Below are 109,076 nucleotides of genomic sequence, written 5' to 3'. Positions count from 1 at the left end.
GCTGGCCTTCGAGCGTGGTCATGTGCCGGGAGCGATCAATATTCCGGGGCGTCTGTTGACGGCAGAAGGGCTGGCGAACTACCCGAAAAACACACTGTTCGTGGTTTATTGCGCCGGTCCCCACTGCAATGGCGCCAACAAGGCCGCGGTGAAGCTGGCGGCGTTGGGTTATCCGGTCAAAGAGATGATCGGCGGGGTGACCGGTTGGCTGGATGAAGGCTTTCAGTTGAGCGTTACGGCACCGCGAGTCGCCACTGCCCCGATCGCTTGCGATTGTTGATAGCCAGAGAGTTGCCGCTTCGGCGGCACTTTTGTCGGCTTTGTCCTACAACCCGCGCACTGCTCTGACGCACACTTTTCCCAGGTGATGGCACTCGCCGATTTTCTGTAAGTATTTGTCGCTTAAAAACAATTTGCCCCGTGCGCGCCGCCATAGACTGCCGGCCACTTCGGTTTTTTTGCGCTGTACAGCCCAAGGCCGAACCTGACAATCGAAAGCTGCCAATAAAAGCCTCCGCACACGGGAGTAATAAATGAAAAAGCTGGTTATGTTCGGTGCCCTGGCACTGTCGATGTTGTCCCTGACCGCCGTGGCCGAAGACGCCAAGCCGATCCGTATCGGTATCGAAGCCGGTTACCCGCCATTCTCGATGAAAACCCCTGACGGCAAACTGGCCGGTTTCGACGTGGACATCGGCGATGCGCTGTGTGAGCAGATGAAAGTCAAATGCACCTGGGTCGAGCAGGAATTCGACGGCCTGATCCCGGCGCTGAAAGTGAAGAAGATCGACGCGATCCTGTCCTCGATGACCATCACTGACGACCGCAAGAAAAACGTCGATTTCACCATCAAGTACTACCACACCCCGGCGCGCTTCGTGATGAAGGCAGGCTCCGGCGTGAAAGACCCGCTGACCGAGCTCAAAGGCAAGAAAGTCGGCGTGCTGCGCGCCAGTACCCACGACCGCTACGCCACCGAAGTACTGGTGCCGGCCGGCATCGAGCTGGTGCGTTACGGCTCGCAGCAGGAGGCCAACCTGGACATGGTCTCCGGTCGTATCGACGCGATGCTGGCCGACTCGGTCAACCTGAGCGACGGCTTCCTGAAAACCGACGCCGGCAAAGGCTTCGAATTCGTCGGCCCGACCTACGAAGACGCCAAGTACTTCGGCGGTGGCGCCGGTATCGCCGTGCGTAAAGGCGATACCGAGCTGGCGGAAAAATTCAATACCGCCATCAACGAAATCCGCGCCAACGGCAAGTACAAGCAAGTGCAGGACAAGTACTTCGACTTTGACGTATACGGCCATTAATACGCCGTAGAAAAAAGTGGCCCCGTTGATGCGGTGGCCACTTTTTTTTCGCCCGTGATTTATCCTGTCAGCACATTTTCAATGCGGTCACTGGGTAGCAGCGACCACAGAATTTCCGGAGTTCCCCATGCAACGCATCGACCATCTTCTGCCCTGGAGCCACCTGGGCAGCGAACGTTCTCTGAGCGTGTTCCGTTACGGCGCCGGCCCGCGCAAGGTCTACATCCAGGCCAGCCTGCACGCCGATGAACTGCCGGGCATGCGCACCGCGTGGGAACTGAAAAAACGCCTGGCTGGGCTGGAAAGCAACGGTCAGTTGCAAGGCGTGATCGAACTGGTGCCGGTGGCCAACCCGATCGGCCTCGATCAGCATCTGCAAGGCAGTCACATGGGCCGTTTCGAACTGGGCAGCGGCAAGAACTTCAACCGCTCCTTCGTCGAACTCAGTGCGCCGGTGGCCGAGCGCATCGGGAGTCAGTTGGGCGGTGATGCCCAAGCCAACATCGCGCTGATCCGCCAGGCCATGGGCCAGGTACTCGATGAACTGCCAGCCCCGGCCTCGCAACTGGAAGCACTGCACCGTCTGTTGCTGCGCCACGCCTGTGAGGCCGACATCACCCTCGATCTGCATTGCGACTTCGACGCCGCAATTCATATTTACGCACTGCCGCAGCACTGGCCACAGTGGCAATCCCTCGCTGCACGCCTGAAGGCTGGCGTGGCGCTGTTGTGTGAAGACTCCGGCGGCAGTTCGTTCGATGAATCCTGCTCCTCGCCGTGGTTGCGCCTGGCCCGGGCCTTCCCGAACGCGGCGATTCCACCGGCCAACCTCGCCACCACCCTGGAGCTGGGCAGCATGGGCGACACCCGCGTCGATCAGGCTCAGGCCAACTGCGAGGCGATCCTGGGCTTTCTCGCCGAACAGGGCTTCATCAGCGGTGAATGGCCAACAGCGCCGGAAGAATGCTGCGAAGGCATGCCGTTCGAAGGCACCGAATACCTGTTCGCCCCGCATCATGGCGTGGTGAGTTTCCTGCGTGATGCCGGTGAGTGGGTCGAGCGCGGTGAAGCGCTGTTCGAAGTGGTCGATCCGCTGAACGACCGCGTGACCACCGTGCGCGCGGGCACCAGCGGCGTGTTGTTCGCCATCGATCGCGGACGCTACACCCAGCCGGGCATCTGGCAGGCGAAGGTGGCGGGGCGTGAGCCGATTCGAGTCGGGAAACTGATCAACGACTGACACCCTATCCTCCGGATCACAGTGTTAGGCTCTCCCCCGAACCCTGCACTGTGTGAAGGAAGGCTTATGTTGAAGGTGTTTGCGCTGTTGACGCTGCTGGCGTCCACTGCCGTTCAGGCTCAGACCTCGCTGCAAAACGATCTGCCACTCAACTACCTGGCTCAGGTGCACCCGGACGCCGAACAGCGTCCGCTGGTGATTTTCCTGCATGGCTATGGCAGCAACGAAGCAGACTTGATCGGTATGAAATTTCAGCTGCCCAAGCAGTACAACTACCTGTCGGTGCAGGCACCGATGGCATTGGGCGAAGGACGTTATCAGTGGTTTCGCAAGAAAGGTGAAGGTGCCTACAACGGCGAGACTGATGATCTGAAGGCCAGCAGCCAGAAACTGCGGGCCTTTATCGCCGCAGCGGCGCAGAAATATCACGCGCAACCGGAGAAGGTGTACCTGATCGGTTTCAGTCAGGGCGCGATGATGACTTACGAGGTCGGGTTGCGGCAGCCTGCGGCGGTGGGGGGCATTGCGGCGTTGAGCGGGCGGGTATTGCCGGTGCTCAAGAGCGAGCTGAAGTCAGAGCAACAGCATCCGCCGCTGGACATCTTCATCGGCCACGGCACGGCGGATGACCGGGTGCCTTACAGCGGTGGCACCGAAGCCGATGCGTTGTTGCAGAAGCTGTCGTACAAACCGCAATTTCATGCCTATCCCGGCGTCGGCCACAGCATCAGCACGGCCGAGCTTCGGGATTTGAACGACTGGTTGCAGCAACTCAACCCGTAAAGATCATTTTTCCTTGAGGATGGTTTTCACCAGCGCTTCGTGACCGCTCTTGTCGCTGGCCCGGGAAATCACCTGGACCAGCGCCATGCGCGTGCCGGATCCGGCCAGCAACGTGGTATTGAGAGTCTGACCGCCGCCCTGGGTGGCGGTGCTGTCGACCTGGCGCAGGCCCAGGCCATTGCCTTTCTGGGTCAGGCTCTTTTCACTGAGCTTGTTGAAGTCCGGCAGGGCCTTGCGTTGGGCGTCGATGAAATCGGAGACGGTGCCGTCGAGAAACGCACTGTCGTTGTCCTTGACGTTGTTGCCTTCGGGAATCTGATTTTCGGCGGTGATGACGACCGTCTTGGTGGCATCGTTGCTGTACATCATGCCCTTGGCGCCAGTCGGACCGGCCGGCAGCGGGTCGCCGACAAAGCCCTTGGGCAGGACGAAACTGAATTTGCCATCGAGCATCGAGACTTTCTCGGTGACAGCCTTCTCTTTGGCCTTGGCTGCCTGAGCATTGATGGCGCCGAAACCGGCCACCGCCGCCAACAAGAGGACGACGGCTTTCTTGCTAAGCAATGACATTCGAATCTCCGAGGGATGGTCGCGCTTGGGCGGCGATCATCCCATGGTGGCGTTGGTGGACTCCAGTGCGGAATGTCAGGCCGGGCAGGAACCGCTCGTCGGAACTGTCATTTCTGTCAGGTGCCAACGCTTCCCTCGATTTTGAACAATGAATCGATGCTTATCGGTTGGCGGTAGGTACGGGGGGGAATTGCCATGTCAGGTTCAAAATTCGTCATCAACAAAATTGAAGAAGTGGGTTATCACACCTTTATCCACGGGATTGCGCCCACCTCTGAACCTACACAAATAGAGGCGTACTACCTCAGCGGATCCGGCACATGGGAATCGCTGGGGAGCTATTTGAACTACGAAACTCAGAATTTCAATATGCAGGCCACCAATACCCCTTCAGGTGGTGGAACGTTCCCGGTGGTCGTTTGCCAGGAAAGCGATGGGCTTCCACCCAACCCATCGAGTTCTGATCATTACCTTTTTGAATTCACCGATTTTGGAAAGCGGAAATAGAGCTTCTATCCGAATGTCGCGACCCTGAAATTACTTAAGGTGCCGTTCAGGTAAATCAGCGTGAAGTCGCTGCCGTGCGCTGCGCATTCTTCGTCGAACTCATCACCAGTCGTTTTGTAAAAATCAGCATCCCCATCGAAACCCCTACAGCCATCGCAAACCCCCACCACCCAAATCCCGGCAGCGCAATCGCCAGCACCAGACAAAACGCCGAAAACGAATACATCCCCGTCGCCGTCGCCCGCAACAACGCGGCGGTAAACGCCGGGCCACGGGTCTGTTGGGAAAACACCGCCATCACGCTGCCGAGCACCGGGAATACCGCGAGCAATCCGCTCCAGCGCTCGCCCACCGTGCTGGCCAGCATCGTCACCACCAGCGTCAACGCGGCCCCGGCGATCATCCGCCAGACCAGTTTGTCTGACTTTGGCCCCGGGCCGCTGACCAGCGGTTGCACTTTGGGAAACAGGTACGGTGCGGTAAGAAGGGCAGTTGCAGCGGCGGCAATCGAGAAGGGCAGAGAGGCCGGTATCACCGACAGAATCAGCGCCAGCACGCCCCAGACTGATAAGGAAACCAGCAACGCCAACGGCCAGTTCGCCCGCTGCGCCACCTGCGCATAAGTGATGCAAAACGCGATCATCGCAAACATGGCCGACAATGCCGCCACCGCCGATTGCGCGGCAAACGCCGGGCCCTGCTCAATGGCGAGGAAAAACAGAATCGGCCCGACCACCACCGGCAACCCCGACAGCCATCCGGCGACACTCGGGCCCCAACGCTTGCCCGCGAGGGAAATCAGCAGCAGGAAACCGGGAATCAGCAGCAGTTTAAGGATCAGCACGCAGGTGTCTCCGTCGGGGGCAGTGGGGCCACGTTAGCATTGTCATTGGCGGATTGCTGCATATGTATGCAAAACATGTATACAAAATAACAGACGTGATAGCGGACTATGCTGTGAGTGTCAGGGTTTACCGGAGTCGATACCGCGATGAGCAATACACCGAAGTGGTTGCGTGGATGCTGCGGGATCGGCTTGTGGGCCTTGCTGCTGACACCTACCTGGGCCAGCTGGCAGGACGCAGTCCCCGGCGCACAGATCATCGGCACCGGCGATTTCAGCGTGTTCGGCTTCGACGTCTACAACGCCCGGTTGTGGAGCGCGGCGCGACCGCTAGCCGACGGCCAACCCTTTGCCCTTGAGCTGATCTACCGACGCTCCATTTCCCGCGACGATCTGGTAAAGGCCAGCGTCGACGAGATCAAGCGTCTGGCCGGTTCCTCCCTCAGCCCGGTGAAATTGGCCGTGTGGCAAACCCAGATGCAGCAATCATTTGTCGACGTGCAGGCCGGTACGCGGATCACCGGAGTGTATTTGCCGGGCCAAGGCGCGCGGTTCTTTGTCGGGCAGCAGTTGCAGCATGAAATTAATGATCCGCAGTTTGCCCGGGCATTTTTTGACATCTGGCTTGACCCGCGCACGCGCAGTCCCGAGCTGCGCCAGCAATTGCTGGGCGACGCCAAACCTTGAGTCCATCACATCGGCGCTTGGGCATGCCGACTGAAACGTCTAAGCTGCGCCTTTCGACTTGTTTCTGGATGTGTTCGTGAAATTCAGTTTGCCCAAGATCGCCACTGCGCCGTTCTGCCCGCCGGAAGTGGCCGGCAGTGTCCCGGTCGATCCCAACGCCTCGTTCTTCAAACGCGTGCTGCGCTTTGCCGGCCCCGGTTTGCTGGTGTCGATCGGCTACATGGATCCGGGCAACTGGGCCACTGCCATCGAGGCCGGTTCGCGCTTCGGTTACAGCCTGCTGTTCGTGGTATTGCTGGCCAGCCTGGCGGGCATGGTTGTGCAATGCCTGTGCTCGCGGCTGGGCATCGCCACCGGGCGCGATCTGGCGCAGCTGTCCCGCGAACGCTACAGCACCCCGACGGCGCGGCTGCAATGGGTGCTGGCGGAAATCTCGATCATCGCTACCGACCTTGCGGAAGTGCTCGGCTGCGCGCTGGCGTTTCACCTGTTACTGGGTTGTTCGCTGACGTTCGGCATCGCCCTGACCGCATTCGATACGTTGCTGGTGCTGGCCCTGCAAAACCGCGGTTTCCGCCGGCTGGAGGCGATCATGCTGGTGCTGGTGGGCACCATCGGCGCGTGCTTCTTTGTCGAGTTGCTGCTGATCAAACCGTACTGGCCGGATGTCGCCCAAGGCTTCACACCGTCGCTGTCGGCGATCAGCGATGCTGCGCCGTTGTACCTGGCTATCGGCATCCTCGGTGCCACGGTGATGCCACACAACCTGTACCTGCACACCTCGATCGTGCAGACGCGGCTGATCGGCAAGGATCTGGCCAGCAAGCAGGATGCGGTGAAACTGGCGCGCATCGACACCATCGGTTCGCTGGCGCTGGCGTTGCTGGTCAACGCGGCGATCCTGATACTCGCGGCGGCCGCTTTTCATCAGTCCGGGCACACCGACGTGGTCGACATCCAGGACGCCTATCACTTGCTCGACCCACTGGTGGGCGGCGCGCTGGCCAGCGTGCTGTTCGGCGTGGCGCTGCTGGCGTCGGGGCAGAGTTCGACCTTCACCGGCACCATCGCCGGGCAAGTGATCATGGAAGGCTATCTGAACCTGCGGATTCCCTGCTGGCAACGACGCCTGATCACCCGTGGGCTGGCGCTGATCCCGGCATTCATCGGCGTGTGGCTGATGGGCGACGGCGCGGTGGGCAAGTTGCTGGTGCTGAGTCAGGTGGTGCTGAGCCTGCAATTGCCGTTTGCGCTGTATCCGCTGATTCGCATGACCAACGACAAACAGCTGATGGGACCGTTTGTGAATCGCTGGCCGACGCGGGTGCTGGCGTGGGGATTGTTTGTGCTGATCAGCGGGGCGAATGCCTGGTTGATTCTGCAGCTGGCGGCCTAGCGGCCAAACGCTTCGACCACAAAATCAATGAACACTCGGGTCTTGGCCGGCAGCAAGGTTCGGCTCGGGTAGTACAACGATATTGCGCCGGCATCGCATTGCCAGTCGGGCAACAGCTGCACCAGTTCACCGCGTTCGATCTGCGCGCTGACATCGGGCAGCACCAGCATCGTCACGCCCAAGCCCAGCAGCGCGGCCTTGCGCATGGCCATCGGGTCATTCAGCACGATGCTCGGGTTGAGCAGGGCGCTGGCCTGTTCGCCGGTTTCGTTGTGCATCTGCCATTGGCGCAGGCGCCCGGTGCGCAGGCCGCGCATGACGATGCCCTGGTGATCGGCGAGATCAGCCGGATGTCGCGGCAGGGTACGGCCCGCCAGATACGCCGGCGACGCCACCGCCAGCACTTCGGCGGACGACAATGGCCGGGCGACTACGCCGGGTGTCAGCTCGAATCCGCCGCCAATCGCTACGTCGTAACCCTCGGCGATCAAGTCCACCTGACGATTTTCGAAGTGCCATTCCGGGCGAATCAACGGATAGCGCGCCAGAAACTCCGGCAATAGCGGCAGCATGTGATCGATGCCGAACGTCGGCGGCAGGCTGATCTTGAGCACGCCCGCCGGCTCTCCGCGCTCGGTCGCCACCGTAGCAATCGCGGCCTGCAAGGCATCGAGGTTGCCGCCGATGCTCGCCAGAAAACTCTCACCAACCTCGGTCAGCGACAGCTTGCGGGTCGAGCGCTGAAACAGCCGCACGCCGAGGTTGCGTTCAAGAATTGCCACGTTGCGACTGACCGCCGCCGGGGTCAGCGCCAGCAACCGTGCGGCGGCGGAGAAGCTGCCGGTCTCGGCGCTGCGGACGAAAGATTCCAGATTGGCGAGGGTTTCCATGGATTCGACCTGATAGCGATGCTTGAAGATCATTCAAGGCATTACCGGCTAATCAAGTGGGAATGGCAAGCGCAAGATTCGTTTCGAGTCTTACCTCACTTTCAGGAGAACACCATGAGCACTATCGGAATCATCGGCGCTGGCGCCATCGGTTCAGCGTTTGCCAAAGCCTTGTCGCGTCAGGGCATCCCGTTGGTCATCGCCAACAGCCGCGGGCCGGAGACCCTGGCTGAACTGGTCGCAGAACTCGGCCCGACCGCTCGCGCCGTTACCCGTGAAGAAGCCGCCGCCCAGGACATCGTGCTGGTCGCGGTGAACTGGTCGAAACTGCCAACCGCACTGGCCGGTCTGCCGGACTTCGGCGGGCGGATCGTCATCGACGCCAACAACTCGATTGAAGCTCCGTCCTTCAAACCGGTGGATTTGCAGGGACGGCCGTCCAGCGAAGTGTTCGCCGAATGGGTGCCGGGCGCGCGGGTGGTCAAGGCGTTCAACCACTTGCTGGCGCGTTTGCTGGAAGCGGATCCGGCGTCGGAGGGCGGCAAGCGCGTGCAGTTCCTGTCCGGAGATGACGCTCAGGCCAAGGCTGAAGTGGGCGCGCTGATTGATCAGCTCGGTTTCTTCGGTATCGATCTGGGCGAGTTGAGCGTGGGTGCGCGACTGGTACAGTTCCCCGGCGGACCATTGCCGGTGCTGAATCTGGTGAAGTTCGCCTGACGGCCGGGCAAAAAAATACCCGGTGCGACGTGAGTCGTACCGGGTTTTGTTGCCAACGGGCAGTGGATATCGTGGATCCGCCGCCCGCTGTGAACTCGCTTTTGTAACTCTGCGGCCTTACGCGCGTTCCAGCGCCAGGGCCACGCCCTGACCGCCGCCGATGCACAGGGTCGCCAGACCCTTTTTCGCATCACGTTTGATCATTTCGTGCAGCAGGGTCACCAGCACACGGCAGCCCGATGCACCGATCGGGTGACCGAGGGCGATGGCGCCGCCGTTGACGTTAACCTTGTCCAGATCCCATTGCAGATCCTTGGCCACCGCCAGCGATTGCGCGGCGAAGGCTTCGTTGGCTTCGATCAGATCCAGCTGGCCGATGTTCCAGCCAGCCTTGTCCAGGCAGCGGCGAGTGGCGGACACCGGGCCGATGCCCATGATCGCCGGGTCGACGCCGGCGTTGGCATAAGCGGCGATTTTCGCCAGCACCGGCAGGCCCAGGGCCTTGGCTTTTTCGGCGCTCATCAGGATCACGGCAGCCGCGCCGTCGTTCAGTGACGAAGCGTTGCCGGCGGTGACGCTGCCGTCCTTCTTGAAGGCCGGACGCAGTTTGGCCAGGGAATCGGCGGTGGTATCGCCACGTGGTTGTTCGTCGACCTTGAACGCCACCGGATCGCCTTTGCGCTGCGGGATCAGGATCGGGGTGATTTCATCGACAAAGCGACCGGCCTCGATGGCTGCGGCGGCTTTTTGTTGCGACGCGGCAGCGAAGGCGTCTTGCTGCTCGCGGCTGATCTCGTATTTCTCGACCAGATTTTCGGCGGTGATACCCATGTGGTAATCGTTGAACGCATCCCACAGGCCATCGCTGATCATGGTGTCGACGATTTGCGCGTGCCCCATGCGCAGACCGGTGCGTGCGCCCGGCATGACGTAGTTGGCCAGGCTCATGTTTTCCTGGCCGCCGGCGATGATTACGTCTGCGTCGCCGCAACGGATCGCCTGGGCGCCGAGGTGCAGGGCCTTGAGGCCCGAGCCGCAGACCTTGTTCAGGGTCATGGCCGGCACTGCGTGGGGCAGGCCGGCCTTGATCGCCGATTGGCGCGCCGGGTTCTGGCCGGCGCCGGCGGTCAGCACCTGGCCCATGATCACTTCATCGACCTGGGCACCGTCCAGTCCGGTCTGCTCAAGCAACTGGCGGATGACCGCTGCGCCCAGATCCACGGCGGAGACGGTGGCCAGCGATCCCTGGAAACTGCCGATCGCGGTGCGCGTGGCGGCAACAATGACGACGTCTTGCATTTTCGAATTCCTCACTCGGCAGCGAACTGCATTTCCGGTACGTGATCCGGGACGATCAGTTTACCAGCGGTTTTGGCGACGATTTCCTCGACGCTGACGCCAGGTGCGCGTTCCTTGAGGACAAAAGCGCCATTTTCGATTTCCAGGTACGCAAGGTCAGTCAGCACGCGCTTGATGCAACCGGCGCCGGTCAGCGGCAGGCTGCATTGGCTCAGCAACTTGGACTCACCGTCCTTGGACGCGTGGGTCATGATCACGATGATGTTGTCGGCGCCGGCCACCAGGTCCATCGCGCCGCCCATGCCCTTGACCAGTTTGCCCGGGATCATCCACGAGGCGATGTTGCCTTGCACGTCCACTTCGAAGGCGCCGAGCACGGTCAGGTCGACGTGGCCGCCGCGGATCATGGCGAAGGACTCGGCGGAGTTGAAAATCGATGCGCCGATGCGCGCAGTTACGGTTTGCTTGCCGGCGTTGATCATGTCGGCGTCGATGGTGTCTTCAGTCGGGAAAGGGCCCATGCCGAGCAGGCCGTTTTCCGATTGCAGCATGACTTCCATGCCTTCGGGGATGTAGTTGGCGACCAGGGTCGGAATGCCGATGCCGAGGTTAACGTAGTAGCCGTCCTGCATTTCGCGGGCGACGCGTTGAGCCATTTGTTCGCGGGTAAGTGCCATGTTCTTGTTCTCCGTCAGCCTGGATTATTTGCGGATGGTGCGTTGTTCGATGCGTTTTTCGAACGTGCCGCAAATGACCCGGTCGACGTAGATGCCGGGCGTGTGGATGTGTGCGGGATCCAGCTCGCCGGGTTCGACGATTTCTTCGACTTCGACCACGGTGATCTTGCCGGCAGTGGCGGCCAGCGGGTTGAAGTTCTGCGCGGTGTGGCGGTAGATGACGTTGCCGAAATGGTCGGCTTTCCAGCCTTTGACGATGGCGAAGTCGCCGGTGATGGACTCTTCCATCAGGTACTTGCGACCGTGGAATTCACGTACTTCCTTGCCTTCGGCGACCGGGGTGCCGACGCCAGTAGCCGTGAAGAACGCCGGGATGCCGGCGCCGCCTGCGCGCATTTTCTCGGCGAGGGTGCCTTGCGGGGTCAGTACGACTTCGATGTCGCCTTTGAGCAGTTGCTCTTCGAACAGTTTGTTTTCGCCGACGTAGGAGGCGACCACCTTGCTGATCTGGCGGTCGGTCAGCAGCACGCCGAGGCCGAAGCCATCAACGCCGCAGTTGTTGGAGACGACGGTGAGGTCGCGGGTGCCCTTGCGCTTGATCTCGGCGATCAGGTTTTCCGGAATGCCGCACAGGCCGAAGCCGCCGGCGATCACGGTCATGCCGTCTTCAAGACCTGCCATGGCTTCCTCGTAGGAATACACGCGCTTGTCGAAACCTGCCATATGCACCTCTTTTATTGTTTGTCGGGCGGCTGGCTAGCCGAATGACTGGAGTGTCGCGCTGAAGGATATATTTGTTAAGTTGATTTTTAAGGTTGATTGATTGATAAAGCTCATTAAATGTCCGCCGTGGTCGGCGGACGGATGTTCAGCTTAGTCCGTCGAGTAACACAACCATGACCATCAAGCAGATACGCGCTTTTCTCGCCGTGGCCCAAAGCCTGAGCTTTGCCGTGGCCTGCGAGCGCCTGCACCTGTCGCAATCGGCGCTGAGCCTGACCATCAAGGCGCTGGAAGAAGGTTTGGGCGGGCGTCTGTTCAGCCGCAACACGCGCAACGTGGCGCTGACCCCGGAGGGCGAATCGCTGCTGCCGCTGGCCCGGCGCCTGATCGCCGACTGGGACAACGCCGAAGACGAGATGCGCCAGCGCTTCAGCCTGCAACGCGGGCGGGTGACGCTGGCGGCGATGCCGTCGTTTGCCGGCAATCTGCTGCCGCCGATCCTCAAGACCTTCCGCGCGCGCTATCCAAACGTCAACGTGACAGTCAACGACGTGATCAACGAGCAAGTGCTGGAAATGGTTCGCGATCGTCAGGTCGAACTCGGCGTGGCCTTCGAGCCGATGCAGAGCACTTCGCTGACGTTCACGCCGCTTTACCGCGATCGCTTTGTCGCCGTCGTGCCGCAGGATTCGCTGCTGGCCGACCGTAGCGACATTGATTGGCAGACCTTGCTGCAGGAACCGTTCATCACCCTGCAACGACCGTCCACGGTTCGGGTGATGCTGGAAGAACACCTGCAGGCCCGAGGGATGAAACTGCCGGTGGAGTTTGAAAGCCATCAACTGGCGACGGTCGGGCGGATGGTGGCGAGCGGGCTGGGCGTCAGTGCGGTGCCGGCCTTGTGTGCCGGGCAGATGCGCGAGTTGGGCGCGCATTGCCTGACCTTGCACGAGCCGGTGGTGGAGCGGGCGATTGGCGTGCTGACGGATCCGGGGAATGAACTGTCGGCGGCGGCGCAGGCGCTTTTTGACATTCTCAAGGCTGAACACTGACCTGGGCAGGTCATGAAATCAGGCGTTGTGTCAGCAACGGTAATAGCTGTTCGCAGGACGCTTCAATCTTCAAATCCAGCAACTCATCCGCCCGCGTTTTCCCCAGATTGATCGCGATCAGCGGCTTGCCCCGGTCCGCAATCACCCGGCACAGGCGAAACGCCGAATACGCCATCAGCGACGAACCCACCACCAGCATCCCGGCGGCATTTTCCGCCAGCGCCATGGCCCGTGCCGCTGTTGGCTGTGCCACGTTCTCACCAAAAAACACCACGTCCGGTTTCATCCGCTCGCCTGCGCAGTGCGGACAGTGTGGCACCTGAAAGCGCGCCTCGAACGCCGGGTCGAGCAGAGTGTCGCCGTCCGGCGCCTGCATGGCATCGACGCCGGCCAGATACGGGTTCTGCGTTTCCATCAATTGCTGAATCGAGTCCCGCTCGCTGCGCTGGCCGCAATCCAGACACAGCACCCGGTGCAGGCTGCCGTGCAGTTCGATGACGTCGTGACTGCCGGCCTGATCGTGCAAGGTATCGACATTCTGAGTAATCAAACCGCCGATCCGGCCTTGGCTTTGGAGGCTGGCCAACGCCTCATGGGCAACGTTCGGCCGCGCCTGGCGCACGCGCGGCCAGCCGAGCATGGCCCGGGCCCAATAGCGGCGGCGCGATTCCGGGGCGGCGAGGAATTCCTGGTACATCATCGGCTGCCGGCCACGGCGCACACCGTCGGTGTCGCGGTAGTCCGGAATTCCCGACGGCGTGCTGATGCCGGCGCCGGTCAGCACAATGAAGTCGCCGTCGGCCATGACCTGTTGCAGATAGTCGAGCGGGTCGGGGAGGGGACGGTCGAGCATGATCAGCGCTCCGCAGGCTGTAAGTGCCTTGCAGGTTAGCACCGACGGACGCTCCCCGGCAGGCGCGTCCTGTGCCCGGTTTTTACTTGCGCGCCTCCAGAATCAGGTTGAACGGCGTCTGCGTCGCCCGCCGGAAGTGTTTGAAGCCGGCTTCGGTAAACACCTTGCGCAAGCGTGACTCGCCCGCCTGCGCACCGAGGCCGAGGCCCACTTCCTGGGATAGCGAATTTGGCGTGCAGATGAACGTTGACGCCGCATAGAACAAGCGCCCGACCGGCGTGATGTTTTCGTCCAGGGTGTCGTTGGCAAACGGCTCGACCAGCAGCACCGTGCCGTCGTCTTTCAGGGATTCAAAGGCGTGTTTGGCAGCTCCGACCGGATCGCCCATGTCGTGCAGGCAGTCGAAATAGCAGATCAGGTCATAGTCATCGCCGGGATAGCTTTTCGCCGTGCCTTGGAAGAACCGCGCGCGACTGCTGACGCCGCCTTCTTCGGCCCGTTGGGTGGCGACGGTGATCGAAGGCGCGTGATAGTCGAAGCCGACGAACCGCGAGTTGGGATAGGCCTGGGCCATGATCACCGTGGACGCACCATGACCGCAGCCGATATCGGCGACCTTGGCGCCTGCTTCGAGTTTGGCCACCACACCGTCCAGCGCCGGCAGCCATTCGGCGATCAAATGCCCCTTGTAGCCGGGGCGGAAAAAGCGCTCGGTGCCGGTGAACATGCACGGATGGTGATCACCCCACGGCAGGGCGCCGTTGCCGCGCATGGCTTTGACCAGTTTGTCCTTGTCATGGAAAAACGATGCCACCACGCCGAGGCCGCCGGCCACGTACACCGGCGAATCTTCCTTGGCCAGGGCCAGCGCCTGTTCTTCCGGCAAACGAAACTTGCCGTCGTGGTGTTCCATGTAGCCGGACGCCGCGTGGGCGCTCAGCCATTCGCGCACCAGTCGCGGGTTGCAGGTAGTTTTTTCGGCAAGGGTTTCGGGGCTGATCGGCTGACTGTCGGCCATCGCCCGGTAAAGGCCGAGTTCTTCGCCGACAATGACATTGGCCAGCATCGCCGCGCCGCCCATGTCGTTGACCAGTTTGCCCATGAATTCGTTGAGTCTGGCCTCGTCCATTTCATGTGCTCCTTTGACAGAATCACAGTCCGGTGGCGTTGGGGGTCGAGGCATTCACCACCGGGCGGTGGTCGTGGAAACGGGCAGGGCGACACTGCTGTCCTGCGTCCCCCTCGACTGGGTACTGATTGAGTCTAGCCGCTGTTGGCGCCGGTGGGAGCGGGCTGCGTGGATTTCGAGGCTTGTATCGTTGTGTATCGCGACGGTGCGTGGATACACAGACTGACCATTGTAGCGTTGGCCGGACACAGCGCCGATACAAACCTGCGTTGAACTGAGCCGCCCAGCCTGCCAACGAGGTGATTTCCATGAGCGCTCCCATTCAGCTGTCCGTCGAACGGCTGCACGTCAACCAGTACACCAACGGCCTGATCGGCCCAGGCCAGAAGATGCGCGGCCCGCTGGCCGACGGCGGCACGCTGGTCACGGGGACGCCGCCGGGGTGCTGGGGGCCGATGATCACGCCGTCATTCGAGGGCGGCCATGAAGTGACGCAACCGGTGTACATCGAAGGCGCCGAGGTCGGCGATGCGGTAGCGATCAAGATCAAACGCATGCAGGTCACGTCCCACGCCACGTCGTCAGGAGTGATGAGTTTTGTTGAAGGGCGATATCACGGCGATCCGTTCGTCGCCAAATACTGCAGCCAGTGCGGCACCGAACACCCGGCGAGCCATGTGGAGGGGATCGGCGAGGAGGCGATTCGCTGCAACCATTGCGGCGCCGAAGTCAGTGCGTTTCGCTTCAGCCACGGTTACGTGATCGTGTTCGACGCCGAGCACCAGGTCAGCCTGACGGTCAATCAAGAGGTGGCGGATCGTCTGGCCGGCAAGGCGTCGCAAATGTCCGCATTGCCGGAAATGGCGGCGCAGCACTCGATTCTGTCCCTGGCCCGGGCCGACATGCCCGGCGTGGCGGCGCACATGCGGCCGTTTCTCGGCAACATCGGCACCACGCCGTCGCGGGATCTGCCGGACTCGCATAACTGCGCCGATTTCGGCCAGTACCTGATCGGCGCCCCGCACCGCTTCGGCATGACCCGCGAAGAACTGCACGCGGCCAAGACCGACGGCCACATGGACACCAACTCGATCCGCGAGGGTTGCGTGCTGATCTGTCCGGTCAAGGTGCCGGGCGCCGGGGTGTACATGGGCGACATGCACGCGCAGCAGGGCAACGGCGAAATCGCCGGCCACGCCACCGATTGCTCGGGGGAAACCGAGGTACAGGTGCATGTGATCAAGGGCCTGACTCTGGAAGGGCCGATTCTGCTGCAGAACCTCGATGATCTGCCACCGATGGCCCGGCCGATGAACGCCGAGCAGTTGCGCCATGTCCGCGAGCTCGGCGCCCGTTGGGGTCAGCACGACATTCAGGCCACCGGGCCGATCACCTTCATCGGCAGCGGTGAAAACCTCAACGTTGCGGTGGAAAACGGCCTGCATCGGGCCGCCGCCGTCACCGGCCTGCCATACGATGAAGTGCTCAACCGCGCGACCATCAACGGTTCGATCGACATCAGCCGTTTGCCTGGCACGGTGCGGGTAACGTTCCTGTGCCCGATGGACGTGCTCGATCGCCTCGGCATTGGCGACCTGGTCCGCGAGAAGTACGACCTCGCGTAACTCGCCGCTCACCAAGACGGCAGCGGGTCTGTATCCCACTGTGTACAGACCCGCCGCCGATACAAAACCCGCCACTTCCCGCGCATTGCCCACACAGCCGCGATACACCCGCCGGTTTTACTGAACCTGTCAGTCGCCACGCCCGGCGGCTCCTCAGCAGAGATCTTGCCCATGCAGATTCCCCACCCCTCCTTGCAGGCCAGCGTCGGGCTCGGCCTGCGTCGCGGCTTGATGAAAGACCTGCAGGCCGCCCGCACCGGCGATTTCGATTTTCTGGAAGTCGCCCCGGAAAACTGGATCGGCGTCGGCGGTGCCCATGGCGCCGCGTTGCGCGAACTGGCCGAGCGATATCCGTTGTCCTGTCACGGGTTGTCGTTGTCGCTCGGCGGCTCGGCGCCGCTGGACGTTGGTTTCCTCCGGGAAGTGCGGACCTTTCTCGATCATCACAAGGTGCCGTTGTACAGCGAACACCTGAGCTATTGCAGCGACGACGGTCACATCTATGACCTGCTGCCGTTGCCGTTCACCGAAGAGGCGGTGCGCCACGTCGCCGCACGGATCCGCCAGGCCCAGGACGTTCTCGGCCGGCGACTGGCGGTGGAAAACGTTTCCTACTACGCCGCGCCTCGGCAGGACATGGACGAAGTGACCTTCACCAACGCCGTGCTGCGCGAGGCCGATTGCGATCTGCTGCTGGACGTCAACAACGTCTACGTCAACTCGATCAACCACGGTTTCGACCCGCAGACGTTCCTGGCCGCCATTGAGCCGGGCCGGGTGGTCGGGATGCACGTGGCGGGGCACTTTGACGAGTCCGACACGCTGAAGATCGATACCCACGGCGCCTCGGTCAAACCGGTGGTCTGGTCGTTGCTGGCCGACGCCTATGCCCGATTCGGTGCGCAGCCGACGTTGCTGGAGCGGGATTTCAATTTCCCGGCGTTTTCTGAACTGGTGGCCGAGTTGCAAACCATTCGCCGCCTGCAATCCGAAGGAGGCCCGCGTGGATAATCTTCTGCTGCAACAACAGGCCCTGACCCGCTATTTGCGCGATCCAGAACATGAAGCGCTGCCGTCCGGCATGAACGCGGCGCGGGTCAATGTCTATCGCGATCTGGTGTTCAACAACGTCTCGCAACTGCTGGGCGGTACGTTTCCGGTGCTGATCCGGATCATCGGCCATCAGCGCTGGCGCACATTGATCCGCGGCTTCCTGCGGGATTACCGCGCGCAGACGCCGAAATTCGGCGAGATCGCCGAGGAGTTTGTCGGTTACCTCGCCTCGGAGCCGGCCGTGTTGAATAAGGGCGACTGGCCGGCGTTTCTGGTGGAGCTGGCGCATTACGAATGGGTGGAAATGGTGTTGCAGCAGTCCGACGCCGAAACTTTGCTCGCGAGTGATCCGGCGCACTTGCAGGAGCGGCCGTTGCAGGTTTCGGCACTGGCCTGGCCGTTGGCGTACACCTGGCCGGTGCAGATGCTCGGGCCGGATCATCAACCGGCCACACCACCTGTCCAGCCGACGCTTTTGCTGGTGCGGCGAACGGCGGACTGGAGCGTGAAGTTTTCCGAGCTGAGCCCATTGGCCTGGCGGTTGTTGCAGCGGATCGAGGCGTTCCCGTTGCTGAGCGGTAATGAGCAACTGCAAGGATTGGCGTTGGAGGCGGGGTTGCCCGGAACTGCGTCGTTCATGGAAAGCGGACTGGCGTTGTTACGGCAACTGCATGAGGACGGGGTGATCGGCGTTGTCTGAGTCAGACATGAGGTTGCAGCCAGCGTGGCGGATCAGGATGAAGGCGATAGAAGCGACTTAGTTGTTCCATGTCTTTCTCGAACCAGTCGCCCAGCCATTGGCTGTATTGCCTCTGAGCCGACGATTGCACAGAGGGTTGCCCTATGCAGTCGGACACCACCTGCGCGGCCTGCATGCCGGTCATCAAGGCCTTGAGCACGCCATGGGAAGACGCCGGGTCAAGCTGACTGGCCGCGTCACCGACCATGAAGTAGCCGTTACCGGCGACTGCCGTGCTGATCCGCCACGTTACATCGGCGCCGTGGATGGCGCCTTGCGTGGGCAAGTGTTGCAGCTGCTCTGGAATCGCCGGGCGGCGCAGGTTCGGCGCGTCGAAGGCCAGATGCGTCCAGTGCGTCAATTGCGCCTGCACGTTTGCGATCCACGTCCATCCACCGGGAACTGCTGACAAGTGCGGTGCGTGCCGATAAGCGAGTGGACAACCCCGGACGTAACCGTAGCGGGCAATCAGGCGTGGCGAACAGCGGCGGATGGTCAATCCCAGCTGTCGATGCAGCCAGGCTGACGCGCCGCTGGCATCGATCACATAGTCGGCGTGCAACGGGCCTGAATCGGTTATGACACCGCGCAAGCGACTCTTCTCGCCAAGGATGGCGAGAGCGCGACACGGCTGGTGCACCATCACCCCCAACGCTGCGGCGTGCTGCAATAACGCTGTGTCCAGCGTTGCCCGGGGAATCTGAAAGCCTCGCCATGAACCCTTGTCGTCACTGCCGAAGCCATTGAAACGCAGCGGCCCGTTCCATTGCACCCAGTGCCCGTTGAAACGCAGCGCATCCTGCACACATAGTTGCCCGGCGACGCCCAGTTGCGCCAACACGGGTTCGATGCCTGGATGCAGGCTCTCACCGGGGCGAAATCGCGGGAATTCCTGACGCTCGATCAATGCCACGTGCAGACCGCGTTGTGCGCAACCGATCGCTGCCGCCGATCCCGCCGGACCGCCACCAATCACCACGACATCAAAGGGCTTCAAGGGCGAGTTGCCACGCAGCATTTTCGTATTTGACCAGTATCGTTTCGGCGCTGACGAACAGTCGCACTTGTTGTTTGACTTGCACATCCCTCCATTTGAAGTCTTCAGCAGGGATGCTCATGACGCCGCGTTCGTACATCAGGAAGCGAAAGACCCAACCGCGCAACACGATGCCGACCTGCTGTTGCGCCGATTCCAATTCCGGATCGGGTCGCTGCACCTGGATGAAGGACAGCAACGGCCACGTATTACGCAAGGCCTTGTCGGTTCCCGTACCGAGTACGTTGTACACGCGGTACATCGAGAGCACCCGGTCTTGATATTCCTGCTGGGTGATTGCGCCGGTCTGCTGCAGGGAGAATCTGTTTTCAAGGGCGACTTGTGTGTAATCGCTGTATTCGTAGGCGCGATAGCGGACGAACGTCCGACCCTGATGCTGGATCAGCTGCGCGGGTGGTTGGTTGTCCCAGGCGACGGCGCTTCTTCCGGTTTCCGCATCGGTCAACGGGATAATGGTGTGCAGGCTGGAGCGGGGCTCGAAAGTGCTCGCGGAGTCGGGTGCCAGGCCTGGCCAGAAAGAGCCCAGTGCTGCGCAGATTCTGGCGTCCTCGGGAAAAGGACTGGCCATCTGGTAACCGGCGAGATGGTCGATCCAGCTACCGTCCGGGCTTTGCTCACGCACCCGGCCTACCCCCCAACCCGGGGCGAAAAGTCCGGCTTCGCCGTCCGGCAATGTGGAAGGACGGTCGATGCCTACAGGGCGTGTGCCGGTCAGCGGCCATGAGACCGACTTGCGCGGCAAACCGACAATCGCGGTGACTCCCCGATCCTCCGGGGAGAACGGCTGACCCGCAAGTGTCAGGTTGGCGCAATAACGCACATTCGATAACGCCTGCAGTCGGGCATGCCAGATGCTCGAGCCGGTGAAGGCTGGCACCTGGCCGGCCCAGTGCATCAGGCGCCGTGGGTGGCAAAACGGAAAGAAATCCGGGGTGGCAATGATCGAATAGGCAGGAATCGACTGCAGATGCCCCAGCGACGTGCAGTGCGCGCGGATGTAACCGTCGGCCGTGCCGTCCCGATGGTGCAGGGCGCGATAGCCGCCTTGCTTCACCAGCTCGGCGACACCCTCGCGGTGGTTCAGATCTTCGATGGTGCCATTGTCGTGGAGCATTGACCGACCGTGGATCATGCCTCCCGAGTCCCTGGGCATCGTGAATGACAACAACTGGCCCCGGTACCAGGCCTGCTCGGCGAGCCGGGGTCTGGGCCGGGGCAGCAGTAGACTCGACCCCGATCCGCGCTCCACCTCCAGCGTTGCCAGACCATCGGTGATGACAAAGGGGTATTGGGAAATATCCGGTTCTTGCCAGCCGGTGTCACTGTGACGCAGATGGATGTGGCGAATCTTTTCATTGATATGAAAAGCTTTGAATTTCACCTCCAGATCAAGTCCCGCAAGGCATTCCTTGCCATCGAACAGCTTGTGCATCGGCACCCAGAATTTCAGTGCGGGATCGACGTCCGGCTGAGCATCCATCGGGCCGAACTGTTCGTGATTTCCTTGGCGTTGCACGGCGATATAGGCGCTGTAATGCACCGGCATTATGCGAATGCCGTAGGGGTCGTCCTGAACGAACGGCAAGAAGCAGCGCAGCTCGGGGGCGTACAGGGCGCTGGTATTGCCCACACGCGCAATACCGCTGCGCGAGTAACACAGATCGGCGTGCTCACCATGCACCGTATCGGCGGCGCAACGGTACTCGCTGGCAAACACTGCCACGGCCAGCGGTTCGCCCTGGGCCTTTCGCTGCAAATCCTTGAGCGAGGCTGGACGGACGCCGAAGACGTAGTTCAGAACAGCCCGGATCTCGACAGGGGTTGGATAGGTTTGCAGGGGCTGACCACTTGCATCGCGCGTGACCCTCGGCGACGCCAGCGCATGGAAGAGCAGGCTTTGAGCAGGCCGGGCAGGTTCGATCGCCCGATTGCCGGCCGGGCAAAAGTCTTCAAAACCGGGACGCGACCGGTCGATACGCAATGGTTTGAGCAGTTCGTCCTTGAGCGGTACGGCGAGAATATCCAGACCTTGAGCCAGCATCAGCGAGTGCCAGCCGCCCGGCGCGAGCCGCCGACAGGCTTGAGTGACAGAATCGAGCAGAGACATGGTTCACCACGCGACGGCTGAGCGAGGTGTCATCCCACAATAATTCTGCCTGGCCGGCTACTGTCAGATCTGACAGTAGCGACCGCTGGTGCTCAGCTCAATGGCAGTTTCAGCTCCGCACACAACCCGCCACCTTCGCGATTGCTCAGCGTCAGCGAACCGCCCAGCGCCAGCGCCAGTTGCTGGGCGATCGCCAGCCCCAGCCCGGTGCCGCCGGTGCTGCGGTTGCGCGAGTTTTCCACGCGGTAGAAAGGCTCCATCACCTGGGCCAGCTCTTCTTCGGCGATGCCCGGGCCGCGATCCATGACCTTGATCGACAGGCCGCTCTTGTCGCGTTGAATCAGCAGCTCGGCAGCCCCGGCGAACTTCAGCGCGTTGTCGGTCAGGTTGACCAGCACCCGGCGCAACGCGTGGGGGCGGGTGTCGATGACCGCGTCACTCTTGCCGCTCAACTGCACTTCCTTGCCCATGTCCTGATAGTCGAACACCAGGCTGTCGAGGAACGAGTCCAGATTGGTGCGTCGGCTTTCTTCAGTCGAGCCGTGGATGCTGCGGGCGTAGGCCACACCTTCGCGCACCAGATGCTCCATCTCACCGAGGTCGCTCCACAGTTTGTCTTTCTCGGCGGAATCGTCCATGAACTCCGCCCGCAGTTTCATGCGGGTGATCGGGGTTTGCAGGTCGTGGGAAATCGCCGCCAGCAGTTGCATGCGCTCCTTCAGGTACGCGGCGATGCGCGCCTGCATCGAGTTGAAAGCGCGGGCGGCGTAAGCCACTTCGTTCGGGCCTTTTTCGTCGAGGTTGATCGGGTGCGCGTTGGGGTCGAGGGTTTCCACCGCGTTGGCGAGACGGGTGAGGGGGCGGATGGCGATACGCACTGCCAGCCAGGTGCAGGCGAGCATCAGCGCCAGTTGCCCGAGTAACACCACCGGCAGCCACGGCGACAGCGGCACCATCGATGGACGCACATCGATGGTCACCGGGCTGCCGTCGCTCAGGCGCAGGTGGCCTTGAAAGTGTTTTATCGGGCCGGGAATATCGGTGAACGTCAGCGGATAGGCCTCGCCAATTGCGTCGGTAATCGAGGTGACGGCAATCGGTACGTCCTGCGGGTCCAGCGGCGTGCCCGGTTCGCCTTCGCTCAGCAGATAACCGTAGTTCTTGCGCGCCAGACGTTTGAGCCACATCGGGCGTTCTTCGGCGGGCAGACGATCAAGAATGGCAATCGAGGTCGAGACGTCGGTTTCGAGGTTGCCGAGCATGGTGTTTTTCGCGCTTTCGTAGCGCTCGTAATATTGCGCGCCGAACGACAGCGCCTGAGCGAGGATCAGCCCGATCAGGAAAATCAGCGACAAGCGGGAGGCGAGGGTGCGCGGCCAGCGCAGGGCGACATTCATGCGGGGGCTCCGAGGACTTCGACCGGCAGCGAGAACACATAGCCTTCGCTGCGCACGGTCTTGATGTAGGCCGGTTCACGGGCGTCATCCAGCAGGCGCTGGCGCAGACGGCTGACCAGCAGATCGATGGAGCGGTCGAACAGATCGGCGTCACGGCCCTGGGTCAGATTCAGCAATTGATCGCGGCTCAGCACCCGTTGCGGATGGTCGAGGAACACGCGCAACAGACGGTATTCCGCGCCACTGAGCGCGACCATGGTGCCGTCCTTGTCCAGCAGATGCCGAGCCGATGTGTCGAGCTGCCAGCGACCGAACGCCAGCAGCCGACCGCTTTCGGTGACCACCAGGTTCGGCGGCAGCATCCGGGTGCGGCGCAGCACGGCATTGATCCGCGCCAGCAGTTCGCGGGCGGCGAACGGTTTGGTCAGGTAGTCGTCGGCGCCCATTTCCAGGCCGAGGATGCGGTCGGTTTCATCATTGCGTGCGGTGAGCATCAGGATCGGCGTGGCCCTGTGTTTGCCCGAGCGCAGTTCGCGGCACAGCAGCAGGCCGTCGTCGCCGGGCATCATGATGTCGAGCACGATCAGGTCGACGGTGTTGGCTTCCAGAAAGCTGCGCATCTGCCGGCCATCGGCAACCACCGTGGTGCGAAGGCCGTTCTTCTTCAGGTAATTGCCGACCAGTTCGCGAATCTCGCGGTCGTCGTCGACGATCAGGATGTGATCGACATGTTCCATGGGGCCAAACCTCGATCAAAGGGGATTGCCGGGCAGTCTATCGAGCCTGCGCGAGGCCGCCTGCCTGCCTTTGTATTGCAGTGTATCCAGCGCTGTGACGGATACACGCCGACGCAAAAAGCGGATTTTTACAGGGTTTTGTATCGCTGTGTATCCCGGGCGCGTGCGGATACGTAGCGATTTATACACGGCATTTGCCGACACATGCGCGATACCTCGCGAGCTTTAAATGAGCTCCATCGAGGCACACCCAGAACGCCTCGGCCCAATCAACGATTCAACCATTGAAGCCCCGAGGAAAACGCCATGAACACCAAGACCAAATCGATCGCTGCCGCTTGCCTGTTTGCCGCTTTGAACATCTGCACCCTGTCGGCCCGCGCCGAAGCCGATGTCACCCCGCAAACCTACTCCTACGGCAGCCACCTGGACATCCAGAAAGTGGTGTCGCTGAAACAGGACAACTCGATGACCTGCGGCATCGTCGACGCCCGCCTGACCTACCTCGACTCGGCCGGCAAGACCCAGGTGCTCGACTACCGCAAATTCGCCGACGGCTGCAACGAAGACAACTGATTACCCACCTCTATAAAAGGAACATCGCCATGAACAACGTATCGCGCTATCTGACCGCTGTTGCCTTCTCCCTCGCCGGCGTCGCAGCCCACGCCAACGCTGCCGTCGAACAGAACAGCTGTGGCAGCAGCACCTGCTTCCAACTGGCTCCGGTGGCCAAGCCGGTCAGCGACGGCCTGATCGCCGCCGATGGCGCCAGCCGCACGCCACAGGGGCAGACACTGGCCGCCGACGGTTCCAGCCATACGCCGCAAGGCCAGATGGTGGCTGAAAACGGTGCCAGCCGTACGCCACAAAGCCAATGGCTGGACAGCCAGACGGCTTGAGGATTGAAGGGGGCTGCCCGTAACGGGCGCCCCCCGAACCACTCAACAGACCACCCCTCATTCAAAAGGTGAACCTCATGTTTCTCATCGCTTTCCTGGGCGGTCTGTTGACTGTCCTCAGTCCGTGCATCCTGCCGGTGGTGCCGTTTCTGTTCGCCGGTGCCGACCGCACCCGTTCTTCGATCCTGCTGACCCTCGGCGGCATGGCCCTGACCTTTGCCCTGATCTCCAGCCTGGCGGTGGTCAGCAGCGAGTGGGTGATTGAGGCCAGCAACACCGGTCGCCACATTGCGCTGGCGGTGATGGTGCTGTTTGCGCTGTCGCTGATTTCCGCGCGCATCGGTGACTGGCTGGCGCGGCCCTTCGTGCTGCTGGGCAATCGCCTCGACCCCGACGCCCGGAAAAAGACCGGACCCATGGCGTCGATCATGATCGGTGTCGCCACCGGTCTGCTGTGGGCGCCGTGCGCCGGCCCGATCCTCGGCGTGATCCTCACCGGTGCCATGCTGCAAGGTGCTAGCGCTCAGACCAGCCTGTTGCTGCTGGCCTACGGTGCGGGCAGTGCGCTGTCGCTGGGGACGCTGATTTTCGCCGGTCGCGGTCTGGTCAATCGGCTGAAACCGTCGATTCCGTTCACCGGCTGGTTCCGCCGCGGCGCGGGTGTTGCGGTGCTGGCGACGGCGGCGGTGATCGCCACCGGTGCCGACAACCTGCTGCTGGCCAACACCTCGTCCCAAGGCGTGGCATCGGTAGAGAAAAGCGTGCTGGAAAACGTGCCGAAGGTGGTGGACTACTTTGTCAGCAAAGTCCGTGCAGACTCGACTGAAGACGAGGCGAGCAAAGGCGCGATGCCATCGCTGTCCGGCGCGGTGCAGTGGCTGAACTCTCCGGAACTGAGCGCTGAGTCCCTGCGCGGCAAAGTGGTGCTGGTGGACTTCTGGACCTACGACTGCATCAACTGCCAGCACACCCTGCCGTACGTGAAGGAGTGGGAGAAGAAGTACGGCAAGGACGGTCTGGTGGTGATCGGCGTGCACACCCCGGAATACGGTTACGAGCGGATCATCGACAACGTCAAGGATCAAGTGCACAAGCTCGGCATCACCTACCCGGTGGCCATCGACAACAACTACGCGATCTGGCGCAACTTCGATAACCAGTACTGGCCGGCGCATTACCTGGTCGACGCCAAGGGCCAGGTGCGTTACACCCACTTTGGCGAAGGCAGTTACCAGGCGCAGGAGCAGATGATTCAGCAACTGCTCAAGGAGGCCAAGGCGCCGGCTGCGTAAACCGCAAAACTCAATGGCTCACAGGTCGCGCACCATGAGCCATTGTTCGTTGCCCCAGGCGTGAAAACGCTCCAGCACCGTCCAGCCGCGTTTGGCGTAATAGTCCCGTTTGTTCTGGGTGTGCAGGTAGAAACGCGGCAGGCCCCGGTGTTTCGCTTCTTCAGCGATTCCCTCGATCAACCTCTCTGCCAGGCCCTGGCCGCGTGATTCGGGGCTCACCAGCACACAGGCCAGCCACGGCTCCAGATCCGGTCGAAGGGCAAGGTCCGCCCGGGCCAGTGCCGCACCGCCCAGCAGTCGATCCCCGTCCAGCGCAATCAGGCAACGCCAGTCACCATTGGTCTGGCCCTCGGCAAATTCGCGCTGCCATTCGGCCAGGGGCTGCTCGGCATATTCGTAGTGAAACTGGCGGTGGATCCATGCCGCGTAGGTGTCGCTGTGCTGCATGTGATCGGTGAGCCATTCGAAGCGCAAGGACATGATCGAATTCCGTTTCGGGGGAGGGTCTGCATGAGAGCCGATCAGCCGGCGCGTTGGCAACCCCCCGACAGTGTTTCGGGGCCTTTACAAAATCTCGCCATTCATCGGCCAGCGCCCGGTTTTACGGGCTCTCCGGACGATTGGCAGGGACGCCGCACGGCGCCCGCGCGATAGTGGGCGAGCAGGGCCGCCAACGGCTCTGACATCCATAAAAAGAATGCGAGGTTGCCATGCCGAAGTTCGTGATTGAACGCGAGATTCCAGGAGCCGGAAAGCTATCGGAGCAAGAACTCAAGGCCGTGTCGCAAACGTCCTGCAACGTGCTGCGTGAACTCGGGCCAGAGGTGCAGTGGCTGCAGAGTTATGTGACGGCCGACAAGATCTATTGCGTGTACATCGCACCCAACGAGGAACTGGTGCGCGAACACGCCAAGCGTGGGGGATTTCCGGCCAACAGCGTGTCCCGGGTGACGAGCATCATCGACCCGACCACCGCCGATTGACCCCTCTGCCGCGGAGCACCCATTCATGAGTACCCCCATTGATCTCACTGCCCTGAAGGAACGCCAGAAAGTCGCCTGGGCCAGTGGCGACTACGCCGTGATCGGCACCACCTTGCAGATCGTCGGCGAAACCCTCGCCGAAGCCTGTGACCTGCGCTGCGATGAAGAAGTGCTGGATGTCGCCGCCGGTAACGGCAACGCCACGCTGGCGGCGGCACGCCGTGGTTGCCTGGTGACGTCCACCGACTATGTCGCGGCATTGCTGGAACGCGGCCAGGACCGGGCGCGCGCCGAGCATCTGGACGTGACCTTTCAGGTCGCCGATGCCGAAGCGCTGCCGTTTGCCGACTCCAGTTTCGACGCGGTGCTGTCGACCTTCGGCGTGATGTTCGCCCCGGATCAGGCGAAGGCGGCCAAGGAGCTGGCGCGGGTCTGCCGCCGTGGTGGCCGGATCGGCCTGGCCAATTGGACACCGGAAGGTTTCGTCGGCCAGATGTTCAAGACCCTCGGGCGCTATCTGCCACCGCCACCCGGTGCGCAACCGCCCTCGAACTGGGGCGCGGAAGCCTGGCTGCATTCGCAGTTCGACGATCGCCAGTTTCAGGTGCAGGTGACTCGCCGCCACTTCAACTTTCGCTACCGCTCGGCGGCGCATTTCATTGATGTGTTTCGCCACTGGTACGGCCCGGTACACAAGGCGTTCGCGGCGTTGCCGCCGGAGAGCGGGCAGGCGCTGGAGACGGATCTGACGCTACTGATCGACGGGTTGAACCGGGCGGGAGCGGAATCAATGGTGGTGCCGAGCGAGTATCTGGAGGTTGTGATAACCAAACGCTGAGCGTCATGCAAAACAACTGTGGGAGCGAGCAGGCTCGCTCCCACAGGGATCCCGACAGGGCTTCTATTTCAGATGCGCACCGTCAAACCACTCCAGCGCCGTGCGCCAGATGCAGATGCCGAGAAAGTACGCCGACGCCAGCAGCCACAGGCCCATCACCAGCGGGTTGATCACCGGGTGGTTCAGCACCAGCGACAGACTGCACAGCAGCCAGATCGCCGTCACCGCAATGTTGATCGGCATGAACCGGCGTACCCGGAAAGGATGCAGGAATTTCATGCGGGTCACGGTCAGCAGCGCCAGGCCGATCACCGTCAGGAAGGTGAGCCACGGCCCCGGATCGATGATGTACAGACACAACGCAACCACGTTCCAAGCGGCGGGGAAGCCGACGAAATAGTTGTCCTTGCTCTTCATGTTGACGTTGCAGAAGCAGAACAGTGACGACACCAGAATCAGCGATACGGTCAGCAGCAGGGTGTAGTCGGGCAGGGGAATGTAGCGATAGATGAACAGCGCCGGAATGAACACATAGGTCAGGTAATCGATCACCAGATCGAGGATCGATCCGTCGAAACTCGGCAGCACCGACTGCACGTTGACCTTGCGTGCCAGCGCCCCGTCGAGGCCGTCGACGATCAGCGCCACGCCGAGCCACATCAGGCAGTGGATTGGCTGGTTTTCCAGCAGGGCAAGGGTGGCCAGAAAAGCGGTGACCACGCCGGTCGCGGTGAAACCATGGGCGCCCCAGGCCTTGAGCCTGGCGATGTGGACGGTCGATATCACGAAGGCGTTCTCCAGAAAATGCAGCAAGCCGCGTAAACCCTTGGGCAGCAAGGGCGGCGACCAACCGGGTCGGGGTTGCAGCTATCGACCGGTCGGGCCGGGTCAAGGTTCACCCATTCGTGAAGATTAGCTGGCCGGGGAAAAATTTCTCTGGAGAATCGCTCGCCCAGGGCCACGTCAGCCCAACGGTGCTGGCGCAACGCATCAGGAGGGCTATCGTTGCCTGACGCAGTCATACCCCTTTGCCTGAGGACGACGTCATGAACACCAGCGATCTGCTCGAACAACTGCTGCGAGGCCAGGCCTCGGCGGGACAACAAGGTGGCGCGTCGGCCGGCGGGGGAGCGGGTGGGCTTGGCGGGTTGCTCGGCGGTCTGCTGGGCGGCGGCAGTGGCGGCGGTTCTGCTGCCGGAGGGCTGGGTGGCCTGGGCGGGTTGCTTGGCGGATTGCTCGGCGGTGGCGGGGCGCTGGGTGGCGGGACGCAGCGTCGTTCCGGCGGCACCAATTACGCAGCACTGGCCTCGCTGGGCATGATGGCCTTCCAGGCGTATCAGGCCTGGCAACGCAGCCAGGCTTCTGCTGCGCCGCAGCAAACCCCGCAAACCGCGGATCTGCTGTCGGGCCCGCAAGTCGAAGAACACAGCCACGCCGTCCTGCGTGCGTTGATCGCGGCGGCCAAGGCTGACGGGCGGATCGACGAGTCGGAAAAACACCTCATCAGCAGTGAAATCGGCAAGCACACCGATGACCCGAACCTGCAGCAATGGCTCGACGACGAGGTCGCCAAACCACTGGATCCCACCGAAGTGGCGCAGGCGGCGCAGAACGATCCAGCCATGGCCGCCGAGATGTACCTGGCCAGCGTGATGCTGGTGGACGATCAGCAGGACGCCGAGCGCAATTATCTGGATGAACTGGCAGCGGCGTTGCAGATTGACCCGGAGTTGCAGATTCACCTCGAACAGCAAGCCAAAGGCACGGCCTGACCCTCTCATCCCACAGCCTTGGACCGCTCTGTTCAAGCAAGGAGCGAGCCGAAGGCTCCGTCCGTCAGGGCAATTTTCAAGCCGATTGAATTTTTGACGCGCCAAGCCTCTCTGCTTCATTAGAGGCGAGTGACTGAGCGTCCTGCCAATCGATCGAGAATATTGCCATGACTGTCCTGACTCACCTGCAAGCTGCCCCCGCCCCATCGCGTCCGCTCGATTCTCTGGATGGGTTGCGGCGTATCCATGAAGCACTTTTAGCCGACGAACATCCTCAGCCGCTGGCGCGCGCCTTTCTGGAAGATCAACTGCTGCAAGCCGCGCAGTTGAAGGATGAGCTGCCATCGGACCCCGCGCAGTGGCATGCCTGGGTGGCTGAGCACTGTGCCGATGTCGCCCGGCAATACGCCGACTACCTGCAACAACGCAAGGCTGGAGGCGCACGGCAGTTCTTCAGTTGCAAGGCTCATGCGCTGTATTTCCTGCAAGCGGTGGCGCCGACCAAGCTGGTTGATGGCGCCTGGCTCTACGGCTTGCTCGGACAGTGGCGCGATCCGCGCTTCAGTAGCCTGATCAGCACTTATCTGGAAGAACTGGGCGAGGGCAATCCGGCGCAGAACCACGTCGTGATCTACCGCCAGCTGCTAGCCGAACAGGGCCTCGAGCCCAGCAGCCCGCTGCCCGACGAACGCTATCTGCAAGGCGCGCTGCAATTGGCCCTGGGTGCCGGCGGCATGGATTTTCTCCCGGAGGTGATCGGTTACAACCTTGGTTACGAACAGCTGCCCCTGCACCTGTTGATCAGCAGTTACGAGCTCAGTGAGTTGGGGATCGATCCTTACTACTTCACTCTGCACGTGACCATCGACAACGCCAGCACCGGCCATGCGCAAAAAGCCGTTCAGGCCGTTCTCGATCTGCTGCCTCTGGAAGCCAATCGCAGCGATTTCCTGCGCCGGGTCTCGCTGGGTTATCGGCTCAATGATCTGGGGCAGGGCAGCCGCGCAATCATCGAGGGGTTCGATCTGGAGCGCGAATTGTTGGCGATGCTTGAACGCAAGTGTCCGTTCGCTCAACACATGCACTCCGACTATTGCCGCTTCGAAGGCAAGACCGTCAATCAATGGCTGGCCGATCCGCAGCAGCTGTCCGGGTTCCTGCAGGCCATGCAGGACAAGGGCTGGATCAAGCGCCACGAAGATCCACAGGGCAGCCGCTTCTGGCAATTGATCGATGGCGATGGTGCGGCGATGTTCGGCGTGTTCAGCGCCTATGAAAAACAACTGGTGCACGACTGGATTGCCGGTGACTGGATTTCTGCGGACAAACCCGTCGCGTTCCGCCGCCGCCCCTCAGTCCCCGCGCCGATTGAGGTGCCCGAGCAGGACCCCGATGTGCAACGCCTGAATGCGGCACTGCAAGGGCAGGACGCACACACCAGGTTCGCAACGTTGATCCCCTGGCTCGCGCCGGCCCGGCACGCGCATCCGGCCGGGCTGCTCGCCACTCGCCGATTCATCCAACTCAAATCCGGCCTGCGTTAAGGAAGTCATCAATGAATCAGGAAGAACAACTGTCCGCCAACGATCTGGTGCTGCTGCAACTGGGGCGGCGCCTGCAGGCCGACGGCTATCGTTTCATCACCCCGACGCCGCTGACCCATCAACGGGTCAACCAGCGTGACGAAGGGCAGGCCGCCGATGGCCTGCGGGATGTGTTCGGATGGTCGCGTCCGTTCGAACCGGGCCTTCTGTCTGCCGATGAACAGCGGCAATTGCAGGAAGCCCAGGTGATCGATGAGTTCGACGGGCGCTTGAAGAGCCGGGTGCGCTGGTCGACCCTGGATGACTTGCTTTTCGTGCATTCCGGATTCCCCACCGAAGCCGCCGACTCAGTATTCTTCGGCCCGGACACCTATCGCTTTGCTCAACTGATCCACAGCCATTTGCAGCAGAACTTTGCGCCCATCCATCGGGCGGTGGACATCGGTTGTGGCGCCGGAGTGGGCGCGATCCTGATCGGCCGTGCCCGGCGCGAGGCGCAAGTGCTGGCGGTGGATATCAACCCCGCTGCGCTGCGCCTGACCACGATCAACGCGGCGCTGGCCGAAGTGGCCAACGTCGAAGTGCGCGCCAGTGATGTGTTGCAGGGCGTCGACGGCGAATTCGACCTGATCGTCGCCAACCCGCCCTACATGGCCGATCCGGCCGGGCGAGCTTACCGCCACGGTGGCGGGACGCTGGGGGCGGGCCTGTCGCTGCGTATCGTCGAACAGGCGCTCAATCGCCTGACCCTCGGCGGCTCGCTGGTGCTTTATACCGGTGTGGCGATGGTCGATGGCCGCGATCCCTTCCTCGATACCGTAGTGCCACGGCTGGATGAAAAACGCTTCGGCTGGACCTACCGCGAACTCGATCCCGATGTGTTTGGTGAAGAGTTGCTGAATCCAGGCTATCAGCGCGTCGACCGGATTGCCGTGGTCGCACTGACGGTGACTCGAACAGGCTGAAACAAGGCAGGTGCAGGATGAGCAGGAATCTCGACGACTACAACCGGATGCGCGACTTTTCAGCGACCTCTGAACCGGCGGCTGGCCACCGCCGGGGCAAGAAACCCGCCGGCGACCACGCCCTGCAGTTCTGCATACAAAAGCACGATGCCTCGCATCTGCATTACGACTTTCGCCTCGAGCTCGACGGCGCGCTCAAGAGCTGGGCGGTGCCCAAGGGGCCGTCGCTGGATCCCAAGGTCAAGCGGCTGGCGGTGCACGTTGAGGATCATCCGCTGGACTACGCGACGTTCGAGGGCAGCATTCCCGAGGGGCATTACGGCGCCGGCGATGTGATCGTCTGGGATCGTGGCGTGTGGATTCCGTTGGAAGACCCGGAGAAAGCCTACGCCAAGGGCAAGCTCAAATTCGAACTGCAAGGCGAGAAGCTCGCCGGGGTGTGGAACCTGGTGCGCACCCACATGCCGGGCAAGAAAGAGCAGTGGTTTCTGATCAAGCATCAGGACGGCGCCGCACGCCCGCAAAGCGATTACGACGTGCTGGTCGCCGAGCCCGACAGTGTGCTCAGCGAGCGCACGATCGTCGACAAACCCCGGCTCAGTGCCAAGCAGGTCAAACCCCTTCAAGGCCCGGCGAAAGCACCGCGCAAGTCGGCCTCGGGCAAGCTCACCGGGGCGCACAAGGCCAAAATTCCCGCGCAGCTCAAACCTCAACTCGCCACCTTGGTGGAGAGCGCGCCGGAAGGCGATTGGCAATACGAAATCAAGTTCGACGGCTATCGGATCATGGCGCGCATTGATCAGGACGAGGTGCAGTTGTTCACCCGCAATGGCCATGACTGGACGCACAAGTTGCCAAAGCAGGCGCAAGCCCTGGCGGCGCTGGGCCTGGAGTCGGCGTGGCTGGATGGTGAGATGGTGGTCGCCGACGCGGACGGCGTGCCTGATTTTCAGGCCCTGCAAAACGCGTTCGATTCGGGACGCAGCGAAAACATCGTCTATTACCTGTTCGATCTGCCGTATCTGAACGGCGTCGACCTGCGCGAGGTGCCCGTAGAGGAACGGCGTGCTGCGCTGGCCACGGTGCTGAAAACCCATCAAGACCCGCTGCTGCGTTTCTCCGAAGCGTTCGACGAAACCCCGCAGGCGTTGCTCAACAGCGCCTGTCAGATGCGCATGGAAGGCCTGATCGGCAAACGCCTCGGCTCGCCTTACGTGTCGCGCCGCAGCAGCGACTGGATCAAGCTCAAGTGCAAGCATCGCCAGGAATTCGTGATCGTCGGCTACACCGATCCGAAAGGCGCGCGCAGTTCGTTCGGCGCACTGTTGCTGGGTTTGCATGATCGTGACAGCGGCGAGTTGCGGTACGCCGGCAAGGTCGGCACGGGATTCAATGAAACCACCCTCAAGAGCATCCTCGCGCAGCTCAAACCGTTGCGAGTGAAAAAACCGGCAGTGGCCAACCCGCCCACAGGGTTCGAGGCCAAGGGTGTGCACTGGCTCAAACCGAGTCTGCTGGCGGAAGTGGCGTTCGCCGAAATGACCCAGGATGGCTCGGTGCGCCATGCCGTGTTCCATGGCTTGCGCGAGGACAAACCGGCCAAGGACATCACCGAGGAGCGCGCCAAACCCATGAACACTTCAAAGACTGAATCTACCGCCCCGTCCCAATCCGGGCTGGCCGACGGCAAGGTGCGGATCACTCATCCCGACCGGGTGATCGATGCCAGCAGTGGCACCACCAAAATGCAGCTGGCCGAGTATTACGCCAGCGTCGCCGAATGGATTCTGCCGCAGCTCAAGGATCGCCCGGTGGCGCTGGTGCGCGCGCCGGACGGCATTGCCGGTGATCTGTTTTTCCAGAAGAACGCCGAACACCTGGCGATCCCCGGCATCCGCACACTCGACAAGGAGCTGACCGGCCAGCCGGTGATGCTGATCAACAATGCCGAAGCCTTGATCGGCGCGGTGCAGATGAGCACGGTCGAATTGCACACCTGGAACGCCACCACAACGGATCTGGACAAGCCCGACCGCTTTGTCCTCGACCTCGACCCGGACCCGGCGCTGCCCTGGAAAAGCATGATCGAAGCCACGGCACTCACCCTGACCGTGCTGGATGAACTCGGTCTGAAGGCGTTCCTCAAGACCAGCGGCGGCAAGGGCATTCATCTGGTGGTGCCGCTGACCCGCAAGCATGGCTGGGACGAGGTCAAGGATTTCAGCCACGCCATCGTCACGCACATGGCGAAATTGTTGCCGGAGCGCTTTTCTGCGGTGTCCGGGCCGAAAAATCGTGTCGGGCGGATCTTTATCGATTACCTGCGCAACGGCCTGGGCGCCACCACCATCTGCGCCTACGCAGCGCGTACCCGCGAAGGATTACCGGTGTCGGTGCCGCTGTTTCGGGAAGAAATCGGCGAGATCAAGGGCGCCGATCAATGGAACGTACACAACGTTCACGAACGGCTCGCGGAAGTAGGCGATGAGCCTTGGGCGGACATCAAGAAAACCCGGCAAAGCATCACGGCCGAGATGCGCAAGCGGGTGGGCATGAAGAAATGATCAGGTGCCGCGCAGCAAGTCGTGGGCGTTGAGCAGGTCGAAGGCGACTTGCGGATTGTTTTCCAGGCCACGGCGGATGGCGGCGGGGATGGTTTTGCGAGTTTTGCGGCAGAGTCCCGGAAGCTCTTGGACTTCGATTTCGATGCCTCCGCGCACCGTCCGCACCTCACCGAACTTCGGGGCGATCAGCACGCGAATCCCGAGCTGATCGAACATCCTGCCTTGCAGACGCTCGAGGTCGGCCAGGTCTTTCAGGTTTTCCAGACGTTCAAGCAGTCGCTTCTCTTCCTCGCGGGTCAGCAGCAGGATGCGCACATCCGCGCCGGGCGTATCCAGCAGCGGATCACGCCCGCAGATGCAAAGACCCGGCGGGCAAGGGGAGCGAAGGGAGGCGGAAATCGTCATGGCCTCCATCATAGAGGCCGTTCGACGGTTTTGCCCATGGTCGTTCGCCAGCCGTCCATCGGCAGGGCGTAACGGTGGCAAGTCCGTCAGCCACCATCATCGAACGTGCCGTGGTTACTGCGACAGACCTTCGTAGTGAACCAGAATGGCATTGGCCAGCTCTTCATCGCTGGCGTTCAGGCCGGGATTGTCCTGACGCACCTGTTGCAGCACCGATTCCAGGTACACGCCACGGATCGTTCCGCCGCTGGCGACGAATGCGGACAAGTCGTCACGGGCCGGAATCACCATTTTGTGATCCTTGAAGGTCGAGTACAGCGACGCGGAAACCCCCGCTGAAGTAGCCACATCTCCCGCATCCACGCGGGCGAATGCCGAACCGAAAGGCAGGCACAGCATAAGAGACGAAACGAGTAATAAACGGCGCATGACGGTGTTCCTCCAGCAGCGTGAAGCGAAAAGGAATTACCACATAATGTGAGAGGTGCCGGACAGCCCGGGAGTTCCATGCGCCATGCCGGGCGGTAGTGGCCGTAGAACGAGAACCGTCGCACAGTCCGCGTTTTTACCGAATGTAACGACATACCCTGCGACGCTCTAAAGCGGCGGATTCACGTAAATAGGCTTAACTGAAGCGTTGAAAGGCGCCGCGTGGCGCAGCCTGGGAGGAAATCACGGTGTCGATCAAACTGCGTTTGGTGTTGCTGATTGCGACCAGCCTGCTGACGGCGTTGATCGTGAGTCTGGTCAGTTACGTCGGCAATCAGCGGATGGCTTCGGCGGTCAGTGACAACGCGGTCAGCATGAGCGCGCTGCGCAATCACATGGAAGCCGACATGATGCATGACGCCCTGCGTGCCGATGTGTATTCGGCAATGCTGGTGGGGCTGGGCAAAAGCACCAGTTCGGCGGACGAGGTGCGCAGCTCCGTCGAAGAGCATGCGGCGCATTTTCGCGAGGTATTGGGTGAAAATCTCAAGTTGCCGGTGAATCCGACGATCAAGTCCGCGCTCGAGCAGATCAAGCCCAGCCTCGACACCTACATCAGCGCCGGCGAGCAGATCGTCGGTCTTGCACTGGAAAACCCGGACACCGCCCAGCAGCATCTCGGCACCTTCAGTACGGCGTTCAGCCAGCTCGAAGAACAGATGGCTGCCCTCAGCGAGCTGATCGAAACCAATACCCGGCAGACCAGCGAAGGCACCGAGGCGGCGATCCACAATGCCAATATCGCCCTCGGCATTGTCCTGGTCGCCAGTCTGTTGCTGCTGTTGGTTCAGGGCCGCTGGGTGATCCTGAGCATCATGGGGCCGCTGAAGTCCGCCAGTCGCATCGCCGAAAGCATCGCCCACGGCAACCTCAGCGAACCGATCGCCGAACCGTCCGGCAAGGACGAAGCCAGTGCGCTGATCCGCACGCTGGCAACCATGCAGCGCGACCTGCGAGACATGATCGGTGTGGTGCGAAGCAACGCCCACGGCGTCAGCGGCATGAGCGAACAACTGAGCCACGGCTGCCATCAGGTGGCCGACAGCAGTCAGCAACAAAGCACCGCCGCCGGCACCATGGCGGCTGCCGCAAGCCAGATGACCGCCAGCATCGAGGAAATCACCCGTCACGCCGAGCGCGCGTTGAACATGGCCAGCCAGGCCGAGTCACTGGCGAAAAACGGCGGGCAGGTGATCCATCAAGTGGTCAGCGATATGGACGACATCGCCCGCTCCGCCCAGCAATCGGCACAGGTGATCCGCACCCTGGATCAGGAATCCGAAGGCATCTTCAATATCATTCAGGTGATCAAAAGCATCGCCGATCAGACCAACCTGCTGGCGCTCAACGCAGCCATCGAGGCCGCTCGGGCGGGCGAGCAGGGCAGGGGCTTTGCGGTGGTGGCCGATGAGGTGCGCAACCTGGCTGCGCGCACCAGCGCCTCGACCCAGGAAATCGCCGCGATGGTCGCGCGCATCCAGAACAGCACCCGCGAGGCGGTCAGCAGCATGGAGGCCGGTGTGGCCCAGGTCGACAAGGGCATGGCGGTCACCGCCGACGTCGAACGCGCGATCCGCGAAATCCTCGAGGCCACCCTGAGCACTACGCAACTGGTCAACGACATTACCCGCACCATCGGCGAACAGAGCCAGGCGAGCAACGAGATTGCCCATCAGGTGGAGATGATCGCGGGCATGTCGGAGGGCAATAGCAAGGTGATCGGCGAGACGGCGAATACCACGGATGAACTGTCGAGTCTGGCGGGGCGGCTGGCGCAGTCGGTGGATCGGTTCAGGTTATAGGAGCGGACTCTGCCGCCTCTTCGACGGCAGAGCTCATGCATCAGAACTTGTACGCCTGACGCCCCACCAGCAACCACTTGCCAGCCTGCTTCTGCCAGATCTGGAAGTTCTCGATTTCCGTCGGCACAACTTCGGTGCCTTTGAGGGCCTGCGCCGAAAAGTGATGGCGTACCAGCGCAGTGTCCCCGGACAGGGTGATGGTCTGGTTTTGCATCTCCAGGGTCTTGAATGCGCTCTTCCCGGTTTCGATGTCGGTAATGAAGGCTTTCTTGTCCTGGATCTTGCCGCTTGAGTGGCCGTAGGTGAGGTTGTCGGCGGTCAGGGCGTTCAGTTCGGCGATGTCCTTGTGCAGCATCGCCTGGGTCAGGTGATCGACGGCCTGGGCGACGTCCTGTTCCGCCGGGGCGGCGGCGACGTAACCGCTGAAGAGGCAGACGAGACCGAGCAGCAATCCGGATTTGTTCATGGGTATTCCTTGTTGTTGTAGGTGATGAAAACGACTGGGCAATTTGTCAGTCGTCGTACAACTTAGCAGGAATGGGCCGGCGTTAGAAAGCGTTTGAAGAGCTTGTTGAAAACTATCCGGTCGCGAACAGACGCGCGGGTTTGCCATGACGTGATATTCTTCGCGCCACTTGTTTTGACCCCATTCAGTCTGGCGCGCTATTCGGCGGGCCAGACAGAACCCCTGTCGCTCAAGTAGCTGAAGCCAATAATGATAAGAAGTCAGTTCAGAAGGGACATATAACTGAGGTCGACGCAGCCTGTCGGCCTTGTGTGCCCACCCGTCAAAATTGAAGTGTGCCGGAACCCGCGACGCTGGCCTGAGTGTCGCGAAAAAGGGGACCTCATACGTACAACAGCGGCGGGCGGAAGGCGTTTTATCATAGGTGCAACAGATGTTTAAGAAAGTGAACACAGCCTTGCTGGGGCTGGCTTTGGCGATGGGGATGTCTTCCGCCAATGCCGAAGAAGCAAAGAAAGTCGACGTCCTGCTGATCGGCGGCGGCATCATGAGCACCACCCTGGGTGTGTGGATCAATGAGCTGGAACCGACCTGGTCGATGGAAATGGTCGAGCGCCTCGACGGCGTCGCCCTGGAAAGCTCCAACGGCTGGAACAACGCCGGTACTGGTCACTCCGCCTTGGCCGAGCTGAACTACACCCCGGAAGACGACAAGGGCAATGTCACCATCCCGAAAGCCGTCGAGATCAACGAAGCGTTCCAGGTCTCCCGTCAATTCTGGGCCTGGCAGGTTCGTCAAGGCGTCCTGAAGGACCCTCGTTCGTTCATCAACACCACTCCGCACATGAGCTTCGTGTGGGGCGATGACAACATCAAGTTCCTGAAAAAGCGCTACGAAGCCCTGCAAGCGAGCCCGCTGTTCGCCGGCATGCAGTACTCCGAAGACCCGGCTGTGATCAAGAAGTGGGTCCCGCTGATGATGGAAGGGCGTGACCCGAACCAGAAAATCGCGGCCACCTGGAGCCCGCTGGGTACCGACATGAACTTCGGCGAAATCACCCGCCAGTTCGCCGGTTACCTGCAGACCAAGCCCAACTTCAACTTGAAGCTGTCCAGCGAAGTGCAGGACATCACCAAGAATGCCGATGGCACCTGGCGCGTCAGCTACAAGAACCTGAAAGACGGCACCAAGACTGAAACCGACGCCAAGTTCGTGTTCATCGGCGCCGGCGGCGGTGCCCTGCACCTGCTGCAGAAGTCCGGTATCGAAGAAGCCAAGGAATACGCTGGCTTCCCGGTAGGCGGCTCGTTCCTGGTGACCGATAACCCGGCCATCGCCGAACAGCACCTGGCCAAGGCTTACGGTAAAGCTTCGGTTGGCGCGCCTCCGATGTCCGTTCCGCACCTGGACACCCGTGTCCTGGACGGCAAGCGCGTCATCCTGTTTGGCCCGTTCGCGACTTTCAGCACCAAGTTCCTGAAAGAAGGTTCGTACCTGGACCTGCTGACCAGCACCACCACCCACAACATCTGGCCTATGACCAAGGTCGGCATCAAGGAATACCCGCTGGTCGAGTACCTGGCCGGTCAACTGATGCTGTCGGATGAAGACCGTCTGAACGCGCTGAAGGAATACTTCCCGAACGCCAAAGCCGAAGACTGGCGCCTGTGGCAAGCCGGCCAGCGCGTGCAAATCATCAAGCGTGATGAAGCCGCTGGCGGCGTGCTGAAACTGGGCACCGAAATCGTTGCTTCCAAAGACGGCTCCATCGCCGGTCTGCTGGGCGCATCCCCAGGCGCGTCGACTGCTGCACCGATCATGCTGAGCGTGCTGCAGAAAGTCTTCAAAGACAAAGTCGCCAGCCCTGAGTGGCAAGCCAAGCTGCACCAGATCGTTCCAAGCTACGGCACCCAGCTGAACAACGATCCAGCCAAAGTGGCTGAAGAGTGGGCTTACACCGCCAAGATCCTGCAACTGCCAACTCCTCCGGTGATTGGCCAGGCTGCAGCTCCAGCGGCGGACGCCTCGGCTGAAAAAGCCCCGGCTCCGAAAGAAAGCGCTGCACGTGACATGGCTCTGTAATCCAGAGGCCTGACACACGAAGCCCACTGAACCGGTGACGGTCAGTGGGCTTTTTTGTGTGCGGGTTTCAGGCCTTGGCGGCCGCCAGATAAGCTCCCAACCGCCGTCCCATCTCTTCGCCCAGCGCCTGCAACCCGCTGAGCGGCCGCACCATTACCTCGAACTCGACGATCTTGCCTTGTTCATCGAAGCGGATCATGTCGATGCCCTTGAGCTCTTTAGCTCCGACTTTGGCGCTGAACTCGAGCACCACATTCATCCCATCGGACGTCGCCAGTTCACGGTGGTATTTGAAGTCTTCGAACACATTGAACACGGTATTGAGGATCATCGAGACCACCGGCGCGCCTGGATAAGGCGTGTGGGCCATGGGCGAGCGGAACACCGCTTTAGGATCGAGCAATTCGGGCAGGGCCTTGAGGTTGCCGGTGCGGATCATCTCGTGCCAGCGGTTCAGGGATTCGGCGGCGTTGGGGTGCAGGTTCAGGTCGGACATGGTTTCACTCCTGTATTTTTGTTGTTCTTGGCGCGGCGCCCATGACTCTAGATCAAAGCGGCGCAATGGAAACCCTCTGTACCGATCTGAATATCGACCCATACGCCAGTCCGATCCATCTGATCCGCTTTTTCCTGTCGAATCTGCATCTGTAACCATCTCAGCCATACGCCCAAAATGGCCCTGCCGTTCGGCCATACGCGACGCGCTTCATTCCGGAGCGCCCGGTGCGCCGGACATTCAGTATTCAGGAGGCCTTCATGGCTAAGATGGCGATTTTCCTCGGCGGCTTTCTTGTGTTGACCATCATGATCGGCGTCCTTGCCACGATTTCTCCGGTCTGACGATCAGCCGTCGAGTTGCGACTTGCAGCGCTATTCGACGGTTTCGGATGGAACCGGATCAAGGCGCCCCGAACAGCATCGTCCAGTAAACCCCTTCATCACTGCGCGCCTCACTGGCAAACCCGGCGCCGACCTGGGTGAACATCGGGTTCATCAGGTTGGCGCAGTGTCCGGGGCTGGCCAGCCAGCCGGCCATGGCCTTGCCCGGTGAGCTTTGTCCGGCGGCGATGTTTTCGCCGATCTGCCGGCCACGGTAGCCGGCCGCCCGGGCGCGATCTGCCGGGCCGTCGCCGTCCGGGTCGCGGTGGGCGAAATAATTGCCGTAGGCCATGGCCTTGCTGTGGCCCTGGGCGGCGGCGCCGAGGGCCGGGTTCCAGCTCAACGGGCGGGCGGCGGCGAAGCGCTGGCGGCCGCACATACGCGGGCGGGCGCGGGCTGCATTGACCTCGGCCAGCAAGGCCTTGCCGACGCTGCGGTTGTCGCCGACGCGACTGTCGAGCACCGGCCGGGCCAGCACCACTTGCCATTCGCTGCGGGCACGGCTGATGCCGATGTCGGCATATTGACCGTCGAGCAACGCGCCGCAGTAATCGTCTTGCAGCATTTCGAACGCCTCTTCGGCGTCCTGTGCGCCGACGATTCGGATGCTGCGCACCGCCACGGCGGCATAGCCGGAGTCTTTCAATCGTTCGCGCAATCCACCACCGTAGCCATAGCCGACCGGCAACGCCAGGTTCGACTTCAGCGTCAGCGGCGCCAGCCGTTGGGCCGGGCGCCGGTCACAACGTTGCGGATGGGCGCGGTAGTCGTTGATGGCGGCCACCAGTTGCCGCTCGGCGCCGGCGTGGGCAGAGGGAGAAAACAGGGGAGAAAGGATCAACAGGCACAGCGAAACGAAGCGAGACGAACGTACGGCGTGGCGCATGGGACGCAAAGCTCTGAACAAAGACAAGGCTGAAGGAAAGTGAACCGCAGAACGCGGCGCGGGTAGGACTGGCCTTTTTGCACTTGGTTCACGAGGCGACGCCGGGTTTCTACGGCTGCCGACGAAGTGCTCAGCGATTCAACACATCCTGCATCCATTGCAGATATTGCGGCCGTTCGGAAATCGAATTGTGTGACGAGTCCTTCACCACTTTGAGCGTGGCCACACCGTCGGGAAAACTGTGCAGCAAGCGCTCGGTGCTGGCCCGTGGAATCACCTCGTCATCACTCGCCGCCAGCAGCAGCGTTGGCACGCGGATGTGCGCCGCGTACTGGCCGGACCGGAAACGATCCTTGAGCAACCACTGCACCGGCACCCACGGGTACTGGCGGGCGGCGATTTCCTCGAGGCTGTTGTAGGGTGTGACCAGAATTAACCGTTCCACCGGTCGCTGGCTGGCCAGCCGCACCGCGACTCCGGAACCGAGGCTGCGCCCCAGCAGCGCAATCTGCGGATGACTGGCATACACCTGATCGAACAGCGCCAGCGCATCCTCGGCAATCGCCGCTTCGGAGGGCGAACCACCGCTACCGCCAAATCCCCGGTAGTGCAGCAAATACAACGAATAGTCAGGAAACGCCGCGGAAAACTCCGGCAGGTTGCGCGAAACGTCCTCGGCATTGCCGCCGAAATAGATCAGCGCTTTGGGTCCGGCGCGCTCGCGCACCGTCACGCGAATCTCGGCGTCGGGCATGGCCAGCGTCAACCGCGACTCTGGCGAATCGAGGCTGGCGGGCTGGGGAAAATAGATCAGCGCCCGCTGAAAAACGAACAGCGCCGCGCACAGGATCAGGTACACGGCGAGGATCAACGCGACGAGTGACAACAGGGTTCTGGACATTCGACTAACTTTAATCGGGCGCGCAGGTTGGCTGTCGCAGTGTAGTCCAACGGTGTTGCGGGCTGCGTCAAAACACAAGGTGCAACAGATCCACAGGGCAAGGGCGCCAGCATGAACCACACTGAGGGATATTCCCGCCGCCGGTTGCTGACACTGGCCGCCGGGGTGTCAGCGGTTTTCACCTTTGACCGGGCGCTGGCCGCCATTACGTCGCCGAACGCCACAGGAGCCCAGACCATGCAGACCCGCGCCATCCCTTCGAGCTCCGAGCCACTGCCGCTGGTGGGGTTGGGCACTTATCGCGGTTTTGACGTCGCCCCCGGGGATCCGGTCTACAAGCAATTGCCGGCGGTGCTCGGCGAGTTGTTCAAAAAGGGTGGAACGGTGATCGACAGCTCGCCCATGTATGGCCGCGCCGAGGAAACCACCGGTGAATTGCTGTCGATCCACGAACCGCGCTCGCCGGCGTTTCTGGCGACCAAGGTCTGGACCCGTGGCCGCGAAGAGGGCATCGCGCAGATGGAGCAGTCGTTCAGCCTGCTGCGCACCGAGCGCATCGACCTGATGCAGATCCACAACCTGCTCGACTGGCAAACCCATCTGCCGACCCTGCGCGAATGGAAAGACCAGGGCCGCATCCGCTACATCGGCATCACTCACTACACGCCGTCGGCCTATGACGAAGTCGAAGCGGTGCTCAAGGCCGAGCCGCTGGACTTCCTGCAAATCAACTACGCACTGGATGATCGCGGGGTCGAGAAGCGCATCCTGCCGCTGTGCCGCGAACGTGGGGTGGCAGTGATCTGCAACCGGCCGTTCGGCGGCGGCGACCTGCTCGCGCGGCTAAAGGGCAAACCGCTGCCGGGCTGGGCGGCGCAAGTCGGGGCCAGGAGCTGGCCGCAACTGGCACTGAAATTCCTGCTGGCGCATCCGGCGGTGACTTGTGTGATTCCCGGCACCCGCAATCCGTTGTACATGGCCGACAATGCCGGCGCCGGGTTCGGGCTGATGCTGACGGATGCGCAGCGTCAGCAGTTGATTGGGCTGGTGAGTTAGCTATCTCCCGGTGTGATTAGCGCACTAGCACCCCATGCTAATGCGCTACCGGTTTCAGATCATCGGGGGCAACGCATCAAGAATCTTGTCCAGGGTAATCGGATACTCCCGCACTCGCGCGCCCGTGGCGTTATAGATCGCATTCGCCACCGCCGCACTCACGCCGCAAATCCCGAGTTCACCTACCCCCTTGGCTTTCATCGGCGAGGAAATCGGATCGGTTTCATCGAGGAAAATCACCTCCTGATGCGGGATGTCGGCGTGCACCGGCACTTCGTAGCCGGCCAGGTCATGGTTGACGAAAAAGCCTTGGCGTTTGTCTACCGCTAGCTCTTCCATCAAGGCCGCGCCGACGCCCATGGTCATGGCACCGATCACCTGGCTGCGGGCTGATTTCGGATTGAGAATCCGCCCGGCGGCGCAGACTGCGAGCATCCGGCGCACGCGGACTTCGCCGGTGGCGGCATCGACGGCGACTTCGACGAAGTGCGCGCCGAAGGTCGATTGCTGGTACTGCTTGGCGAGATCGGCGAATTCGATGCTGTCCTCGAGTTCGATCGCGGCGTGTTGCGCGGCGTCACGCAGCGGCACGTTCTGGTTGCCCAGTCGCACGAGGCCGTCGACAAACTGCGCTTCACCCGCGTTCATGCCCAGTTTGGCCGCGACCGCTTCGCGCAGCTTCATGCACGCTGCGTAGACCCCGGCGGTCGAGCAGTTGGCGCCGAACTGTCCGCCGGAGCCTGCCGACACCGGGAAATTCGAATCGCCGAGTCGCACCACCACATCGTCCAGGCTGACCCCCATCATTTCCGCTGCAGTCTGACCAATGATCGTATAGCTGCCAGTGCCGATGTCCGTCATGTCGGTTTCAACGGTGATCTTGCCGTCGCGCTCCAGCCGTACTCGCGCGCCGGACTTCACCAGCAGGTTGTTGCGAATCGCCGCCGCGACGCCCATGCCGATCAGCCAGCGACCTTCGCGACGGCTGCCGGGCGTCGCATTGCGCTTATCCCAGCCGAAGCGTTCGGCACCGGTTTGCAGGCATTCGATCAGGCGCCGCTGGGAGAACGGCCGCTCGGTTTTCACCGGATCAACCTGGGTGTCGTTGAGGATGCGGAACTGGATCGGATCGAGTTTGAGCTGTTCGGCCATCTCGTCCATGGCGATCTCCAGCGCCATCAGCCCCGGCGTTTCACCGGGCGCGCGCATGGCGTTGCCTTCCGGCAGATCCAACGGCGCCAGGCGCATGGTCACCAAACGATTTTCGGCGGCGTAGAGCAACTGACTCGGCTGCGCTGCAACCTCGACCTTGCCGTCGGCGAGGTTGCCCGACCAGCCTTCATGGGCGATGGCGGTGAGTTTGCCGTCCGCCGTGGCGCCCATGCGAATGCGTTGAATGGTGGCGGGGCGGTGGGTGGTGTTGTTGGCGATCTGCGGACGGGCGAGGGCGACCTTCACTGGCCGGTTCGCCAGCCGTGCGCCAAGGGCGGCGAGGATCGCGTCGGCACGAATGAACAGCTTGCCGCCGAAACCGCCACCAATGTACGGCGAGATCAACCGCACGTTTTCCTTGGGCAGGCCGAGGGTGGCGGCGATGTCGCCGACGCTCCAGGCGATCATCTGGTTGGAAGTCCAGAGCGTCACCTGATCGCCTTTCCAGGCGGCGAGTGTCGCGTGAGGCTCCATCATTGCGTGGGATTGATCCGGCGTGGTGTAGGTCTGGTCGAACTGCACCGGCGCGGCGGCGAAGGCGCTGGCGAAGTCGCCGTGCTTGACGTCCGGCAGATCGTCTTTCGGTTCCACACCCTGATCGCGCACGCTGGCCAGATCAAACTGACCTTTGTCGGCCGCGTATTCGACGTTGACCAACTGCGCGGCGGCCCGCGCCTGTTCGAAGGTTTCGGCGACCACCAGCGCCACAGCCTGGTGATAGTGCTGAACTTGCGGCCCGGCCAGCAGGTGCGCGGCGTTGTATTGGCCTTTGCCGAGCTTGCCGGCGTTGGCGGCGGTGACGATGGTCAGCACCCCCGGCGCGGCGCGGGCAGCCTCCAGATCGATGCGGGTGATGCGACCCTTGGCGATGGCCGAGCCGACCATCACGCCGTAGGCCTGATTTTTCACGGCTTCGTGTTGCTCGTAGGCGTAAGGCGCCTGGCCGCTGGTCTTCAGCGGGCCTTCGATGCGGTCGGTGGGTTTGCCGATGACGTTCAGCTGATCAATCGGGTTGGTCGTGGCGGGCGTGTCGAATTTCATGCTTCGTCCCTCGCTTGGGCCAGCACTGAGGCAATCGTGCGCTCGACCAATGTCACTTTGAACTGGTTGTCAGCGGTGGGCGTGGCGCCGTCGAGCAGTCGCGCGCTGACGGCTTTTGCGCCTTGCGGCAGCAACGCTTCCGCCGCTTCGACCCGCCAGGGTTTCGGCGCGATGCCGCCGACGGCAACGCGACCGCTGCCATCCTTCAGCAGGATCAGGCCGACGGACACCAGGGCGAAGGCGTACGACGAGCGGTCGCGCACCTTGTGATAGACATGGGTGCCGCCCACTGGCGCGGGCAGGGTGACGGCGGTAATCAGCTCGCCCGGCGTCAGGCTGGTTTCGACATTCGGGGTGGTGCCGGGCAATTGATGGAAGTCCGCGATGGCGATGCGTCGAGTGCTGCCATCAGCCTTGATCGTTTCGATCTGAGCATCCAGCGCACGCATCGCAATCGCCATGTCACTCGGATGGGTCGCGATGCAGGCGTCGCTGACACCGATGATGCCGAGTTGTCGACTGACCCCGCCAATCGCCGCGCAACCACTGCCGGGATTGCGTTTATTGCAGGCCTGATTGGTGTCGTAGAAATACGGGCAGCGCGTGCGCTGGAGCAGATTGCCGGCGGTGGTCGCCATGTTGCGCAACTGGCCCGACGCACCGGCGAGCAAGGCGCGGGACAGCAGCGCGTAGTCTTTCCGGACGCGGCTGTCGGCGGCCAGATCGGTATTGCGCACCAGTGCGCCGATGCGCAAGCCGCCGTCGTCGGTGGCTTCGATCCGGTCGAGCCCCAGGTGATTGACGTCTATCAGCTGCTGGGGCGTTTCGATGTCGAGTTTCATCAAGTCCAGCAGATTGGTGCCGCCGGCAATGAAACGTGCGCCTTCGATTTGCGCGGCTTGGGCAGCAGCTGCGGCAGGGGAGTCGGCGCGGCTGTAATTGAACGCTCTCATGCTGGCACCTCCGCGACTTCGCTGATGGCTTCGATGATGTTCGAGTAGGCGCCGCACCGGCAGATGTTGCCGCTCATGCGTTCCTGCAATTCGCTGGCGATCAGTTGCGGTGCTTCGGTGAGGCTGGCGCTGGCGTGGCTGGGGATGCCGTCGCGGATTTCCTGGAGCACGGCGACCGCCGAACAGATCTGTCCCGGCGTGCAGTAGCCGCACTGGTAACCGTCATGCTTGATGAACGCCGCCTGCATCGGATGCAGGTGGTCCGGCATGCCGAGGCCTTCGATGGTGGTGACTTTGGCGCCGTCCTGCATCACCGCCAGGGTCAGGCAGGAATTGATTCGCCGGCCATCGACGATCACCGTGCAGGCGCCGCACTGGCCGTGGTCGCAGCCCTTTTTGCTGCCAGTCAGCTGCAGGTGTTCGCGCAGGGCGTCGAGCAGGGTGGTGCGAGTGTCAACCTCCAGCGCCTGTGGCTTGCCGTTGACTTCGATGGTTACTTTGGCCATGGCCGGTTGCTCCAGGCTGGCCGCGTAGGCCTTGAGGTTGATGAAAGGGGGCATCGCGAACGCAGTCGCGGTCACGGCCCCGAGAATCAGGAAACGGCGTCGGGAAATCGCCAACGGCGGATGGTCGTTCATGGCTGGGCTTCCTCTGATCAGGTCGGCAGGTTGCAAATGACCCGCCAGGGCACGCCGGCGTGGTAGCCAGTCTTGGTCTGTTCTAGGAGTGACCGCAGGGGGGAGGAAAAGGTTTTGTCGGATTTTGCTTCAGGCAACGCCATCAAACGGCCACTGGATGGACGGTCTGGACGTGGTTGGCAGGGCGATGAACGGTCATTGGTGGCCAGTGAATCAAAGCCTTTTTCCCCGGTCGTATCTGCGGCAGCGCGCACTGCGCCTTTAAGGTGTGGGCAGTGCTGACTGTTTTCGTCGTCAAGACCTTGGTTTTAGGAAAATCTGAATGAAGCGTGCAACAAGCCTGCTGCTGACTGTTTCCGCCGCCGTACTGCTGGGCGGCTGTGTGGCGGATTTCGATGATGACCATCGCCATGGTCGGCATTACGACCGCGATCATGGCCGTTACTACGATCATGACCGACGCTGGGACGACCGCGACTTCGACCGCCGTGACGGGCGTCGCTACTACCGTGACCGGGATGATGATTGATCAAAGCTGAACAGGCAGGTTTTGAGGGAATGGACGCAATAGTGGCGATTCAGTAGCATCGCGGCTTTTCCCGGCCTTTCCCTCAAGGATGAACATGCCAGTCACTTCGCTTCTTCGCCGGTCTTCGGCATTTTTCGGCTTGATGGTGTCCCTCGCGGGGCTTGTCGGTTGCGCGCTGACAGGAACCTATCAGGACGCCACCGGGCCCGACGCCGCCAAGATGCGTTTTGTGGCCAACACTGACAATGCCACCGTCAATTACTTCGACGCCGAGCATTGCGATGGCATGACCACCGGCATCCTGAACAATTTATTTGTCAGAGACAGTCCGCGGCGGGTAGGCATGACCGTGGCGCCTCCAGAGAAGGCCCGTGGTTATCTGGAAGTGAAGTTACCGCCCGAAAAGGAAGTGTTCCTGCAGGTCAATACCCAGGTGGGCTATGGCGTGTGTGGCGCGGTGTTCAGTTTCAGACCCGAGCGCGCAACGGAGTATGAACTCACCTTCGAACTCAAGGGCAGCCAATGCTCGACATTGATGCAGCGCCTGCAACGGGTTGATGGCAAGGATGTGCGTACACCCGTCACTATCAGGCGCGATGGATTTGCCGCTTGCGAGGGTCGCAACCCGATCTTTCCGAAACCACCCGCGCTGCTGCCCGATACGCCGGAGCGCACGGCAATGATCGACCGGATCATCGACGGGAGTGCTTTCGTACTCATGAAGTCCGGGTCGGATCAAAAGCCTGTAGCAGCCTTTACTCCCGAAAAACTTGATGCGCTGATCAGCGAGCGCAAGGTCAAACTGGGTTTTGACATGCCAGAGGATTACTGGACGTTGTATCGCCAGAACCTGATCGAATTCGGTAATGAGACGGCGGCCGCTCAAGCTCAAACTCTGGAGCGCTCCACCAATGAGTATCGGCAACGTCTGCGCAGCGCTGAAGACAAGCAACTCAGAGAGTGGTCCCGTGCTGACGATTCCTCTGGCAAACCTGGCAACGCAGCGCCAGCCGATCAGGAAAAGTCGATGATTGTGTATTACTTCCAGACGTCCAGAGCCGTGACATTGGAAGCGGTGAACCATCACATGGACCGCATGGCAAAAATGGATGCGCAATACAACGTTTGCTCGCGCTATGCCGAGTGCTGGAAACGCTGATGGGTCAGGCACACCCAGTGCAATGGACTGGCCTGTTCCAGTCGGCGTGTTCAGTGATGCGAATTAAAAATGAGCGCTCGCCCGGACGCTGGATCGCGCAGGCACTGAGGCCTCGATGTCCAGCAAATGGGTGGCGAGAATGTCGCTCAGAAAACGGAACTGATCGTTGAGGCCCACCACTTCATTGCTGAAATGATTGCTGGCGGCGGGCATCAACAGATCTTCAAAAGCTTCGTCGAACACCAGCGCTTGTGTCTTGCGCGACACGGCGTGCTGATCGTAGTAGTTGCTGCCGAAGACCGGGAAACTCACGGCGAGGGTGACGGTATTGATCATGATGTGAACGCCTCGTGCTGTGTGTTTCGGATGGGTTAATCGTGCCTTTGGCGAGCGGTCGGCGGAAGGCAATCGTCGCAATGGTGAATATCGATGCCATTGATGGTTGGACTGACCCAGCCCTGACCAGCGGATAAACGGCGCACCGCACACACCTATACTCATTTCAACTTCCCCGGATTCTTCAGGTCTCCTGCCCGAAGAACAGATAAGGACCGCCACCGTGAACCTGCGTGCGCTGCTCGTCGCCGCACTGGTGTTGCTGGCCGGCTGCGCCACCACGGCGCGGGCCCCGGTGAGCGCGCCGGCGGTGGTGGTCTCGCCGGCCACCTGGCAGCAGATCGACCGGGAAATCGTCAACGCCTCCCGGCAGGCCACCGAGCAGGTCAAGGTGTTCGCCCGTGGCTCGATGGAACATTGGCGCATTCGGGTCTATGAGCAAACTGAAGAAAATTTCATCCCGTGGTTCAGCAGCTACTGGACCCAGGAATGGCTGTCGATGAAGGTCAGCTGGTACACGATCAGTGCCAGCGGCGAGCAGGACACTTCGGCCAAGCGCCTGGCGGATTACCTGCTGGAGCAATATCAGGAACGGGTGCTGGCGCCGGTGGCGGTGGAGATAGACCCGGACGCGATCCTCGGCCAATCCACCGCGTTTTACGCGCAACTGATGGCGCAGCAGATGCCGGTCATCGCCCAGCGCCACGGCGTGCCCATTGCCCAGCTCAACGGGCGATTGCAGAAAATCCCCGCCATCGCCCTTGGTCCGCCGCCGGCGCGGGACGCCTCGCTGTACCAGGTTGTCAGCACTGAGCCGTTGAACACGCTGCCGGCCTACGCCGCGTTGATCGACAAGATCCACACTGATGGCGGCTCGAAAGGCGTGGCCTCGACTGAATCGGCCATGGCGCCGGTGGCCAAGCGCGCCAGCCAGCGCATGGAGGCGGAAATGGCCCCGCGCGGCGCTGCCAGCGCGGTGGCGGCAGCGGCAGGCAAACTGGCCGGTGCGCTGATTTCGGTCGGTGTGGCGGGCATCCGCGCGATCATTCAGGCCAACGACCGTCCTGACAGCGAAGCTTTGATCCGCAGCAGTCTGGGCAACACGTTCGACAAGGCCTGGGTGAAACTGGTGCAAAACCCGACCACCGGCGTGATGGCCGGCACGCTGCACATGGCGGCGCAGGTCGAGGGCAATCTGGGCGGGCGAGATGAACCGTCGGTCGGGTTGGGCGTCAACCGTGTCGAATGGCGGCCGCCCGAGTCGACTACCCAGCAGATCGAACCCACCCTGCAAGGAGAATGACCATGGCTTACATCGATGTGTTCGTGGCGCCCGTGCCGAATGCCAATCGCGAACAGTACAAAAAACACTGCGAAATCGCCGCGAAGCTGTTCAAGGAGTATGGCGCGCTGGAGGTTATCCAGGGCTGGGGCGATGACGTGCCGGACGGCAAGGTCACCTCATTCCCGATGGCCGTAAAACTCAAGGAAGGCGAAACCGTATCGGCAGGCTGGCTGGTCTGGCCGGACAAGACCACCCGCGATACCGGCATGGCAAAAATGATGGAAGACCCGCGCATGCAGCCGGACGTCAATCCGATGCCTTTTGATGGGCAGCGGATGATCTTCGGTGGCTTCAAGGACATTCTCGAGCCTTGATGCCGCGTTGCCGGGTCACTCCGCCGACGGGGTGATCCGGCAGCCTTTGCGGTTGCGAATCTGCTCGTCCGTCGGCCGCTCGCGGACGAATTCGAAACGCGGCTCTCCTTCGCTGTAATGCACCAGCCAGCCCCATTCCAGTTCGCTTTCATCCTGCCCGGGATTCGGCGGTCGGGCCCACCAGGGTTCTTTGCTGAGGATCTCGCGCATGATGTCCTCCGGTTGATGGCAATCGTTGAACTATAAACCCCATGCCGAGAGTCGCCAGAAACGGGCGTGTAGAATCCAGGGATCTCGACGAACGAAGGAGCGTGGCCATGACGGACGAAACGCGCGGGGATCAACCGTTCAAGCGGCTGTTTTTCGCCCTGGACTGCCCGCCGGCGCAGCGCAAGGCGATTGCCCAGTGGCGCAGCGAGCTGGGTTTGCGTACCGGCAAGCCGGTGCCGGCCGACAACTTTCACCTGACGCTGCTGTTTCTCGGCGCGGTGCCGTTGGCGCAGATTGGCGAAGTCTGCGAGGCGGCGGCGAAGGTGCGAACACCGGGGGAGGGGCTGAGGATTTCGCTGGATCGGTTGCAGGTCTGGCGCCGTGCCGGGGTGTTGTCGCTGGCGCCGGAGCAGGCACCGCAGGGATTGCTGCGGCTGGTGTATGCACTGGAGCAGGCGATGTTGCCGTTCGGGTTTGAAGAGGCGACGCGCGAGTATCGTCCGCACCTGACACTGGCCCGGGACTATCGGGCGCCGGAACCGGAATCCGCCACGCCGCCGGAGTTCTTCCTGCGGGCCGAACGCTTTGCGCTGTTCGAATCCCACAAGGGTCGCTACCGCTCGCTGGCCGACTGGCCACTGATCTGAGCCACAAAAAAAGGCGCCCGAGGGCGCCTGAATTCACCTGAACCGAGGAGAGCCAGGTGAGGCCGTTCAGAGCAGGGGGCAGCGGTGGTAAGGCGCTGCATGAACGGAAATCGATGTGTGTTTATTTGCCGAGTTTCACGCGGGTCCAGCCCCGGGTCATGATCCGCTGGGTGGCAATCGGTTGATCCGGCACCGCATACAGTGTCGCCATCACTTCCTGCGACGGGTACGAGCCCGGATCGTTGCGGATCGCTTCGTCCACCAGCGGCGTCGCCGCTGCGTTGGCGTTGCTGTAGCCGTTGCTGTTGGTGATCTCGGCGATGATGTCCGGGCGCATCAGGAAGTCCATGAACAGGTAGGCGTTCTCAACGTTCGCTGCATCGCGCGGGATGGCGACCATGTCGTAGAAGCTGCCGGCACCTTCCTTGGGAATGCTGTAGTCGATCACGACGTTGTTGCCCGATTCAACCGCGCGGGCCTTGGCCTGCAATACATCACCGGAGTAACCGACTGCCACGCAGATGTTGCCGTTGGCCAGGTCCGAAATGTATTTCGAAGAGTGGAAATACGCCACGTTCGGGCGAATCTTCATGAACAGCGCCTCGGCTTCCTTGATGTGCGCGGCGTCCTTGTCGCTCACCGGATAGCCCAGGTAGTGCAGGGCGGCCGGGATCATTTCGGTGGGCGAGTCGAGGAAGCTGATACCGCAGGCCTTGAGCTTCTCGGCGTTCTCCGGTTTGAACAGCAGGTCCCAGGAATTGGTCGGCGCATTCTTGCCGAGCACTTCCTTGACCTTGTCCGGGTTGAAGCCGATGCCGATCGAACCCCACATGTACGGGAACGCGTGGGCGTTGTCCGGATCACTGGCGGAGGCGTTTTTCAGCAGCACCGGGTTGAGGTTTTTCCAGTTTGGCAGTTTCGATTTGTCCAGGGTCTGATAGACCCCGGCCTTGATCTGCTTGGCCAGGAAACTGTTGGACGGCACCACGATGTCGTAGCCGGATTTACCCGCGAGCAGACGCGCCTCAAGGGTTTCATTGCTGTCGAACACGTCGTAGGTCACGCGGATGCCGGTCTCGTCCTCGAACTTCTTGACGGTGTCCGGGGCGATGTAATCCGACCAGTTGTAAACGCGCAGCACCTTGTCGTTGGCCTGGGCGCCCGTGGCGATTGCGCCCAATAAGGACAGTGTCAGCAGAGTCCTGCCAAACATTTTCATCGGTGAAACTCCATTCTTTTTATTCAGAAGCTTTTAAGCAAAAGCGCAAAGCCGTAAAACGCGACGGCCTCAGGCCGTCGCTGCTACTCGTTGAGGTTGCGGTTGCTGCCACGATTCGTTGGCGGTCTGATCCATCGCTTCCTGAATCGCCCGCTTGCGGTTGGCTTCTGCCTTGCGGCCGAAGTACCAGACCAGGAAGGTCACCAGCGACACCGCCAGCAGAATCAGGCTGGCCACGGCGTTGATCTCGGGCTTCACACCCAGACGCACGGCCGAGAAGACTTCCATCGGCAGGGTGGTGGAGCCAGGGCCCGACACGAAGCTCGCCAGCACCAGGTCGTCCAGCGACAGGGCGAACGACATCATGCCGCCCGCTGCGAGCGACGGCGCGATCATCGGGATGGTGATCAGGAAAAACACTTTGAACGGTTTCGCGCCCAGATCCATCGCCGCTTCTTCGATCGACAGGTCCAACTCGCGCAAGCGGGCGGAGACTACCACCGCCACATAAGCGGCACAAAACGTGGTGTGGGCGATCCAGATCGTGACGATGCCACGCTCCTGCGGCCAGCCGATCAGTTGCGCCATCGCCACGAACAGCAGCAATAGCGAGAGACCGGTGATCACCTCAGGCATCACCAGCGGCGCGGTGACCAGACCACCGAACAGCGTACGACCCTTGAAGCGGGTCACGCGGGTCAGCACGAACGCAGCGAGGGTGCCCAACGCTACGGCGGCAATCGCGGTGTAGCAGGCGATTTCCAGCGAGCGCACCACCGAGCCCATCAGTTGGGTGTTGTCGAGCAGGCCGACGTACCACTTCACCGACCAGCCGCCCCAGACCGTCACCAGTTTGGAGGCGTTGAACGAGTAGATCACCAGAATCAGCATCGGCAGATAGATGAACATCAGGCCGAAGATCAGCATGAACTTTGAAAATCCGAAGCGTTTCATCCCCGTCCCTCCATCTCTTTGGCCTGGCTGCGGTTGAACAGCAGGATCGGCACAATCAGGATCAACAGCATCACCACCGCCAGAGCAGACGCCACCGGCCAGTCGCGGTTATTGAAGAACTCTTGCCACAGCACGCGACCGATCATCAGGGTCTCCGGGCCGCCCAGCAGTTCCGGAATCACGAACTCGCCCACCACCGGAATGAACACCAGCATGCAGCCGGCGATGATGCCGTTCTTGGCCAGCGGCACGGTGATTTTCCAGAAGTTGTTGAAGTTGCTCGAACCCAGATCCTGCGCGGCTTCCAGCAGGCTGCCGTCGTGCTTCACCAGGTTGGCGTAGAGCGGTAGCACCATGAATGGCAGGTAGGCATACACGACCCCAATGTAGACCGCCGTGTTGGTGTTGAGGATCTCGATCGGGTGATCGGTGAGCCCGGTCCACATCAAAAATGCGTTAAGCAGACCGTTGTTGCTGAGGATGCCCATCCACGCGTAAACGCGGATCAGGATCGCGGTCCAGGTCGGCATCATGATCAACAGCAGCAGGACGTTTTGCGCTTCCTTGCTGGCCTTGGTGATCGCGTAGGCCATCGGGAAACCGATCACCAGGCACATCATCGTGCTCAGTGCCGCGACCTTCAGCGAACCGAGGTAGGCCGACAGGTACAGCTCGTCCTCGCCAAGCATGGTGTAGTTGCCGATGTTCAGCAGCAGCTGGAATTTCTGTTCGGCGTAGGTGTAGATCTCCGAGTACGGCGGGATCGACAGCGCGGCTTCCGAGAAGCTGATCTTCATCACCAGGAAGAACGGCAGCATGAAGAACAGGAACAGCCAGATGAACGGAATGCCGATGACGAACTTTCGCCCGCTGGGCACCAGGCGCAGGAATTGCTGATTGAAGGTTCTCATGAGCGCAGTACCACGCCGCTGTCGTCTTCCCACCAGACGTAGACCTTGTCGTCCCAGGTCGGCCGCGCGCCACGACGTTCGGCGTTGGCCATGAACGACTGGACGATCTTGCCGCTCGGCAACTCGACGTAGAACACCGAGTGACCGCCGAGGTAGGCGATGTCATGCACCTTGCCTTCGGACCAGTTGTAGCGGGTCTCCGGCTTGATCGTGCTGACCAGCATTTTTTCCGGGCGGATCGCGTAGGTGATCGACTTGTCCTGCACCGACGTGCTGACGCCATGACCGACGTAGATCTTTTGCTGCAAGTCCGGACTGTGAATGATCGCGTGACCTTCAAGGTCCTCGACCACGGTGCCGTCGAAGGCGTTCACGTTGCCGATGAATTCGCAGACCATGCGACTGACCGGCGCTTCATAGATGTCGACCGGGCTGCCGATCTGGGCGATCCAGCCCAGGTGCATGATCGCGATGCGTTCGGCCATGGTCATGGCCTCTTCCTGGTCGTGGGTCACCATCACGCAGGTCACGCCGACGCGCTCGATGATTTCCACCAGTTCCAGCTGCATTTGCGAACGCAGCTTTTTATCCAGCGCGCCCATCGGTTCGTCGAGCAGCAACAGTTTCGGCCGCTTGGCCAGGGAGCGGGCGAGGGCCACGCGCTGACGCTGACCGCCGGACAGTTGATGCGGGCGACGCTTGGCGTATTGGGTCATATGGACGAGGCGCAGCATTTCTTCGACGCGAGCGTCGATTTCGCTGGCCGGCAAACGGTCCTGCTTGAGGCCGAAGGCGATGTTCTGCGCCACGGTCATGTGCGGGAACAGGGCGTAGGACTGGAACATCATGTTGATCGGCCGCTCGTACGGCGGCATGTCGGTGATGTCGACACCGTCGAGCAGAATGCGTCCTTCAGTCGGCCGTTCGAAACCGGCGAGCATGCGCAGCAGGGTCGATTTGCCCGAGCCGGAGCCGCCGAGCAGGGCAAAGATTTCGCCCTGATGGATCTCCAGGGACACATCGTCCACCGCCGTGGTTTCGTCGAACTTCTTGGTGACTCGATCGACCTTCACCAGAACCTTTTTCGGTTGCTGATGACCTTCAAGAGCCTTCCTGTAAGTGCTGGAGGCGTTTGCCATGTGAAACTCCCAACAGGTTTCAGTCGCCGGGCCAACGCGGCCTGGCTTAAGAGTGGATTGCAGACTTGCAAGAGCATTTCCTGTCGGATCGCGTCCCCCTGTGGGAGCGGGCTTGCCCGCGATGGCGGCGGGTCAGTCACCTCGATGTCGAAAGTGACGGCCTCATCGCTGGCAAGCCAGCTCCCACAGGGTTTTGCATTGATCCGATTGGCACTGCGCTTGCCGATCCGGCTTGGTCGGCGCCGCCGTCCTGGCTGCCTGGGTAGTACTTGTTGTTATTACGGTTTGTTGTTTTCACGGATGACGGGTGCGCAAACGCGCGCCCGCCGACCCCGTGGGGGCAGTAAACAGTGATGAAATTCTGGGTTGTATCAGCGCTGGTTGCGCCGCGCCGCACGCTGGCGGCAAGCCTCGCCGAATGCCTGGAAAATCCGCAGGTAGTTCGGGTTGTCCAGCACCTGCCATTCGGGGTGCCATTGCACGCCGAGGGCAAAGGTCGGGCTGTGCTTCACCGAGACCGCCTCGATCAGGCCATCCGGCGCCACGGCTTCGGCGCGCAGGCCGGGAGCGAGGCGGTCGATGCCCTGACTGTGAATCGAGTTGACCTGGAATTCGCCCGGCAGCTCCAGCGCTTCGAACGCGCCGCCGGGCAATACCGTCACGGTGTGGGCCGGTGCGTACTGCTCGGCAACATCCGGGCTGTCGGCTTCGCGGTGATCGAGCATGCCCGGCAGCTCATGCACCTTCTGGTGCAGGCTGCCGCCGAACGCCACGTTCATTTCCTGGAAACCCCGGCAGATGCCGAGTACCGGAACGCCCGCCGCGATGGCTGCACGCAATAGAGGAAGGGTGGTGGCATCCCGCGCCGGATCGTGGTCCGTGCCGGGAGCGCTGTCCGGGCCTTGATAGTGGAAGGGTTCCACGTTGGACGGCGAGCCGGTCAGCAACAGACCGTCGAGCTGACCCAGCAGGTCTTCGATTTCAGTCAGTTGGCCAAGGGAAGGAATGACGACGGGCAACCCCAGCGCCGCAACGCTGACAGCGCGAACGTATTTGTCGCCGCTGATGTGATAGGGGTGCAGGCCAATCTGTTTGACGCACGCAGTAACGCCGATCAATGGCTTGAATGCCATTTTTATTCACCTCGAAGTTTGACACTTGAACGAGCTTTTCCGGAGCTTAGCCTCGTTGATTTTAATTAACAACTCCCATGTAAAAAATTCTAAACGCCGTTCATCAAATCTTCATGATCCGCGGGCCTCTGGCGCCTGCATTGGCACGAGAGTGTTAAAAAAAGCCCGAAAAATAAACGCTGAGCGGCCCTGTGTTCGCTATTGACTTCACTTTGCCGTTCGGGTTGACTGGCTCGGCGAAACAGCAGTGAACATAATAATTAACAGCTAAATAGGTGCATCATGTCGGTCCCTCTGCGTGCCGTTCAACTCAACGAAGCAAACGCATTCCTTAAGAAACATCCTGAGGTTTTGTACGTCGACCTTCTGATTGCAGACATGAACGGTGTGGTGCGCGGCAAGCGCATCGAGCGCACCAGTCTTCACAAGGTTTACGAGAAAGGCATCAACCTGCCGGCCTCGCTCTTTGCCCTCGACATCAACGGCTCCACGGTGGAAAGCACCGGCCTGGGCCTGGACATCGGCGACGCCGACCGTATCTGCTACCCGATCCCTGGCACCCTGAGCATCGAGCCCTGGCAGAAGCGCCCGACCGCACAACTGCTGATGACCATGCACGAACTGGAAGGCGAGCCGTTCTTTGCCGACCCGCGTGAAGTGCTGGCCAACGTGGTGCGCAAGTTCGACGCATTGGGCCTGACCATTTGCGCCGCGTTCGAACTCGAGTTCTACCTGATTGACCAGGACAACGTGAACGGCCGTCCGCAATCGCCGCGTTCGCCGGTTTCGGGCAAGCGTCCGGTGTCGACCCAGGTCTATCTGATCGACGACCTCGACGAGTATGTCGACTGCCTGCAAGACATCCTCGAAGGCGCGAAAGAGCAGGGCATTCCGGCCGACGCCATCGTCAAGGAAAGCGCCCCGGCGCAGTTCGAAGTCAACCTGCACCACGTCTCCGATCCGATCAAGGCGTGCGACTACGCCGTCCTGCTCAAGCGTCTGGTGAAGAACATCGCCTACGACCACGAGATGGACACCACCTTCATGGCCAAGCCGTATCCGGGCCAGGCGGGCAACGGTCTGCACGTGCACATTTCGATCCTGGACAAAGAAGGCAACAACATCTTCGCCAGCGAGGATCCCGAGCAGAACGCCGCGCTACGTCACGCGATCGGCGGTGTGCTGGAGACCCTGCCTGCGCAAATGGCCTTCCTGTGCCCGAACGTCAACTCGTACCGCCGCTTCGGCGCGCAGTTTTATGTGCCGAACTCGCCGAGCTGGGGCATCGACAACCGCACCGTGGCCGTCCGTGTGCCAACCGGTTCGCCGGATGCCGTGCGCATCGAACACCGTGTCGCCGGTGCCGACGCCAACCCATACCTGCTGATGGCTTCCGTGCTGGCCGGTATCCACCACGGCCTGACCAACGAAATCGAACCGGGCGCCCCGGTCGAAGGCAACAGCTACGAGCAGAACGAACAGAGCCTGCCGAACAACCTGCGCGACGCCCTGCGTGAGCTGGACGACAGCGAAGTCATGGCCCGCTACATCGACCCGATGTACATCGACGTATTTGTCGCGTGCAAGGAAAGCGAGTTGGCCGAGTTCGAAAACTCGATCTCTGACCTTGAGTACAACTGGTATCTGCATACGGTGTGATTCTGAAAAGCCCCTCACCCTAACCCTCTCCCCGAGGGAGAGGGGACTGACCGAGTTGTCTCGGGATTTCCGGCGACCTGACCGATCCAGTCGATTATGGATTCGGAAGAGATGTTTCAGGTCGGCGGAGCTCTCCAGCATCCCCCGGTCGGTCCCCTCTCCCTCCGGGAGAGGGCTAGGGTGAGGGCAGCCATCTCAAGTCGAACACACACCAGACACCCCAAATTCCCCCGCGTCGAGCCACCACCATGACAACGACCCGCAACGACTGGGAACAACGCTTCCAGTCCCTGACCCTCGAATCCCGTGCCTTCATCAACGGCGAATACCGCCCGGCCATCAGCGGCGACACCTTCGAATGCCTGAGCCCCGTAGACGGCCGTTTCCTGGCCTCCGTGGCCAGCACCGATGAAGCCGACGCCAACCTCGCCGTCGAGGCCGCGCGCCAATCCTTCAACTCCGGCGTGTGGGCGAACAAGGCCCCGGCCGAGCGCAAGCGCATCCTGATCCGCTTCGCCGACCTGATCCTGCAACACCAGGAAGAACTGGCGCTGCTCGAAACCCTCGACATGGGCAAGCCGATCAGCGATTCGATGAGCATCGACATCCCGGCGACCGCCAACGCGATCCGCTGGAGCGCCGAGGCCATTGACAAGATCTACGACGAAGTCGCCGCCACCCCGCACGACCAACTCGGTCTGGTCACTCGCGAACCATCGGGCGTGGTTGCTGCGATCGTGCCGTGGAACTTCCCGCTGATCATGGCCAGCTGGAAATTCGCCCCGGCACTGGCGGCGGGTAACTCGTTCATCCTCAAGCCTTCGGAAAAATCGCCGCTGACCGCGATCCGCATCGCCCAACTGGCGCTGGACGCGGGCATTCCGAAAGGCGTGTTCAACGTCCTGCCAGGCTTCGGCCACACCGTCGGCAAGGCACTGGCGCTGCACATGGACGTCGACGTGCTGGCCTTCACCGGCTCCACGGCGATTGCCAAACAACTGATGATTTATGCCGGTCAAAGCAACATGAAACGCGTCTGGCTCGAAGCAGGGGGCAAGAGCCCGAACGTGGTGTTTGCCGACGCACCGGACTTGCGCGCGGCAGCACAAGCGGCGGCCGGCGCCATTGCGTTCAACCAGGGCGAAGTCTGCACCGCCGGTTCGCGCCTGCTGGTGGAGCGTTCGATCCGCGAGCAATTCATCCCGCTGCTGGTGGAAGCGCTGCAAGCGTGGAAACCGGGTCACGCCCTGGATCCGGCGACCACCGTCGGTGCCGTGGTCGATCAGCGTCAACTGGACAACGTGCTGCGCTACATCAGCATCGGCCGCGAGCAGGGCGCCGAAGTGATCGCCGGCGGCCGACGCACCCTCGAGGAAACCGGCGGCACCTACATCGAGCCGACGATTTTCGACGGTGTGACCAACGCGATGACCATTGCCAAGGAAGAAATCTTCGGCCCGGTGCTGTCGCTGATCACCTTCGACACCGTTGAAGAAGCGTTGCACATCGCCAACGACAGCATCTTCGGCCTCGCCGCCGGGGTCTGGACCAGCAATCTGAGCAAGGCTCACACCTTCGCCCGTGGCCTGCGCGCCGGCAGCGTGTGGGTCAACCAGTACGACGGCGGCGACATGACCGCGCCGTTCGGTGGCTTCAAACAGTCGGGCAACGGTCGCGACAAATCGCTGCACGCGTTCGACAAGTACACCGAGCTGAAAGCGACCTGGATCAAGCTCTAATTCTATTTACAACGGTGGACGCCGGTTTTTCCGGCGTCCCTCGGAGAACAATAATGAAACAACAACACGTCAACAGTTATTACGCCGCCACCCGCAACGAAGTCATCGACTTCCCGACGCTTGAAGAGTCGGTGGAGTGCGATGTATGCATCATCGGCGCCGGCTACACCGGCCTGTCATCGGCGCTGTTCCTGAGTGAAGCCGGCTACAAGGTGACGGTGCTGGAAGCGGCGAAAGTCGGCTACGGCGCCAGCGGTCGCAATGGCGGCCAACTGGTCAACTCCTACAGCCGCGACGTCGATGTGATCGAAGAGCGCTACGGCGACAAGACTGCTGAAATCCTCGGCAGCATGATCTTCGAAGGCGCCGACATCATCCGTTCGCGCATCAAGGAATACGACATCAAGTGCGACTACCGTCCGGGCGGTATCTTCGCAGCGATGAACAACAAGCAGCTCAAGGGCCTCGCCGAACAAAAGCGGAGCTGGGAACGTTACGGCAATAAAAACCTGAAGATGCTCGACGCTGCGGACATTCGCCGCGAAGTCGGTTCCGACGCCTACGTCGGCGGTCTGCTGGACATGCAGGGCGGCCACATCCATCCGCTGAACCTGGCCCTCGGTGAAGCCGCCGCCATCGTGCGTCTGGGCGGCAAGATCTACGAGCAGTCCGCTGCCGTGGAAATCAAATACGGCGAGCCCAACGTCGTGCGCACCGCCAAAGGCCAGGTCCGCGCCAAGTACCTGCTGATCGCCGGCAACGCCTACCTGCCGCAAGGCCTCGACAACCGCGTGACCGCCAAGAGCATGCCGTGCGGCTCGCAGATTTGCGTCACCGAACCGCTGACCGAGAAACAGGCCCGCAGCCTGATCACCAACAACTACTGCGTCGAGGACTGCAACTACCTGCTCGACTACTACCGCCTCACCGCCGACAACCGTCTGCTCTACGGCGGCGGCGTGGTCTACGGCGCCCGTGAACCGGACGACATCGAAACCCTGATCCGCCCGAAGATCCTCAAAACCTTCCCGCAGCTCAAGGACGTGAAAATCGACTACCGCTGGACCGGCAATTTCCTGCTGACCATGTCGCGCATGCCGCAATTCGGCCGCATCGAGAAAAACGCCTACTACATGCAGGGCTACAGCGGCCACGGCGTCACCTGCTCGCACCTGGCCGGCAAACTGATCTCGGAAATGATCCGCGGCGACGCCGAACGCTTCGACGCCTTCGCCTCCCTGCCACACATGCCGATGATCGGCGGCCGTACCTTCTCCGCGCCGCTGACCGCCCTCGGCGCCGTGTACTACTCGCTGCGCGACCGTTTCGGCATCTGATTAACCTCGCCGGCGGTGGCCCCAAAAAGGGCGCCGCCGGCTTTTTCATGTGCCGTCCATCGAACCTGCTGAGCAACACCGACAAACGTGATTTAATAGCCGCCTTTCACGGTTCCGGGACACGGGAGCAACGTGATCCGCGCGCCTTGCGCGGCACCCGCCACCCACCCCCATTACCCTTAAGTCGTTCTCACATAAGGCTGTCATGGATACGGGTTCTCGACTCAAACTAGTACGCGAAAGCTACAAACTCTCCCAGCGCGAGCTGGCCCGGCGTAGCGGCGTGACCAATGCCACCATCTCCCTGATCGAACAGAATCGTGTCAGTCCCTCCGTCAGCTCACTGAAAAAGCTGCTCGAAGGCATCCCGATGTCCCTGGCCGACTTCTTTACCTTCGACCAGCCGCCCCGCGAACACCAATACGTCTTCCGCGCCAACGAACAACCCGACCTCGGCCGCCACGGCCTGCGCCTGCTCCTGATCGGCGCCTCGGTCCCCAGCCGCCAGATGCGCTTGCTGCGCGAGCAATACGCGCCGGGCGCGAGTTCGGGGGAAGAGCCGATTGTTCATGCTGAGGGTGAGGAGTGTGGGTTAGTGACACGCGGCACCGTGGAGTTGACGGTGGATGGGCAGGTGAGCGTGTTGAGTGCGGGGGACGGGTATTACTTCCCGACGACGCTTCCGCACAAGTTCCGGAATATCGGGGCGGATGAGGCGGAGATTATTAGTGCGAATACGCCGGCGAATTTTTAGCGTGCAGCCGTAGTTGATTCAGTATTTTTAATGGAAGGCGTTTCTCGAGTGAAACGCCTTCCAGTTGTGAGCGCTATTTTTCGACTGTGGTGGAGGGAGTGGAGACTACTTTGACTTCAAGAGCTCCTAACTGCGTCAGGTTTGAGTCGAGTATTCCAAGAAAGTTGATAACGTGCTGCCCATAGATTTCAGTCGCTCTCTGTGAGTTTGTTTTTGCCTCGTTAGTTTCTTTCATGACTGAGCCAAGATTATCAAATACGCTGCTTTTGTTATTGAAGAACTTGGTTGCTTCCCCTTGTAGTACAACGGTTGACGCATTTGCTCTAAAGGCTTCGCCCCAGGCTAGCATCAAGCTGCTTTCTTGACCGCGACTCTCTTTTGATTGGCTGTCAGTTGGGTTAAGTTCGAAATTTGCAAGCAATAAAAGTTGTTGTGCTGTTGCTTTTCCATAATACCGACTAACTTTGAAGTAAAGGGCTATAAGGTTTTTGTGCCAGTCTCGTTCAAAGGTCGAGAATTTTGTGAAGGCCTCGGAGGCCAGGAAATCATCCCAGCCTTTCTCGGATTTTCTCGCCGCATCATTAAAACGTTGAAGCTCTTCATAGCTTTTTATAAGAAGTTGTGTCGTTTCTTGTGCAGTTTGCTGAGCACCATCTACAAACCGTTGCCGATCAGATCGTTCGTTGGCTTTCGCTGATTCTGACGCAGTGTAATACGCGCCCAGGGATGCTGTGACTATCGCAGTCAGTATGGAGGTTGCCAGGTTTAAGGAAATAGTATTCATGATGTTTGAATCGGAATTGTTTTTGGTCAGCTGCATATTGGGTTTGGATCTATGCGGGAAAGTTTGGGTTTTAAACTATCTAAATGATGAGTTTCGTAGTTGATTACGTGATCGCTACCCTGCGTCGTTCAATCACTCTAAATACATCGCGCACATCCTGAACCAGGATTCTGGCTGTAGTGGTAACTATGTTGATGTCTTGTTCGGCGTGGTCTGGGAGGTGGATGCAGGCCATGAGGTCGAGGTATTTGAGCACTGCGCTCAAGCGTTCGCTGGCGCAGGCGTGGAGGTCACTCAGTGGCGCGTCGGCATCGATGAACAGAACGGGGTGGTCAGTGGCGGGGTGGGACATTGGGGCGTAGTTGCACTGCGGTGACTTACTTGTCATGGGTAAAAATCCTTAGCTCAGAAATTAATAATCACCGCTCGCTGCGAAACGAGTTGGGTGGCAGTTATGCGCGGGTTCGCAGACCGAGGAGCTAAGACCCGGCAGACCCGAAGGTCTCCCACGCACAACCGCCATGAAAATGAAGCACAGGCAAGTAGCCGGGCCGCATTGTGCCGGGTGTGGACTTAGCTCGCTAGGGCTGCGAAACCCTATCGCCAAATTCGTTCAGCGACAGACCCACTCTAGGTACCGATTCCCATCGTCGCAATCAGACTGTAGGACGTGAAATCACCACGTGTGGCCAGCGGTTTTGCTCCCGTTCGGTGGCGTAACGCGCGTAAATCAAAGGCTGCGGTGTATCAGGGAAAAATGACTTGCTCGGTTTCGGCCCGCTTCGCAGCCCCACAAGAACAAGCTCCCTCACCACGCGGAGCAATTTCCTACGGCGTTTTCAGATCAAAAAACTCATCACACATTCCAGTCCCGGAACTTTCCCCAAAACCGATGTCAATTTGATGGCGTGTCGCGACGCTCATTCATCGGCTCAAGCAGTGCCAGGCTGGTTCCTGGTCAACCATGGAAGTGTGTGATGAGACTATTACTCGCAATGTTGTTGATGTTCAGCGGCTACAGCTTTGCCAGTTGCGGCAACATTGATGACCACGATCAGCGTGCCTATTGCAATGCAAGGGAGAGCGGCAGCAGTTGCGGCAACATCGACAATCACGATTTGCGGGCGGCATGTAACGCGGAGATGGGCGGCAGTTCCTGCGGCAACATTGACGACCATGACCAGCGCGCCTACTGCAACGCCAAACAGAGCGGCAGCAGTTGCGGCAACATCGATGATCATGACCTGCGTGCGCGGTGCAACGCGGAGCAGGGTGGCAGTTCCTGCGGCAACATCGATGACCATGACCAGCGTGCCTACTGCAATGCCACAACGGGCGGCAGCAGTTGCGGGAACATCGACAATCATGATTTGCGCGCGCGGTGTGAGGCCATGAAGCGCTGATCTGGTTTTGATTGCTTTACCCAATGCCAGGCTGTTTCCCGGCAAGCTCAAGGAAGTGTGAGATGAAACTGATTCTTGCGATGTTGTTGCTGTTCAGCAGTTACACGTATGCCAGTTGCTCCGGTATTCAGGATTCCGATCAGCGCAACTATTGTCAGGCTTTGCAGGAGGGCAGCACGTGTGGGGCCATTCACGATCGTGACCTGAAGGCCTCCTGCGAGGCGCAGAAGGGCAGTACTTGCGGTGGCATCTATGATCATGATTTGCGCAACTATTGTGAGGCCATGAAGGGAAGCACCTGCGGAAGTATCAATAATTCGGATTTGCGCGCAGCGTGTGAGGCTGAAAAAGGCAGTACCTGTGCGCCCATCAATGACCACGATCAGCGAGCATTCTGCGAGGCTAAAAAGGGCAGCACCTGCGCAGGGATCAATAATTCGGATCTACGCAATCAATGTGAAGCCATGAAACGCTGATCCATCGGCCTCATTCCAAACGCAAAAAGGGACACCCAACGGGGTTCCTTTTTTATGGGTGCCTGAAACGGATTTCCCGGACCACCCAGTCAAACTTTTCACTTGCCACGCCCGGGCTCATCACCAAAGGTTCCCCCCACCAGCACCACGTCGTAGACTGCGAAACAAGTTGTAACGCCTCTCCCACGGACGGAACCGCGCATGATTCAAATCGGCAGCCGCAACAACGCCCCCACGCCGCAGCACAAAACCCAGGACATCTATATCTTCAGCATCGACCTGTCCCGACCGGCGAAGCCGTTCTGTTTCGAGCAATCGATTGGCGGCGGGCATGTCGAGCAGGGCGGTGCGCGGTGGTTGGCGCTGGATGAGCTGGATGGCTGGCCCGGTGAATGGCGTGAGCATTTGAAGAAGGCCGGATGTGCCTGGGTGGTTGAGTTGATGGACGCTCATTCGGGGGAGAGTCAGGCTGATCTGGTCTCGCTGATCCTCCAGCGCTATGCCGAGCCGGCACAGCCAGCCGGGCGTTTGCAGGCGATTGGGCGCTGGTTCAAGCGCCACTTCTATATTGGCGGCCGGTACGGCGTCTGACCCGAGGAAACCCCCATGACTCAGACTCTGGAACGCGCCATCGCGATTGCCGCCACGGCTCACGCGGGGCAGCTGGACAAGGGCGGTGCGCCGTATATTTTGCATCCGCTGAAGGTCATGTTGCGCATGAGCAGCCTGGAAGAGCGCATCGTCGCGGTGTTGCACGATGTGGTCGAGGACTGCGGCATCAGCCTGGAGGATTTGCGCAAGGAAGGCTTCAGCGAAGCCGTTTTGTCCGCCATCGAAGCGGTGACCAAAGTGCCCGGCGAGTCCTACGAGGACTTCGTCGAGCGCGCGGCGCAGAACCCGATCGGGCGGGTGGTGAAACTGGCGGATCTGGAAGAGAACAGCGACCTGTCGCGGATTGCCTCGCCGAGTTGGGAGGATCTGGAGCGGATCGAAAAATATCGGCGGGCGATTGGACGGCTGCGCGCCTGACTTAACTGAAAAGCACCTTGAATAGCCAGGAAGGCGACCATGAAATCCATTCTGTGTTTGTTGATTGCTGCCGGCTTCGGCGCGCTGTTGCAGTTCGAAGGCGTGCCCCACGGTTTACTGCTGGGCTCGATTCTTGTCACCGCACTTGTCGTCACTAAATTTGGCATCGCACCGGCGACGCCTTATGGTCTGGGTTACATCCAGGTCACGCTGGGTATCGCCACCGGGTTGATGTTCGAAGCGTGGGACAGCGCGACGGTCTCGACGATGTTGCCAAGCCTCGGCGTATTGCTGCTGTGCCTGGCAGTGCAAGTGGCGCTGGCCGCCTGGTGGCTGTCGCGCGGGGCAGGGTGGAATCGCACGGATGCCTTGTTGGCCGTTTATCCGGGTGCGCTGGCGGCGGTGTTCGATTTGCTGGAATCGCATCAGGCGTCGAGCAAGGTGATCATCGTGCACTTGATGCGGCTGCTGCTGATCACGGTGCTGGTGAGTTTGCTGATTCCCGGAACGGCACCGGTTGCCGTGACCGAAATTGATCCCTTGTCCACGGGCATGGCGTTGACCGTGCTGGCAGTGATCGGTTTGAGCGTGGTGGTCGGGCGTTTGCTGCTGGCCGTTGGCGTGCCGGCGCCGTTCATGTTGACGGCAATCATCATCACCGCCGTATTCGTGAAATCAGGATGGCTGCAGGGCTTTCACATGCCGGATTGGAGCCTGAATCTGGCGGCGCTGATTCTGGGTGTGCGGATCGGTTCGCGATTCCAGGGATTGGGCCTCGCGGAACTGGGACGTCATGGCCGCACGGCGCTGGTGTCGGTGGGTTTGATGATTCTGGTCGCGGCGGTTTTTGCATTGGCGGCGGCACGGTTGCTGGGCAGCGATGCGTTGTCGCTGTGGCTCGCCTACATGCCGGGGGCCATCGAAACCATCGCGATTGTGGCGTTCGCCGGCGGGCTGAATGTGGTGTTTATCCTAACTCACCATCTGGCGCGGATGGTGGTGTTGCACTTTGCGCCGGCGTTGTTGGTGCAGGTTCGGCGGGTGAGAGAAGGGGTGTGATCCAGGCTATGCTGGTTTTTACGGATAATCAGTGCCACCGTTTGGATAACGGCATCGACAAATTCGCCGAGCGGTTAGATCGACCCCTTTGAAGAAGCCATATTTCTGAAAGGCCAAAATCGAATAGTTCGAACAGCTAGGTTCGAATCTACATGCCGATCTCAGCCTTTCAGGCGCCATTTTCTGATAGCAACGGATTGCCAATATGGCGATGGGGACCATCATGCAGGCTTGCGTAGGGAAATGACGTAATACTCGGTCAGTACGTTTTTCTTACCCAGCAGCGCATCGAAGCACCCTGGTTTGACAGAAACTCCAATGGTATCGATTCGGTAAAACTCCCAACCGTCTTCTGCGTGGGAGTTCACTACGTTCTGAAGGTAGGCTGCGGCTTCATTCCCACGGTGCTCTTTGGCACGAACTTCAATGTTTGGTGGGACCTGAACCATTTTATATACGTACATCCTTGCTCATCCTTTCCATCGCTGCATTCCGAATGAATGACAGAACCCAACGTTTATACTCAATTTGATATCTCTTGGCCATCACTCGCTCAGCGTTGCTGGATTGGTCGTGAACTACACTCCCTGATTACCCCGCCCCACAGGCAACCCCGCCGCGTCGGAGGTCATCATGTTCCGCTTCTCACTCTTCATCGCAGCGTGCCTGTGCGCCACACAGGCCAGCGCTGAATCCGTCGTCCCGCTCAAGGGCCAGACTTCCCAGCAAACCCAAATCGACATCAACGATTGCCATTCCATCGCATCCACCTCAACCACGTCGACACCCCAGGCCGGCGGTCGGTTGAAGGGCGCCGCCGTGGGTGCCGCTGCCGGCGCCAGCGCCGCTGAAGTGCGCGGTCGTCAGCACGACGAGTTCTACGAAGCCGTGGACGATGACCGCAAGCAGGATTATCGCCAGAACCGAGCCAAAGACACGGCTACCGCCGGTGCGGTGGTCGGCGGTGCGCGGCAGCGGCAGGATCGGCGCGAGCAGCGGCGGACCGATGCTTCAGCCAGTTCAAGCGCTTACACCGGTTGCCTGCAAGGGCGGGGTTATCAGGTCACGCCCTGACGGCTTTCCCGGTGCGCGACGAGCAGGTGCATCATCACGCCGCTGTACAGCGTCACCAGAATGAACAAGCCCATGCGCACCGCGAACGCGGTGTAGACGTCCTTGCCCGCTGCACTGTCCTCCACCGACTGGCCGAGCAGAATGATCATGGTGATCAGGGTGTTGAGCCAGAACCCCGGCGTGAGTTGCGTGGGGTGTAGCCGATAGAGTTTGCGTGCCATAAACAGCCCGAACAGCAGCATCCACAGAAAGAACATCCACAGGTGCACGAACAGGCTCAACGCGCACCAGAACAGCACCGCCAGCAGCCCGCCCAATAAGGTCGAGCCGAGCAATTCGCGCCCGGCGTGATGGGTGCGGGTGGTGGTGCTCTGCTGGCCGAGGCTGACTGCTTTGAGGATGATCGGCAGGTAGCTGGCCGGGTCGATCAGCACCAGCAGGAAGGTCGGCAGCACGATCAATGTTGCGCGCATCGCCACGCGGGGCAGGTCTTCGGCGGGCAGGGCGGGAGCGGGTGGTGGCGCGGGGCTGTTAGCCGGTTCCGGGAACAGGGCGTGGCTCAGGCCGACGATGATGACGGCCAGCAACAGGCCTTTGACCAGCGCGCCGATCACCGCCATGGCCAGCTCGAACGAGGCGAAGCCGGCGGCGGAGATCATGGTCATGCCGATCACCAGAAACGTCATGATCAGCACGTTGCCGCCGCGCAAGCCGTAAGTGAACACCAGAAACAGCCCGACACCGATCAGCAGCACGCCGCATACCGGGTAATAACGAAGCAACGGCACCAGCAATAGACCCAGACTGGTGGTGAGTGCGGCGACCAACGTCAGCACCAGCGCCATTTTCACCGGCAACGGTCGAGGCATGCTGGCCAGCAGCAACACCGCTAACACCGGCGATAGAAACGACAGCGGAAGAGCGAGGCCGTAACTGGCGGCGGTGCACAACGCCGTGCCGCAAGCCAGGCGCAAGGCCCGTTGCGCCGGAACGCTGCGCTCAATAGGCATACGACAGCCAACTCATCAACCAGACAAACACCCGCCCGAGCGGATTGAGCAGATTGCCTTCGCTGGGAAACGCCATGACTTCCGCCTGCCCGCCAGCGCGAATCGACCGACTCTCGAACAGACGCTTTTTCGCCTCTTCGCTGAACTCGATGATCACCGGAAAGCGCTGGGCCGGACGCAGCCAGTCGCGGCTGTTCTGGATCGTCGGCAGGGTGCCGGGCGGCGGCGTCTGGCCGACGCTGACGCCATAACCGACGCTGCGCACCCGGCCGTCGAGCACTTCGCCGGGCAGGGCATCGAGGATGATCGACACCGGTGTGCCGGGCTTGATCCGGCCGAGGTTGTTCTCGGTGAGGTCGGCGCTGACCCACACATCCTGGATCGTGATCAGCGTCATCACCGGACTGCCGACAGCGGCGAACTGGCCGACGTCGGTGCGCAGGTCCGTGATCAGCCCCGCCGAACGCGCGCCGATGCGGGTGTTGGCCAGATCCAGTTCGGCCTTGGCCAGCGTGGCGGCGGCGCTGAGCAGTTTGGCGTTGGTGTCGGTGTTGCCGCCTTCCTGCTCCTGCGCACGCAGCACTTCGGCTCGCGCGGCGGCGACCTGGCTGACGGCGGCCTCGTGGTTGGCCCGGGACACTTCCAGCAGCCGAACCGAAACCGTGCCTGGGTCTTCTTTGTACAAACCTTCCAGCCGTCGATTGTCCTGGCGCGTTTTGAGTTCATTGGCTTGCGCGGCACGCAACGATGCCTGAGCCGACGCGATGCCGGCGGTGCTGGCGCCGACCGTGCGCCGGGTGTTTTCCAGATCGGCGCGGGCCCGGTCGACGGCGATCTGCAGCGGCTGCGGATCGAGCTCGAAGAGAATGTCGCCGGCCTGCACGTCCTGATTGTTGCGCACGTTGACCTTGATCACCCGGCCCGCGACTTCCGCCGCCACCGGAATCACGAACGCGCCGACCCGCGCCTGCTGCGTGTAGGGCGTAAAACGGTCGGCCAGCAGATACCAGACCAGGCTCAGCACAATCACCAGCAGCACCCAGCGGATGCCTTTTTTCGCCGGATCCGGCGGCGCTTCATCACTCATGGCGGTCTACCTGCGAGGGAATCGGATAGGTCGGTCGGGGCGGCGGGGCGCTCAGCAGATCGCCCCAGTCGGTGCGTTGCTGCATCTGCTGTCGGGTCGCTGAATCAATCTGCGGTCCGGCGCTTTGCCAGCCACCACCGACGGCGCGGTACAAAGCGATCAGATTGCTCACGGCGTTGCTGCGGCTGACCAGATAGTTGTCCTGTAGCTCCAGCAACGCACGCTGGGCATCGAGCACCCGCTGAAAGTCTGAATAGCCTTCGCGATATTGAGTGTTGGCCAGCACCAGCGAACGTCGCGCCGCGCCTTCGGCCTCGCCGAGAATGCGTTCGCGTTCCAGCGCTTTGGTCAGGCCGCTGGCAGCGTCGTCGGCCTCGCGGGCAGCCTGGCGGACTTTGTCGCGATAGGCTTCGATCAGTTGCTGCAACCGCGCATCCTGCACGCGGATGTTGTTGTGGATGCGGCCGTAGTCGAACAGGTTCCAGCGCAGGCTCGGGCCACCGATCAGGTCGAGGCTGCGCGGAGTGGCGCCGAGGGTGTCGCTGGACCAGACGATGCTGCCGAGCAAGGTCAGCGAGGGATAAAGGTCGGTTTCCGCCACGCCGACCAGCGCCGATTGCGCGGCCACGTTCAGCTCCGCCGCGCGCACATCGGGACGGCGCAGCAACAGGTTGGCCGGGACATCCTGCAACACCGCGCGATCCACCAGTGGAATCAGCCCCGGTTGTTCCGCCAGAAACGCCGCGCCACCGGGCGGCTGGCCGACCAGCACCGCCAGCGCGTTGCGGGTACGCAGCAATTGATCTTCGAACGCCGGAATGCTGCTCAGGGTGCCGAGGTATTGGGTCCTGGCCTGTTGCAGGTCGAGTTCGGCGGTCTGGCCGCTGCGAAAGAGTTTTTCGGTGATTTCGAAATTGCGTTTTTGCTGGGCGGCGTTTTCCCGGGCGACCCGCAGCCGGGCTTCGGTGGTGCGCAGGGCAAAGTAGGTGTCGGCCACTTGGGCGCGTAATAGAACGAGGGCGTCTTCGTAGTTGGCCTGGGCGGCGAAGTAGCTGGCGTCGGCGGATTCGATGGCGCGGCTGAAGCGACCCCAGAAATCCAGTTCCCAGCCGACATCGAACGCGGCGCTGTGCTGCCAGAAGTGCAAGTCCTGCGGATTGCTGCCGCCGGACTGGTGGCGGTCGATGTACAGGCTGTCGGCGCTGGCCTGTTGCAGTTGCGGGTAGCGACCGCTGTCGGCGATGCCCAGTTGCGCGCGGGCTTCGAGGACCCGCAGGCCGGCGATCTTCAGGCTGCTGTTGCGGGCTTCGGCGTCGCTGATCAAGCGGTCGAGCACTGGATCGGCAAACACCTGCCACCACTGGCGCAGGTCCGGCACTCTGCCGCGTTCGCTGGCCTGCTCCAGTGCCGGACTTTGCCATTGCTTGCTCCAGTCCTCCGCCGGCGGCTGGAAATCCGGGCCCAGCCGCAGGCAGCCGCCAAGGCTCAGCGCACCGAGCAACAGCAGGTGGCCGGGACGGATCAGCAGGGCTGGCGTTGCAGGCATACCGGGAGGCCCCAGCGGGAAATGTCACTGGAGCATAGACTGCAGATTGCGGGTTGTTGGAAGCAATCAGCTGCTACGCTTTTTCAGGCGAACGCCACCGAACTCCGCCCCGGATAAAAAGGTAGGAAGCCATGGACACTGCTCAAGAACCGCTTGCCCCCACCAGCGCCAGTTGGAGATTCAAGGTCGGCGTGGCAATCATCTGCCTGATGCTCGGTTCGTGGCTGATGGTGCCGATTGCTGCCGCCCTCGACGTGCCGGGCTCGAAAGTCGCGGCGCTGACCGGGGTGTTGTTCATCAGCAATAAAGTGCTGTTGCTGCTGGTGATCGCGGTGATGGGCAAGGCCGGGTTCGCCGAACTCAAGCGCACGATCGGCCACTATATTTCCGGCGTGATTCCGACCCCGGTGGCCGAAGTCAGCCCGATGCGCCACAAGATCGGCGTGGTGATGTTCTGCCTGCCGCTGCTGTCGTCCTTCCTGGAACCGTATTTCGATAACTTCTTCCCGGGCGTACGGCCCAACCTCTGGCAGATGCAGGCGCTGGGCGACTTGATGTTCGTCGGCAGCTTTTTCGTGCTGGGCGGCAATTTCTGGGACAAGGTGCATGCGCTGTTCGTGCGCAAGGCGCGGGTGGTGGCGGAGTGATCGCCGATCGAGCATTGATTTCGATCAGGCATGCCCAAGCGCGATGGCAAACGATACGACGACCATGCAGGCAAATGCGAAATTGAGGTTCATGGGGTATTCATCCTGGTCCTTTTGAAAGTGGGGCCATTCTGCCGGGGTGGGGTGAAAAGAAAAAATTCGGCTTCGTGATTCCAATGATCGAAGCCATTGATACCTGCGTTGTGTTTACCGACCGGCTTGGCTAATCTCGCCAAACCTGCAACGACAAGCACAAACAGGCAAAACCATGCACGATCATTCCGCTTCCGAGCTTCCCTCCCTGCGCCGGCAGAAAATCCTTCTGATCCTCGAACGTGACGGCAAGGTCATGGCGTCCGAGTTGAGCCAGCATTTTGCGGTGTCCGAAGACACCATCCGCCGCGATCTCGCCGAGCTGGACAACGCCGGACTGGTGCAGCGAGTGCACGGCGGCGCGCTGCCGAGGCCCAAGGACACCGGCAAGGATTACTTCACCCGGCTGGACGAGATCGACGAGGTGAAAATCCGTCTGGCGCAATTGGCGGCGCAGCAGGTGCGCAACGGGCAGACGGTGATGTTCGACTCCGGTTCCACCTCGTTGCAGGTGGCGCGTTCGTTGCCCAGGGACATCAGCCTCACGGCGGTCACAGCATCGCCGATGACGGCGATTGCGTTGTCCGAATACCCTGGCATCAAAGTGATTCTGGCGGGCGGGCAGCTCAATCCGAAAACCATGTCCGCCGGCGGTCACGAGGCGCTGCGGCTGCTGTGGGGGATCAAGGCGGATCTGGCGATCACCGGGGTCTGCGCGATTCATCCGGAGGTGGGCATCACCTCGCTGCATTTCGATGAAGTGCCGGTCAAACAGGCGCTGCTCGACTGTGCGACGCGGGTAATTGCCGTGACCACGGCGGATAAGCTCGGCGCGGTGGAGCCGTTTGTGGTGGCGCCGTGCGAGCGCTTGCACACGCTGATCACCGAACGGCATGTGGCGTCGGGGAGTGTCGAGGATTATCGGCGGTTGGGGATTGAGGTGGAGCAGTTGCCCGACTGAGGTTTTGCGGCAAAAAAGACCCCATCACTGGCGATGGGGCCTGTTCGATCAGCGCAGTTTTTCCAGCATCTGGTAGTACCACATGCCGGCCGCCAGCATCGGATTCCCCAGCAGATCGCCCATCGGCACGCGAATGTGCGAGCACGCGGCAAACGTGTCGAACTGCTGCATCTGCCCGGTGATCGCCCGGCTCATGATTTCACCCATGATGTGGGTCGTAGCGATGCCGTGGCCGGAGTAGCCCTGGCAATACCAGACGTTGTCCGAGAGCTTGCCCAGTTGCGGGATGCGGTTGATGACGATGCCCATCGCGCAGCTCCACTGGTAATCGATCTTCACCCCTTTGAGCGCCGGGAAAGTCTGTTCGATGCACGGCCGCAGTTCGCCGGCGATGTCCCGTGAGTCCTTGCCGCTGTAGTTGGCGCCGCCGCCGAACAGCAGGCGACCGTCGGCGGTGAGGCGGTAGTAATCGAGGACGAAGCGGCAGTCGTAAACGGCGAGGTCTTCAGGGTTGATCTGTCTGGCCAGATCGCCCAATGGTTCGGTGGTGACGATGCCGCCCATGGCCGGGAAGATCTTGCCCTTGAGCTGGCCCGGCTCGAGCTTGTGGTAGACGTCGCCGGCCAGCAGCACCTGATTGGCGTCGATCCGGCCGTGGGTGGTGCGCACGCCGGGGCTGTCGCCGTGAATGATCTCCAGCACTTCGCTGTTTTCGAAGATCAGCGCGCCGTTGCTTTCCGCCGCTCGCGCTTCACCGATGCACAGGTTGAGCGGGTGCAGGTGCATGTTGCGAGTGTTTTTGATTGCGCCGTGATAGAGCTCGCTTTGCAGCAGGTCGCGCACCTGGCTGCGATCGAGCAGGCTGACTTCATCACCCATGCCGCGACGCACGGCTTCGTCGTAATCGCTGCGCAAACCGGCCATGTGGCTCGGCTTGTAGGCGGCGTGCAAATGGCCGTGCTTGAGGTCGCAATCGATCGCGTATTTCTCGACGCGCTGTTTGATGATTTCGTGCCCACGCCAGCGCAGGTGCCAGATAAAGTCATCGACCTCGTCGCCCAAGGTGTTGCGCATTTGTTTGCGCATCGCGCCGTCGCCGGACAGGCTGCCGGTGACCTGCCCGCCATTGCGCCCGGTGGCGCCCCAGCCGATCTTGTGGCTTTCGACGATGGCGACTTTCAGGCCTTTCTCGGCCAGCTCGACGGCGGTGGCGACGCCGGTGAAACCGCCACCGATGATCACCACATCGACCTTGTGCCGACCTTGCAGGGTCGGGTAGTCAGTGTCGCGGTTGAGGGTCGCGGTGTAGTAGGAATTGCTGCGTTCAGTCATGTCGGTATCCAGGGCAAGAAGAGGAAAAAGGATCAGGCTTCGGTCAGATACCAGCGCCAGTCCTGCTCACCCACTTCAGCCATGAACTGCCGGTATTCCGCGCGTTTCACCGCCAGATACACCCCGAGGAATTCCTGCCCCAGCGCATCCCGCGCCCACACCGAGTTTTCCAGTGCCGTGAGCGAGGTCAGCCAATCGGTCGGCAGCAGCTCTTTCGCCTGCGCGTAGCCGTTGCCTTCCACCGGCTCGCCCGGATCGATGTCGTCTTTTATCCCGCGATGAATGCCCGCAAGGATCGCCGCCGCTGCCAGATACGGGTTGGCATCGGCGCCGCAGATGCGGTGTTCGATGTGCCGGGTGTTGGCCGGGCCGCCGGGCACGCGCAGGCTGACGGTGCGGTTGTCGACGCCCCAGGTCGGCGCCAGTGGCGCGTAACTGTTGGCCTGGAAGCGACGGTAGGAGTTGGCGTTCGGGCAGAACAGCAGCAGCGAATCGAGCAGGGAAGCGAGCATCCCGCCAATCGCCGTGCGCAACAGCGGGGTGCCGGCCGGGTCCTCGGAGGCAAACAGATTGCGTCCCTCGGCATCGGCGAGGCTGACGTGCATGTGCATGCCGGTGCCAGCCAGGTGATCGAACGGCTTGGCCATGAACGTCGCCTGCATCCCGTGCTTGTGCGCCACGGCTTTGACCAGTCGTTTGTAGCGCACGGCCTGGTCCATCGCCTCCAGTGCATCGCCGTGTTCGAGGGTAATTTCCACCTGGCCCGGCGCGTATTCCGAGATCGCCGTGCGCGCCGGAATGCCGTGCAGTTTGCAGGCGCTGTAGAGATCGGCGAGGAACGGTTCGATCTGTTCCAGCTCACGCAAACCGTAGACCTGCGTGTGTCTCGGTCGACCACCGTCGGCATCCAGCGCCGGTTGCGGGCGACCGTTGTGATCGCGTTTGGCGTCGAGCAGATAGAACTCCAGCTCGCAGGCCATTACCGGGTGGTAACCCTCGGCTTTCAAGCGGTCGATGATCTTGATCAACAGGTGACGCGGGTCGGCAATGCTCGCCGGCATGCCTTGTTCCGGATGCATGCTGACCTGCACCGCAGCAGTCGGAATCTGCCGCCACGGCAGGCGTACCAGACTGCCTTCCAGCGGGTAGGCGCGGCAGTCGATGTCGCCGACGTCCCACACCAGACCGGAGTTCTCCACGTCTTCGCCGTGCACCGTCAGGCCGAGGATGGTGCTTGGCAGCGGGCGGCCACTTTCGTATACGGCGAGCAGTTCTTCGCGGTGCAACAGCTTGCCGCGGGGCACGCCGTTGGCGTCGAGGATGAACAGCTCGATCATGTCGATGTCGGGGTTGTGCTCGAGAAAGCTGCGGGCGTCTTCAATGGCTGCGAATTTCATAATCAATCACTCACGATGGCGCCGCACAGGCGCGCAGATTCGGGCCGGACGCAGCGCGGCAAAAGGCGCGGGCGTCCTGGCAGGGATATCGAAAAAAGAGGGGGAGCTGTCGCGATTTTTTACCGGCGCGATCAGACGGGCAGGCAGATATCCGGCGGGCGTGCGGAGTGACGCAGCTTGGAGCGGCTCAGGGCCATGGGGAGATTGACGATGCGATTCATGCGCGGCCCCTGTGAAGGAGGGCGCACAGTACAGAGACGTTCAACGATTCTGATTGTTGGAGTGACGTGCTCATGACGCGTGTTTCCGTTGGCGGAAAACGTCGGCGGCGGGAGTGTCCCGCCATGCCGGTGTGGCTGGATAGTAAGGGGGAATCCCCGGACAAGTAAACGCCTGTTTCCGGGAGCTGTCGCGGGCCCCCGGTTCAGCGCAGCAGGTAAAACCCCAGCCCGACGAGGGCGCAAACGATCAACACCTCGATTACGCCGCGCTTGAAAAAGAACAGGGCGACGGCGGCAGCCAGGGCCAGCAGGATCGAGAAAACGTCCGGTTGCCCGGCGAATCCATTGGGCCAGAACACGTGCCAAGCAAAGAAACACGCCAGATTGAGGATCACCCCGACCACCGCTGCCGTGATCGCGGTCAGTGGCGCAGTGAATTTCAGTTCGTTGTGCGTCGACTCCACCAACGGCCCGCCGGCGAGGATGAACAGGAACGAGGGCAGGAAGGTGAACCAGGTCACCAGCGTCGCGGCCAGCGCGCCGGCGGCGAACGCGTGTTCCGGGCCGAACGTCGGTTGCACGTAAGCGCCGACGAACCCGACAAACGCCACGACCATGATCAGCGGCCCCGGCGTGGTTTCGCCCAGGGCCAGACCGTCGATCATCTGCGTCGGCGTCAGCCAGCCGTAATGCCCGACCGCGCCCTGATACACGTAGGGCAGCACGGCGTAGGCGCCGCCGAACGTCAGCAGCGCCGCTTTGGTGAAGAACCAGCCCATCTGCGTGAAGGTGCCGTCCCAGCCGAACAACGCGGTCAGCAACGCCATCGGCAGGCACCACAGCAGCGCACCGATCAGCGCCAGACGCAGCAGCCTTGGCAAGTTGAACTGCGCATGTTCGGGCGGCGGTGTGTCGTCATCGATCAGCGCCGGGCCGAAGGACTTCTCGCTGCCGCGATGGCCGCCGTTGCTGAAGCGCTGCGGCGCCCAGCGTCCGCCAAAATAGCCGATCAGTGCTGCGCCGAGCACGATCAGCGGGAACGGCAGGTTGAAGGCAAAAATCGCCACGAACGCTGCCCCGGCAATCGCCCATAGCCAGCTGTTTTTCAAGGCTCGCGAACCGATGCGATGGGCCGCGTGCAACACAATCGCGGTCACCGCCGGTTTGATCCCGTAAAACACCCCGGCTACCGCTGGCAGATCACCGAGCGCGATGTACACCCATGACAGGGCGATCAGGATCAGCAGCGACGGCAACACAAACAACGCCCCGGCCAGCACGCCGCCAGGGGTGCGATGCAGCAGCCAGCCGATGTAGGTCGCCAGTTGCTGGGCCTCCGGGCCGGGCAGCAACATGCAGTAGTTGAGCGCATGCAGGAAGCGCCGCTCGGAGATCCAGCGCCGGCGCTCCACCAGTTCCTGATGCATGATCGCGATCTGCCCGGCGGGGCCGCCGAAGCCGATGCAGCCGAGTTTCAGCCAGAAGGGCCAGGCCTTGCGCAGGCTGACAGGCTCGGGCCGGGGCAAATCCTCAGGGGGCGTTGTGCTCAAACGAGGCTCCAGGGTTGGTTTTGTCGGAGATGCTATCTAATCAGGCTTTTGTGAATTTGTGGCGTCCGCCTTGCCCTCACCCCAGCCCTCTCCCGGAGGGAGAGGGGGCCGACCGCATTGTCTTGCGTGATACATCGACCTGAAGAATCGAGTCGATTATGGATTCAGCACACTGCTGTTAGTTGGATTCAACGCTATACGTTCAGGTCGGCGTATTTCTCAAGCATCCCCCAATCGGTTCCCTCTCCCTCTGGGAGAGGGCTAGGGTGAGGGCTTTCGGTCTTCAGGCATGCGCCAGACTCCAGCGAACCGCCGCATCCTGATCACTCTCCCGCGCCTCGACCCAATGCGAACCGTCGGGGGTGGTCTCACGCTTCCAGAACGGCGCCCGGGTCTTCAGCAGATCCATGATGAACGCGCAGGCCTCGAACGCCGCATGCCGATGCTTGCTGCTCACGCCAACGAACACGATCGGCTCGGTCACCGACAATGCGCCGACCCGATGCACAATCTCCACCGCCAGCAACGGCCAGCGCTCGCGAGCCTGTTCGGCTATCTGCTCCAGAGCCTTCTCGGTCATGCCCGGATAGTGCTCCAGAAACAGCTCGGTCACCGACTGCCCGACGTTCAGATCCCGCACATAACCAATGAAATTCACCACCGCGCCCACCCGTGGATTGCGCGCATGCAGGTCGGCAATCAACTGACCGGCATCGAAGCCTTTACGCTGGACTCGAACACCCATGTCTCAACCCCCCGTGACCGGCGGGAAAAACGCAATCTCGTCGAAGTCCTCAATGGCCTGATCCGGCTGACACAGCTCCTGATTCACCGCGCACATCAGGTTGCCGGCACCGAGCACTTCACGCCAGACATCGCCGCGCTGCATCAGCATTTGCCGCACATCTTCGACACAAGCGAGGGTGTCGCTGGCCGGAATCTTTTCACCGCCCAGATTGAGCCGGTCACGGTAGCTGGCGAAGTAGTTGATCAGAATCATTGCGGGTTCTCCCATTGAAAGTGGCCGGAGCGGCCGCCCTGTTTGCTCAGCAGGCGGATGTCGCCGATAACCATCGCCCGGTCCACCGCCTTGCACATGTCGTAGATGGTCAGCGCGGCGACGCTGGCGGCGGTCAGGGCCTCGAGTTCGACCCCGGTCTGGCCGGTGAGGCGGCAGGTGCTGGTGATCTGCACGCGATCCGGTTCACAGGCCTTGAGTTCGACGTGGATAGAGCTGAGCAACAGCGCATGGCACAGCGGAATCAGCTCGTGGGTGCGCTTGGCGGCCTGAATCCCGGCGATCCGCGCCACGGCGAACACATCGCCCTTGGGGTGGCCGTTGGACTGGATCATTTGCAGGGTTTGCGGACGCATCTGCACCCAGGCCTGGGCAGTGGCTTCGCGGCGGGTCGCGGCTTTGTCGCTGACGTCGACCATGTTGGCGCGGCCCTGATCGTCGAGGTGGGTGAGGGTGTTGCTCATGCGGTGGGCTCCTGGATCGGGCTGTAGATTCGCGGGGCGTTGTGGTGCGGGACGTGGATCAGGTTCAGGCGGTGCTTGAGCGCCCAGCGCACCGTAAGTGCAGTAGGGGCGGACAGGCTGACGAGGGTGCCGAGGCGTGCGCGCACGGCTTTGTGGATCAGTTCGAGGCTGCAACGGCTGGTGACCACGACGAAGCCCTGGCGCGCATCGAGACCTTCGAACTGCAAGGCGCCGATCAGCTTGTCGAGGGCGTTGTGGCGGCCGATGTCTTCGCGGCACAACAGCGCTTTGCCGTCGGCGTCGAAGTACAGCGCCGCGTGCAGGGCACCGCTGCTGCGTGCCAGTTGCTGGGCCTGCTCGATGCGCTGGCGGATGCCGTTGAAATGCGCGGCCGGTGGCAACGGTGTCGGGGTCAGGATCTCCAGTTGCGGCAGCGCCTGCTCAAGGGCTTCCACGCCGCAGAGGCCGCAGCCGCTGGTGCCCGCCATCTGCCGGCGATGATCCTTCAGAGCCCAGAACGCGCGGCTGGAAATCTGCACGTCGGCCTGGCAGGCCTGGTCGAAATGGGTCAGGCGGATGTCGTGGATATCGTCGAGGCGGTCGACAATGGCGTTGCTGAGGCTGAAGCCGCGAATGAAGTCCTCGATGTTGCCCGGCGAGACCATCATCACCGCCTGATTCAGTCCGTTGTAGCTGATGGCCAGGGCGATTTCCGCCGCCAGCGCCGCGTGGGACACCGGCGCGTCGTCGAGGTATTCGCGGTAGGCCACTTGCGCCGGTTGTGGCGCGGGGGCGTTGGCGTCGCCCGGTTCGATGAGTTGTTCAACTTGGCACAGCATCTTGAAAAGTCCCCGAAGCGCTGAAGTGGGTTCAGGCTACGGGGCAGGGAAAAGTGCGTCCAATCGCTTGTTCCGATGCAGTGATTGGATTGGTCGATGACCGCAGGCGGACCTGAAGTCGTTGCACCGAAGTGCAACGTTTCAGGCAACTTGGGGAGGGTTAAACGGCGGGCGCCTCGATCCCGAACATCTTGCGCGCCTCGGCAAAACACTTCTCGGCGATCGCCGAGCGCGGTTCGGTCTTGCGCATCACCAGCCCCAGGGGCGCGAGCACGCTGGCATCCGGCAGGTTGATGAAGGCCAGGTGTTCGATCGGCTCTTCCAGACCGCTGTCCAGCGGCATGATCGAGCAGCAGAAGCCTTGGTGAATCGCCTGCAGCAGTTGGTAGGTCGAGTCGCTTTCCATGATCGGCTGCGGATTGAGTCCGCGACTGCGGAAACTCAGGTCGATGGATTTGCGGTAGTGCATGCCGGTGGTGATCATCCCCAGCGGCAGTTCGGCGGCGTCCTCCCAGCTCATTTCCGGGCCTTCGAAATGGAAGTGACGGGTGTCGTAGAGCAGGCCGACGCGGGTTTCGCCAATCTCGAAGAACTCGAAATAGTTCGGGTTGACGTGGTCCAGATAACACACGCCCAAGTCCAGCTGATTGTTACCCAGACCTTCGATGATCTCGTCCGAACTCAGCGACGACAGGCTGTATTTCAGCTCGGGAAATATCCCTGACAAACCCTGAATGTAATTCACCGGATTGAAGTTGCTCAGCGGCACCAGCCCCAGGCGCAGGCTACCCACCAGTTGTCCGCGGCAGGCCGCCGCTTCGGCAAACAACCCGTCATGGGCAGCCAGCAACGTGCGGGCCCAGGCCAGGACGCGCTCGCCGGCCTGGGTGAAACCTTCGAAGCGCTGGCCGCGATTGACCAGCACCAGATCCAGCTCGTCTTCCAGATTGCGCAGGCGCATCGACAGGGTCGGCTGGGTGATGTGACAGCGCGCGGCGGCCTGGCCGAAGTGGCGGGTTTCGTCCAGCGCGATCAGAAACTTGAGTTGTTTGATGTCCACGACGGCACCTGCTCGATTGAGAATTTTGATTGAGTATTGACGCAGATGCGTACGGCGCACGGAAAGCGCAGGGAGCGACGATCCCACTGAGGGATTTTTTCGTCCAATCGGCAGTGTTTACGAGCCTATCGAGGGTTTCGATGACCCCCGGTTTTATTGGCTCGGACAGCGGTCGAGGGGCTGAAAAAATTCACCGATAGAGCAGGTCGATAGTGTGGTTGGCCAGAGTGATTAGACAGTCCTCACAAGCGGCACTTAGGCTCGTCATCCATTGAATTGACGACGGCCGGAGAGTGCCATGAGTGTTAAATCGGATGCCTTGTTCGTTCCCCTGAATATTGCCGTGCTGACGGTCAGCGATACCCGCGATTACGCCAGTGACACCTCCGGCCAGTTGCTGGTCAGCCGTCTGCTGGAGGCCGGCCACACCCTGAGCGAGCGCAACTTGCTCAAGGACGACCTGTACAAGATCCGCGCCCAGGTCGCGCACTGGATCGCCGACGACAACATTCAAGTGGTGCTGATCACCGGCGGCACCGGTTTCACCGGGCGTGACAGCACTCCGGAAGCCGTGGCGTGCCTGCTGGACAAGCAGATCGACGGTTTTGGCGAACTGTTCCGCGCCATCTCGATTCTCGACATCGGCACCTCGACCGTACAAAGCCGCGCGCTGGCGGGCTTGTCCAACGGCACACTGGTGTGCTGCCTGCCGGGCTCCACCGGCGCTTGCCGCACCGCATGGGAAGGCATCCTCGCCGAACAACTGGATAACCGTCACCGTCCGTGCAACTTCGTTCCGCACCTCAAACCGGTGCAAGCCTGCGGGCCGCGCGGATGAGCAAGCCGGGGTTGATGCCGGTCGAGGACGCCCTTGACCAACTGTTGGCGATGGCCGATGAACAACGCCTGCCGGACAGCGAATCGGTGCCGCTCAATGAAGCGCGCGGGCGCGTGCTGGCCAGCGATCTGGTCGCCACACTCGATCTGCCGCCGTGGCCGAACAGCGCCATGGACGGTTATGCCTTGAACCTCCCCGACCTGCATCGCCAGCCGTTGAGCGTGTCGCAGCGGGTCTACGCCGGGATGGCGCCGGACGCCTTGCTGCCCGGCACCTGCGCACGGATTTTCACGGGTGCGCCGTTGCCGCCCGGTGCCAATTGCGTGGAGATGCAGGAAAACGTCGAGGTGCTCGAAGACGGCCGCGTACGTTTCCTGCAACCGCTTAAGGCCGGCCAGAACATCCGCGCCCAGGGCCAGGAGAACCGCGTCGGCGACACCTTGCTGCGCGCCGGCAAACGCCTCGGCCCGTTCGAACTGGCCGTCGCCGCCGGGCAGGGCATGACTCATTTGCCGGTGGTGCGTCGTCCGCGCGTGGCGTTGCTGTCGACCGGTGATGAGCTGGTGGAACCTGGCCAGCCGCTGCGTCCCGGCAGCATCTACAACAGCAACCGCACCTTGCTCGACCACTGGTTGCGCGAACTGGGTTGCGAAGTGATCGACGCCGGGATTCTGCCCGATCGCCCGGCGCAGACCCGGCTCAAACTCGAGCAACTGCAAGTGGCGGCCGATCTGATTCTGACCACCGGCGGCGTGTCTGCCGGCGATGCCGACTGCCTCGGCCAGGTGCTGCGCGACAACGGCAAACCGCTGCTGTGGAAACTCGCGATCAAGCCCGGTAAACCGCTGACGGTCGGGCATTTCGGCACGGTGCCGGTGATCGGCCTGCCGGGCAATCCGACCTCGGCGCTGGTGACCTTCGGCCTGCTGGCGCGCCCGTACCTGCTGCGCATCCAAGGCGTGGAAGAGGTGATGCCGCTGAGCTTCACCGTCAACGCCGGCTTCGACTGGCCGAAACCCGGCAGCCGTCGCGAGTACCTGCGGGTACGCCTGGAGGGCGGGCAGGCGGCGCTGTATCCGAACCAGAGTTCCGGGGTTCTGCTCGGCGCGACCTGGGCCGACGGATTGGTGGAAATCCCCGAGAACAGCACCTTGCAGAGGGGGGCTCCGCTGCGTTTCATTCCGTTCAGCGAGCTGTTCTGAGCGCGATCAAAAGGTGCAAACCGCTTGCCGGGAAACTGTCGAAGACTGTGAAGACGGCTATCGGGTCAATCCCAGCCGTTCATGCCACTGGGCGATGGACTCTTCGGGATAGACCTCGAATTGTTGATCCTTCTTGCTCGCCTGCACTTCGACCCACGGTGCCTTCGAACCGAGCATCAAATGAGTGTGTTCCGGCGGCACCGGCAGCGGCGTGTCGATGGCCGAGGCGAACGGGTGGATCAGCTCCGGCCATTCCGGGCTGAACAGCCACAGTCCGCTGCCGCACAACGAGCAGAAATGGCGTTCGGCGGTACTGCGGTGGGCGCGGGTATCGCCTTCGTCTTTCATCTTCGCGTGGTAGATCGTGATGTTCTTGCGACCGCGCACCTTGAGGCTGGCCGCGTCGCCGCCGAGATTGATCGCATAGCCGCCACCGCCCTGGGTCTTGCGGCAGATCGAGCAGTAGCAGCGCTGATAAGGGTAGGGGTGGGCGCTGTCGAGGGTGAATGAAACCGCGCCGCAGTGGCAGGAGCCTTCGAGGTGCATGAGTGGCCTCCGGTGTTTTTCGTCGGTGCGGTTCAGCCTAGAAGAGATCTCTTGCCTGTGCCGCCGCTATGGACGCCTGCGAAAAGCCCGGTCAGCATGTCCGCAAAAAAGGGATCCACACCCATGCGCCGACTACCTTCCCTGGCCGCCCTGCGAACTTTCGAGTGTGCCGCCCGCCACGCGCATTTCGGCCGCGCCGCCGCTGAGCTGTGCGTCACCGACAGCGCCGTCAGCCATCAGATCCGCCAGCTCGAAGAGCAACTGGGCGTGTCGCTGTTCATCCGCGAGGGCCGGCAGATTCGCCCGACCATCGCCGCCGGGCGTCTGATGCAGAGCCTGCAACAGGCCTTCGAATTGATCGGCGATGCCTGCGATGAATTGCGCGATCCGTCCTCGCTCGCCGTGTTGCGGCTGGCGGTCACGGCGGAGCTGGCGCAGAAGTGGCTGATGAACCGTCTCACCGATTTCTACGCGCGTTATCCGCACATCACCTTGCACCTCTACGAACAACCGATCGACGCCACGGCGCCCGGCGAAGACATCGATCTGGCGATCACCTACGGCACCGGCCCGGTGGACAGCAGCGCGTATTTCGTCCGTCCGTTGCCGGCGTTGCAGTTCTTCCCGGTGTGCAGCCCCGGCCTGTTCAACCAGGGCATCCTGAAAACCCCCAAGGACCTGGCCCGGCATTGCCTGTTGCATGACGATCAGGACGGCAAGACCTGGACCGCGTGGCTCACCAGTCATGCCGGCGATTTGCGCCCGGAACGACAGTTGTATTTCGCCCACGCCGGCCTGGCGCTGGAGGCGGCGGCGCAAGGGCAGGGCGTGGCAATGGGCGACAACCTCACGGCGCAGGAGGACTTGCAGAACGGGCGTCTGGTGCGACCGTTCACCTCCAGCATGACCGCGCTGGGGCAGTATGCGCTGGTCTGCGAGCGGGTGCGGCTGGAGCGCCCGGCGGTGGCGCAGATGCTGGAATGGTTCAACGATCAACTGGCGGATTGATGAGTTGAATTCAACTGTTCCGAAATAATCATCGTTGGCGGGCCGACTGCCCGGGACCGTAGCCTGAGGTCATTCCCATCCCGATGACGAGGTTTGACCATGGCACGTTTGCTCGACACCACCCCGAAACAGGACGGCTTCCGTCTGCCCGGCGAATTCGAAGCCAAGGCCGGCTGCTGGCTCGGCTGGCCGGAGCGTACCGACGTCTGGCGCAACGGCGCCAAGCCTGCGCAGAAAGTCTGGGTGCAGATCGTCACCGCGATCTCCCAGAGCGAGCCGGTGACGGTCTGCGCATCGGCCTCCCAGTTCGCGACTGCCCGCCGCCAGTTGCCGCCACAAGTGCGGGTGGTGGAAATGACCTGCAACGACACCTGGTTCCGCGACAGCGGCCCGTGCTTCGTGGTCAACGACCAGAGCGGTGAAGTGCGTGGTGTCGACTTTGAATTCAACGCCTACGGCGGCCTCGACGGCGGGCTCTACTACCCGTGGGACAAGGACGATCAGATCGCCAGCAAGATCCTCGAAATCGAACGCTTCGACCGCTATCGCGCGCCATTGATTGCCGAGCTTGGCGGTATCCAGAGTGACGGTCAGGGCAGCATCCTCACCACCGAGCAATGCCTGCTCAACCGCAATCGCAACCAGCACCTGGGCAAGGACGAAGTCACCCGCCGGCTGACCGATTACCTCGGCGCCGAGCAAGTGATCTGGCTGCCACGCGGTTGCAAGTTCGACGAAACCGACGGCCACGTCGACGACATCGCGTGCTTCGTGCGACCCGGCGAAGTGGTGCTGCAATGGACCGACAACCGCGACGATCCGCAGTGGGAAATCTATCAGGAGGCCTACGACATCCTGCGCAGCACCCGTGACAGCCGTGGCCGCGAACTGATCGTGCACAAACTGCCGCAACCGGACGTGCTGGAGTGGACCGCCGAAGAAGCCGAAGGCCTCGATCAGCAGGACAGCACCCACACCCGCCAGGCCGGCACCAAAATCTGTGCGTCGTACATCAACTACTACGCCGGCAACAGCTCGATCGTGGTGCCGCTGTTCGGTGATCGCAACGATCAGGTGGCGCTGGCGACCCTCGCCGAACTGTTCCCGCAGCACAAGATCGTCGGCATCGAAAACTCCCGGGAAATTCTGCTCGGTGGCGGCAATGTCGCGTGCATCACCATGCCGCAATACGCCGGCCAGAAAAAAGGAGCCTGACCATGGGCCTGCACAACCTGAGTAAAGCGTTATTGCTGGTGCTTGCACCCCTGTGTGTGCAGGCTGCCGAGACGGCGAAACCGGTGGTCAATCTGTATATCTGGGGCGAGTACCTGGCCCCGGATACCCTGAAGAATTTCGAGGCAAAAACCGGGATTCGGGTGGTCGCCGATCACTTCGACTCGCTGGAAACCGTCGAGACCAAACTGCTCACCGGCCGCAGCGGCTACGACCTGGTGCTGACCGCCGGTCAGCACCTGTCGCGGGCCATCGAGAGCGGCGCGATCCAGACCCTGAACAAGCAGCAGCTCCCGCACTTTGCCGGGGTTGGTGACGAGTTCCGTCAGCATATGGCGGTGTTCGATCCGGGCAACCGCTACGCCGGGATCTATGCCTGGGGCACCACCGGTGTCGGTTATCAGGAGGAGGCCGTGAAGCAGCGCCTGCCGGACGCGCCGAGGGACAGTTGGGCGATGCTGTTCGATCCGGCGGTGGTGTCGAAATTCGCCGATTGCGGGGTGAGCCTGCTCAACGATCCGAACGAAGTGTTCGCGGCGGTCATGAAGTACATGGGCCTGGACATCAATCGCCAGAGCCTCGACGACCTGAAACTCGCCGAACAGCAACTGGCGAAGATCCGCCCGTACATCCGCTACTTCGACAATGACCTGAACATCAGCGACCTGGCCAACGGCAACACCTGCGTGGCGATGTCGTGGAACGGCAACGTTGCCATCGCGGCAGGTCAGGCTGAAGCGGCCCGCAAACCGTTCAAGTTGAATTACCGGATTCCGAAGGAGGGCACGTTGATCTGGTTCGACGCGATGGTCATACCCAAGGATGCACCGCATCCCGAGGCCGGATTGGCGCTGATGGATTACCTGATGACGCCCGAGGTGATCGCACCGATTACCGATACGATTCATTACGCCAATGCGATTACGGCGGCGGACGGGTTGGTTGATCCGGCGATACGCAATGATCCGGGGACTTATCCGCCGGAGGCGGTGAAGGCTTCGTTGTATAGCAAGAATGACAATGGCAAGGCGTTCAACCGGGCTTTGATTCGCGCGTTCAGTCGGTTGAAATCCGGTCTGTAGCCCAAGCCCCTCACCCCGGCCCTCTCCCAAAGGGAGAGGGAGCCGACCGAGGTGTCCTGCGTCTTACATCGACCTGACACACCGTGTCGATTATGGATTCAAAAAGTCTTGGCGCCGCTGGATTCACAGTTGCCGTTTCAGGTCGGCGGAAATCGCCAATATCCCCGAATCAATCCCCTCTACCCCCCGGGAGAGGGCTAGGGTGAGGGGCTTTTCGGCACCCGCCACAAATACCAGGCCGCCACCGTCCGAAACGGCTTCCAATCCAACCCGATCTCAATCATTTGTTTGCGCGCAGGCTGCACCTCCAGCCCCTTCAACCGCCGATACCCTTCGCGCACTCCGAAATCGTCGGCCGGCAGAATATCCGGCCGCTCCAGGCTGTAGATCAGCAACATCTCCACCGTCCAGCGCCCAACCCCGCGCAGGCTGACCAACCGCTCGATCAGCGCCTCATCCTCCATCGCCAGCGCGGTAGGGTAATCCGGCACCACACCGTCCAGGGTCGCCTGGGCAATCCCCTGAATCGTCGCAATCTTGCCCGCCGAAAACCCGCAACCGCGCAATTGATCGAAGTCCGTCGCCAGAATCTGCTCCGGACGCGGAAACGTCTGCCCGGGAAACAACCCCACCAGCCGCCCGACAATCGCATCGCCAGCCTTGGCGTGCAGTTGCTGATAGGCAATCGCCCGCACCAGCGATTCATACGGATCGCGCGTCGGATGCGGCTGATGCAGGCAGGGACCGACCGCAGCAATGTGGCGCTGCCAGTCGGCATCGAGGCTGGCCAGAAACTCGCTGGCCGGTTGGTAGGGATCGGGCATGAGTTACTTCAGCAGACCGTTGACTTCGCCATAGGTGAAGGCCTTGAGGTCATGGGTGTCGAGCTTGCCGCTGGCGAGAAAACTTTTCACCAGTGAGCCCATGGCGCCGTACAGGAACTCGGCGATGCCGGAACCGACGCTCAAGCGGCGCACGCCGAGGGTTTGCAGTTCTTCGGGGGAGGGCAGGCAAGCGAATCCCAGGACGTTGACCGGCAGGGTCGTACCTTTGCAGATGGCTTCGATTTCGTAGGCGGACGTCACCCCGGCAGCGAACAACCCATCGGCCCCGGCTGCCTGATAAAGCGCCGCGCGACGCAGGGTTTCGGCGACACGATCCTCGGCCGGCACCAGACCTTTGAGGTAAACGTCGGTGCGGGCGTTGATGAACAGCTTCACATTGCGCTTCTCGGCCACTTGCCGCGCGACCTTGATCTTGCGCACCAGCAGTTCCGGCGTGCCGCTGCCATCTTCGATGTTGATCCCGACCGCGCCGGCTGCGATAACCGCATCGATCACTTCGGCGACCCGGTCGAGGTCATCGGAATAACCGGCTTCGACGTCCACGCTCAACGGCACCTTGATGACCCGGGCAATCGATTCCACGGTGCTGATCAACCGCTCGAGCGGCAGGGTGTTGCCGTCCGGGTAACCGTGGGCCCACGCGACAGCGGCGCTGCTGGTGGCGACAGCTTTGCCACCCAGTTGCTCGACCAGTCGCGCGCCGGTGGCGTCGGCAACGTTGGTCAGGATCAGCAGGCCATCGTGGTGCAACTGGTGAAACTGAGTGTCGAGCGCGTTCATCGAAATCCCTTCTTGTCGTTGGTCAAAAAGCCAGTTGTTGCGTGAGCTGCACGGCGGCGTTTTCCAGCCTGAGCAGAAACGCCTTGCGCGGTTGCCCACCACCATAGCCGGTCAACGAGCCGTCCGCACCGATCACCCGATGGCATGGCACCACGATCGACAGCCGATTGTGTCCGTTGGCCAGCCCCACTGCTCGGCTGGCGCCGGGTTTGCCCAGGCGTGCGGCGATGGTGCCGTAGGTGCTGGTTTGGCCGTAAGGGATTTGCCGAAGTTCGGCCCAGACCTGCTGGGCAAACTCGCTGCCGGGCAGGTGCAGCGGCACGCCGAATTCGCTCAGCTTGCCGGCGAAGTACAACGCCAGCTCGTTGTCGATCTGCTGCAAATGCGCGTTCTGCCCCGGTGCGACCACGTAGCCGTAGCGGTTCTGCAATTCTTCAACTTCGCGGGTCAGCGCCGGACGATCAAGAAATTCCAGCAATACCAGCCCGCGCCGTTCGGCCATGGCGATCATCGGCCCCAGCGGCGTGGTCAGGCGGGTGAACAGCAGCGGTTCACTGGCCGCTGCGCGTCCCGGCGTGATGTGGAACGACTTCTGAAACGCATCGCGAAAACCACTGAGGGATTCATAACCGGAGTCGAACGCGGCATGGTCGATGGACGTACCTTGCTTGATCCCGCCCAGCGCCACGCCGAGTCGGCGGGTGCGCAGCCACGCATGGAAGGTCATGCCGAAATGCTGCTTGAACCAGCGCCGCAGCTTCAGCGGTTCAATACCTTCGGCGAGCAATTGCGCATCGCTCCAGCGAAGTTCCGGATCGGCGTCGACCGCTTTTAGCAGCTGCTGCACCCAATCCGGGGCGATGGCCGCGGCATCCAGCGGTTTGCAGCGCAAACAGGCGCGGTAACCAGCGGACAGGCAATCGTCAGCGTGGGCGAAGAACTCGACGTTTTCCGGTTTCGGCTTGCGCGCCGTGCAGGTAGGGCGGCAAAAGATCCCGGTGGTTTTCACGGCCGTGAAAAACACGCCTTCATAGGCAGTGTCGCTTGCGAGCATGGCGCGAACCATTTCGGCGTGAGGGGGCAGGACAGCGGTCTGTATGTTCATGGGCCGAGGATAAAACCAGTTATTCGATGGCTCCACCGAAAAATCGACAGTGAATTTTCGGGCCGCTGCACTACAGTGATCGGGTCGCTACAACTCGGGAAATGAAGGTATGCCACCGTTCACGATTCACCACATCGATCACATCGTGCTGCGCGTCGCCGATCTGCAACGCAGCGTTGATTTCTATGACCGGGTCTTCGGTGCCGAAGTGGTCAAGCGCAACGAAAAGTTCGGTCTGGTGCACCTGCGCGCCGGCACGTCGATGATCGATCTGGTCGACCTCGACGGCGAAATCGGCCGCAAGGGCGGCGCCGCTGCCGGCAGCGAGCGGCGCAATGTCGATCACTTCTGTCTGCGCATCGAGCCGTTCGATGAAGCGGCGCTGATCAGTCATTTGCAATCCTGCGGCCTGACCGTCGACAAGGCCGCCACCCGTTTCGGCGCCGAGGGCAACGGCCTGTCGTTGTACTGCTTTGATCCGGACGGCAATCAGGTCGAACTCAAAGGCCCGTCCGAAGCCTAGGCCCGCTTGGCCATCAGCAACACCGAAGCCGCCGCCGACAGCAGCCCGGCGCAGCAACGGTTGAAAATCCGCTTGCCGCGCGGCTCGGCGAACCAGCGGCGCATGTGCAGCCCCATGTACGCGTAGGCGCTGATGGCGATCCATTCCAGCAACAGAAACAGCGCGCCCAGCAACATGAATTGCGGGGTGATGGCGCGGGCCGGGTCGACGAATTGCGGCAGGAAGGCGGTGAAGATAAGGATTGCCTTGGGATTTCCCGCTGCCACCAGGAATTCCTGGCGAGCCAGAGCCATAAGTCCGTTCGCCGACGCCGCAACGGCGTCTTCGGCGGCAGGATTGGCCCGCCACAGCTGCCACGCCAGGTACAGCAGATACCCCGCGCCGATGATCTTGATCCCATAGAACAACAGTTCAGAGGTTTGCAGTACCACCGCCAGCCCCGCCGCCGCGAGGGCGATCATCCCGGCGAACGCCAGCAACCGACCGACACCGGCCACGCAGGCGCGACGATAGCCGTAGCGGGTGGCGTTGCTGACCGACAGCAGATTGTTCGGCCCCGGTGCCATGTTCAGGGCGAAACAGGCGGGCAGAAACAGGGAGAGGGTGGCGATATCCATGACTCGGGCTCCGGTGACGGGAGCGTTATTTTTATCACGCGGGTGTGCGGGCCTAACCGTACAGTCAGGCGCCAGAGTCGCGGTACAGCGACTATCGGCAGTGAATTCCTTCGAACTTTCTACCGTCCGGTCAGCTCTTAACCCTTCACAGGTTGATGAATTCATCAGAGAATCCCATCTGCCGGGTCAGAAACTACCATTGCCGTGTAAGCTTTCGCGCCATGCTTCTCCATTCCCCTATGGCCCCAGGCGGCCCACTGTACGAGCGACTACATGCAAGCAAAGGCCCGCGAGGTTCATGTACCACCGGTGTTGCAAGATTTGCGCGCCGGCACGGCCGAACTGCACATTGCACTTGAAAAGCGCCTTCCTTTTTTCTCCGACACCCTTGATCTGAACGCTTTCGAGCGACTGATGCGCGCCTATTACGGCTTCTATCAGCCATTGGAAGCCGTGCTGCAGGACAGCGACGCGATTCCCGCCGATTTTGATCTGGCTTCCCGCCTCAAGGCGCCGACCCTGCAACGCGATCTGCAAGCACTGGGCGCAAATGGTGGCGATTTTCCGATCTGCCGCCGGTTGCCCGCCATCGATTCCGCCGCCGCCTGCCTGGGCGTGTTGTACGTGCTGGAAGGCGCAACCCTCGGCGGGCAGATCCTGCGCCGGGAAATCGCCACACGCCTGAGCCTTGGCGCGGACAACGGTGCAGCGTTTCTGGACATCTACGGCGCTGCCACCGGCCGTCGCTGGCGCGATTTCATCGAATACCTGGGCAGCCGCCCGATGGACGCCGACGAGCGTAAAGCCGTCGTGGCGGCCGCCCACACTACATTCAGTTGTTTCGAGCAGTGGCTCGAAAGTCAGGAGGTTCTGGTATGAACCCGCAAGACAAAGAAGCCTTTGAAGAGTTGCTGGCCAACTGCGCCGACGAGCCGATCCGCTTTCCCGGCGCGATCCAGCCGCACGGTTTGCTGCTGACCCTGAGCGAGCCGGACCTTTCGATCATTCAGATCAGCGCCAACGTCGAGACCTTGCTCGCGCGCCCGGCGCAAGAGCTGATCGGCCAGCCACTGCAAAGCCTGATCGGCGATGCCCATGCCGCGCAGGTTCGCGAAGCCTTGCAGCAAGCAGCCTTGTCCGATGCGCCGTCGCTGCACTTTCGCCTTAATGGCACGGCGTTCGAAGGCTTGCTGCACCGGCATCAGGATGTGCTGATTCTGGAGCTGGAAATCCACGTCGAAAATTTCCAGCCACGCAACGTCGCCGGCACCGAAACCCACCTGGGACGGATGCTCGCGCGCCTGCAAAAGGCCCAGAGCCTGCAAGCGCTGTACGACATCAGCGTCAAGGAAATCCAGGCCATGACCGGTTACGACCGGGTGCTGATTTATCGCTTCGAAGAGGAGGGCCACGGTCAGGTCATCGCCGAAGCGTCCGATCCGTCGATGGAAGTCTTCAACGGTCTGTTTTTCCCGGCCTCCGACATCCCCGAGCAAGCCCGCGAGCTGTACCGCACCAACTGGCTGCGGATCATTCCGAACGCGGACTACCAACCGGTGCCGCTGGTGCCCAAGTTGCGTCCGGACACCCAGACCCCGCTGGACCTGAGCTTCGCCACGTTGCGCAGCGTGTCGCCGATCCACTGCCAGTACATGAAAAACATGGGCGTGCTGTCCTCGATGAGCATTTCCCTGCTCAAGGGCGACAAGCTCTGGGGCCTGATCAGTTGCGGCAATCGCCAGCCGCTGCATGTACCGCATGAATTGCGCACGGCGTGCCAAACCATCGGCCAGGTGCTGTCGTTGCAGATCAGCGCGATGGAAGCGCTGGAGGTCAGCCGTCAACGGGAAGAAAAGCTCGAGGCGCTGGCGCTGCTCAATCAGGCGATGATCGACTCGCCACAGAACGTCTTCGATGGCCTGGCCAACCAGCCACAAGTCCTGATGGCGCTGGCCAATGCCGGCGGCATCGCGATCATCGAAGACAAGCAATTGCACCGTTACGGCAACTGCCCGGAGCCTGAAGAAATTCGGGCCCTGCACAAATGGTTGCAGGAGCGTGGCGAGCCGGTGTTTGCCAGTCATCACCTGGCCAGCGTCTACCCGCCGGCCGCGCACTATCAGCAGGTCGCCAGCGGCGTGCTCGCCATGAGCCTGCCCAAACCGGTGGACAACGGCGTGCTGTGGTTCCGCCCCGAAGTCAAAGAGAACATCAACTGGAGCGGCGACCCGCGCAAGCCGCTGGACCTGGAAAACTCCGACGCCGGCCTGCGCCTGCGGCCGCGTACTTCGTTCGAAATCTGGAAGGTCGAGATGGCCGGGATCTCCACCAAGTGGAGTCACGGCGATCTGTTCGCCGCCAACGACTTGCGTCGCTCGGCGCTGGAAAATGATCTGGCCCGCCAAGTACGCCGCGAGCAAGAAGCGGTGCGCGCCCGTGATGAACTGGTGGCGGTGGTTTCCCACGATCTGCGCAACCCGATGACCGTGATCTCGATGCTCTGCGGCATGATGCAGAAGGCGTTCAGCTCGGACGGGCCGCACACTTCGCGGCGCATCTCGACTGCGATCGACACCATGCAACAAGCCGCCGGGCGCATGAACACGCTGCTGGAAGACTTGCTCGACACCTCGAAAATAGATGCCGGGCGCTACACCATCGCGCCGCAGAAACTCGATGTCGCGCAGATGTTCGAAGAGGCGCAATCGCTGCTCGCGCCGCTGGCGCTGGACAAGGACATCAGCATCTCGTTCGAGGCCGATCCTGACCTGAGCATCCATGCCGACCCCGAGCGGTTGTTTCAGGTGCTGTCGAATCTGGTCGGCAACGCGATCAAGTTCACTCCGCGCCTGGGCACGGTCGACGTGTATGCCAAATCGGTCGGTGATGACATCGTCTTCACGGTGCGTGACAGCGGCGAAGGCATTCCCAAGGATCACTTGCCGCACGTATTTGACCGTTACTGGACGGTGAAGGAAGGCAATCCGACCGGCACCGGGCTGGGTCTGTACATCACGCAGGGCATCGTCGAGGCCCATGGCGGGCAGATCGTTGCCGAGAGTGAGCCGGGGCAGGGCAGCGAATTCCGCTTCACCGTGCCGCGCCTGGACTGAAAAACGGATCAGCGCTCGGGTGGCTGCAACATGGCCACCCATTCTGCGGCGAATCGATGGCAGTCGCCGGGCCAGCGCGCCGTCAGCAGTTGGCCGTCGCGCACCACAAATCCTGATTGCAGTTTCTGCGCACAATCGCGCTTGGCGATCAGCGGCCCGCGTATGAAGTCGGATTTGCTGGCCAGCGCGGTTTTTACTTCCGCTTCGACGGTCTGCTTGTAGGTGCGGTAGTAGCGCCCCAGCCAGGCAGCTGTCATCAGCCACGCCGGCAATTCCATGGTTGCCGCGAGCAACGCCGTGACCTTGTGCCCGAACAGCACCGAACGCCCGGTATCGGGGTCGAGCGTCCTCGCCAGCAACAGCACGCCATGACAGACCGCCGCCACGGGTTTTTCGGCTTTGAAAAATTGCAGGGCAATCTGCTGGGCCTGCGTGGACTCCAACAACGTGCGCATGCCTTTGGCATGCCCGCCGGGGATCAGCAGACCATCGAAGCGGTTCGTGTCGACATCGGCATACGCCAGCGGCTGCCTGAACGCTTCGGACTCGATCATCTGCGTGTAACTGTCCAGATCGGCCTTGCGTGTCATCAGCATCGAATTCAACAGGCCGAAACCGATGTCCACCAACCGTGGGTCGGCGTGGGCGGGCAAACCTTGCGGGGTGGCAAAACGAACTTCGATGCCCGCGTTACGCATCGCCTGCCAGGGCACGCTGCTTTCGGTCGGGTCGTAATCGGCGCTGGGCAGCAGAATCAGAATCATCAAGTGCAGACTTCCTGGTCAAAAGTGATCGCATAGCCAGAGCGTAGTGGGTCTGCGCGAGCGGGGGTAATTTCCTTCAATACCGCCTGCCGTGCGCCGGCTACCGTGAGCGCCTTGTTCCTCGATTTGAAGCAGGTGTGCGATGAGTCTGATTGTGTCGATGGCGGCGTTTGCCCTGGCCGCGTCCATTACTCCGGGGCCGGTGAATATTGTGGCGTTGAGTTCGGGGGCGCAGTTCGGTTTTCGCGCCAGTCAACGGCATGTGGCCGGGGCGACGCTGGGGTTTGTGTTGCTGCTGGTGTTGATGGGGCTGGGGCTGCATGAAGTGCTGGAACTGTGGCCGTCACTGACCCGTGTGGTGCAACTGGCCGGGGTGGCGTTTCTGCTGTTCATGGCCTGGAAGCTGGCAATGGATGACGGGCAGTTGAGTGCGGGAGGCGCGGGAAGGGCACCTTCGATGCTCTACGGCGCGGTGATGCAGTGGCTCAACCCCAAGGCCTGGCTGGCCTGTGTGGCGGGGATGGGCGCGTTTGTCGCCGATGGCGAGGCGCGGCTGGTGTGGCAGTTTGCGGCGGTGTATCTGGTGATCTGTTATCTGTCGGTGGGGTGCTGGGCGTATGCCGGGACGTTCTTGCGCGGTTATCTCGGCAACCCGGCGGGGATGCGCTTGTTCAATCGGGTGATGGCGTTACTGTTGGCGGTGAGTGCGGGGTATCTATTGCTGCCGTGAGCGGGGCGGGGTTTGCCTTACGAAACCGATTTTGGCCGAGGTCAGGGTTTCACAGGCGTCGGCCAGCAATTCTTCGCTGTCGATGCCGGGGGCGATGAGGTAGCGGGTGTTGGGTTTGAGCTTATCCCCGATACTGCCCCGGCGTAGCCGCCAGATGCTGCTTGAACGCTCGCTGAAAATGCGCCTGATCGGCAAACCCGGCCTCCAGCGCCACATCCGCAATCAACTGCCCGCGCCGTAAACGCTCGCGGGCAAACTGAATTCGCTGATTGACCAAAAACGCATGGGGCGTCATGCCGAAGTGCTGTTTGAAGGCGCGGATCAGGTAGGACGGTGACAGTTCGGCAGCGGCGCAGATGTCGTCGAGGCTGAGCAGGTCGGTGCAATGCTGGCGGATGAAGTCGGCGGCGCGTTCGAGTTTGAAATTCGGTTCGCGGATGGATTGTTCGATGGGGTTCAGGCGCAGTTGCAGCTCGCTGAAAAACTCCACGGCGGCGCTCTGTTTGCGCAGTACGTCTTGCTGATCGTCGACCAACACGCCGTACAACCCATTCAAGTCGCGAAACAGGCGAGCATCATTCAAATGGGTATCGGAAAACCGCCGAAACTCAAGCTCCGCACTGAACCCCAACTGATGCTGCAGATCGGTCAGCCACGGCGTTTCCACATACAACATCAGATACGACCACGGCTGATCATCGATCGGGTTGCACGCGTGCACGTCTCCCGGGTTCATCAGCACCACCGTGCCGGCCGCCACTTCGAACGAGGATTGCTCATGCACGTAAGTGCTGCGCCCGGCGGTGATCGCGCCGATGGAGAAATGCGCGTGGGAGTGCCGTGAATAGCAGACCTCACGCCCGTCGGCGATGGCCCGCGCCTCGATGAAGGGCAGGGCGTCGTCGCGCCAGAAGCGCGGGGCTTGTTCGGGGTTCTTGGCGGCAGCGTGTTTCATCGTTGGAGTTCTCGGCAGGCCAGTGCCCGAGTGTATTAGCTCTGGCCGGCGAAGGCTCGCTCGAGTTCGGCGATGTCGAGTTTTTTCATCCCGAACATGGCCTGCATCGCCCGTTGGACTTTGGTCTGGTCGGGGTCGGTCATCATGTGCATGAACGCCACCGGCACGATCTGCCACGACACGCCGAACTGGTCCTTGAGCCAGCCGCATTGCTGCGCTTCCACCGGCCCGCCCGAGCTGAGGTTGCCCCAGAAATGATCGACTTCTTCCTGGTTCTGGCAATTGACCTGAAACGAAATCGCCTCATTGAACTTGAACAGCGGCCCGCCATTGAGCCCGGTGAAGGTCTGGCCGTCGAGTTCGAAACTGACGGTCATCACCGAGCCTTCCGGGCGACCGTGAAATTCCTGGCCGACCTTGCTGTAGTGGGTGAGGGCGGTGATTTTCGAGTGATCGAAGATCGAGCAGTAGAATTTCGCCGCAGCTTCCGCCTGATCGTCGAACCACAGGCACGGAGTCAGCTTTTGAAAGCGTTGCATGGCAGTCATCCTCGGCAGGTTGGACACGCTGGATAACAGCGTAGTCAGTCAGTGGTCAGCTGGCGTTGCCATGGGTCGAATGGTTGGTTGTTGTGAATATGGCGTGTAGTCGTATTGACCTTGCTATGTGTCAAAAAGACTCTTTCCAATCTAGGTCAAATTGACTCGAATCTTCGCAACTGGCTGATTTTTCTGGGCTGGAAATCTGGCACGCAATTTGAGTTGCCTTACGTACAAACTGATCCGCTCAGGAGTACGAAACATGTTCACTTTCTTCGAGAATCCGCTGAACGTTCTGCACCTGTCGAGCAAAGTGCTCGTCGCCGGTCTGGTCATGTTGCTGGCCGGGATTTACGGCGCTTATCTGTATCAGGGCCACATGCCGATTGCGTTGCTGGTGGGGATGCATGCCATGACCATCGTCGGCCCGACGCTGATCAAGATTGGCTATGTGATGCGCCTGCTGTCGCAATATCGGTTGGGCCAGTCACCCGCACTGGCGGTGGCCTGAGATGCGCAGACTCGCTGCGGCACCGCTGTTCAGCCTGGGCTTTCGGCCGCTGTTTCTGGCCGGTGCCGGATTCGCCGCGCTGGCGATTCTGATCTGGGGCCTGTGGCTTTACGGCCACTGGTTCGATCTGCAACCGGCGGGCGGCATGTTGGCCTGGCATCGGCATGAAATGCCGTTCGGCTTCGCGGCGGCGATCGTTGCCGGGTTTCTCCTGACTGCGGTACCGAACTGGACCGGGATTCCCGGCGTGCGCGGCGGGGCGTTGATTGCGTTGGTGTCGGTCTGGGTGGTCGGTCGATTGGCGTGGTGGCTGCCGTTGCCGACCGGGCTGATTCTTGCACTGCAATGGGGGTTTCTGCCGCTGCTGGCGGTGATGCTGGGACGGGATCTGGTCGCAGCCCGCAAACGTGAAAACTACCCGATTGTGTTCGTGCTTGGGTTGATGGCGGGTTGTCAGGCGCTGACTTTGATCGGCCTGTACAACGACGATGACGGCCTGCAACGCCAGGGCGTGCTGGGCGCGTTGTGGCTGGTGGCGGCGCTGATGACCGTGATCGGTGGGCGGGTGATTCCGTTCTTCATCCAGCGCGCCTTGAACCGTCCACCGGCGCCGACCTCCAATCCACTGCCAACCCGCTTGCTGCTGATCGGCAGCCTGCTGACCGCTGTCACTTTTGCGGCAGGCCTCAATGATTCGCCACAGTGGTGGCTGGCGGGGCTGTTCATGCTGACCGGCAGTTTGCAGTTGATGCGGCTGATCCGCTGGCATGATCGCGGGATGTGGCGGATGCCGTTGCTCTGGTCGCTGTACCTGGCTTACGCCTGGATGGCATTGGCAACCTGGGCCATGGCGCTGTGGCATCTGGGCTGGATCGGTCAGCAAAGCCTGGCGACCCACGCGTTGGCGGTCGGCGGGGTGGGCGGGTTGATTCTGTCGATGATCGCGCGGGTCAGCCTTGGGCACACCGGCCGGTTGTTGCAGCCCTCGAAAGGCATGGTGCTGGGTTTTGCGCTGGTGCTGTTCGCGGCGGGTTGCCGGGTGTTGCTGGTGCCGTTTTCCAGTCTGGGACTGGGGCTGTCCGTGGTGCTCTGGTGTGCGGGGTTCGCGCTGTTTTTGTGGTATTACACCGGGATCCTGCTCAAGCCGAGGCTCTAGCGCTTTAACTGCGACGCTCGGCAATCATCAGCAATGACTGCGGCACCGGGCTCTGCGGATGTTGCGGCTCGCGCAGACTGATCAACTGAAACCCGGCCATGTCCAGCGCATTCAGCCAACTGGACAGGGTGCGGAAATACCACGGCATCGGCTGCCACTGGCCCTTAAAGCCATCGAAGGTTTCTTTCCGCCAGCCATCCTGATAATCACCGGCGGCCACGGACCACGGATGCAGCGTCTGGATCACCAGTGCACCGCCCGGCACGAGCAGGGCATTCATGGCCGCGAGCAGCGGAATGATGTCCTGATGCAGCAGGGAAAAGTTGGCGCAGATCAGGTCGTAATCACGGCCGATATCGACCTTCGCCTCAACCAGATCCTCATAACTGGCGACATGTGCGGGCGATGAGCCGGCCACTCGCGCGGCCTCGACCAGCGTCGGATCACCGTCCACGCCGACCGCCTCGAATCCTCGCTCGGCCAGCGCCCGCAACAGCCAGCCTTCGCCGCACCCCAAATCGAGCACGCGCTCGGGCTGACGCCCCATCACCGCCAGCAAAATGGCCTGATCGGTCACCTGACGACGGCTTTCGATGGCGCCGCTGCGCACAGCTTCGGTCCAGGCCCGGGCGTTGTGGTGCCAGCTCAGCAGCAGGGTGGATTCAGGCGAGGACATGACGGACTCCGAGGTTACGGGATGCAGGCAAGGATAGGTCAGGTGTAGTCGGCCAGTTGAATCCGGTTGCGACCGCCGCGCTTGGATTCGTAGAGCGCGCTGTCACCCTGTTCGATCAACGCTGCGAGGCTGGCGGGCGGCTGATCGAACACCTTGGCGCCGATGCTCAGGGTGACCGCTTGCGGGGTGGTGTAGGTCTGGGAAGTCATCTGTTGGAACTGCTCACGCAGCGCACTGCCCAGATCCATGATCTGGGCGTGGGACGCATCGCCCAGCAGCATGACGAATTCGTCACCGCCCAGCCGTGCCGCCAGCGCGCCATTGGGCAGCACTGCGCGGATCATTTCGCTGAGGGCGATGAGCAACCGGTCGCCGGCGGTGTGGCCGTACAGATCGTTGACCAGTTTGAAGTTGTCGATGTCGATCAGCAGCAGCGCGCCGGGGCGGGCGCTGGACACTTCATCAAGCAGGCGCGGTGCGCGGACTTCCAGGGCGCGGCGGTTGTACAGCGCGGTCAACGGGTCTCGAGCGGCCAGTTCGGCAATCTGCTTTTCCCGGCGGTAGCGCTCGGTGCCGGTCATCGAAAGCGCGATCAGCATGATCGCCATCGCGCCTTCAACCAGGGAAATCTGAATGATTTCGCCGCGTAGCGACGCCAGATCGATCAACGTGCCCGGAATCACCGCGATGATCGCCTTGGTGAAATAGAACGCGCCGTGGATCAGCAACACATAACGCAATTGCACCGCGCCGACGCTCAACGATTTGCCGTGCGGGCGCAGCAACAGGCTGGCCCGCAGCATCAACGCGGCCACCAGCAGCGAGTTGGCCATCAGCATGATCTTCGACCACGACGGATCTTCCGGTAACAGCAGCAACGCCAGCCAGAGCAGGAACATCAAGTACCAGGCCCGCGACAACCGCTGCTGGGTAAATCGCGCGACCCCCAGCAGAAACAGCCAGTGCGCGACCACCAGCAGGCCGTTGGCAAACCAGATGCCGATCAGCGGATAGCCATTGGCGCGCAACAGGGCCAGGCTTGAGCCGACGGTGATGGTGGCGAAACCGGCGCTCCAGAACAGCAGGGAAGATTCGCGGATGCTGCGCCATTCGACCGCCAGATACAGGGCGGCCGCCGCGGCCAGGGCGGTGGAAATGGTGAGCATCGTGAGGGGATCGAGCGCCATGAAAGAACGGGTCTGCCTGAGTAGTATTAATGGGCCACGATTGTAAGCGTTCCCCCTTTGGGCTGCTATTTTCACTCACCGGATATTCCATTTTCAGACGAGGTGTCCCATGGATCGATTGACCGGCGGTTGTCTCTGCGGCGAAGTGCGCATCGAGGCGTCAGGGCGACCCTACAGGGTTGGCGTTTGTCACTGTCTGGATTGCCGCAAACACCAGGGCGCGCTGTTTGCCGCGTCGGCGATCTTTCCCGAGGACGCGGTGACGATCAGCGGCGAAACCCATGACTATGCGGGGCGACATTTCTGCCCGCGCTGTGGTTCGTCGGTGTTCGGCCGCAGTGGCGATGAAGTGGAGGTGAATCTGGGGGCGCTGGATGCACCGGATCAATTCCAGCCCACCTACGAGCTGTGGACCCTGCGTCGCGAGTCGTGGTTACCGGCTTTTCCATTGGCCAGACACTACGTGCGCGATCGCGAGAGAACGGGGCGAACCGAAGAATAGCCGGGGTCAGGCAGGGCGCCTGACCCCGGCCACTATCAGCCGCGAATGAACGCCAGCAGATCCGCGTTGATCGTCGGCGCCTCGGTGGTCGGCATCCCGTGGGGGAAGCCCGGATAAATCTTCAGCGTGCTGTTTTTCAGCAGTTTCGCCGACAGCACGCCGGCGTTTTCATAGGGCACGATCTGGTCATCGTCGCCGTGCATCACCAGCACCGGGATCGAGATGCTTTTGAGGTCAGCGGTGAATTCGGTCTGCGAGAAGGCAACGATACCGTCGTAGTGCGCCTTGGCGCTGCCGATCATGCCTTGGCGCCACCAGTTCGCAATGATCCCTTCCGATGGCTTGGCGCCAGGGCGGTTGTAGCCGTAGAACGGCCCACTGGGCACGTCGCGATAGAACTGCGCGCGATTGGCTGCCAGTTGCGCCTGAAGATCGTCGAACACCGACTTGGGCAAGCCGCCCGGATTGCTCTCGGTTTTCACCATCAGCGGCGGCACGGCACTGATGATCGCGGCTTTCGACACCCGATCCTCGCCATGCCGGGCGATGTAATGAATCACCTCGCCGCCACCGGTGGAGTGGCCGACATGCACGGCTTTCTGCGTCCCCAGATGATTGACCACCGCCGCCACGTCGTCCGCGTAATGATCCATGTCATGGCCGTCCCAGACCTGGCTCGAACGCCCGTGACCCCGTCGATCATGGGCCACGACCCGGAAGCCCTGCGCCAGGAAGAACAACATCTGCGCATCCCAGTCGTCCGCGCTGAGCGGCCAGCCGTGGTGGAAGTGGATCACCGGGGCGTCTTTCGGGCCCCAGTCCTTGTAGAAGATTTCGACGCCGTCTTTCGTTGTGACAAATCCCATGTTCGCGACTCCTGGAAAATGTGAGAAGGCAGGTCTTGCGGTGATAACCGGAATCAACTGTAGGAGCAAAGTCGACACTTTGATCGAAGAATTCCCGAACGGTGCTGCATGACCGGTGGTCGCGGCGGCTGGTCGTCGGGGCAAAATGCGCTTAGCTGAAAGGGATAAGCCGAGGCGCGCACCGCCAACGATGGCCGTAGCAGCGCCCTTCAGAACACTGTGAGTCTGAGGAAGTCCCCGATGCTGACCTTGAATATCAATGGCAAGGATCAGGAGCTCGATGTCCCTGCGGACATGCCGTTGCTCTGGGTCCTGCGCGATGTCGCGCACCTGACCGGTACCAAATTCGGTTGCGGCATGGCCCAGTGCGGTGCCTGCACCGTGCACGTCGATGGCGCGCCGTTGCGCTCGTGTATCACGCCGGCCACGGCCGTCGCCCATGGCCAGAAGATCCTCACCATCGAAGGCCTGTCGAGCGACGGCTCGCACCCGGTGCAGCAGGCCTGGGCCGAACTGGACGTGGTGCAATGCGGTTACTGCCAGTCCGGGCAGATCATGTCCGCCGCCGCGTTGCTGGCGAAAATCCCCAAACCCACCGACAGCGATATCGATCAGGCGCTCTCCGGCAACATCTGCCGTTGCGGCACGTATCCAAGAATCCGCGCGGCGGTCAAACGCGCCGCCGACATCGGCTGAGCGAGGGGAGGTGAGTGATGAACAGTCCTGTATCCCGTCGCGGATTTCTCAAGGGCAGCGCCGTGCTGGGCGGTGGTCTGGTGGTGGCGTTCGTGGTGCCCGGCGGCAACCGCTTTGCCATGGCGGCCGAGAATGAAGGCAAGGTGTTTGCGCCGAACGCGTTCTTGCGGATTGCGGCGGACAACAGCGTCACTGTGCTGCTCGGCCATTCGGAAATGGGCCAGGGCATCTGGACCGGCCTGACCATGTTGATCGCCGAAGAGCTGGACGCCGACTGGTCGAAGATCCGCGTCGAGCATTCCCCGGCTTCGGCCGCCGATTACGGCATGCCGGCGTTTGGCGGGATGCAGATTACCGGCGGCTCCACTTCAACCTGGATGGAATTCGACCGCTACCGACTCGCCGGCGCCACGGCGCGGCAGATGCTGATCGAAGCGGCGGCCAAGCGTTTCAACGTGGCGCCGTCGACGATCCGCACTGAGTCCGGCGTAGTGATTGCCGGTGACAACCGCGCCACCTACGGCGAACTGGCGGACGCCGCCGGGCAACTGCCAGTGCCGGATCCGAAGTCGATTACCTTCAAGGAAGCCAAGGACTGGAAAGTCATCGGCAAACCCACCAAACGCCTCGACACCCCGGAAAAAATCACCGGCCGCGCCAAGTTCGGCATGGACGTGCAGTTCGACGGACTGATGACCGCGATGGTCGCGCGGGCGCCGGCGTTCGGCGCCACGGTGAAATCCTTCGAAGGCGCAGAAGCCCTGGCGATTCCCGGCGTGCACAAAGTGGTGCAGGTGCCGACCGGTGTGGCGGTGGTCGCCGAGCATTACTGGGCGGCGAAACTCGGTCGTGATGCGCTGAAGGTCGATTGGGACCTGGGGCCGAACGCTGATCTGAGCAGTGAAAAGCTGTTGGCGAGTTTTCGCAAACTGGCGGCCACCCCGGGCACCTCGGCGGCGCAGGCCGGCGATGCCAAGGGCAACTTCGGCAAGGCAGCGAAGAAAATCGATGTTGAATACAGCGTGCCGTACCTGGCCCACGCGCCGATGGAGCCGCTCAACTGCACGGTGAAGATCAGCACCGACAAGTGCGAGATCTGGACCGGCACCCAGTTCCAGACGCTGGATCAAATGGTCGCCGGCAAGATCACCGGGCTCAAACCGGAGCAGGTCGAGATTCACACCGAATTCCTCGGTGGTGGTTTCGGCCGGCGGGCCAACCCGACCTCGGATTTTGTCGCCGAAGCGGTGCAAGTGGCCAAGGCTGCGGCGATGCCGGTGAAAACCGTGTGGTCGCGCGAAGACGATATTCGCGGTGGTTACTACCGCTCGATGTTCCTGCATCAGGCGAAGATCGGCCTCGGCGCCGACGGCCTGCCGCTGGCATGGCAGCATGTGCTGGTCGGGCAATCGATCATGGCCGGCACCATGCTCGAGAAAACCATGGTCAAGAACGGCGTCGACCAGACCTCGGTCGAGGGCGTTTCGGACAGCCCGTACATCAAGGGCCTGGCCCATCATCAGGTCGATCTGCACTCGCCGAGCACCGGGATCAACGTGCTGTGGCTACGCTCGGTGGGCCATAGCCACACCGCGTTTGTCATGGAGTCGCTGATCGATGAAATGGCCACGGCGGCGGGCCAGGATCCGGTGGAGTACCGACGAACGCTGCTCAAGGAGCATGCCCGGCATCTCGGCGTGTTGAACCTGGCGGTGGAGAAGGCTAACTGGAAAGCCCCGCTGCCGGACGGCCATGCGCTGGGCGTGGCGGTGCACGAATCGTTCGGCAGTTACGTGGCGCAGGTGGCCGAGGTGTCCCAGGACAATCTGGCGATCCGCGTGCATCGCGTGGTGTGCGCGGTGGACTGCGGAGTGGCGGTGAACCCGCAGAGCATCGCGGCGCAGATGGAGTCGTGTATCACCTTCGGCCTGGGCATGGCGCTGCACAGCAAACTGACCCTCAAGGACGGCCATGTCGTGCAGTCCAACTATCACGACTATCAGGTGTTGCGGCTCAATGAAATGCCGCTGGTCGAGGTGCACATCGTGCCCAGCAGCGAGAAACCCGGCGGCATCGGCGAGGCCGGTGTGCCGCCCACGGCGCCGGCGGTGGCCAACGCGGTGTTCGCCCTGACCGGGCAACGCCTGCGGGAACTGCCGCTGCAACTGTCGGGGGTGTGAGATGAAACGACATCTGTTGTTGGGCACGGTGATTCTGCTTGGGCTGGGCGGTTACGCGTCGGATCTGTTTGCCGACGATCAGGAAGCCTTGAAAGCTTTCGGCACGGTGCAGAAAGTCTTCCAGAGCCCGCGTTGCCAGAACTGCCACATTCCCGGCGATTCGCCGTTGCAGTTCGACGCCGGCATCCCCCACGCGATGAACGTGGTACGCGGCATGGACGGCAAGGGCGCCGCCGGTTTGCCTTGCGCCACTTGCCACGCCGAAAGCAATCCGCCGGCCAGTTACGGCCCCCATGCGCCACCGGGCGCGCCGCACTGGAGCCTGCCGCCGGCCGCCCACAAAATGGCCTGGATCGGTCTGCCGCCGGATCGCTTGTGCGCGATGATCAAGGACCGCGCCAGCAACGGTGACCGCGATTTCGCCGCGCTGATCAAGCACGTCAGCGAGGACAAACTGGTGCTCTGGGGCTGGAGTCCCGGGGCAGGGCGCGCGCCGGTGCCGGTGCCGCACGATATCTTCGTGACCCAGTTCAAACTGTGGGCCGATGCGGGCGGGCCGTGTCCGGTGGCCGGCGGATGAGAGGTTGAGTCATCGCTGATTCGGGCTAAGCTCAAAGGCATCGACGACAAAGGAGTGTGTGATGCTGGTACCCGGCAAACCTGCCAATGAAGCTGTCCGTATTCAAGCGTTGCAGGATCTGAAGCTGCTCGACACCGCACCGGAGGAGCGCTTCGACCGGCTGACGCGACTGGCCAAGCGTCTGTTCAACGTGCCGATCGCACTGGTCACGCTGGTGGATAAGGAGCGGCAATGGTTCAAGTCCTGCGTGGGTCTGGACACGACCGAAACGCCACGCTCTGTTTCATTCTGTGGCCATGCGATTCTCAGGGACGAGCTCATGCTGGTACCTGACGCCCGAGAGGACGAGCGTTTCCACGACAACCCTTTGGTTACCGGGGAGCCGAACATCCGGTTCTACGCCGGTTATCCGCTGACCGTACCCAGCGGCAACAAGATGGGCACCTTGTGCCTGATCGACACCAAACCCCGCGATCTCGACGACGAGGAGCGCGCCCTGCTGCGCGATCTGGCCGGCATGGCCGAGCAGGAACTGATGGCCGTGCAGATGGCGAGCATGGACGAGCTGACGCTGCTGTCCAATCGTCGCGGCTTCAAGATGCTGGCCCAGCATGCGCTGGACGCCTGCGCACGGCTGGAAAAACCGGCGACGCTGCTGTTTTTTGACCTCAATGATTTCAAGCAGATCAACGATCTTTATGGGCACGCCGAGGGCGACAGCGCGCTCAAGACCTTCGCCGATGTGCTGCGCATCGCCTTTCGCGAAAGCGATGTGGTGGGACGGCTGGGCGGTGATGAGTTCGTGGCGTTGCTGACCGGCTCAAGCCACGTCGAAACCACGGCGATCATGGCGCGACTCAAGGAAATCCTCGAAGAACGCAATGCCACGTTGCACCGGGGTTACGCGATTCGCTTCAGCGTCGGCCAGATCGAATACAACCCGCAGCGCCATGACTCCGTGGATAAGCTGCTGGCGGATGCGGATGCAGCGATGTATGAGCACAAGCAGGCGTTGAAGCGTTGTTAGTGCGAACCCATCGCCAGCAGGCTGGCTCCCACAGAAAAAGACGATGTTAACGAAATCGCAGGCATGAAAAAGCCCGCCTGAATAGGCGGGCTTTTTATCGGCAGCGCGAAGATTACTCTTCGATGTTGCCCATGGCGGTGGTGTTGAAGCCGCCGTCCACGTACATGATTTCACCGCTGATGCCCGACGCCAGGTCGGAGCACAGGAAGGCGCCGGCGTTGCCGACTTCTTCGATGGTGACGTTGCGGCGCAGCGGGGTTTGCGCTTCGTTGGCGGCCAGCATCTTGCGGAAGTTCTTGATGCCGGAAGCTGCCAGGGTGCGGATCGGGCCAGCCGATACGCAGTTGACGCGAGTACCGTCCGGGCCCAGGGAGCCGGCCAGGTAACGCACGCCGGCTTCCAGCGAAGCCTTGGCCATGCCCATCACGTTGTAATTCGGCATGGTGCGCTCGGCGCCCAGGTACGACAGGGTCAGCAGGCTGCCGTTGCGGCCTTTCATCATTTCACGGCCAGCTTTGGCCAGGGCCACGAAGCTGTAGGCGCTGATGTCGTGAGCGATGCGGAAGCCTTCACGGGTGGTGGCTTCGGTGAAGTCGCCGTCCAGTTGGTCGCCCGGGGCGAAGCCGACGGAGTGCACGATGCAGTCCAGGCCGTCCCACTTCTTGCTCAGTTCTTCGAAGACCTTGGCGATTTCTTCATCGCTGGCCACGTCGCACGGGAAGCACAGCTCAGGGCTCGAACCCCAGCCCTGTGCGAACTCTTCGACGCGACCTTTCAGTTTGTCGTTCTGATAAGTGAAGGCAAGCTCAGCGCCCTCGCGATGCATGGCGGCAGCGATGCCGGATGCGATGGACAGCTTGCTGGCGACACCGACGATCAGTACGCGCTTACCGGCGAGAAAACCCATGTGTTGCTCCTCTTTCAGGTTATTGCGCAGTGGCTGGTGCCAGGAAAGCGGCCTCCAGCAACTGCTGTGTATACGGATGTTGGGGGGCGGCAAAGATACTTTGCGCGTCTCCCTGTTCGACCACTTGGCCATGCTTGACCACCATCAGCTGGTGGCTCAGCGCTTTGACGACAGCCAGGTCATGGCTGATGAACAAATACGTCAGGTTGTACTTGGCTTGCAGTGAACGCAACAGCTCCACCACTTGCCGCTGCACCGTCCGGTCGAGGGCCGAAGTCGGCTCGTCCAGCAGGATCAGCGCCGGTTTGAGCACCAGGGCCCGGGCGATGGCAATTCGCTGCCGTTGCCCACCGGAAAATTCGTGGGGGTAGCGGTGCCGGGTTTCCGGATCCAGACCTACCTCCTTCAATGCCGCAATAATTGCCGCTTCCTGCTCGGCGGCGGTGCCCATCCTGTGGATCCGCAGACCTTCGCCAACGATGTCATTCACGCACATTCGCGGGCTCAGGCTGCCAAACGGATCCTGAAACACCACCTGCATCTCCCGGCGCAACGGCCGGACTTCGCTTTGCGTCAGGCAGTCTAGCTGCTTGCCTTCAAAACGGATCGCACCTTTGCTGCCGATCAACCGCAGGATCGCCAGTCCGAGGGTGGATTTGCCGGAACCGCTTTCCCCCACAATCCCCAGGGTCTGACCCTGAGGCAGGCTGAAATTGATGCCGTCCACTGCCTTGACGTGATCCACCGTGCGCTTGAGCAGGCCTTTCTTGATCGGGAACCAGACTTTCAGATCCTCGACTTCAAGCAGCGGCGCCCCGATTTTATTGCTCGCCGGGCCTCCGCTGGGCTCCGCGCCAAGCAGTTCCCGAGTGTACGGATGCTGCGGCGAACGGAACAGCTCTTCGCACGATGCCTGTTCGACGATGCAACCGCGCTGCATGACACATACACGATGCGCAATTCTTCGCACGAGGTTCAAATCGTGACTGATCAGTAACAGCGCCATGCCTAATCGGGCCTGCAATTCCTTGAGCAGGTCGAGGATTTTCAGCTGAACGGTCACGTCCAGCGCAGTGGTCGGTTCGTCGGCGATCAGCAGTTCCGGCTCGTTGGCCAAGGCCATGGCGATCATCACCCGCTGACGCTGGCCGCCGGACAATTCGTGGGGCAGGGCCTTGAGGCGCTTGTGCGGCTCGGGGATGCCGACCATCTCCAGCAACTCCAGCGTACGCTTGGTCGCGACTTTGCCGGTCAGGCCCTTGTGGATGCCCAGCACCTCGTTGATCTGCTTCTCGATCGAGTGCAGCGGGTTGAGCGAGGTCATCGGCTCCTGAAAGATCATTGCGATCCGGTTGCCGCGAATGTGACGGATGGTCTTTTCGCCCAGTTCCAGCAGGTTCTGCCCGG

General features: G+C 61.6%; 115 protein-coding genes and 1 pseudogene (2 of these 116 cut by a window edge). 58 read left to right on the top strand and 58 right to left on the bottom strand.

The features are described 5' to 3' along the window. The 4 genes from ACODTD_RS23390 to ACODTD_RS23375 all read left to right on the top strand — a co-directional run. On the top strand, nt 1-280 hold the 3' portion of the coding sequence (locus tag ACODTD_RS23390; protein ID WP_011333504.1) for a rhodanese-like domain-containing protein. It extends 155 nt beyond the left edge of the window; the window shows 280 of its 435 coding nt (coding positions 156-435); the start codon falls outside the window, past its left edge; it ends in the stop codon at nt 278-280. A gap of 253 nt (nt 281-533) precedes the next feature. Next, the gene (locus tag ACODTD_RS23385) at nt 534-1,313 is read left to right on the top strand and encodes an ABC transporter substrate-binding protein (RefSeq protein ID WP_011333505.1); all 780 of its coding nucleotides are present in this window, start codon (nt 534-536) and stop codon (nt 1,311-1,313) included. 127 nt (nt 1,314-1,440) lie between these two features. Further along, entirely contained in the window at nt 1,441-2,553 is a 1,113-nt protein-coding gene (locus ACODTD_RS23380) for a succinylglutamate desuccinylase/aspartoacylase family protein (protein WP_221615711.1), read from the top strand. A gap of 66 nt (nt 2,554-2,619) precedes the next feature. Next, nucleotides 2,620-3,336: an alpha/beta hydrolase gene (locus ACODTD_RS23375; RefSeq protein WP_221615712.1), complete on the top strand. Its 717-nt coding sequence runs from the start codon at nt 2,620-2,622 to the stop codon at nt 3,334-3,336. Between the two features lie 3 nt (nt 3,337-3,339). Here ACODTD_RS23375 and ACODTD_RS23370 read toward each other — a convergent pair whose 3' ends face one another. Next, a complete protein-coding gene (locus ACODTD_RS23370; RefSeq protein ID WP_011333508.1) occupies nt 3,340-3,906 on the bottom strand; it encodes a DcrB/PsbP domain-containing protein in 567 nt (188 codons plus the stop codon). A 195-nt stretch (nt 3,907-4,101) separates the two neighbouring features. On the opposite strand from ACODTD_RS23370, the gene ACODTD_RS23365 reads away from it, so the two are divergent. Further along, nucleotides 4,102-4,413 (top strand): hypothetical protein, encoded by a 312-nt coding sequence (locus ACODTD_RS23365; protein WP_489105272.1) that lies wholly within the window; start codon nt 4,102-4,104, stop codon nt 4,411-4,413. Between the two features lie 55 nt (nt 4,414-4,468). Here the strand turns inward: ACODTD_RS23365 and ACODTD_RS23360 are convergent, their stop codons facing one another. Further along, nucleotides 4,469-5,257 (bottom strand): hypothetical protein, encoded by a 789-nt coding sequence (locus tag ACODTD_RS23360; RefSeq protein ID WP_041475207.1) that lies wholly within the window; start codon nt 5,255-5,257, stop codon nt 4,469-4,471. A gap of 147 nt (nt 5,258-5,404) precedes the next feature. Between ACODTD_RS23360 and ACODTD_RS23355 the strand changes: the two genes are divergently transcribed. Next, nucleotides 5,405-5,944 carry a chalcone isomerase family protein gene (locus tag ACODTD_RS23355; protein ID WP_201817536.1) on the top strand — a complete coding sequence of 180 codons (540 nt, stop codon included), beginning with the start codon at nt 5,405-5,407 and terminating at the stop codon, nt 5,942-5,944. A 127-nt stretch (nt 5,945-6,071) separates the two neighbouring features. Continuing rightward, nucleotides 6,072-7,340: an Nramp family divalent metal transporter gene (locus ACODTD_RS23350; RefSeq protein ID WP_489105274.1), complete on the top strand. Its 1,269-nt coding sequence runs from the start codon at nt 6,072-6,074 to the stop codon at nt 7,338-7,340. Here the strand turns inward: ACODTD_RS23350 and ACODTD_RS23345 are convergent. Next, on the bottom strand, nt 7,337-8,230 hold the full coding sequence (locus tag ACODTD_RS23345; protein ID WP_221615773.1) for a LysR family transcriptional regulator: 894 nt from the start codon (nt 8,228-8,230) through the stop codon (nt 7,337-7,339). The genes ACODTD_RS23350 and ACODTD_RS23345 overlap by 4 nt on opposite strands. A gap of 18 nt (nt 8,231-8,248) precedes the next feature. Between ACODTD_RS23345 and ACODTD_RS23340 the strand changes: the two genes are divergently transcribed. After that, nucleotides 8,249-8,947 carry an NADPH-dependent F420 reductase gene (locus tag ACODTD_RS23340; protein WP_285357986.1) on the top strand — a complete coding sequence of 233 codons (699 nt, stop codon included), beginning with the start codon at nt 8,249-8,251 and terminating at the stop codon, nt 8,945-8,947. Nucleotides 8,948-9,064: 117 nt separating this feature from the next. Here ACODTD_RS23340 and ACODTD_RS23335 read toward each other — a convergent pair whose 3' ends face one another. Genes ACODTD_RS23335 through ACODTD_RS23325 form a run of 3 tightly spaced genes read right to left on the bottom strand, consistent with a single transcriptional unit; the run spans nt 9,065 to nt 11,646 of the window. After that, entirely contained in the window at nt 9,065-10,246 is a 1,182-nt protein-coding gene (locus ACODTD_RS23335) for an acetyl-CoA C-acetyltransferase (protein WP_285357989.1), read from the bottom strand. 11 nt (nt 10,247-10,257) lie between these two features. Further along, nucleotides 10,258-10,923 carry a CoA transferase subunit B gene (locus tag ACODTD_RS23330; protein WP_011333516.1) on the bottom strand — a complete coding sequence of 222 codons (666 nt, stop codon included), beginning with the start codon at nt 10,921-10,923 and terminating at the stop codon, nt 10,258-10,260. A gap of 24 nt (nt 10,924-10,947) precedes the next feature. Continuing rightward, complete coding sequence (locus ACODTD_RS23325) at nt 10,948-11,646, bottom strand: CoA transferase subunit A (protein ID WP_007956274.1); 699 nt, start codon at nt 11,644-11,646, stop codon at nt 10,948-10,950. A 173-nt stretch (nt 11,647-11,819) separates the two neighbouring features. Between ACODTD_RS23325 and ACODTD_RS23320 the strand changes: the two genes are divergently transcribed. Continuing rightward, the gene (locus ACODTD_RS23320; protein WP_201817533.1) at nt 11,820-12,698 is read left to right on the top strand and encodes a LysR family transcriptional regulator; all 879 of its coding nucleotides are present in this window, start codon (nt 11,820-11,822) and stop codon (nt 12,696-12,698) included. Between the two features lie 10 nt (nt 12,699-12,708). Here ACODTD_RS23320 and ACODTD_RS23315 read toward each other — a convergent pair whose 3' ends face one another. Further along, nucleotides 12,709-13,551, bottom strand: a complete 843-nt coding sequence (locus tag ACODTD_RS23315) for an NAD-dependent protein deacetylase (RefSeq protein WP_285357996.1) — start codon at nt 13,549-13,551, stop codon at nt 12,709-12,711. Between the two features lie 82 nt (nt 13,552-13,633). Next, a complete protein-coding gene (locus tag ACODTD_RS23310; protein ID WP_011333519.1) occupies nt 13,634-14,680 on the bottom strand; it encodes a class I SAM-dependent methyltransferase in 1,047 nt (348 codons plus the stop codon). A gap of 308 nt (nt 14,681-14,988) precedes the next feature. On the opposite strand from ACODTD_RS23310, the gene ACODTD_RS23305 reads away from it, so the two are divergent. The 3 genes from ACODTD_RS23305 to ACODTD_RS23295 all read left to right on the top strand — a co-directional run bounded on the left by ACODTD_RS23305 (nt 14,989) and on the right by ACODTD_RS23295 (nt 18,058). Next, nucleotides 14,989-16,305, top strand: coding sequence for an acetamidase/formamidase family protein (locus tag ACODTD_RS23305; RefSeq protein WP_489105271.1), 1,317 nt, complete (start codon nt 14,989-14,991; stop codon nt 16,303-16,305). 171 nt (nt 16,306-16,476) lie between these two features. Further along, entirely contained in the window at nt 16,477-17,316 is an 840-nt protein-coding gene (locus tag ACODTD_RS23300) for an HvfB family MNIO-type RiPP peptide maturase (protein ID WP_489105270.1), read from the top strand. Next, complete coding sequence (locus tag ACODTD_RS23295; protein ID WP_489105269.1) at nt 17,309-18,058, top strand: HvfC family RiPP maturation protein; 750 nt, start codon at nt 17,309-17,311, stop codon at nt 18,056-18,058. The genes ACODTD_RS23300 and ACODTD_RS23295 overlap by 8 nt, the downstream gene beginning before the upstream one ends. Before the next feature lies 1 nt (nt 18,059). On the opposite strand, the gene ACODTD_RS23290 is transcribed toward ACODTD_RS23295, so the two are convergent. From ACODTD_RS23290 to ACODTD_RS23275, 4 genes are all read right to left on the bottom strand, one after another. Next, a complete protein-coding gene (locus tag ACODTD_RS23290; RefSeq protein ID WP_489105268.1) occupies nt 18,060-19,094 on the bottom strand; it encodes an NAD(P)/FAD-dependent oxidoreductase in 1,035 nt (344 codons plus the stop codon). Next, a complete protein-coding gene (locus ACODTD_RS23285; protein WP_489105267.1) occupies nt 19,081-21,261 on the bottom strand; it encodes a hypothetical protein in 2,181 nt (726 codons plus the stop codon). The genes ACODTD_RS23290 and ACODTD_RS23285 overlap by 14 nt, the downstream gene beginning before the upstream one ends. Before the next feature lie 92 nt (nt 21,262-21,353). After that, nucleotides 21,354-22,658 (bottom strand): ATP-binding protein, encoded by a 1,305-nt coding sequence (locus tag ACODTD_RS23280; RefSeq protein WP_489105266.1) that lies wholly within the window; start codon nt 22,656-22,658, stop codon nt 21,354-21,356. Further along, on the bottom strand, nt 22,655-23,395 hold the full coding sequence (locus ACODTD_RS23275) for a response regulator (RefSeq protein WP_007956289.1): 741 nt from the start codon (nt 23,393-23,395) through the stop codon (nt 22,655-22,657). Before ACODTD_RS23275 ends, ACODTD_RS23280 begins: the two co-directional genes overlap by 4 nt. Before the next feature lie 306 nt (nt 23,396-23,701). On the opposite strand from ACODTD_RS23275, the gene ACODTD_RS23270 reads away from it, so the two are divergent. The 3 genes from ACODTD_RS23270 (at nt 23,702) to ACODTD_RS23260 (ending at nt 25,589) form a co-directional block, all read left to right on the top strand. Beyond that, nucleotides 23,702-23,971: a DUF2790 domain-containing protein gene (locus tag ACODTD_RS23270; protein ID WP_007956290.1), complete on the top strand. Its 270-nt coding sequence runs from the start codon at nt 23,702-23,704 to the stop codon at nt 23,969-23,971. A 29-nt stretch (nt 23,972-24,000) separates the two neighbouring features. Beyond that, nucleotides 24,001-24,297 (top strand): hypothetical protein, encoded by a 297-nt coding sequence (locus ACODTD_RS23265; RefSeq protein ID WP_489105265.1) that lies wholly within the window; start codon nt 24,001-24,003, stop codon nt 24,295-24,297. 77 nt (nt 24,298-24,374) lie between these two features. After that, complete coding sequence (locus ACODTD_RS23260) at nt 24,375-25,589, top strand: cytochrome c biogenesis protein DipZ (protein ID WP_489105264.1); 1,215 nt, start codon at nt 24,375-24,377, stop codon at nt 25,587-25,589. Between the two features lie 18 nt (nt 25,590-25,607). Here the strand turns inward: ACODTD_RS23260 and ACODTD_RS23255 are convergent, their stop codons facing one another. Continuing rightward, a complete protein-coding gene (locus ACODTD_RS23255; RefSeq protein WP_489105263.1) occupies nt 25,608-26,069 on the bottom strand; it encodes a GNAT family N-acetyltransferase in 462 nt (153 codons plus the stop codon). A gap of 230 nt (nt 26,070-26,299) precedes the next feature. Here ACODTD_RS23255 and ACODTD_RS23250 point away from each other — a divergent pair, with 230 nt between their 5' ends. Together ACODTD_RS23250 and ACODTD_RS23245 are read left to right on the top strand one after the other, a co-directional pair. Beyond that, nucleotides 26,300-26,572 (top strand): DUF4242 domain-containing protein, encoded by a 273-nt coding sequence (locus tag ACODTD_RS23250; RefSeq protein ID WP_007957179.1) that lies wholly within the window; start codon nt 26,300-26,302, stop codon nt 26,570-26,572. Nucleotides 26,573-26,597: 25 nt separating this feature from the next. Continuing rightward, a complete protein-coding gene (locus tag ACODTD_RS23245; protein ID WP_489105262.1) occupies nt 26,598-27,410 on the top strand; it encodes a class I SAM-dependent methyltransferase in 813 nt (270 codons plus the stop codon). A 63-nt stretch (nt 27,411-27,473) separates the two neighbouring features. Here the strand turns inward: ACODTD_RS23245 and pcsA are convergent, their stop codons facing one another. Then, complete coding sequence (gene pcsA, locus ACODTD_RS23240) at nt 27,474-28,196, bottom strand: phosphatidylcholine synthase (RefSeq protein WP_041475528.1); 723 nt, start codon at nt 28,194-28,196, stop codon at nt 27,474-27,476. Nucleotides 28,197-28,456: 260 nt separating this feature from the next. On the opposite strand from pcsA, the gene ACODTD_RS23235 reads away from it, so the two are divergent. The 4 genes from ACODTD_RS23235 (at nt 28,457) to ligD (ending at nt 34,255) form a co-directional block, all read left to right on the top strand. Continuing rightward, on the top strand, nt 28,457-29,182 hold the full coding sequence (locus ACODTD_RS23235) for a tellurite resistance TerB family protein (RefSeq protein ID WP_489105261.1): 726 nt from the start codon (nt 28,457-28,459) through the stop codon (nt 29,180-29,182). Nucleotides 29,183-29,349: 167 nt separating this feature from the next. Then, nucleotides 29,350-30,726, top strand: a complete 1,377-nt coding sequence (locus ACODTD_RS23230) for an iron-containing redox enzyme family protein (RefSeq protein WP_489105260.1) — start codon at nt 29,350-29,352, stop codon at nt 30,724-30,726. Between the two features lie 11 nt (nt 30,727-30,737). Further along, complete coding sequence (locus ACODTD_RS23225) at nt 30,738-31,691, top strand: methyltransferase (protein WP_489105259.1); 954 nt, start codon at nt 30,738-30,740, stop codon at nt 31,689-31,691. Between the two features lie 17 nt (nt 31,692-31,708). Then, nucleotides 31,709-34,255, top strand: coding sequence for a DNA ligase D (gene ligD, locus ACODTD_RS23220; protein ID WP_489105258.1), 2,547 nt, complete (start codon nt 31,709-31,711; stop codon nt 34,253-34,255). Here ligD and ACODTD_RS23215 read toward each other — a convergent pair whose 3' ends face one another. Further along, nucleotides 34,256-34,660, bottom strand: a complete 405-nt coding sequence (locus ACODTD_RS23215) for a hypothetical protein (protein WP_181457918.1) — start codon at nt 34,658-34,660, stop codon at nt 34,256-34,258. 114 nt (nt 34,661-34,774) lie between these two features. Then, nucleotides 34,775-35,089, bottom strand: coding sequence for a DUF2388 domain-containing protein (locus tag ACODTD_RS23210; RefSeq protein ID WP_039770957.1), 315 nt, complete (start codon nt 35,087-35,089; stop codon nt 34,775-34,777). 248 nt (nt 35,090-35,337) lie between these two features. Between ACODTD_RS23210 and ACODTD_RS23205 the strand changes: the two are divergent. Next, nucleotides 35,338-36,096, top strand: a pseudogene (locus ACODTD_RS23205) (MCP four helix bundle domain-containing protein); the annotation flags it as partial. Then, nucleotides 36,088-36,951, top strand: coding sequence for a methyl-accepting chemotaxis protein (locus tag ACODTD_RS23200; RefSeq protein WP_439958493.1), 864 nt, complete (start codon nt 36,088-36,090; stop codon nt 36,949-36,951). The pseudogene ACODTD_RS23205 and the gene ACODTD_RS23200, both read left to right, overlap by 9 nt. A gap of 40 nt (nt 36,952-36,991) precedes the next feature. Here ACODTD_RS23200 and ACODTD_RS23195 read toward each other — a convergent pair whose 3' ends face one another. Continuing rightward, nucleotides 36,992-37,417, bottom strand: a complete 426-nt coding sequence (locus tag ACODTD_RS23195; protein WP_285358020.1) for a nuclear transport factor 2 family protein — start codon at nt 37,415-37,417, stop codon at nt 36,992-36,994. A gap of 433 nt (nt 37,418-37,850) precedes the next feature. Here ACODTD_RS23195 and mqo point away from each other — a divergent pair, with 433 nt between their 5' ends. Then, entirely contained in the window at nt 37,851-39,500 is a 1,650-nt protein-coding gene (mqo, locus tag ACODTD_RS23190; RefSeq protein ID WP_011333540.1) for a malate dehydrogenase (quinone), read from the top strand. A 67-nt stretch (nt 39,501-39,567) separates the two neighbouring features. Here mqo and ACODTD_RS23185 read toward each other — a convergent pair whose 3' ends face one another. The 3 genes from ACODTD_RS23185 to ACODTD_RS23175 form a co-directional block, all read right to left on the bottom strand. Then, nucleotides 39,568-39,996, bottom strand: coding sequence for a nuclear transport factor 2 family protein (locus tag ACODTD_RS23185; protein ID WP_201817498.1), 429 nt, complete (start codon nt 39,994-39,996; stop codon nt 39,568-39,570). 402 nt (nt 39,997-40,398) lie between these two features. Next, nucleotides 40,399-41,265 (bottom strand): CAP domain-containing protein, encoded by an 867-nt coding sequence (locus ACODTD_RS23180; RefSeq protein ID WP_064382346.1) that lies wholly within the window; start codon nt 41,263-41,265, stop codon nt 40,399-40,401. A gap of 130 nt (nt 41,266-41,395) precedes the next feature. Beyond that, nucleotides 41,396-42,166 carry an alpha/beta hydrolase gene (locus ACODTD_RS23175; protein ID WP_489105257.1) on the bottom strand — a complete coding sequence of 257 codons (771 nt, stop codon included), beginning with the start codon at nt 42,164-42,166 and terminating at the stop codon, nt 41,396-41,398. Nucleotides 42,167-42,277: 111 nt separating this feature from the next. Between ACODTD_RS23175 and ACODTD_RS23170 the strand changes: the two genes are divergently transcribed. Beyond that, nucleotides 42,278-43,222 (top strand): aldo/keto reductase, encoded by a 945-nt coding sequence (locus ACODTD_RS23170; RefSeq protein WP_489105256.1) that lies wholly within the window; start codon nt 42,278-42,280, stop codon nt 43,220-43,222. Nucleotides 43,223-43,276: 54 nt separating this feature from the next. Here ACODTD_RS23170 and paoC read toward each other — a convergent pair whose 3' ends face one another. The 3 genes from paoC to paoA are packed head-to-tail and all read right to left on the bottom strand — an operon-like array spanning nt 43,277 to nt 47,066. Next, nucleotides 43,277-45,475, bottom strand: a complete 2,199-nt coding sequence (gene paoC / locus ACODTD_RS23165) for an aldehyde oxidoreductase molybdenum-binding subunit PaoC (RefSeq protein ID WP_221615727.1) — start codon at nt 45,473-45,475, stop codon at nt 43,277-43,279. Further along, a complete protein-coding gene (locus ACODTD_RS23160) occupies nt 45,472-46,428 on the bottom strand; it encodes an FAD binding domain-containing protein (RefSeq protein WP_221615728.1) in 957 nt (318 codons plus the stop codon). Before ACODTD_RS23160 ends, paoC begins: the two co-directional genes overlap by 4 nt. Further along, a complete protein-coding gene (gene paoA / locus ACODTD_RS23155; protein ID WP_489105255.1) occupies nt 46,425-47,066 on the bottom strand; it encodes an aldehyde dehydrogenase iron-sulfur subunit PaoA in 642 nt (213 codons plus the stop codon). Before paoA ends, ACODTD_RS23160 begins: the two co-directional genes overlap by 4 nt. 322 nt (nt 47,067-47,388) lie before the next feature. Here paoA and ACODTD_RS23150 point away from each other — a divergent pair, with 322 nt between their 5' ends. Then, the gene (locus tag ACODTD_RS23150) at nt 47,389-47,595 is read left to right on the top strand and encodes a hypothetical protein (protein ID WP_489105254.1); all 207 of its coding nucleotides are present in this window, start codon (nt 47,389-47,391) and stop codon (nt 47,593-47,595) included. Between the two features lie 88 nt (nt 47,596-47,683). Then, on the top strand, nt 47,684-48,754 hold the full coding sequence (locus tag ACODTD_RS23145) for a hypothetical protein (RefSeq protein ID WP_489105253.1): 1,071 nt from the start codon (nt 47,684-47,686) through the stop codon (nt 48,752-48,754). A gap of 63 nt (nt 48,755-48,817) precedes the next feature. Here the strand turns inward: ACODTD_RS23145 and ACODTD_RS23140 are convergent, their stop codons facing one another. Next, on the bottom strand, nt 48,818-49,090 hold the full coding sequence (locus tag ACODTD_RS23140) for a hypothetical protein (protein WP_039770930.1): 273 nt from the start codon (nt 49,088-49,090) through the stop codon (nt 48,818-48,820). A gap of 223 nt (nt 49,091-49,313) precedes the next feature. Between ACODTD_RS23140 and ACODTD_RS23135 the strand changes: the two genes are divergently transcribed. Both ACODTD_RS23135 and ACODTD_RS23130 read left to right on the top strand, forming a co-directional pair. Beyond that, entirely contained in the window at nt 49,314-50,393 is a 1,080-nt protein-coding gene (locus ACODTD_RS23135) for a hypothetical protein (RefSeq protein WP_221615730.1), read from the top strand. A 2-nt stretch (nt 50,394-50,395) separates the two neighbouring features. Next, nucleotides 50,396-50,749: a DUF1428 domain-containing protein gene (locus ACODTD_RS23130; protein ID WP_489105252.1), complete on the top strand. Its 354-nt coding sequence runs from the start codon at nt 50,396-50,398 to the stop codon at nt 50,747-50,749. Between the two features lie 15 nt (nt 50,750-50,764). Here ACODTD_RS23130 and ACODTD_RS23125 read toward each other — a convergent pair whose 3' ends face one another. Next, nucleotides 50,765-50,959, bottom strand: coding sequence for a hypothetical protein (locus tag ACODTD_RS23125; RefSeq protein ID WP_007957125.1), 195 nt, complete (start codon nt 50,957-50,959; stop codon nt 50,765-50,767). Nucleotides 50,960-51,066: 107 nt separating this feature from the next. Between ACODTD_RS23125 and thpR the strand changes: the two genes are divergently transcribed. After that, on the top strand, nt 51,067-51,606 hold the full coding sequence (thpR, locus tag ACODTD_RS23120) for an RNA 2',3'-cyclic phosphodiesterase (RefSeq protein ID WP_489105251.1): 540 nt from the start codon (nt 51,067-51,069) through the stop codon (nt 51,604-51,606). 121 nt (nt 51,607-51,727) lie between these two features. On the opposite strand, the gene ACODTD_RS23115 is transcribed toward thpR, so the two are convergent. The 5 genes from ACODTD_RS23115 to ACODTD_RS23095 all read right to left on the bottom strand — a co-directional run bounded on the left by ACODTD_RS23115 (nt 51,728) and on the right by ACODTD_RS23095 (nt 56,962). Further along, complete coding sequence (locus ACODTD_RS23115; RefSeq protein ID WP_011333554.1) at nt 51,728-52,825, bottom strand: polyamine ABC transporter substrate-binding protein; 1,098 nt, start codon at nt 52,823-52,825, stop codon at nt 51,728-51,730. 69 nt (nt 52,826-52,894) lie between these two features. Further along, on the bottom strand, nt 52,895-53,779 hold the full coding sequence (locus ACODTD_RS23110) for an ABC transporter permease subunit (protein ID WP_011333555.1): 885 nt from the start codon (nt 53,777-53,779) through the stop codon (nt 52,895-52,897). Continuing rightward, nucleotides 53,776-54,657: an ABC transporter permease subunit gene (locus ACODTD_RS23105; protein WP_170929740.1), complete on the bottom strand. Its 882-nt coding sequence runs from the start codon at nt 54,655-54,657 to the stop codon at nt 53,776-53,778. Before ACODTD_RS23105 ends, ACODTD_RS23110 begins: the two co-directional genes overlap by 4 nt. A 29-nt stretch (nt 54,658-54,686) precedes the next feature. Further along, entirely contained in the window at nt 54,687-55,829 is a 1,143-nt protein-coding gene (gene potA / locus ACODTD_RS23100) for a polyamine ABC transporter ATP-binding protein (RefSeq protein ID WP_007957110.1), read from the bottom strand. A 371-nt stretch (nt 55,830-56,200) separates the two neighbouring features. Further along, nucleotides 56,201-56,962: a gamma-glutamyl-gamma-aminobutyrate hydrolase family protein gene (locus ACODTD_RS23095; RefSeq protein WP_489105250.1), complete on the bottom strand. Its 762-nt coding sequence runs from the start codon at nt 56,960-56,962 to the stop codon at nt 56,201-56,203. Between the two features lie 282 nt (nt 56,963-57,244). Between ACODTD_RS23095 and ACODTD_RS23090 the strand changes: the two genes are divergently transcribed. The 4 genes from ACODTD_RS23090 to ACODTD_RS23075 all read left to right on the top strand — a co-directional run bounded on the left by ACODTD_RS23090 (nt 57,245) and on the right by ACODTD_RS23075 (nt 62,451). After that, complete coding sequence (locus tag ACODTD_RS23090) at nt 57,245-58,621, top strand: glutamine synthetase family protein (protein WP_011333558.1); 1,377 nt, start codon at nt 57,245-57,247, stop codon at nt 58,619-58,621. Between the two features lie 248 nt (nt 58,622-58,869). Beyond that, nucleotides 58,870-60,360 carry an aldehyde dehydrogenase gene (locus ACODTD_RS23085; protein WP_489105249.1) on the top strand — a complete coding sequence of 497 codons (1,491 nt, stop codon included), beginning with the start codon at nt 58,870-58,872 and terminating at the stop codon, nt 60,358-60,360. Between the two features lie 53 nt (nt 60,361-60,413). Continuing rightward, a complete protein-coding gene (locus ACODTD_RS23080) occupies nt 60,414-61,697 on the top strand; it encodes an NAD(P)/FAD-dependent oxidoreductase (RefSeq protein WP_085613024.1) in 1,284 nt (427 codons plus the stop codon). Nucleotides 61,698-61,902: 205 nt separating this feature from the next. Continuing rightward, the gene (locus tag ACODTD_RS23075; RefSeq protein WP_011333561.1) at nt 61,903-62,451 is read left to right on the top strand and encodes a cupin domain-containing protein; all 549 of its coding nucleotides are present in this window, start codon (nt 61,903-61,905) and stop codon (nt 62,449-62,451) included. Nucleotides 62,452-62,524: 73 nt separating this feature from the next. Here ACODTD_RS23075 and ACODTD_RS23070 read toward each other — a convergent pair whose 3' ends face one another. Both ACODTD_RS23070 and ACODTD_RS23065 read right to left on the bottom strand, forming a co-directional pair. Further along, on the bottom strand, nt 62,525-63,271 hold the full coding sequence (locus tag ACODTD_RS23070; protein ID WP_221615732.1) for a hypothetical protein: 747 nt from the start codon (nt 63,269-63,271) through the stop codon (nt 62,525-62,527). A 67-nt stretch (nt 63,272-63,338) separates the two neighbouring features. Then, nucleotides 63,339-63,623: a hypothetical protein gene (locus ACODTD_RS23065; protein ID WP_011333563.1), complete on the bottom strand. Its 285-nt coding sequence runs from the start codon at nt 63,621-63,623 to the stop codon at nt 63,339-63,341. A 589-nt stretch (nt 63,624-64,212) separates the two neighbouring features. On the opposite strand from ACODTD_RS23065, the gene ACODTD_RS23060 reads away from it, so the two are divergent. From ACODTD_RS23060 to ACODTD_RS23040, 5 genes are all read left to right on the top strand, one after another. Then, complete coding sequence (locus ACODTD_RS23060) at nt 64,213-64,638, top strand: hypothetical protein (RefSeq protein WP_041475210.1); 426 nt, start codon at nt 64,213-64,215, stop codon at nt 64,636-64,638. A gap of 62 nt (nt 64,639-64,700) precedes the next feature. Continuing rightward, on the top strand, nt 64,701-65,114 hold the full coding sequence (locus ACODTD_RS23055) for a hypothetical protein (RefSeq protein ID WP_041475211.1): 414 nt from the start codon (nt 64,701-64,703) through the stop codon (nt 65,112-65,114). Between the two features lie 201 nt (nt 65,115-65,315). Next, a complete protein-coding gene (locus ACODTD_RS23050; RefSeq protein WP_011333566.1) occupies nt 65,316-65,705 on the top strand; it encodes a hypothetical protein in 390 nt (129 codons plus the stop codon). Between the two features lie 15 nt (nt 65,706-65,720). Continuing rightward, nucleotides 65,721-66,143, top strand: coding sequence for an HD domain-containing protein (locus tag ACODTD_RS23045; RefSeq protein WP_201817473.1), 423 nt, complete (start codon nt 65,721-65,723; stop codon nt 66,141-66,143). 39 nt (nt 66,144-66,182) lie between these two features. Continuing rightward, the gene (locus tag ACODTD_RS23040; protein ID WP_201817472.1) at nt 66,183-67,202 is read left to right on the top strand and encodes an AbrB family transcriptional regulator; all 1,020 of its coding nucleotides are present in this window, start codon (nt 66,183-66,185) and stop codon (nt 67,200-67,202) included. Between the two features lie 18 nt (nt 67,203-67,220). Here the strand turns inward: ACODTD_RS23040 and yidD are convergent, their stop codons facing one another. Beyond that, complete coding sequence (gene yidD, locus ACODTD_RS23035) at nt 67,221-67,424, bottom strand: membrane protein insertion efficiency factor YidD (RefSeq protein WP_084777083.1); 204 nt, start codon at nt 67,422-67,424, stop codon at nt 67,221-67,223. Then, a complete protein-coding gene (locus ACODTD_RS23030; protein WP_011333569.1) occupies nt 67,424-67,666 on the bottom strand; it encodes a hypothetical protein in 243 nt (80 codons plus the stop codon). The genes yidD and ACODTD_RS23030 overlap by 1 nt, the downstream gene beginning before the upstream one ends. Nucleotides 67,667-67,835: 169 nt before the next feature. Here ACODTD_RS23030 and ACODTD_RS23025 point away from each other — a divergent pair, with 169 nt between their 5' ends. After that, nucleotides 67,836-68,276, top strand: a complete 441-nt coding sequence (locus ACODTD_RS23025) for a hypothetical protein (protein WP_489105248.1) — start codon at nt 67,836-67,838, stop codon at nt 68,274-68,276. Here the strand turns inward: ACODTD_RS23025 and ACODTD_RS23020 are convergent. Genes ACODTD_RS23020 through ACODTD_RS23010 form a run of 3 tightly spaced genes read right to left on the bottom strand, consistent with a single transcriptional unit; the run spans nt 68,261 to nt 71,919 of the window. Next, a complete protein-coding gene (locus ACODTD_RS23020) occupies nt 68,261-69,286 on the bottom strand; it encodes a DUF2955 domain-containing protein (protein WP_489105247.1) in 1,026 nt (341 codons plus the stop codon). The genes ACODTD_RS23025 and ACODTD_RS23020 overlap by 16 nt on opposite strands. Further along, nucleotides 69,276-70,373, bottom strand: coding sequence for an HlyD family secretion protein (locus tag ACODTD_RS23015; protein WP_489105246.1), 1,098 nt, complete (start codon nt 70,371-70,373; stop codon nt 69,276-69,278). The genes ACODTD_RS23020 and ACODTD_RS23015 overlap by 11 nt, the downstream gene beginning before the upstream one ends. Beyond that, the gene (locus ACODTD_RS23010; RefSeq protein ID WP_201817458.1) at nt 70,366-71,919 is read right to left on the bottom strand and encodes an efflux transporter outer membrane subunit; all 1,554 of its coding nucleotides are present in this window, start codon (nt 71,917-71,919) and stop codon (nt 70,366-70,368) included. Before ACODTD_RS23010 ends, ACODTD_RS23015 begins: the two co-directional genes overlap by 8 nt. 131 nt (nt 71,920-72,050) lie before the next feature. On the opposite strand from ACODTD_RS23010, the gene ACODTD_RS23005 reads away from it, so the two are divergent. Then, the gene (locus ACODTD_RS23005) at nt 72,051-72,566 is read left to right on the top strand and encodes a transporter suffix domain-containing protein (protein WP_011333574.1); all 516 of its coding nucleotides are present in this window, start codon (nt 72,051-72,053) and stop codon (nt 72,564-72,566) included. A gap of 268 nt (nt 72,567-72,834) precedes the next feature. Then, the gene (locus ACODTD_RS23000; protein WP_011333575.1) at nt 72,835-73,620 is read left to right on the top strand and encodes a DeoR/GlpR family DNA-binding transcription regulator; all 786 of its coding nucleotides are present in this window, start codon (nt 72,835-72,837) and stop codon (nt 73,618-73,620) included. Between the two features lie 48 nt (nt 73,621-73,668). Here ACODTD_RS23000 and ACODTD_RS22995 read toward each other — a convergent pair whose 3' ends face one another. The 8 genes from ACODTD_RS22995 to ACODTD_RS22960 all read right to left on the bottom strand — a co-directional run bounded on the left by ACODTD_RS22995 (nt 73,669) and on the right by ACODTD_RS22960 (nt 81,501). Continuing rightward, a complete protein-coding gene (locus tag ACODTD_RS22995) occupies nt 73,669-74,952 on the bottom strand; it encodes an NAD(P)/FAD-dependent oxidoreductase (protein WP_011333576.1) in 1,284 nt (427 codons plus the stop codon). A gap of 32 nt (nt 74,953-74,984) precedes the next feature. Continuing rightward, entirely contained in the window at nt 74,985-76,349 is a 1,365-nt protein-coding gene (locus ACODTD_RS22990; protein WP_201817449.1) for a glutamine synthetase family protein, read from the bottom strand. Nucleotides 76,350-76,773: 424 nt separating this feature from the next. Continuing rightward, complete coding sequence (chrA, locus tag ACODTD_RS22985) at nt 76,774-78,120, bottom strand: chromate efflux transporter (protein ID WP_489105245.1); 1,347 nt, start codon at nt 78,118-78,120, stop codon at nt 76,774-76,776. Between the two features lie 283 nt (nt 78,121-78,403). Continuing rightward, a complete protein-coding gene (gene moaE, locus ACODTD_RS22980; protein WP_489105244.1) occupies nt 78,404-78,865 on the bottom strand; it encodes a molybdopterin synthase catalytic subunit MoaE in 462 nt (153 codons plus the stop codon). A gap of 3 nt (nt 78,866-78,868) precedes the next feature. Continuing rightward, the gene (locus ACODTD_RS22975; RefSeq protein ID WP_007957033.1) at nt 78,869-79,120 is read right to left on the bottom strand and encodes a MoaD/ThiS family protein; all 252 of its coding nucleotides are present in this window, start codon (nt 79,118-79,120) and stop codon (nt 78,869-78,871) included. Further along, the gene (moaC, locus tag ACODTD_RS22970; RefSeq protein WP_011333580.1) at nt 79,117-79,602 is read right to left on the bottom strand and encodes a cyclic pyranopterin monophosphate synthase MoaC; all 486 of its coding nucleotides are present in this window, start codon (nt 79,600-79,602) and stop codon (nt 79,117-79,119) included. The genes ACODTD_RS22975 and moaC overlap by 4 nt, the downstream gene beginning before the upstream one ends. Further along, entirely contained in the window at nt 79,599-80,441 is an 843-nt protein-coding gene (gene fdhD / locus ACODTD_RS22965; protein WP_201817444.1) for a formate dehydrogenase accessory sulfurtransferase FdhD, read from the bottom strand. Before fdhD ends, moaC begins: the two co-directional genes overlap by 4 nt. 160 nt (nt 80,442-80,601) lie before the next feature. Beyond that, a complete protein-coding gene (locus tag ACODTD_RS22960; RefSeq protein ID WP_085708636.1) occupies nt 80,602-81,501 on the bottom strand; it encodes a LysR family transcriptional regulator in 900 nt (299 codons plus the stop codon). Between the two features lie 298 nt (nt 81,502-81,799). Here ACODTD_RS22960 and moaB point away from each other — a divergent pair, with 298 nt between their 5' ends. Beyond that, nucleotides 81,800-82,339 carry a molybdenum cofactor biosynthesis protein B gene (moaB, locus tag ACODTD_RS22955; RefSeq protein WP_127797663.1) on the top strand — a complete coding sequence of 180 codons (540 nt, stop codon included), beginning with the start codon at nt 81,800-81,802 and terminating at the stop codon, nt 82,337-82,339. Continuing rightward, nucleotides 82,336-83,541, top strand: a complete 1,206-nt coding sequence (locus tag ACODTD_RS22950; protein ID WP_285358153.1) for a molybdopterin molybdotransferase MoeA — start codon at nt 82,336-82,338, stop codon at nt 83,539-83,541. The genes moaB and ACODTD_RS22950 overlap by 4 nt, the downstream gene beginning before the upstream one ends. 57 nt (nt 83,542-83,598) lie before the next feature. Here ACODTD_RS22950 and ACODTD_RS22945 read toward each other — a convergent pair whose 3' ends face one another. Continuing rightward, nucleotides 83,599-84,087: a GFA family protein gene (locus ACODTD_RS22945; protein WP_011333585.1), complete on the bottom strand. Its 489-nt coding sequence runs from the start codon at nt 84,085-84,087 to the stop codon at nt 83,599-83,601. A gap of 123 nt (nt 84,088-84,210) precedes the next feature. On the opposite strand from ACODTD_RS22945, the gene ACODTD_RS22940 reads away from it, so the two are divergent. The 3 genes from ACODTD_RS22940 (at nt 84,211) to ACODTD_RS22930 (ending at nt 87,410) form a co-directional block, all read left to right on the top strand. Continuing rightward, the gene (locus ACODTD_RS22940; protein ID WP_201817439.1) at nt 84,211-85,095 is read left to right on the top strand and encodes a LysR substrate-binding domain-containing protein; all 885 of its coding nucleotides are present in this window, start codon (nt 84,211-84,213) and stop codon (nt 85,093-85,095) included. A 99-nt stretch (nt 85,096-85,194) separates the two neighbouring features. After that, nucleotides 85,195-86,310, top strand: coding sequence for an agmatine deiminase (gene aguA / locus ACODTD_RS22935; protein ID WP_285358077.1), 1,116 nt, complete (start codon nt 85,195-85,197; stop codon nt 86,308-86,310). A 2-nt stretch (nt 86,311-86,312) separates the two neighbouring features. Further along, complete coding sequence (locus ACODTD_RS22930; RefSeq protein WP_201817437.1) at nt 86,313-87,410, top strand: extracellular solute-binding protein; 1,098 nt, start codon at nt 86,313-86,315, stop codon at nt 87,408-87,410. Nucleotides 87,411-87,607: 197 nt separating this feature from the next. Here the strand turns inward: ACODTD_RS22930 and ACODTD_RS22925 are convergent, their stop codons facing one another. Genes ACODTD_RS22925 through ACODTD_RS22915 form a run of 3 tightly spaced genes read right to left on the bottom strand, consistent with a single transcriptional unit; the run spans nt 87,608 to nt 90,140 of the window. Further along, nucleotides 87,608-88,234 carry a DNA-3-methyladenine glycosylase family protein gene (locus tag ACODTD_RS22925; protein WP_011333589.1) on the bottom strand — a complete coding sequence of 209 codons (627 nt, stop codon included), beginning with the start codon at nt 88,232-88,234 and terminating at the stop codon, nt 87,608-87,610. A 3-nt stretch (nt 88,235-88,237) separates the two neighbouring features. Further along, nucleotides 88,238-89,035, bottom strand: coding sequence for an isocitrate lyase/PEP mutase family protein (locus tag ACODTD_RS22920; protein ID WP_285358079.1), 798 nt, complete (start codon nt 89,033-89,035; stop codon nt 88,238-88,240). 22 nt (nt 89,036-89,057) lie between these two features. After that, the gene (locus ACODTD_RS22915) at nt 89,058-90,140 is read right to left on the bottom strand and encodes a bifunctional transcriptional activator/DNA repair enzyme AdaA (RefSeq protein ID WP_221615741.1); all 1,083 of its coding nucleotides are present in this window, start codon (nt 90,138-90,140) and stop codon (nt 89,058-89,060) included. A gap of 109 nt (nt 90,141-90,249) precedes the next feature. On the opposite strand from ACODTD_RS22915, the gene ACODTD_RS22910 reads away from it, so the two are divergent. Continuing rightward, nucleotides 90,250-90,663 (top strand): VOC family protein, encoded by a 414-nt coding sequence (locus ACODTD_RS22910; protein ID WP_011333592.1) that lies wholly within the window; start codon nt 90,250-90,252, stop codon nt 90,661-90,663. Here ACODTD_RS22910 and ACODTD_RS22905 read toward each other — a convergent pair. After that, complete coding sequence (locus ACODTD_RS22905; protein WP_011333593.1) at nt 90,660-91,280, bottom strand: LysE family translocator; 621 nt, start codon at nt 91,278-91,280, stop codon at nt 90,660-90,662. The genes ACODTD_RS22910 and ACODTD_RS22905 overlap by 4 nt on opposite strands. 273 nt (nt 91,281-91,553) lie before the next feature. Here ACODTD_RS22905 and ACODTD_RS22900 point away from each other — a divergent pair, with 273 nt between their 5' ends. Next, entirely contained in the window at nt 91,554-92,159 is a 606-nt protein-coding gene (locus ACODTD_RS22900; RefSeq protein WP_011333594.1) for a biliverdin-producing heme oxygenase, read from the top strand. Further along, nucleotides 92,156-94,393: an ATP-binding protein gene (locus ACODTD_RS22895; RefSeq protein WP_489105243.1), complete on the top strand. Its 2,238-nt coding sequence runs from the start codon at nt 92,156-92,158 to the stop codon at nt 94,391-94,393. The genes ACODTD_RS22900 and ACODTD_RS22895 overlap by 4 nt, the downstream gene beginning before the upstream one ends. A gap of 8 nt (nt 94,394-94,401) precedes the next feature. Here the strand turns inward: ACODTD_RS22895 and ACODTD_RS22890 are convergent, their stop codons facing one another. Then, complete coding sequence (locus tag ACODTD_RS22890) at nt 94,402-95,157, bottom strand: type 1 glutamine amidotransferase domain-containing protein (protein WP_489105242.1); 756 nt, start codon at nt 95,155-95,157, stop codon at nt 94,402-94,404. A 142-nt stretch (nt 95,158-95,299) separates the two neighbouring features. Between ACODTD_RS22890 and ACODTD_RS22885 the strand changes: the two genes are divergently transcribed. Then, nucleotides 95,300-95,887: a LysE family translocator gene (locus ACODTD_RS22885; protein ID WP_285358087.1), complete on the top strand. Its 588-nt coding sequence runs from the start codon at nt 95,300-95,302 to the stop codon at nt 95,885-95,887. A 121-nt stretch (nt 95,888-96,008) separates the two neighbouring features. Here ACODTD_RS22885 and ACODTD_RS22880 read toward each other — a convergent pair whose 3' ends face one another. Together ACODTD_RS22880 and ACODTD_RS22875 are read right to left on the bottom strand one after the other, a co-directional pair. Further along, entirely contained in the window at nt 96,009-96,842 is an 834-nt protein-coding gene (locus tag ACODTD_RS22880) for a helix-turn-helix transcriptional regulator (protein ID WP_011333598.1), read from the bottom strand. Nucleotides 96,843-96,877: 35 nt separating this feature from the next. Next, nucleotides 96,878-97,381 (bottom strand): VOC family protein, encoded by a 504-nt coding sequence (locus tag ACODTD_RS22875; RefSeq protein WP_221615745.1) that lies wholly within the window; start codon nt 97,379-97,381, stop codon nt 96,878-96,880. Between the two features lie 262 nt (nt 97,382-97,643). On the opposite strand from ACODTD_RS22875, the gene ACODTD_RS22870 reads away from it, so the two are divergent. Both ACODTD_RS22870 and ACODTD_RS22865 read left to right on the top strand, forming a co-directional pair. Beyond that, the gene (locus ACODTD_RS22870) at nt 97,644-97,892 is read left to right on the top strand and encodes a hypothetical protein (protein ID WP_064382301.1); all 249 of its coding nucleotides are present in this window, start codon (nt 97,644-97,646) and stop codon (nt 97,890-97,892) included. Nucleotide 97,893: 1 nt separating this feature from the next. Next, complete coding sequence (locus ACODTD_RS22865; RefSeq protein WP_489105241.1) at nt 97,894-99,048, top strand: NnrS family protein; 1,155 nt, start codon at nt 97,894-97,896, stop codon at nt 99,046-99,048. 4 nt (nt 99,049-99,052) lie between these two features. Here the strand turns inward: ACODTD_RS22865 and ACODTD_RS22860 are convergent, their stop codons facing one another. Both ACODTD_RS22860 and ACODTD_RS22855 read right to left on the bottom strand, forming a co-directional pair. Further along, a complete protein-coding gene (locus ACODTD_RS22860; RefSeq protein WP_489105240.1) occupies nt 99,053-99,724 on the bottom strand; it encodes a class I SAM-dependent methyltransferase in 672 nt (223 codons plus the stop codon). A 38-nt stretch (nt 99,725-99,762) separates the two neighbouring features. After that, nucleotides 99,763-100,911 carry a GGDEF domain-containing protein gene (locus ACODTD_RS22855; protein WP_011333603.1) on the bottom strand — a complete coding sequence of 383 codons (1,149 nt, stop codon included), beginning with the start codon at nt 100,909-100,911 and terminating at the stop codon, nt 99,763-99,765. Nucleotides 100,912-101,020: 109 nt separating this feature from the next. Here ACODTD_RS22855 and ACODTD_RS22850 point away from each other — a divergent pair, with 109 nt between their 5' ends. Continuing rightward, a complete protein-coding gene (locus tag ACODTD_RS22850; protein ID WP_011333604.1) occupies nt 101,021-101,413 on the top strand; it encodes a GFA family protein in 393 nt (130 codons plus the stop codon). A gap of 35 nt (nt 101,414-101,448) precedes the next feature. On the opposite strand, the gene ACODTD_RS22845 is transcribed toward ACODTD_RS22850, so the two are convergent. Then, entirely contained in the window at nt 101,449-102,279 is an 831-nt protein-coding gene (locus ACODTD_RS22845; protein WP_489105239.1) for an alpha/beta fold hydrolase, read from the bottom strand. 240 nt (nt 102,280-102,519) lie between these two features. Here ACODTD_RS22845 and ACODTD_RS22840 point away from each other — a divergent pair, with 240 nt between their 5' ends. From ACODTD_RS22840 to ACODTD_RS22825, 4 genes are all read left to right on the top strand, one after another. Then, nucleotides 102,520-102,975, top strand: a complete 456-nt coding sequence (locus ACODTD_RS22840) for a (2Fe-2S)-binding protein (RefSeq protein WP_007956954.1) — start codon at nt 102,520-102,522, stop codon at nt 102,973-102,975. A 17-nt stretch (nt 102,976-102,992) separates the two neighbouring features. Then, nucleotides 102,993-105,155, top strand: coding sequence for a xanthine dehydrogenase family protein molybdopterin-binding subunit (locus ACODTD_RS22835; protein ID WP_489105238.1), 2,163 nt, complete (start codon nt 102,993-102,995; stop codon nt 105,153-105,155). Between the two features lies 1 nt (nt 105,156). Continuing rightward, a complete protein-coding gene (locus ACODTD_RS22830) occupies nt 105,157-105,735 on the top strand; it encodes a hypothetical protein (RefSeq protein ID WP_011333607.1) in 579 nt (192 codons plus the stop codon). Nucleotides 105,736-105,796: 61 nt separating this feature from the next. Next, nucleotides 105,797-106,762 carry a sensor domain-containing diguanylate cyclase gene (locus ACODTD_RS22825; protein WP_285358106.1) on the top strand — a complete coding sequence of 322 codons (966 nt, stop codon included), beginning with the start codon at nt 105,797-105,799 and terminating at the stop codon, nt 106,760-106,762. A 112-nt stretch (nt 106,763-106,874) separates the two neighbouring features. Here the strand turns inward: ACODTD_RS22825 and fabI are convergent, their stop codons facing one another. Together fabI and ACODTD_RS22815 are read right to left on the bottom strand one after the other, a co-directional pair. Next, on the bottom strand, nt 106,875-107,669 hold the full coding sequence (fabI, locus tag ACODTD_RS22820; protein ID WP_003202751.1) for an enoyl-ACP reductase FabI: 795 nt from the start codon (nt 107,667-107,669) through the stop codon (nt 106,875-106,877). Between the two features lie 19 nt (nt 107,670-107,688). Continuing rightward, nucleotides 107,689-109,076: the 3' portion of an ABC transporter ATP-binding protein gene (locus ACODTD_RS22815; protein WP_285358110.1), read on the bottom strand. The gene runs 223 nt beyond the window's last position; the window shows 1,388 of its 1,611 coding nt (coding positions 224-1,611); its start codon lies off the right edge, out of view; its stop codon occupies nt 107,689-107,691.

The organism is Pseudomonas sp. FG35 (assembly GCF_057809295.1).
Note: the sequence above shows the minus strand (reverse complement) of the source record. Positions and strands in the feature narration are given on the sequence as shown.

Excerpts from the sequence above, each read along its gene's own strand:
- ACODTD_RS23385 (WP_011333505.1), top strand. The coding sequence starts at position 534 with ATGAAAAAGCTGGTTATGTTCGGTGCCCTGGCACTGTCGATGTTGTCC.
- ACODTD_RS23380 (WP_221615711.1), top strand. The coding sequence starts at position 1,441 with ATGCAACGCATCGACCATCTTCTGCCCTGGAGCCACCTGGGCAGCGAA.
- ACODTD_RS23375 (WP_221615712.1), top strand. The coding sequence starts at position 2,620 with ATGTTGAAGGTGTTTGCGCTGTTGACGCTGCTGGCGTCCACTGCCGTT.
- ACODTD_RS23370 (WP_011333508.1), bottom strand. The coding sequence starts at position 3,906 with ATGTCATTGCTTAGCAAGAAAGCCGTCGTCCTCTTGTTGGCGGCGGTG.
- ACODTD_RS23365 (WP_489105272.1), top strand. The coding sequence starts at position 4,102 with ATGTCAGGTTCAAAATTCGTCATCAACAAAATTGAAGAAGTGGGTTAT.
- ACODTD_RS23355 (WP_201817536.1), top strand. The coding sequence starts at position 5,405 with ATGAGCAATACACCGAAGTGGTTGCGTGGATGCTGCGGGATCGGCTTG.
- ACODTD_RS23345 (WP_221615773.1), bottom strand. The coding sequence starts at position 8,230 with ATGGAAACCCTCGCCAATCTGGAATCTTTCGTCCGCAGCGCCGAGACC.
- ACODTD_RS23340 (WP_285357986.1), top strand. The coding sequence starts at position 8,249 with ATGCTTGAAGATCATTCAAGGCATTACCGGCTAATCAAGTGGGAATGG.
- ACODTD_RS23335 (WP_285357989.1), bottom strand. The coding sequence starts at position 10,246 with ATGCAAGACGTCGTCATTGTTGCCGCCACGCGCACCGCGATCGGCAGT.
- ACODTD_RS23330 (WP_011333516.1), bottom strand. The coding sequence starts at position 10,923 with ATGGCACTTACCCGCGAACAAATGGCTCAACGCGTCGCCCGCGAAATG.
- ACODTD_RS23325 (WP_007956274.1), bottom strand. The coding sequence starts at position 11,646 with ATGGCAGGTTTCGACAAGCGCGTGTATTCCTACGAGGAAGCCATGGCA.
- ACODTD_RS23320 (WP_201817533.1), top strand. The coding sequence starts at position 11,820 with ATGACCATCAAGCAGATACGCGCTTTTCTCGCCGTGGCCCAAAGCCTG.
- ACODTD_RS23315 (WP_285357996.1), bottom strand. The coding sequence starts at position 13,551 with ATGCTCGACCGTCCCCTCCCCGACCCGCTCGACTATCTGCAACAGGTC.
- ACODTD_RS23310 (WP_011333519.1), bottom strand. The coding sequence starts at position 14,680 with ATGGACGAGGCCAGACTCAACGAATTCATGGGCAAACTGGTCAACGAC.
- ACODTD_RS23305 (WP_489105271.1), top strand. The coding sequence starts at position 14,989 with ATGAGCGCTCCCATTCAGCTGTCCGTCGAACGGCTGCACGTCAACCAG.
- ACODTD_RS23300 (WP_489105270.1), top strand. The coding sequence starts at position 16,477 with ATGCAGATTCCCCACCCCTCCTTGCAGGCCAGCGTCGGGCTCGGCCTG.
- ACODTD_RS23285 (WP_489105267.1), bottom strand. The coding sequence starts at position 21,261 with ATGTCTCTGCTCGATTCTGTCACTCAAGCCTGTCGGCGGCTCGCGCCG.
- ACODTD_RS23280 (WP_489105266.1), bottom strand. The coding sequence starts at position 22,658 with ATGAATGTCGCCCTGCGCTGGCCGCGCACCCTCGCCTCCCGCTTGTCG.
- ACODTD_RS23275 (WP_007956289.1), bottom strand. The coding sequence starts at position 23,395 with ATGGAACATGTCGATCACATCCTGATCGTCGACGACGACCGCGAGATT.
- ACODTD_RS23270 (WP_007956290.1), top strand. The coding sequence starts at position 23,702 with ATGAACACCAAGACCAAATCGATCGCTGCCGCTTGCCTGTTTGCCGCT.
- ACODTD_RS23265 (WP_489105265.1), top strand. The coding sequence starts at position 24,001 with ATGAACAACGTATCGCGCTATCTGACCGCTGTTGCCTTCTCCCTCGCC.
- ACODTD_RS23260 (WP_489105264.1), top strand. The coding sequence starts at position 24,375 with ATGTTTCTCATCGCTTTCCTGGGCGGTCTGTTGACTGTCCTCAGTCCG.
- ACODTD_RS23255 (WP_489105263.1), bottom strand. The coding sequence starts at position 26,069 with ATGTCCTTGCGCTTCGAATGGCTCACCGATCACATGCAGCACAGCGAC.
- ACODTD_RS23250 (WP_007957179.1), top strand. The coding sequence starts at position 26,300 with ATGCCGAAGTTCGTGATTGAACGCGAGATTCCAGGAGCCGGAAAGCTA.
- ACODTD_RS23245 (WP_489105262.1), top strand. The coding sequence starts at position 26,598 with ATGAGTACCCCCATTGATCTCACTGCCCTGAAGGAACGCCAGAAAGTC.
- ACODTD_RS23235 (WP_489105261.1), top strand. The coding sequence starts at position 28,457 with ATGAACACCAGCGATCTGCTCGAACAACTGCTGCGAGGCCAGGCCTCG.
- ACODTD_RS23230 (WP_489105260.1), top strand. The coding sequence starts at position 29,350 with ATGACTGTCCTGACTCACCTGCAAGCTGCCCCCGCCCCATCGCGTCCG.
- ACODTD_RS23225 (WP_489105259.1), top strand. The coding sequence starts at position 30,738 with ATGAATCAGGAAGAACAACTGTCCGCCAACGATCTGGTGCTGCTGCAA.
- ligD (WP_489105258.1), top strand. The coding sequence starts at position 31,709 with ATGAGCAGGAATCTCGACGACTACAACCGGATGCGCGACTTTTCAGCG.
- ACODTD_RS23215 (WP_181457918.1), bottom strand. The coding sequence starts at position 34,660 with ATGACGATTTCCGCCTCCCTTCGCTCCCCTTGCCCGCCGGGTCTTTGC.
- ACODTD_RS23210 (WP_039770957.1), bottom strand. The coding sequence starts at position 35,089 with ATGCGCCGTTTATTACTCGTTTCGTCTCTTATGCTGTGCCTGCCTTTC.
- ACODTD_RS23200 (WP_439958493.1), top strand. The coding sequence starts at position 36,088 with ATGCAGCGCGACCTGCGAGACATGATCGGTGTGGTGCGAAGCAACGCC.
- ACODTD_RS23195 (WP_285358020.1), bottom strand. The coding sequence starts at position 37,417 with ATGAACAAATCCGGATTGCTGCTCGGTCTCGTCTGCCTCTTCAGCGGT.
- mqo (WP_011333540.1), top strand. The coding sequence starts at position 37,851 with ATGTTTAAGAAAGTGAACACAGCCTTGCTGGGGCTGGCTTTGGCGATG.
- ACODTD_RS23185 (WP_201817498.1), bottom strand. The coding sequence starts at position 39,996 with ATGTCCGACCTGAACCTGCACCCCAACGCCGCCGAATCCCTGAACCGC.
- ACODTD_RS23180 (WP_064382346.1), bottom strand. The coding sequence starts at position 41,265 with ATGCGCCACGCCGTACGTTCGTCTCGCTTCGTTTCGCTGTGCCTGTTG.
- ACODTD_RS23175 (WP_489105257.1), bottom strand. The coding sequence starts at position 42,166 with ATGTCCAGAACCCTGTTGTCACTCGTCGCGTTGATCCTCGCCGTGTAC.
- ACODTD_RS23170 (WP_489105256.1), top strand. The coding sequence starts at position 42,278 with ATGAACCACACTGAGGGATATTCCCGCCGCCGGTTGCTGACACTGGCC.
- paoC (WP_221615727.1), bottom strand. The coding sequence starts at position 45,475 with ATGAAATTCGACACGCCCGCCACGACCAACCCGATTGATCAGCTGAAC.
- ACODTD_RS23160 (WP_221615728.1), bottom strand. The coding sequence starts at position 46,428 with ATGAGAGCGTTCAATTACAGCCGCGCCGACTCCCCTGCCGCAGCTGCT.
- paoA (WP_489105255.1), bottom strand. The coding sequence starts at position 47,066 with ATGAACGACCATCCGCCGTTGGCGATTTCCCGACGCCGTTTCCTGATT.
- ACODTD_RS23150 (WP_489105254.1), top strand. The coding sequence starts at position 47,389 with ATGAAGCGTGCAACAAGCCTGCTGCTGACTGTTTCCGCCGCCGTACTG.
- ACODTD_RS23145 (WP_489105253.1), top strand. The coding sequence starts at position 47,684 with ATGAACATGCCAGTCACTTCGCTTCTTCGCCGGTCTTCGGCATTTTTC.
- ACODTD_RS23140 (WP_039770930.1), bottom strand. The coding sequence starts at position 49,090 with ATGATCAATACCGTCACCCTCGCCGTGAGTTTCCCGGTCTTCGGCAGC.
- ACODTD_RS23130 (WP_489105252.1), top strand. The coding sequence starts at position 50,396 with ATGGCTTACATCGATGTGTTCGTGGCGCCCGTGCCGAATGCCAATCGC.
- ACODTD_RS23125 (WP_007957125.1), bottom strand. The coding sequence starts at position 50,959 with ATGCGCGAGATCCTCAGCAAAGAACCCTGGTGGGCCCGACCGCCGAAT.
- thpR (WP_489105251.1), top strand. The coding sequence starts at position 51,067 with ATGACGGACGAAACGCGCGGGGATCAACCGTTCAAGCGGCTGTTTTTC.
- ACODTD_RS23115 (WP_011333554.1), bottom strand. The coding sequence starts at position 52,825 with ATGAAAATGTTTGGCAGGACTCTGCTGACACTGTCCTTATTGGGCGCA.
- ACODTD_RS23110 (WP_011333555.1), bottom strand. The coding sequence starts at position 53,779 with ATGAAACGCTTCGGATTTTCAAAGTTCATGCTGATCTTCGGCCTGATG.
- potA (WP_007957110.1), bottom strand. The coding sequence starts at position 55,829 with ATGGCAAACGCCTCCAGCACTTACAGGAAGGCTCTTGAAGGTCATCAG.
- ACODTD_RS23095 (WP_489105250.1), bottom strand. The coding sequence starts at position 56,962 with ATGGCATTCAAGCCATTGATCGGCGTTACTGCGTGCGTCAAACAGATT.
- ACODTD_RS23090 (WP_011333558.1), top strand. The coding sequence starts at position 57,245 with ATGTCGGTCCCTCTGCGTGCCGTTCAACTCAACGAAGCAAACGCATTC.
- ACODTD_RS23085 (WP_489105249.1), top strand. The coding sequence starts at position 58,870 with ATGACAACGACCCGCAACGACTGGGAACAACGCTTCCAGTCCCTGACC.
- ACODTD_RS23080 (WP_085613024.1), top strand. The coding sequence starts at position 60,414 with ATGAAACAACAACACGTCAACAGTTATTACGCCGCCACCCGCAACGAA.
- ACODTD_RS23075 (WP_011333561.1), top strand. The coding sequence starts at position 61,903 with ATGGATACGGGTTCTCGACTCAAACTAGTACGCGAAAGCTACAAACTC.
- ACODTD_RS23070 (WP_221615732.1), bottom strand. The coding sequence starts at position 63,271 with ATGCAGCTGACCAAAAACAATTCCGATTCAAACATCATGAATACTATT.
- ACODTD_RS23065 (WP_011333563.1), bottom strand. The coding sequence starts at position 63,623 with ATGACAAGTAAGTCACCGCAGTGCAACTACGCCCCAATGTCCCACCCC.
- ACODTD_RS23060 (WP_041475210.1), top strand. The coding sequence starts at position 64,213 with ATGAGACTATTACTCGCAATGTTGTTGATGTTCAGCGGCTACAGCTTT.
- ACODTD_RS23055 (WP_041475211.1), top strand. The coding sequence starts at position 64,701 with ATGAAACTGATTCTTGCGATGTTGTTGCTGTTCAGCAGTTACACGTAT.
- ACODTD_RS23050 (WP_011333566.1), top strand. The coding sequence starts at position 65,316 with ATGATTCAAATCGGCAGCCGCAACAACGCCCCCACGCCGCAGCACAAA.
- ACODTD_RS23045 (WP_201817473.1), top strand. The coding sequence starts at position 65,721 with ATGACTCAGACTCTGGAACGCGCCATCGCGATTGCCGCCACGGCTCAC.
- ACODTD_RS23040 (WP_201817472.1), top strand. The coding sequence starts at position 66,183 with ATGAAATCCATTCTGTGTTTGTTGATTGCTGCCGGCTTCGGCGCGCTG.
- yidD (WP_084777083.1), bottom strand. The coding sequence starts at position 67,424 with ATGGTCCCCATCGCCATATTGGCAATCCGTTGCTATCAGAAAATGGCG.
- ACODTD_RS23030 (WP_011333569.1), bottom strand. The coding sequence starts at position 67,666 with ATGTACGTATATAAAATGGTTCAGGTCCCACCAAACATTGAAGTTCGT.
- ACODTD_RS23025 (WP_489105248.1), top strand. The coding sequence starts at position 67,836 with ATGTTCCGCTTCTCACTCTTCATCGCAGCGTGCCTGTGCGCCACACAG.
- ACODTD_RS23020 (WP_489105247.1), bottom strand. The coding sequence starts at position 69,286 with ATGCCTATTGAGCGCAGCGTTCCGGCGCAACGGGCCTTGCGCCTGGCT.
- ACODTD_RS23015 (WP_489105246.1), bottom strand. The coding sequence starts at position 70,373 with ATGAGTGATGAAGCGCCGCCGGATCCGGCGAAAAAAGGCATCCGCTGG.
- ACODTD_RS23010 (WP_201817458.1), bottom strand. The coding sequence starts at position 71,919 with ATGCCTGCAACGCCAGCCCTGCTGATCCGTCCCGGCCACCTGCTGTTG.
- ACODTD_RS23005 (WP_011333574.1), top strand. The coding sequence starts at position 72,051 with ATGGACACTGCTCAAGAACCGCTTGCCCCCACCAGCGCCAGTTGGAGA.
- ACODTD_RS23000 (WP_011333575.1), top strand. The coding sequence starts at position 72,835 with ATGCACGATCATTCCGCTTCCGAGCTTCCCTCCCTGCGCCGGCAGAAA.
- ACODTD_RS22995 (WP_011333576.1), bottom strand. The coding sequence starts at position 74,952 with ATGACTGAACGCAGCAATTCCTACTACACCGCGACCCTCAACCGCGAC.
- ACODTD_RS22990 (WP_201817449.1), bottom strand. The coding sequence starts at position 76,349 with ATGAAATTCGCAGCCATTGAAGACGCCCGCAGCTTTCTCGAGCACAAC.
- moaE (WP_489105244.1), bottom strand. The coding sequence starts at position 78,865 with ATGGGTGTTCGAGTCCAGCGTAAAGGCTTCGATGCCGGTCAGTTGATT.
- ACODTD_RS22975 (WP_007957033.1), bottom strand. The coding sequence starts at position 79,120 with ATGATTCTGATCAACTACTTCGCCAGCTACCGTGACCGGCTCAATCTG.
- moaC (WP_011333580.1), bottom strand. The coding sequence starts at position 79,602 with ATGAGCAACACCCTCACCCACCTCGACGATCAGGGCCGCGCCAACATG.
- fdhD (WP_201817444.1), bottom strand. The coding sequence starts at position 80,441 with ATGCTGTGCCAAGTTGAACAACTCATCGAACCGGGCGACGCCAACGCC.
- moaB (WP_127797663.1), top strand. The coding sequence starts at position 81,800 with ATGAGTGTTAAATCGGATGCCTTGTTCGTTCCCCTGAATATTGCCGTG.
- ACODTD_RS22950 (WP_285358153.1), top strand. The coding sequence starts at position 82,336 with ATGAGCAAGCCGGGGTTGATGCCGGTCGAGGACGCCCTTGACCAACTG.
- ACODTD_RS22945 (WP_011333585.1), bottom strand. The coding sequence starts at position 84,087 with ATGCACCTCGAAGGCTCCTGCCACTGCGGCGCGGTTTCATTCACCCTC.
- ACODTD_RS22940 (WP_201817439.1), top strand. The coding sequence starts at position 84,211 with ATGCGCCGACTACCTTCCCTGGCCGCCCTGCGAACTTTCGAGTGTGCC.
- aguA (WP_285358077.1), top strand. The coding sequence starts at position 85,195 with ATGGCACGTTTGCTCGACACCACCCCGAAACAGGACGGCTTCCGTCTG.
- ACODTD_RS22930 (WP_201817437.1), top strand. The coding sequence starts at position 86,313 with ATGGGCCTGCACAACCTGAGTAAAGCGTTATTGCTGGTGCTTGCACCC.
- ACODTD_RS22925 (WP_011333589.1), bottom strand. The coding sequence starts at position 88,234 with ATGCCCGATCCCTACCAACCGGCCAGCGAGTTTCTGGCCAGCCTCGAT.
- ACODTD_RS22920 (WP_285358079.1), bottom strand. The coding sequence starts at position 89,035 with ATGAACGCGCTCGACACTCAGTTTCACCAGTTGCACCACGATGGCCTG.
- ACODTD_RS22915 (WP_221615741.1), bottom strand. The coding sequence starts at position 90,140 with ATGAACATACAGACCGCTGTCCTGCCCCCTCACGCCGAAATGGTTCGC.
- ACODTD_RS22910 (WP_011333592.1), top strand. The coding sequence starts at position 90,250 with ATGCCACCGTTCACGATTCACCACATCGATCACATCGTGCTGCGCGTC.
- ACODTD_RS22905 (WP_011333593.1), bottom strand. The coding sequence starts at position 91,280 with ATGGATATCGCCACCCTCTCCCTGTTTCTGCCCGCCTGTTTCGCCCTG.
- ACODTD_RS22900 (WP_011333594.1), top strand. The coding sequence starts at position 91,554 with ATGCAAGCAAAGGCCCGCGAGGTTCATGTACCACCGGTGTTGCAAGAT.
- ACODTD_RS22895 (WP_489105243.1), top strand. The coding sequence starts at position 92,156 with ATGAACCCGCAAGACAAAGAAGCCTTTGAAGAGTTGCTGGCCAACTGC.
- ACODTD_RS22890 (WP_489105242.1), bottom strand. The coding sequence starts at position 95,157 with ATGATTCTGATTCTGCTGCCCAGCGCCGATTACGACCCGACCGAAAGC.
- ACODTD_RS22885 (WP_285358087.1), top strand. The coding sequence starts at position 95,300 with ATGAGTCTGATTGTGTCGATGGCGGCGTTTGCCCTGGCCGCGTCCATT.
- ACODTD_RS22880 (WP_011333598.1), bottom strand. The coding sequence starts at position 96,842 with ATGAAACACGCTGCCGCCAAGAACCCCGAACAAGCCCCGCGCTTCTGG.
- ACODTD_RS22875 (WP_221615745.1), bottom strand. The coding sequence starts at position 97,381 with ATGCAACGCTTTCAAAAGCTGACTCCGTGCCTGTGGTTCGACGATCAG.
- ACODTD_RS22870 (WP_064382301.1), top strand. The coding sequence starts at position 97,644 with ATGTTCACTTTCTTCGAGAATCCGCTGAACGTTCTGCACCTGTCGAGC.
- ACODTD_RS22865 (WP_489105241.1), top strand. The coding sequence starts at position 97,894 with ATGCGCAGACTCGCTGCGGCACCGCTGTTCAGCCTGGGCTTTCGGCCG.
- ACODTD_RS22860 (WP_489105240.1), bottom strand. The coding sequence starts at position 99,724 with ATGTCCTCGCCTGAATCCACCCTGCTGCTGAGCTGGCACCACAACGCC.
- ACODTD_RS22855 (WP_011333603.1), bottom strand. The coding sequence starts at position 100,911 with ATGGCGCTCGATCCCCTCACGATGCTCACCATTTCCACCGCCCTGGCC.
- ACODTD_RS22850 (WP_011333604.1), top strand. The coding sequence starts at position 101,021 with ATGGATCGATTGACCGGCGGTTGTCTCTGCGGCGAAGTGCGCATCGAG.
- ACODTD_RS22845 (WP_489105239.1), bottom strand. The coding sequence starts at position 102,279 with ATGGGATTTGTCACAACGAAAGACGGCGTCGAAATCTTCTACAAGGAC.
- ACODTD_RS22840 (WP_007956954.1), top strand. The coding sequence starts at position 102,520 with ATGCTGACCTTGAATATCAATGGCAAGGATCAGGAGCTCGATGTCCCT.
- ACODTD_RS22835 (WP_489105238.1), top strand. The coding sequence starts at position 102,993 with ATGAACAGTCCTGTATCCCGTCGCGGATTTCTCAAGGGCAGCGCCGTG.
- ACODTD_RS22830 (WP_011333607.1), top strand. The coding sequence starts at position 105,157 with ATGAAACGACATCTGTTGTTGGGCACGGTGATTCTGCTTGGGCTGGGC.
- ACODTD_RS22825 (WP_285358106.1), top strand. The coding sequence starts at position 105,797 with ATGCTGGTACCCGGCAAACCTGCCAATGAAGCTGTCCGTATTCAAGCG.
- fabI (WP_003202751.1), bottom strand. The coding sequence starts at position 107,669 with ATGGGTTTTCTCGCCGGTAAGCGCGTACTGATCGTCGGTGTCGCCAGC.